This window comes from Reichenbachiella sp., from assembly GCF_033344935.1.
Classification (GTDB): domain Bacteria; phylum Bacteroidota; class Bacteroidia; order Cytophagales; family Cyclobacteriaceae; genus Reichenbachiella.
Genome location: NZ_JAWPMM010000001.1, coordinates 1,595,074 through 1,710,416, shown reverse-complemented (window position 1 = coordinate 1,710,416; position 115,343 = coordinate 1,595,074). Strand labels below are relative to the sequence as shown.

At 40.7% G+C, this 115,343-nt stretch carries 105 protein-coding genes (1 of these 105 running past the window's edge); 55 read left to right on the top strand and 50 right to left on the bottom strand.

What is annotated here, in order from left to right; translation table 11 throughout:
* The first annotated feature begins 46 nt into the window (after positions 1–46).
* Positions 47–733 (top strand): HAD family hydrolase, encoded by a 687-nt coding sequence (locus tag R8N23_RS07385; protein WP_318170939.1) that lies wholly within the window; start codon positions 47–49, stop codon positions 731–733.
* Here R8N23_RS07385 and R8N23_RS07380 read toward each other — a convergent pair whose 3' ends face one another.
* Positions 734–1,528, bottom strand: a complete 795-nt coding sequence (locus R8N23_RS07380; RefSeq protein ID WP_318170938.1) for a hypothetical protein — start codon at positions 1,526–1,528, stop codon at positions 734–736.
* Between the two features lie 190 nt (positions 1,529–1,718).
* Between R8N23_RS07380 and R8N23_RS07375 the strand changes: the two genes are divergently transcribed.
* The 6 genes from R8N23_RS07375 (at position 1,719) to R8N23_RS20945 (ending at position 9,183) form a co-directional block, all read left to right on the top strand.
* Positions 1,719–3,257 carry an Ig-like domain-containing protein gene (locus R8N23_RS07375; RefSeq protein WP_318170937.1) on the top strand — a complete coding sequence of 513 codons (1,539 nt, stop codon included), beginning with the start codon at positions 1,719–1,721 and terminating at the stop codon, positions 3,255–3,257.
* A 44-nt stretch (positions 3,258–3,301) separates the two neighbouring features.
* Positions 3,302–5,227, top strand: a complete 1,926-nt coding sequence (locus R8N23_RS07370; protein WP_318170936.1) for an AAA domain-containing protein — start codon at positions 3,302–3,304, stop codon at positions 5,225–5,227.
* Between the two features lie 181 nt (positions 5,228–5,408).
* Positions 5,409–6,803, top strand: a complete 1,395-nt coding sequence (gene lpdA / locus R8N23_RS07365; RefSeq protein ID WP_318170935.1) for a dihydrolipoyl dehydrogenase — start codon at positions 5,409–5,411, stop codon at positions 6,801–6,803.
* A gap of 188 nt (positions 6,804–6,991) precedes the next feature.
* Positions 6,992–8,326: an MFS transporter gene (locus R8N23_RS07360; protein ID WP_318170934.1), complete on the top strand. Its 1,335-nt coding sequence runs from the start codon at positions 6,992–6,994 to the stop codon at positions 8,324–8,326.
* Between the two features lie 37 nt (positions 8,327–8,363).
* Positions 8,364–8,702 carry a hypothetical protein gene (locus R8N23_RS07355; protein ID WP_318170933.1) on the top strand — a complete coding sequence of 113 codons (339 nt, stop codon included), beginning with the start codon at positions 8,364–8,366 and terminating at the stop codon, positions 8,700–8,702.
* Positions 8,686–9,183, top strand: a complete 498-nt coding sequence (locus tag R8N23_RS20945; RefSeq protein WP_412071626.1) for a CPBP family intramembrane glutamic endopeptidase — start codon at positions 8,686–8,688, stop codon at positions 9,181–9,183. Before R8N23_RS07355 ends, R8N23_RS20945 begins: the two co-directional genes overlap by 17 nt.
* Positions 9,184–9,290: 107 nt before the next feature.
* On the opposite strand, the gene R8N23_RS07345 is transcribed toward R8N23_RS20945, so the two are convergent.
* The 4 genes from R8N23_RS07345 to R8N23_RS07330 form a co-directional block, all read right to left on the bottom strand.
* Positions 9,291–11,888, bottom strand: a complete 2,598-nt coding sequence (locus tag R8N23_RS07345; RefSeq protein WP_318170931.1) for an FtsX-like permease family protein — start codon at positions 11,886–11,888, stop codon at positions 9,291–9,293.
* Complete coding sequence (locus tag R8N23_RS07340; protein ID WP_318170930.1) at positions 11,876–12,211, bottom strand: PadR family transcriptional regulator; 336 nt, start codon at positions 12,209–12,211, stop codon at positions 11,876–11,878. The genes R8N23_RS07345 and R8N23_RS07340 overlap by 13 nt, the downstream gene beginning before the upstream one ends.
* A gap of 156 nt (positions 12,212–12,367) precedes the next feature.
* Complete coding sequence (locus tag R8N23_RS07335) at positions 12,368–12,856, bottom strand: hypothetical protein (RefSeq protein ID WP_318170929.1); 489 nt, start codon at positions 12,854–12,856, stop codon at positions 12,368–12,370.
* 9 nt (positions 12,857–12,865) lie between these two features.
* Positions 12,866–14,332 carry a helix-turn-helix domain-containing protein gene (locus R8N23_RS07330; RefSeq protein WP_318170928.1) on the bottom strand — a complete coding sequence of 489 codons (1,467 nt, stop codon included), beginning with the start codon at positions 14,330–14,332 and terminating at the stop codon, positions 12,866–12,868.
* A 113-nt stretch (positions 14,333–14,445) separates the two neighbouring features.
* On the opposite strand from R8N23_RS07330, the gene R8N23_RS07325 reads away from it, so the two are divergent.
* The 6 genes from R8N23_RS07325 to R8N23_RS07300 all read left to right on the top strand — a co-directional run bounded on the left by R8N23_RS07325 (position 14,446) and on the right by R8N23_RS07300 (position 23,422).
* Positions 14,446–16,344: a malate synthase gene (locus R8N23_RS07325; protein WP_318170927.1), complete on the top strand. Its 1,899-nt coding sequence runs from the start codon at positions 14,446–14,448 to the stop codon at positions 16,342–16,344.
* A 4-nt stretch (positions 16,345–16,348) separates the two neighbouring features.
* Positions 16,349–18,634 carry an isocitrate lyase family protein gene (locus tag R8N23_RS07320; RefSeq protein ID WP_318170925.1) on the top strand — a complete coding sequence of 762 codons (2,286 nt, stop codon included), beginning with the start codon at positions 16,349–16,351 and terminating at the stop codon, positions 18,632–18,634.
* Positions 18,635–19,022: 388 nt separating this feature from the next.
* Positions 19,023–19,601: a hypothetical protein gene (locus R8N23_RS07315; RefSeq protein ID WP_318170924.1), complete on the top strand. Its 579-nt coding sequence runs from the start codon at positions 19,023–19,025 to the stop codon at positions 19,599–19,601.
* A gap of 244 nt (positions 19,602–19,845) precedes the next feature.
* Complete coding sequence (locus R8N23_RS07310; RefSeq protein ID WP_318170923.1) at positions 19,846–21,000, top strand: serine hydrolase; 1,155 nt, start codon at positions 19,846–19,848, stop codon at positions 20,998–21,000.
* A 179-nt stretch (positions 21,001–21,179) separates the two neighbouring features.
* Positions 21,180–22,442, top strand: a complete 1,263-nt coding sequence (locus R8N23_RS07305; protein ID WP_318170922.1) for a hypothetical protein — start codon at positions 21,180–21,182, stop codon at positions 22,440–22,442.
* A 206-nt stretch (positions 22,443–22,648) separates the two neighbouring features.
* Complete coding sequence (locus R8N23_RS07300; RefSeq protein WP_318170921.1) at positions 22,649–23,422, top strand: hypothetical protein; 774 nt, start codon at positions 22,649–22,651, stop codon at positions 23,420–23,422.
* Between the two features lie 186 nt (positions 23,423–23,608).
* On the opposite strand, the gene R8N23_RS07295 is transcribed toward R8N23_RS07300, so the two are convergent.
* From R8N23_RS07295 to R8N23_RS07255, 9 genes are all read right to left on the bottom strand, one after another.
* Positions 23,609–24,151: a YceI family protein gene (locus R8N23_RS07295; RefSeq protein WP_318170920.1), complete on the bottom strand. Its 543-nt coding sequence runs from the start codon at positions 24,149–24,151 to the stop codon at positions 23,609–23,611.
* Positions 24,141–24,557 (bottom strand): DUF2147 domain-containing protein, encoded by a 417-nt coding sequence (locus tag R8N23_RS07290; RefSeq protein WP_318170919.1) that lies wholly within the window; start codon positions 24,555–24,557, stop codon positions 24,141–24,143. The genes R8N23_RS07295 and R8N23_RS07290 overlap by 11 nt, the downstream gene beginning before the upstream one ends.
* A 2-nt stretch (positions 24,558–24,559) precedes the next feature.
* Entirely contained in the window at positions 24,560–25,681 is a 1,122-nt protein-coding gene (locus tag R8N23_RS07285) for an ABC transporter permease (protein ID WP_318170918.1), read from the bottom strand.
* Complete coding sequence (locus tag R8N23_RS07280) at positions 25,678–26,781, bottom strand: ABC transporter permease (protein WP_318170917.1); 1,104 nt, start codon at positions 26,779–26,781, stop codon at positions 25,678–25,680. Before R8N23_RS07280 ends, R8N23_RS07285 begins: the two co-directional genes overlap by 4 nt.
* Before the next feature lie 2 nt (positions 26,782–26,783).
* Positions 26,784–27,527, bottom strand: a complete 744-nt coding sequence (locus R8N23_RS07275) for an ABC transporter ATP-binding protein (protein WP_318170916.1) — start codon at positions 27,525–27,527, stop codon at positions 26,784–26,786.
* Between the two features lies 1 nt (position 27,528).
* Complete coding sequence (locus tag R8N23_RS07270) at positions 27,529–28,428, bottom strand: ABC transporter ATP-binding protein (protein WP_318170915.1); 900 nt, start codon at positions 28,426–28,428, stop codon at positions 27,529–27,531.
* Between the two features lie 97 nt (positions 28,429–28,525).
* Positions 28,526–29,434, bottom strand: a complete 909-nt coding sequence (locus tag R8N23_RS07265) for an HlyD family secretion protein (protein WP_318170913.1) — start codon at positions 29,432–29,434, stop codon at positions 28,526–28,528.
* Between the two features lie 6 nt (positions 29,435–29,440).
* Positions 29,441–30,718, bottom strand: coding sequence for a TolC family protein (locus R8N23_RS07260; RefSeq protein WP_318170912.1), 1,278 nt, complete (start codon positions 30,716–30,718; stop codon positions 29,441–29,443).
* Positions 30,719–30,772: 54 nt separating this feature from the next.
* Positions 30,773–31,378 carry a TetR/AcrR family transcriptional regulator gene (locus tag R8N23_RS07255; RefSeq protein ID WP_318170911.1) on the bottom strand — a complete coding sequence of 202 codons (606 nt, stop codon included), beginning with the start codon at positions 31,376–31,378 and terminating at the stop codon, positions 30,773–30,775.
* 259 nt (positions 31,379–31,637) lie between these two features.
* Here R8N23_RS07255 and R8N23_RS07250 point away from each other — a divergent pair, with 259 nt between their 5' ends.
* From R8N23_RS07250 to R8N23_RS07215, 8 genes are all read left to right on the top strand, one after another.
* Positions 31,638–32,522, top strand: a complete 885-nt coding sequence (locus R8N23_RS07250; RefSeq protein WP_318170910.1) for a sugar phosphate isomerase/epimerase family protein — start codon at positions 31,638–31,640, stop codon at positions 32,520–32,522.
* A gap of 95 nt (positions 32,523–32,617) precedes the next feature.
* Positions 32,618–33,499 carry a sterol desaturase family protein gene (locus R8N23_RS07245; RefSeq protein WP_318170909.1) on the top strand — a complete coding sequence of 294 codons (882 nt, stop codon included), beginning with the start codon at positions 32,618–32,620 and terminating at the stop codon, positions 33,497–33,499.
* 79 nt (positions 33,500–33,578) lie between these two features.
* On the top strand, positions 33,579–33,902 hold the full coding sequence (locus tag R8N23_RS07240) for a hypothetical protein (RefSeq protein WP_318170908.1): 324 nt from the start codon (positions 33,579–33,581) through the stop codon (positions 33,900–33,902).
* A gap of 9 nt (positions 33,903–33,911) precedes the next feature.
* The gene (locus tag R8N23_RS07235) at positions 33,912–34,406 is read left to right on the top strand and encodes a GNAT family N-acetyltransferase (RefSeq protein WP_318170907.1); all 495 of its coding nucleotides are present in this window, start codon (positions 33,912–33,914) and stop codon (positions 34,404–34,406) included.
* Positions 34,407–34,469: 63 nt separating this feature from the next.
* The gene (locus tag R8N23_RS07230) at positions 34,470–34,799 is read left to right on the top strand and encodes a hypothetical protein (RefSeq protein WP_318170906.1); all 330 of its coding nucleotides are present in this window, start codon (positions 34,470–34,472) and stop codon (positions 34,797–34,799) included.
* A gap of 8 nt (positions 34,800–34,807) precedes the next feature.
* Complete coding sequence (locus tag R8N23_RS07225; protein ID WP_318170905.1) at positions 34,808–35,290, top strand: GNAT family N-acetyltransferase; 483 nt, start codon at positions 34,808–34,810, stop codon at positions 35,288–35,290.
* Between the two features lie 116 nt (positions 35,291–35,406).
* Positions 35,407–35,730, top strand: coding sequence for a PadR family transcriptional regulator (locus R8N23_RS07220; protein WP_318170904.1), 324 nt, complete (start codon positions 35,407–35,409; stop codon positions 35,728–35,730).
* On the top strand, positions 35,727–38,354 hold the full coding sequence (locus tag R8N23_RS07215) for an ABC transporter permease (protein WP_318170903.1): 2,628 nt from the start codon (positions 35,727–35,729) through the stop codon (positions 38,352–38,354). Before R8N23_RS07220 ends, R8N23_RS07215 begins: the two co-directional genes overlap by 4 nt.
* A gap of 34 nt (positions 38,355–38,388) precedes the next feature.
* Here the strand turns inward: R8N23_RS07215 and R8N23_RS07210 are convergent, their stop codons facing one another.
* The gene (locus tag R8N23_RS07210; RefSeq protein ID WP_318170902.1) at positions 38,389–38,667 is read right to left on the bottom strand and encodes a GNAT family N-acetyltransferase; all 279 of its coding nucleotides are present in this window, start codon (positions 38,665–38,667) and stop codon (positions 38,389–38,391) included.
* 100 nt (positions 38,668–38,767) lie between these two features.
* Between R8N23_RS07210 and R8N23_RS07205 the strand changes: the two genes are divergently transcribed.
* Together R8N23_RS07205 and R8N23_RS07200 are read left to right on the top strand one after the other, a co-directional pair.
* The gene (locus R8N23_RS07205; protein WP_318170901.1) at positions 38,768–41,158 is read left to right on the top strand and encodes a mechanosensitive ion channel domain-containing protein; all 2,391 of its coding nucleotides are present in this window, start codon (positions 38,768–38,770) and stop codon (positions 41,156–41,158) included.
* 82 nt (positions 41,159–41,240) lie between these two features.
* The gene (locus R8N23_RS07200) at positions 41,241–42,674 is read left to right on the top strand and encodes a hypothetical protein (RefSeq protein WP_318170900.1); all 1,434 of its coding nucleotides are present in this window, start codon (positions 41,241–41,243) and stop codon (positions 42,672–42,674) included.
* On the opposite strand, the gene R8N23_RS07195 is transcribed toward R8N23_RS07200, so the two are convergent.
* Positions 42,675–42,962 carry a hypothetical protein gene (locus R8N23_RS07195; RefSeq protein ID WP_318170899.1) on the bottom strand — a complete coding sequence of 96 codons (288 nt, stop codon included), beginning with the start codon at positions 42,960–42,962 and terminating at the stop codon, positions 42,675–42,677.
* A 160-nt stretch (positions 42,963–43,122) separates the two neighbouring features.
* On the opposite strand from R8N23_RS07195, the gene R8N23_RS07190 reads away from it, so the two are divergent.
* On the top strand, positions 43,123–44,151 hold the full coding sequence (locus R8N23_RS07190; RefSeq protein WP_318170898.1) for a hypothetical protein: 1,029 nt from the start codon (positions 43,123–43,125) through the stop codon (positions 44,149–44,151).
* A 16-nt stretch (positions 44,152–44,167) separates the two neighbouring features.
* On the opposite strand, the gene R8N23_RS07185 is transcribed toward R8N23_RS07190, so the two are convergent.
* Positions 44,168–44,713 (bottom strand): hypothetical protein, encoded by a 546-nt coding sequence (locus tag R8N23_RS07185; protein ID WP_318170897.1) that lies wholly within the window; start codon positions 44,711–44,713, stop codon positions 44,168–44,170.
* A gap of 151 nt (positions 44,714–44,864) precedes the next feature.
* Here R8N23_RS07185 and R8N23_RS07180 point away from each other — a divergent pair, with 151 nt between their 5' ends.
* From R8N23_RS07180 to R8N23_RS07145, 8 genes are all read left to right on the top strand, one after another.
* Positions 44,865–46,709 (top strand): 2-oxoacid:acceptor oxidoreductase subunit alpha, encoded by a 1,845-nt coding sequence (locus R8N23_RS07180; protein WP_318170896.1) that lies wholly within the window; start codon positions 44,865–44,867, stop codon positions 46,707–46,709.
* Positions 46,702–47,733 (top strand): 2-oxoacid:ferredoxin oxidoreductase subunit beta, encoded by a 1,032-nt coding sequence (locus R8N23_RS07175; RefSeq protein ID WP_318170895.1) that lies wholly within the window; start codon positions 46,702–46,704, stop codon positions 47,731–47,733. The genes R8N23_RS07180 and R8N23_RS07175 overlap by 8 nt, the downstream gene beginning before the upstream one ends.
* Before the next feature lie 88 nt (positions 47,734–47,821).
* Complete coding sequence (locus R8N23_RS07170) at positions 47,822–49,672, top strand: hypothetical protein (RefSeq protein ID WP_318170894.1); 1,851 nt, start codon at positions 47,822–47,824, stop codon at positions 49,670–49,672.
* A gap of 113 nt (positions 49,673–49,785) precedes the next feature.
* Complete coding sequence (locus tag R8N23_RS07165; protein ID WP_318170893.1) at positions 49,786–50,247, top strand: hypothetical protein; 462 nt, start codon at positions 49,786–49,788, stop codon at positions 50,245–50,247.
* Positions 50,248–50,475: 228 nt separating this feature from the next.
* Positions 50,476–51,027: a hypothetical protein gene (locus R8N23_RS07160; protein WP_318170892.1), complete on the top strand. Its 552-nt coding sequence runs from the start codon at positions 50,476–50,478 to the stop codon at positions 51,025–51,027.
* A gap of 247 nt (positions 51,028–51,274) precedes the next feature.
* Positions 51,275–52,777 (top strand): RNA-directed DNA polymerase, encoded by a 1,503-nt coding sequence (locus tag R8N23_RS07155; RefSeq protein WP_318170891.1) that lies wholly within the window; start codon positions 51,275–51,277, stop codon positions 52,775–52,777.
* Positions 52,778–53,103: 326 nt separating this feature from the next.
* A complete protein-coding gene (locus tag R8N23_RS07150; RefSeq protein WP_318170890.1) occupies positions 53,104–53,361 on the top strand; it encodes a DUF6364 family protein in 258 nt (85 codons plus the stop codon).
* Entirely contained in the window at positions 53,351–53,779 is a 429-nt protein-coding gene (locus R8N23_RS07145; RefSeq protein WP_318170889.1) for a PIN domain-containing protein, read from the top strand. The genes R8N23_RS07150 and R8N23_RS07145 overlap by 11 nt, the downstream gene beginning before the upstream one ends.
* A gap of 511 nt (positions 53,780–54,290) precedes the next feature.
* Here the strand turns inward: R8N23_RS07145 and R8N23_RS07140 are convergent.
* Both R8N23_RS07140 and R8N23_RS07135 read right to left on the bottom strand, forming a co-directional pair.
* The gene (locus R8N23_RS07140; RefSeq protein WP_318170888.1) at positions 54,291–55,076 is read right to left on the bottom strand and encodes an enoyl-CoA hydratase/isomerase family protein; all 786 of its coding nucleotides are present in this window, start codon (positions 55,074–55,076) and stop codon (positions 54,291–54,293) included.
* A 9-nt stretch (positions 55,077–55,085) separates the two neighbouring features.
* Entirely contained in the window at positions 55,086–56,018 is a 933-nt protein-coding gene (locus R8N23_RS07135; RefSeq protein ID WP_318170887.1) for a formyltransferase family protein, read from the bottom strand.
* A 520-nt stretch (positions 56,019–56,538) separates the two neighbouring features.
* Here R8N23_RS07135 and R8N23_RS07130 point away from each other — a divergent pair.
* The 4 genes from R8N23_RS07130 to R8N23_RS07115 are packed head-to-tail and all read left to right on the top strand — an operon-like array spanning position 56,539 to position 60,109.
* Positions 56,539–57,165, top strand: a complete 627-nt coding sequence (locus R8N23_RS07130; protein ID WP_318170886.1) for a hypothetical protein — start codon at positions 56,539–56,541, stop codon at positions 57,163–57,165.
* A gap of 12 nt (positions 57,166–57,177) precedes the next feature.
* Entirely contained in the window at positions 57,178–59,256 is a 2,079-nt protein-coding gene (locus R8N23_RS07125) for an ATP-binding protein (protein ID WP_318170885.1), read from the top strand.
* A gap of 10 nt (positions 59,257–59,266) precedes the next feature.
* A complete protein-coding gene (locus R8N23_RS07120; protein WP_318170884.1) occupies positions 59,267–59,629 on the top strand; it encodes a response regulator in 363 nt (120 codons plus the stop codon).
* Between the two features lie 6 nt (positions 59,630–59,635).
* On the top strand, positions 59,636–60,109 hold the full coding sequence (locus R8N23_RS07115) for a chemotaxis protein CheX (protein ID WP_318170883.1): 474 nt from the start codon (positions 59,636–59,638) through the stop codon (positions 60,107–60,109).
* 62 nt (positions 60,110–60,171) lie between these two features.
* Here R8N23_RS07115 and R8N23_RS07110 read toward each other — a convergent pair whose 3' ends face one another.
* The 3 genes from R8N23_RS07110 to R8N23_RS07100 form a co-directional block, all read right to left on the bottom strand.
* Entirely contained in the window at positions 60,172–61,131 is a 960-nt protein-coding gene (locus R8N23_RS07110; RefSeq protein WP_318170882.1) for a metallophosphoesterase, read from the bottom strand.
* Between the two features lie 161 nt (positions 61,132–61,292).
* Positions 61,293–64,160 carry a TonB-dependent receptor gene (locus R8N23_RS07105; protein WP_318170881.1) on the bottom strand — a complete coding sequence of 956 codons (2,868 nt, stop codon included), beginning with the start codon at positions 64,158–64,160 and terminating at the stop codon, positions 61,293–61,295.
* A gap of 260 nt (positions 64,161–64,420) precedes the next feature.
* Complete coding sequence (locus R8N23_RS07100; RefSeq protein WP_318170880.1) at positions 64,421–64,576, bottom strand: hypothetical protein; 156 nt, start codon at positions 64,574–64,576, stop codon at positions 64,421–64,423.
* A 189-nt stretch (positions 64,577–64,765) separates the two neighbouring features.
* Here R8N23_RS07100 and R8N23_RS07095 point away from each other — a divergent pair, with 189 nt between their 5' ends.
* The 3 genes from R8N23_RS07095 to R8N23_RS07085 all read left to right on the top strand — a co-directional run bounded on the left by R8N23_RS07095 (position 64,766) and on the right by R8N23_RS07085 (position 67,477).
* Entirely contained in the window at positions 64,766–65,281 is a 516-nt protein-coding gene (locus tag R8N23_RS07095; protein WP_318170879.1) for a hypothetical protein, read from the top strand.
* Between the two features lie 385 nt (positions 65,282–65,666).
* Positions 65,667–66,569, top strand: a complete 903-nt coding sequence (locus R8N23_RS07090; RefSeq protein ID WP_318170878.1) for a vWA domain-containing protein — start codon at positions 65,667–65,669, stop codon at positions 66,567–66,569.
* Entirely contained in the window at positions 66,566–67,477 is a 912-nt protein-coding gene (locus R8N23_RS07085) for a hypothetical protein (RefSeq protein ID WP_318170877.1), read from the top strand. The genes R8N23_RS07090 and R8N23_RS07085 overlap by 4 nt, the downstream gene beginning before the upstream one ends.
* Positions 67,478–67,512: 35 nt before the next feature.
* Here R8N23_RS07085 and R8N23_RS07080 read toward each other — a convergent pair whose 3' ends face one another.
* The 5 genes from R8N23_RS07080 to R8N23_RS07060 are packed head-to-tail and all read right to left on the bottom strand — an operon-like array spanning position 67,513 to position 75,714.
* The gene (locus R8N23_RS07080; protein ID WP_318170876.1) at positions 67,513–68,628 is read right to left on the bottom strand and encodes a DUF4249 domain-containing protein; all 1,116 of its coding nucleotides are present in this window, start codon (positions 68,626–68,628) and stop codon (positions 67,513–67,515) included.
* A 45-nt stretch (positions 68,629–68,673) separates the two neighbouring features.
* A complete protein-coding gene (locus R8N23_RS07075; protein ID WP_318170875.1) occupies positions 68,674–70,770 on the bottom strand; it encodes a hypothetical protein in 2,097 nt (698 codons plus the stop codon).
* Positions 70,771–70,776: 6 nt separating this feature from the next.
* The gene (locus R8N23_RS07070; RefSeq protein ID WP_318170874.1) at positions 70,777–71,886 is read right to left on the bottom strand and encodes a DUF4249 domain-containing protein; all 1,110 of its coding nucleotides are present in this window, start codon (positions 71,884–71,886) and stop codon (positions 70,777–70,779) included.
* Positions 71,887–71,896: 10 nt separating this feature from the next.
* Positions 71,897–73,006, bottom strand: coding sequence for a DUF4249 domain-containing protein (locus R8N23_RS07065; protein ID WP_318170873.1), 1,110 nt, complete (start codon positions 73,004–73,006; stop codon positions 71,897–71,899).
* Between the two features lie 32 nt (positions 73,007–73,038).
* On the bottom strand, positions 73,039–75,714 hold the full coding sequence (locus R8N23_RS07060; RefSeq protein WP_318170872.1) for a TonB-dependent receptor: 2,676 nt from the start codon (positions 75,712–75,714) through the stop codon (positions 73,039–73,041).
* Between the two features lie 413 nt (positions 75,715–76,127).
* On the opposite strand from R8N23_RS07060, the gene R8N23_RS07055 reads away from it, so the two are divergent.
* Positions 76,128–76,418 carry a septum formation initiator family protein gene (locus R8N23_RS07055; protein ID WP_318170871.1) on the top strand — a complete coding sequence of 97 codons (291 nt, stop codon included), beginning with the start codon at positions 76,128–76,130 and terminating at the stop codon, positions 76,416–76,418.
* 35 nt (positions 76,419–76,453) lie between these two features.
* A complete protein-coding gene (locus R8N23_RS07050) occupies positions 76,454–77,005 on the top strand; it encodes a hypothetical protein (protein WP_318170870.1) in 552 nt (183 codons plus the stop codon).
* Here the strand turns inward: R8N23_RS07050 and R8N23_RS07045 are convergent.
* On the bottom strand, positions 77,002–78,069 hold the full coding sequence (locus tag R8N23_RS07045) for an Ldh family oxidoreductase (protein WP_318170869.1): 1,068 nt from the start codon (positions 78,067–78,069) through the stop codon (positions 77,002–77,004). The genes R8N23_RS07050 and R8N23_RS07045 overlap by 4 nt on opposite strands.
* A gap of 9 nt (positions 78,070–78,078) precedes the next feature.
* A complete protein-coding gene (locus tag R8N23_RS07040) occupies positions 78,079–78,993 on the bottom strand; it encodes an exopolyphosphatase (protein WP_318170868.1) in 915 nt (304 codons plus the stop codon).
* A 120-nt stretch (positions 78,994–79,113) separates the two neighbouring features.
* Between R8N23_RS07040 and R8N23_RS07035 the strand changes: the two genes are divergently transcribed.
* The 4 genes from R8N23_RS07035 (at position 79,114) to R8N23_RS07020 (ending at position 83,657) form a co-directional block, all read left to right on the top strand.
* Positions 79,114–80,670, top strand: coding sequence for an acyl-CoA carboxylase subunit beta (locus tag R8N23_RS07035; protein WP_318170867.1), 1,557 nt, complete (start codon positions 79,114–79,116; stop codon positions 80,668–80,670).
* 169 nt (positions 80,671–80,839) lie between these two features.
* Positions 80,840–81,910, top strand: a complete 1,071-nt coding sequence (locus tag R8N23_RS07030; RefSeq protein ID WP_318173566.1) for a M42 family metallopeptidase — start codon at positions 80,840–80,842, stop codon at positions 81,908–81,910.
* Between the two features lie 9 nt (positions 81,911–81,919).
* The gene (locus R8N23_RS07025; protein WP_318170866.1) at positions 81,920–82,678 is read left to right on the top strand and encodes a hypothetical protein; all 759 of its coding nucleotides are present in this window, start codon (positions 81,920–81,922) and stop codon (positions 82,676–82,678) included.
* A 331-nt stretch (positions 82,679–83,009) separates the two neighbouring features.
* Positions 83,010–83,657: a hypothetical protein gene (locus R8N23_RS07020; RefSeq protein WP_318170865.1), complete on the top strand. Its 648-nt coding sequence runs from the start codon at positions 83,010–83,012 to the stop codon at positions 83,655–83,657.
* A 16-nt stretch (positions 83,658–83,673) separates the two neighbouring features.
* On the opposite strand, the gene R8N23_RS07015 is transcribed toward R8N23_RS07020, so the two are convergent.
* From R8N23_RS07015 to R8N23_RS07005, 3 genes are read right to left on the bottom strand one after another with little or no spacing between them, the layout of a single operon-like run.
* Complete coding sequence (locus R8N23_RS07015) at positions 83,674–84,333, bottom strand: SCO family protein (protein WP_318170864.1); 660 nt, start codon at positions 84,331–84,333, stop codon at positions 83,674–83,676.
* The gene (locus tag R8N23_RS07010) at positions 84,330–84,950 is read right to left on the bottom strand and encodes a toxin-antitoxin system YwqK family antitoxin (RefSeq protein WP_318170863.1); all 621 of its coding nucleotides are present in this window, start codon (positions 84,948–84,950) and stop codon (positions 84,330–84,332) included. The genes R8N23_RS07015 and R8N23_RS07010 overlap by 4 nt, the downstream gene beginning before the upstream one ends.
* A 1-nt stretch (position 84,951) precedes the next feature.
* Complete coding sequence (locus R8N23_RS07005; protein ID WP_318170862.1) at positions 84,952–86,094, bottom strand: YHYH protein; 1,143 nt, start codon at positions 86,092–86,094, stop codon at positions 84,952–84,954.
* 220 nt (positions 86,095–86,314) lie between these two features.
* Between R8N23_RS07005 and gndA (R8N23_RS07000) the strand changes: the two genes are divergently transcribed.
* Together gndA (R8N23_RS07000) and R8N23_RS06995 are read left to right on the top strand one after the other, a co-directional pair.
* Positions 86,315–88,201, top strand: a complete 1,887-nt coding sequence (gene gndA / locus R8N23_RS07000; RefSeq protein ID WP_318170861.1) for an NADP-dependent phosphogluconate dehydrogenase — start codon at positions 86,315–86,317, stop codon at positions 88,199–88,201.
* Complete coding sequence (locus tag R8N23_RS06995; RefSeq protein ID WP_318170860.1) at positions 88,198–89,529, top strand: gluconate:H+ symporter; 1,332 nt, start codon at positions 88,198–88,200, stop codon at positions 89,527–89,529. Before gndA (R8N23_RS07000) ends, R8N23_RS06995 begins: the two co-directional genes overlap by 4 nt.
* Positions 89,530–89,726: 197 nt before the next feature.
* Here the strand turns inward: R8N23_RS06995 and R8N23_RS06990 are convergent, their stop codons facing one another.
* Entirely contained in the window at positions 89,727–90,965 is a 1,239-nt protein-coding gene (locus R8N23_RS06990) for a DEAD/DEAH box helicase (RefSeq protein WP_318170859.1), read from the bottom strand.
* 92 nt (positions 90,966–91,057) lie between these two features.
* Here R8N23_RS06990 and R8N23_RS06985 point away from each other — a divergent pair, with 92 nt between their 5' ends.
* Positions 91,058–91,489: a hypothetical protein gene (locus tag R8N23_RS06985; protein ID WP_318170858.1), complete on the top strand. Its 432-nt coding sequence runs from the start codon at positions 91,058–91,060 to the stop codon at positions 91,487–91,489.
* Positions 91,490–91,553: 64 nt separating this feature from the next.
* Here the strand turns inward: R8N23_RS06985 and R8N23_RS06980 are convergent, their stop codons facing one another.
* Both R8N23_RS06980 and R8N23_RS06975 read right to left on the bottom strand, forming a co-directional pair.
* The gene (locus tag R8N23_RS06980) at positions 91,554–92,612 is read right to left on the bottom strand and encodes a branched-chain amino acid aminotransferase (protein WP_318170857.1); all 1,059 of its coding nucleotides are present in this window, start codon (positions 92,610–92,612) and stop codon (positions 91,554–91,556) included.
* Positions 92,613–92,716: 104 nt separating this feature from the next.
* Entirely contained in the window at positions 92,717–93,259 is a 543-nt protein-coding gene (locus R8N23_RS06975; protein ID WP_318170855.1) for a cob(I)yrinic acid a,c-diamide adenosyltransferase, read from the bottom strand.
* A gap of 103 nt (positions 93,260–93,362) precedes the next feature.
* On the opposite strand from R8N23_RS06975, the gene R8N23_RS06970 reads away from it, so the two are divergent.
* On the top strand, positions 93,363–95,057 hold the full coding sequence (locus R8N23_RS06970; RefSeq protein WP_318170854.1) for an amidohydrolase: 1,695 nt from the start codon (positions 93,363–93,365) through the stop codon (positions 95,055–95,057).
* A gap of 159 nt (positions 95,058–95,216) precedes the next feature.
* Here R8N23_RS06970 and R8N23_RS06965 read toward each other — a convergent pair whose 3' ends face one another.
* From R8N23_RS06965 to R8N23_RS06950, 4 genes are all read right to left on the bottom strand, one after another.
* On the bottom strand, positions 95,217–96,377 hold the full coding sequence (locus tag R8N23_RS06965) for a metallophosphoesterase (protein WP_318170853.1): 1,161 nt from the start codon (positions 96,375–96,377) through the stop codon (positions 95,217–95,219).
* A 126-nt stretch (positions 96,378–96,503) separates the two neighbouring features.
* Positions 96,504–97,562 (bottom strand): hypothetical protein, encoded by a 1,059-nt coding sequence (locus tag R8N23_RS06960; protein WP_318170852.1) that lies wholly within the window; start codon positions 97,560–97,562, stop codon positions 96,504–96,506.
* Positions 97,543–98,091, bottom strand: a complete 549-nt coding sequence (locus R8N23_RS06955; RefSeq protein WP_318170851.1) for a hypothetical protein — start codon at positions 98,089–98,091, stop codon at positions 97,543–97,545. Before R8N23_RS06955 ends, R8N23_RS06960 begins: the two co-directional genes overlap by 20 nt.
* On the bottom strand, positions 98,081–98,635 hold the full coding sequence (locus tag R8N23_RS06950) for an RNA polymerase sigma factor (protein WP_318170850.1): 555 nt from the start codon (positions 98,633–98,635) through the stop codon (positions 98,081–98,083). Before R8N23_RS06950 ends, R8N23_RS06955 begins: the two co-directional genes overlap by 11 nt.
* A gap of 152 nt (positions 98,636–98,787) precedes the next feature.
* Between R8N23_RS06950 and R8N23_RS06945 the strand changes: the two genes are divergently transcribed.
* Positions 98,788–100,308, top strand: coding sequence for an FMN-binding glutamate synthase family protein (locus R8N23_RS06945; RefSeq protein ID WP_318170849.1), 1,521 nt, complete (start codon positions 98,788–98,790; stop codon positions 100,306–100,308).
* 298 nt (positions 100,309–100,606) lie between these two features.
* Here R8N23_RS06945 and R8N23_RS06940 read toward each other — a convergent pair whose 3' ends face one another.
* On the bottom strand, positions 100,607–101,827 hold the full coding sequence (locus R8N23_RS06940; RefSeq protein WP_318170848.1) for a molybdopterin molybdotransferase MoeA: 1,221 nt from the start codon (positions 101,825–101,827) through the stop codon (positions 100,607–100,609).
* A 69-nt stretch (positions 101,828–101,896) separates the two neighbouring features.
* Between R8N23_RS06940 and moaC the strand changes: the two genes are divergently transcribed.
* Together moaC and R8N23_RS06930 are read left to right on the top strand one after the other, a co-directional pair.
* A complete protein-coding gene (moaC, locus tag R8N23_RS06935; protein WP_318170847.1) occupies positions 101,897–102,379 on the top strand; it encodes a cyclic pyranopterin monophosphate synthase MoaC in 483 nt (160 codons plus the stop codon).
* Positions 102,348–103,514, top strand: a complete 1,167-nt coding sequence (locus tag R8N23_RS06930) for an NTP transferase domain-containing protein (RefSeq protein WP_318170846.1) — start codon at positions 102,348–102,350, stop codon at positions 103,512–103,514. Before moaC ends, R8N23_RS06930 begins: the two co-directional genes overlap by 32 nt.
* A gap of 7 nt (positions 103,515–103,521) precedes the next feature.
* On the opposite strand, the gene R8N23_RS06925 is transcribed toward R8N23_RS06930, so the two are convergent.
* Genes R8N23_RS06925 through R8N23_RS06915 form a run of 3 tightly spaced genes read right to left on the bottom strand, consistent with a single transcriptional unit; the run spans position 103,522 to position 104,517 of the window.
* Positions 103,522–103,932 (bottom strand): molybdenum cofactor biosynthesis protein MoaE, encoded by a 411-nt coding sequence (locus R8N23_RS06925; protein WP_318170845.1) that lies wholly within the window; start codon positions 103,930–103,932, stop codon positions 103,522–103,524.
* Positions 103,933–103,937: 5 nt separating this feature from the next.
* A complete protein-coding gene (locus R8N23_RS06920; protein WP_318170844.1) occupies positions 103,938–104,189 on the bottom strand; it encodes a MoaD/ThiS family protein in 252 nt (83 codons plus the stop codon).
* Positions 104,190–104,229: 40 nt separating this feature from the next.
* Complete coding sequence (locus R8N23_RS06915; RefSeq protein WP_318170843.1) at positions 104,230–104,517, bottom strand: YciI family protein; 288 nt, start codon at positions 104,515–104,517, stop codon at positions 104,230–104,232.
* Positions 104,518–104,554: 37 nt separating this feature from the next.
* Between R8N23_RS06915 and fdhD the strand changes: the two genes are divergently transcribed.
* Positions 104,555–105,394: a formate dehydrogenase accessory sulfurtransferase FdhD gene (gene fdhD / locus R8N23_RS06910; protein WP_318170842.1), complete on the top strand. Its 840-nt coding sequence runs from the start codon at positions 104,555–104,557 to the stop codon at positions 105,392–105,394.
* A 9-nt stretch (positions 105,395–105,403) separates the two neighbouring features.
* On the top strand, positions 105,404–105,757 hold the full coding sequence (locus tag R8N23_RS06905) for a DUF7009 family protein (protein ID WP_318170841.1): 354 nt from the start codon (positions 105,404–105,406) through the stop codon (positions 105,755–105,757).
* Here the strand turns inward: R8N23_RS06905 and R8N23_RS06900 are convergent.
* From R8N23_RS06900 to gndA (R8N23_RS06885), 4 genes are all read right to left on the bottom strand, one after another.
* On the bottom strand, positions 105,754–106,131 hold the full coding sequence (locus tag R8N23_RS06900) for a hypothetical protein (protein WP_318170840.1): 378 nt from the start codon (positions 106,129–106,131) through the stop codon (positions 105,754–105,756). The two genes, R8N23_RS06905 and R8N23_RS06900, sit on opposite strands and share 4 nt — an antisense overlap.
* Positions 106,132–106,289: 158 nt before the next feature.
* Entirely contained in the window at positions 106,290–106,991 is a 702-nt protein-coding gene (locus R8N23_RS06895; protein ID WP_318170839.1) for a FadR/GntR family transcriptional regulator, read from the bottom strand.
* A 33-nt stretch (positions 106,992–107,024) separates the two neighbouring features.
* Entirely contained in the window at positions 107,025–108,302 is a 1,278-nt protein-coding gene (locus R8N23_RS06890) for an Nramp family divalent metal transporter (protein ID WP_318170838.1), read from the bottom strand.
* Between the two features lie 17 nt (positions 108,303–108,319).
* Entirely contained in the window at positions 108,320–110,218 is a 1,899-nt protein-coding gene (gene gndA / locus R8N23_RS06885; protein WP_318170837.1) for an NADP-dependent phosphogluconate dehydrogenase, read from the bottom strand.
* Between the two features lie 86 nt (positions 110,219–110,304).
* Here gndA (R8N23_RS06885) and R8N23_RS06880 point away from each other — a divergent pair, with 86 nt between their 5' ends.
* A complete protein-coding gene (locus tag R8N23_RS06880; protein WP_318170836.1) occupies positions 110,305–111,075 on the top strand; it encodes a glucose 1-dehydrogenase in 771 nt (256 codons plus the stop codon).
* A 77-nt stretch (positions 111,076–111,152) separates the two neighbouring features.
* On the opposite strand, the gene R8N23_RS06875 is transcribed toward R8N23_RS06880, so the two are convergent.
* The 3 genes from R8N23_RS06875 to R8N23_RS06865 all read right to left on the bottom strand — a co-directional run.
* The gene (locus R8N23_RS06875; RefSeq protein ID WP_318170835.1) at positions 111,153–113,267 is read right to left on the bottom strand and encodes a M3 family metallopeptidase; all 2,115 of its coding nucleotides are present in this window, start codon (positions 113,265–113,267) and stop codon (positions 111,153–111,155) included.
* 229 nt (positions 113,268–113,496) lie between these two features.
* A complete protein-coding gene (locus tag R8N23_RS06870; RefSeq protein WP_318170834.1) occupies positions 113,497–115,134 on the bottom strand; it encodes a M28 family metallopeptidase in 1,638 nt (545 codons plus the stop codon).
* A gap of 57 nt (positions 115,135–115,191) precedes the next feature.
* On the bottom strand, positions 115,192–115,343 hold the 3' end of the coding sequence (locus R8N23_RS06865; protein ID WP_318170833.1) for an acetyl-CoA hydrolase/transferase family protein. 1,126 nt of this gene lie beyond the right edge of the window; only the last 152 of its 1,278 coding nucleotides appear in the window; its start codon lies off the right edge, out of view; it ends in the stop codon at positions 115,192–115,194.

Sequence of the window (115,343 nt, the reverse complement as noted above, 5' to 3'; positions counted from 1 at the left end):
TCCGGCTGGTCTTTTTTTATGCCTATTCAGTTATTATCTTTCACCTATGAACACCAAAATCATAGCCTTCGATGCCGATGATACCCTTTGGCACAATGAGTCCTACTTTAGAGAAACCGAAAAGAAGTTTTACGCTTTACTCGAAGGGTATATGCCCGAGCATAGTTTGGCCAAAGAACTCTTTCGGGTAGAAATGCAGAATCTCGATTTATATGGATACGGCATCAAGGCCTTCACCCTATCTATGATCGAGAGCGCTATGCAAATCTCCGACGGTACGATCAAAGTTCAAGACATCGAAAAAATCATCACCTATGGCAAAGAGTTACTTCAGATGCCAGTAGAACTGATCAATGAAGTGGAAAGTGTACTTCAAGCTTTACATGGCCGATACAAATTGGTTTTGGCAACAAAGGGCGATCTACTTGATCAACATCGAAAACTGACCAAATCTGGCTTAGGCAAATACTTCCATCATATCGAAATTATGTCTGAGAAAAAGGAATTGGACTATGAAAAACTATTACGAAGATTAGAAATTGAACCTGACCAATTCGTTATGATTGGCAACTCCCTTAAATCTGATGTCCTCCCCGTATTGGAGTTAGGTGGCACGGCTTTTCATATCCCCTATCATGTCACCTGGGCGCATGAGCATGTAGACCGAGAGATCGATCACGAAAATTTTCATTCACTGGATAAAATCACCGACTTGCTTAAATTCTTTATCTAACTAGAATTGAAAGCCAATTCTAGAAATCCATCCTTTTAACCTTCCTGAATAAGAAGCATCCTCGATATCAGTTTTCATTCCCCAGACTCTATACCCCAAAGACAAATAAAACAATTTTGAAAAATGAAAAATTGTTTCTGAATTGAGCTGGTAAGATTGATACTGCCAGAAGCGCAAGCCATAGTCTGCGTATCCCATAAGTTCTAATCTCTTGAGTGGAAAATACCGTACTCGATAGGCGATCATAGGATCAATCCACAAAGTATGCCTTTCGCCTTTCATAGGAAAAACTAATACAGTCCCTTTCACATTTGCCTTAACACTCGCGATTTTCACACCCACAAATCCTTCCATATCCAGATTCTTTCTATCCATAAATAAATAACCTACCGCAGCATCGCCACTGAAATAGTGAAGTTTTAAATTGACATCTCTGAGTAAAATATCATACGGAGTAACAGCATCTGTGTCAAGTATTAATGACATAAAATTAAACTTACTTACCAGCCACTTTCCTCGGTAATCTCCAGAAATCATCATGGCAAATTTGATGGAATGAGAAAGCTCATTAAAACTCAGATCAATGTCTATAGTTGGGTCAATTTCAGGGAAATTTGACGGTTCTGGAGGCACACTGATTTGACCTTCTATTCCTATATACCAAAAAAAAGGACTCACTCGAATACTCCAATTATCATATTTTTTATAACTCGAGGAGTCCTGAACTTGAGCGCATAAAATAGAAGAGGCAAATAACAATACAACTAAGGCAATCGCGCTAAAATATTTTTGCATATCAAACTAAATCTAATCTAAATCATCAAATGCCAAAGTCATTTTAGTACATAATTTTGATGTTTTGCTGAATTCTCCAAACCAATAGATTGATTCACTTTTGGCGACATCCGTATAATTCAAACCTGATATTCTCAAATAATTGATAGAAAATCATTAAATTATACAATGAAGCAAACCACCCACTCCCATGATGAAGCCAAATTCTCTCCTTTTGAGTGCTATTTTCTTGTGCACTCTTCTCTTCAGATGTACAGAAGATGATCCTGAAATAGACATTACGGATATCCAATTTGATGGCGACAAGGTAACTGTCACCGAAGGATTCACTTATGACCTGACTACTGCCATTGAAGTGACCGGAAGCGATGCCGATCAGGCAGAAATATCCTTTTCCTCCTCAGATGCCTCTGTAGTGAGCGTATCAGGCCATATACTTACCGCAGAAAAAGTAGGCACTACAACTGTTACGGCCACCGAAGCCAATTCAGGGCTCACTGCTTCAATTGAAGTAGAGGTGATAGCCAATATAATTGCAGTAACGGGTGTAGTCCTTGACGAATCAGAGGCCAATCTAAAAGTTGGGGAAACCTTACAACTTGTCGCCACGATTTCACCAGAAGATGCAACTGAAAAAGACATCACCTGGTCAGTAGCCTTTCCGTCCGGGTCGAAGTCAAGTGAAGATGAACCTACCGACATTGCCACAGTGAGTGAAACCGGTCTAGTGACTGCAATAGCGGCTGGCGACGTAGTGGTAACGGCCAAAACAAAAGATGGTGAATTTACAGCTAGTGTCGATGTTTCCATAACAAACATTGCGGTAACAGGTGTCAAAATAGACAATGACCCCATCTCCATTGCCGGCAGTACAACCTACCAGCTGGCAGCCACAGTAGAGCCGTCCAACGCTACCAATCAAACCGTCATTTGGTCGTTGTATCTTGACCAATCAGGCCGCATTCGCAATGAGGAAATCCCTGTTCCTATTCGTGTACCCGTAGACGTGGATTATTATGCCGAGATTGACTCCGGAACTGGCGTCATTACAAGCAAAAACCCTTGTGATGGATGTGGGCTAATTGCCGTTGCCACTACGTTTGAAGGAGAATTCTCTGACGAACTACCTGTTGAAATTACTTATGTAGACGTTACGAGTATCACACTAGATCCTTCGTCAATTACGATTGATGTGGAAGGCACAGAACAAATGACAGCAACCATACTTCCCGAAAATGCTAGCAATAAAAATGTGACTTGGTCTATAGACTTTGCTTCGGGTTTTCCAGATGCAAACCCGAATGATTACGCCTCTGTTTCAGAGACTGGATTAGTGACAGGAATAGCTCCAGAGACTTTTGATATTGTAGTGAAGGCAACAGCAGCTATCGAAACAGACATATCTGGTACAGCCAGTATTACAGTAAATCCAATTCTTGCAACCAATATAGAAATAGTTGATTCTGACGACATCCCGTTCCCTGAGAAGAAATTTGTTTCAGGGCCAAATGATTGTACGCTTTCTATGCAACTCAAAACCTCAATTGCCCCTGAAAATGTATCTGACGAATCCGTAACCTGGAGCATTGATGATGAAGAAACTGCCACTATTTCTTCTGAAGGAATGCTTGACTTTAACAGTACCGGAACGGTACGTGTAACGGCAACCACCAATGACGGGACTGAAATGAGTGATTATCTAGATGTAACATTTACAGGATGTTTATAATCTGGACTTGAGATTAACCTATCTTCGCCATCAACTCATTTCAGATGCCGAAGAAAGACATTCAAGAAGAAATTAAGAACCTCCACATCCTTATCAAAAAAGAGAAAGAGGCTGACTTGCAGCAATACCGCCAAAAAATGGCTGGCACGTCCCTGAAGGAGCGCAGAAAACAAGGCGTTTGCTGGTATCCCATTAATCTGGAAAAAACCAAGTATGACGCTGGCGAAAGGCTGATTGTCAAAATTTCGCGGCCACCAGAGCATACCGATGCTCATCTCTTTCAGTCCGGCAAACTCATTAGTCTTTTCTCCGCTGCCGGAGGAAATGGCGACTATGAAGATGCCGTCAATGGCGTAGTCAATAATGTGACAAAATCCCACATGCACATTACCATGAATGTGGATGAGCTTCCTGCCTGGTTGCACCATGGACAACTAGGTGTACAATTGCTCTTTGATGAGAATGCTTATCGCGAAATGGAGCGCACATTGACTGCGCTGCTCAATACCAAAGAAGATCGAATCATTGCATTCAAGAAAATACTTTTGGGTGATCAAGCTGCCCAATTCACCAACCACGAGACCATTCGCGACCTGGGATTAAACGACAGCCAAAATGCGGCTTTGCACCAAATTCACAATGCACAAGACATCGCCATTATTCATGGCCCTCCCGGTACTGGCAAAACGACCACAGTAGTTCAAGCTATTTTGGAAAGGCTCAAATCCGAAGATCAAGTGCTCGTCTGTGCACCAAGCAATGCAGCCGTTGATTTGTTAGCAGAAAAATTAGGTGAGCAAAAAGTGGAAGTGCTCCGTATTGGTCATCCAGCCAGAGTTACAGAAGAAATCTTAAGTAAGACACTTGATGCTAAAATCGCGAACCACAAAGATTTCAAAGACCTGAAAGCACTGCGCAAACAGTCAGATGAATACTTTGCCATGGCCGGTAAGTTTAAACGCAATTTTGGACATGCGGAGAAAAAGCAACGCAAAGCACTTCGCGATGAAGCCAGAGCGCTCAAAGCCCAAGCCGAGCATCTCAACTATTACATTGTCAATGATATCATCAGCCAATCTCAAGTCATAGCCTGTACCCTTGTCGGAGCCAATAATCAGATGCTGAAAGGCATGACCTTCGAAACGGTATTTATCGATGAAGCCGCGCAAGCTTTAGAGCCGGCCTCATGGATTCCCATTCTAAAATCTAACCGAGTGATTTTTGCCGGAGATCATTGCCAACTCCCTCCTACCATCAAGTCTTTTGAAGCTGCCAAGGCAGGACTGGAAGTGACACTCTTTGAAAAGGCCATCCAACGGAATCAGGCAGACACCATGCTACAAGAGCAATACCGTATGCATGAAGACATCATGAATTTTAGCAGCCGGTTATTCTATAAAGATCAGCTCATGGCCAATGAAATGGTGAAAAACTGGAAGGTATTCTCGGAAGATCAAACCGTTGAATTTATCGATACCGCAGGATGCGGATACTTTGAAGAGGTCGACCCTGAAACCAGAAGCTCATTCAACAAAGAGGAAGCTGATTTATTATTCAAGCATCTGACCAACTACCTCATGTCACTCGATGCCATGGAAAAGGCCGACGAACTGACCAGTGTAGGCATCATCTCTCCCTACAAGGCACAGGTAGTGAATATGCAGGAGCAACTGGCAGCGATGGAATTAGAAGAATCAATGGCCAACAAACTTGCCGTAAATACCATTGATTCCTTTCAGGGTCAGGAAAGAGATGTGATATACATTAGCTTGGTTCGCTCCAATGAAAATGGTGAGATTGGATTTCTATCAGATACCCGAAGGATGAATGTGGCTTTAACACGAGCCAGAAAAAAACTGGTAGTCATCGGCGATAGCGCCACCATCGGACAACATCCGTTTTATGAAAAATTTCTCGACTACATCAATGAGATCGATGCGTACAGAAGTGCTTTTGAATGGATGGAGTGAGCTAGAAGCTGGAAGTCCGAAGTCAGAATTCCTTTACAAAAACTACGTTGCTACTTCTGACTTCCGACTCCTAGCTTCCGACTTTGCAAATAAGTTTTTTTCTCTAAACCAAAAGATTAAATTTGCGCTAGTTTTTTGAGGCTGACGGGCAAGCCAACTTATTATCCACAAAGAAAAAATTATGGCAAACAAATATGATCTTATAGTGATCGGTAGCGGACCAGGTGGTTACGTTGCAGCGATCAGAGCATCTCAATTAGGAAAAAAAGTAGCAGTAGTAGAAAAGGCTGAAATCGGTGGCATCTGTCTCAACTGGGGATGCATTCCTACCAAAGCCCTACTTAAAAGTGCACAGGTATTTGAATACCTATCTCATGCAGAGGACTATGGAATCAGCGTGAAAGATGCCAAAGCGGATTTCTCTGGCATGGTAAAAAGAAGCCGAGGCGTAGCCGATGGCATGAGCAAGGGCATCCGATTCCTTTTCAAGAAAAATAAGATCGATCAACTGTTAGGTTTCGGTAAGTTGGCTGCCAACAAAACCGTAGTCGTGACTGACGACAAAGGTAAGTCAGAAAACTATACAGCCGACAACATCATCGTGGCGACTGGTGGACGTTCAAGAGAATTGCCAAACTTGCCCATCGATGGCAAAAAGATCATTGGATACAGAGAAGCCATGAACTTGCCCAAGCAACCAAAGAAAATGGTCATTGTAGGTTCTGGTGCTATCGGCGTTGAGTTTGCTTACTTCTACCACTCGATTGGTACCGAAGTGACCATCGTAGAGTACTTGCCAAATGTAGTGCCAGTAGAAGACGAAGATATTTCTAAGCAGTTGGCCAGATCATTCAAAAAATCAGGCCTGAAAATCATGACTGGGTCTGAGGTAACTTCTGTAGACACCAAAGGCAAAACTTGCAAGGTGACTGTAAAAACCAAAAAAGGCGAAGAAGTGATCGATGCAGATATCGTGCTTTCAGCAGTTGGTGTTTCTTCCAACATCGAAGGCATTGGCCTTGAAGATGTAGGTGTGATGACCGACAAAGGCAAAATCTTGGTAGATGATTACTACAAGACCAACATCCCAGGCATCTACGCCATCGGTGATATCGTACACGGCCCAGCTTTGGCTCACGTAGCATCTGCTGAGGCTATTATTTGTGCAGAGAAAATATGTGGAGAATCTCCAGAGCCACTAGACTATGGTAACATCCCAGGCTGTACTTACTGTTCGCCAGAAATTGCTTCTGTAGGCATGACTGAGAAAGCCGCTAAAGAAGCAGGTTATGAAATCAAAGTGGGTAAATTCCCATTCTCGGCTTCAGGTAAAGCGCAAGCTGGTGGTAATGCCGAAGGATTCGTGAAAGTGATCTTCGATGCCAAGTACGGCGAATGGTTGGGTTGTCACCTGATCGGTGCAAACGTAACTGAGATGATTGCCGAAGCCGTAGTAGCCAGAAAACTAGAAACTACTGGACATGAAATCATGAAAGCAGTTCACCCTCACCCTACTATGTCTGAAGCCATTAAAGATGCAGTGGAAGATGCTTACGGTGAAGCGGTGCACTTGTAAAAAACAGAATTAAAACTTAGACTCCTTCAAAAATTGTCCGTCATTGCGAACGGTGCGGGACGCGAAGTCTGAAGCAATCTTATTTTTAGTACCGTACCTAAGATTAAGATCACTTCGTTTCACTCGTGATGACGTATTAAAGATTTTTGAAGGAGTCTTTTTTTATACCCTTCCGTATATACACCCTTATGTTTAAAAACACACCCTTCGCCAACTGGCCCTTTCATCCTGCAAAAACACCTTTTTATTACGGGTGGGCCATCATTGTCTTAGGGACTTTGGGTATATGCATGAGTATTCCCGGTCAGACCATGGGTGTATCCACTTTTACGGATAGCCTCATTGAAGCGCTAGGTATGAGTAGAAGTGAATTGGGATTTGCTTATATGTGTGGCACGGTCACCAGCGCTTCTATGCTTACCTGGGTGGGTATGAAGTATGATCGACATGGCGTACGCCCCATTGCCATTTTGGCGGCATTGGGTATGGCAGTCACTTTGGTTTTCATGAGTAAATCGGATGTGATACAAGACTACTTGCCTAGTTTTCTTGAAGGCCAGGTGGGCAACTTCCTGATTATGTATATTGGTTTTGCATCTCTGCGATTTACCGGTCAGGGGGCTTTGACGCTTGTCTCCAGAAACATGATGATGAAGTGGTTTGAAAAGCGAAGAGGCTTTGCCATGGGGTTTTCCAATGTGGTGACTTCATTGACTTTTTCAGCTGCTCCGGTCTTTTTCGAAATGCTCATTTTAGACTATGGATGGAAGGATGCTTGGTTGATTATAGCCATTATCGCCGGACTAGGTTTTCCTTTGATTGTTTTATTTCTGTTTAGAGATGACCCAGAAAAGAGTGGATTGAAGCCTGATGGAGATTACAAAGAAAAGAAGTCTAGAGCCAATCGTTTTCCAGTAGTCAAACAATTCAACCTAAAGGAAACCATGAGGAGTTTTCCTTTCTGGGTATTTGCCATGATGCTGGCTACCCAAGCTTTCTATTGGACAGGTTTTACTTTCAACGTCGTATCCTTATTTGAAACAGCCAATTACTCCAGAGCCACAGCCGTATCAATATTTGTTCCTTCGTCGGTCATCGCCGTTATTGTAACCCTATCCGTAAGTAGTCTGAGTGACTACATCAAATTGAAGTATTTGCTTTATGTATCTGGTATTGGATCGCTCATCGCTACCATAGGACTAATCTACCTCGATCAATGGCCATGGATGATGCACGTGATGATTACTGGTAATGGTATTTTGCTTGGACTCTATGGGGTATTCCTTTCTGTGGTTTGGCCACGATTTTATGGAACAAGATATCTTGGCGCCATTTCAGGTAGGGCGATGACCTTTGTAGTATTAGGAAGTTCTATTGGGCCAATTGTATTTAGTGAATCACTAGCGCGTACGAACTCTTACAGTGCGGCAGGATGGTTGTGTTTTGGTATTTTCCTACTACTCACCATTGCTGGTTTTTGGGCGGATAATCCGCAGGAGAGGTTTAGAACATTAGACAAATAGCTTATACACTCATTTCACTTTTAACATTTATAGTTAATTGAAAAACCTATTAAAATCATCGGTAATTCGAGACAAGGACGAAGCAAAAAAATATAGATGGCAAGTTTCATTAACTGTCCTACTCCTATTTATCTTGGGGGCAATTCTTAATATTCCATTCAGCAGGGAGGTAAAAAGATTAAACATTGAGGCTGGCGAGACGGGAATAAAATTGAATGAATCGATTTTCTCTGACTTTACAACTATTGGAATAAGCAGTCTAATTACTGGGGTCTTTATAGTTTTTATTGGCTTATGGATTTCATCAAGATCGAATTTGGGAGCACCATTAATTGTCAGGTTTTTTTTCGAAAAAGTCGATGTATCAAATAATTAGAAAAGAGGCCATTTGGTCAAGTGTTTGTTTGGCTGTTATAATTGCAGTTGCCCTACTAGGGTTATTTGAAATCCAGAAAGAATTTTATCCCGTTCCACATAAGCTTTCGCGACCATCTAAATCTTTTTACGCACTGGTCTCTTTCTCAGCTGGAATAACCGAAGAGATAATTTTTAGGCTTGGATTAATGTCCTTGATCATAACAGGAATCCAATTTTTTAATGCGTCAGACTTTCCATCGAAAAAAATGGTATGGACGGGTATAATAATTTCTGCATTATTTTTTGGACTCATGCATTTGCCATTATCCAAGAACTTTGTAGAGCTAACACCGTTCACGATCGGCGTATCCATGATTGGAAATTTAATTACGGGTACTACATTTGGATGGATATTTTGGAAACGAGGACTATTGGTTGCCATATTATCACATATTGCGTTTGATTTAGTATTTCACGTACTAGGAACACCATACGCTTAAAATAATCAAACCTAACAATCTCTTTAGTAATGGCAATCGCCTTTGTAGGTGTTGTCACCTACAAATCTCCTAGTTCGGAAGTAACTTTCGAGCCTTCTGCAATTCCCCTACTCCGTCCTCAACCCATCCGCTGGATTTGCCCGTACGGGTCGTAGCACCGTAATATAAACAATGAAAAGTGCGAGGGACACAATGCCCAATCCAATCCAGGCGCTTTGCAGCCATGAGACTTCGATGTATTGATAATAGATGGTTGACAAGATCGCATCCGGCAGGAAATAACCCATCGAAATACCCAGCACAAAAGACGCAGCTAGAATCTTCACAAATGGACGATTCACAAAGGAAAGGATTTGTCTGGCATTGGCCCCAAGAACTTTTCTAATGCAGATTTCTTTGGTTTTTCTGTTGACATGCAAAGCAGCCATCGCCATGATACTGACAATGCTCAAGACAAAAGCAATAATAGACAGCCACATAAAAATTTTACCCATCTGATCGGATGTTTCGATCATTTCTGAATAGGCATATTCATGCTGCCAATGAGACACCATCGGTCGATCAAATAAATCAATCCAAATTTCTTCTACGGCCATCTGTACGTCTTGAAGTGGCTCTCCATTAGTACGCAGAAATAAATGATCCTTATCCATTTCCCCTACCGCTGTAAAAATTAGCAAAGTAGGTACATAGTCGCTGTACAACACATCATCTCTAAAGTTGTTGATCACCCCTATGATGGTTTTTTCTTCTCCGTCTACTATTATCTGCTTATGCAACGCATCTCCCTGAAAATATTGATCCGCGAAATATTGATTGACGATGAGGTGATCGGTGACATCCTTTTCACTACCATCCATAAAATCCCTGCCCTCAGCGAAAGTGACTCCCATTTTTTGTAAAAATGTTCCGGCTACTTTGTAGTTGCTTACCTCAGTGTCTAAGTCATCCACTTTTATCTGTGCATCGTGGCTATAACCCACTAGGTAATGATAGGACCCGAAGGTTTCTTTAGTGTACAATTTTTCATCGAGCACCGTTTTAAGTTGAACATATTCGCTGCCATCCTTCACACGGATGACAAGCAAATTCTCTGTATCATAACCAAAATCCTGTGCTTTCAGAAAGTCGCCATTTTGCATAAAAGTAAGGCCGGATAACAATATCGCAATTGACAAACTGTATTGAAAAATGGCCAGCATATAATGCGTAATGCCAAATCCCTTTGCTGTCATTCGATGATTGAGGATTGTGACTGGTTTGAATCTATGCGCATACAAGGCCGGAACCAACCCTGTGATCATTGTAACTAGCAACATAAAAATGATCACAAAAAACAACACACCTGTGATATCCAAATCAGTCAAAAGAAACTTTTGATTCCGCATGCTTAAAATTTCTTCGCTTATGATATTCGTGAGCGTCAGAGAAAACACAAAGGCCAATATCATAACCATCAAAGTTTCGAAGATGAATTGCACAAAAATCATCCTACTGGAGGAGCCAATAGTTTTGCGAACACCGATTTCCTTTATCCGACTGGATATCAAAGCCACGTTGGTATTGGCCAGGTTGAAGCAGGCCACAGCCAGAATCAATATCGACATCACTAAAAAGATCAAAAAGGCATCATCTTCAATAGGCATGTTGGTGTAGGCGATGGTGGTTTCAGCGCGTGGATCGTGTAGAGGTGTCAACTCAAATTGCTCAATTTCTTTGTGCGGATTTGCAGCATTGTATGGTTCGAGGTATTGCTGCATAAATGCTTCTACATCTTCTTTTTGGTCTATGCGGTTGAGTTGCACATATTGACCGAACTGAAAATGATCAACTTTCCAATCAGAACGGTCCAGTTCAAAATAGGTCAGCAAGCTTACGATATTGAGTAATCCTTCGAAAGCAAAACTAGAGTTGTTGGGAATCCTTTCGAAAACACCTAAGACTTCGACGTCAGGAAATTTTCGCCCATAGTAGTACACTGATAGGTTTTTGCCTATGGGGATTTCGTCTCCAAAAAGTTTATAGGCGTAAGCCTCTGTCAGAAAAATTCCATGCTGACCAAAACTTTCTTTTGAGCCATATTTCAGCGGCAAATCAAATACTTTCAAAAAATCCGGTGACGCAAACGACAAAGCAGAAGGAATGAAGTGCCGACCTTTTCCAATGCTAATGTTCGCTGCCAAGTAGCTGACGGCGTGTTTTACTCCTGAATGATCACTGAGCAACTCTTTCTCCAATGCCAACGGAGACATTTCCCATCGGTCCAAACCTTCCACCCCTGGTCGCATGGCATGGATTCGATAGATGTTCTCTCCAGAATACACATCATCAAATTCCCGATTATACCCATAGATCATATAGGTAACAATGCAGAAGGCCAGGGCAAAGCCGAGACCAAAAACATTGAGCGCAATATAGCCTTTGTTTTTGGCCATATGCCGGAGTGTCAATTTGAAAAAGGATTTGATGAGTGCGCCTGATGTATTCATTTTATAATCTGTTTTTCTTGCATATGCTTTGCAGCAGCGAAGTACATTCCAGCAGTAGTGCATGTTGGCCTTCCACCGATTTCCCCGCTCACATCGGATTTGATACAATTCCTCCAAATCACCAGATAGCTCTTCGAATCTGTCTTCGCGACAATACCATTTCAATAAGCGGTAGGCCCATTTAGGTGGCTGAAAATCTTGATCTAGTTGTTCCATTGGAATGCGATTTCAGGGATTTGTCTTCTCAGTTGTTCGCGGATACTCTCTTGCTCATCGATAGCTTTCTTGCCAATTGGGGTGATATAAAATAAACGCTTGCGCTTGCCCCCTCTTTGACCAGATGCCTCTCCAAGCCTAGACTTTAAAAAGCCCTTTTCTTCGAGCCGGTATAGCACAGTGTGGATTGCACTGATGTTGATGCTTTTGCCCGTTTGCTTTTCATATTCTTCTACTATCCCTACAGAATAGGCCGAATCATACCGCATCGCCACAATCAATATGACCAATTCTTCCAGACTTCCTAACTTATAATTACCCATTGCAAATTATTTTATTCACAATTGTAAGTATTATAATCACAAAATCAAATTTTATTTTTCACTTTTGTAAGTATTATAGTAAAATAGAGTGAAATGGGGTCTGATATAGATATATGAAATGGTTATGACAAGTAAGAAATGATAAACAACTCCTTCTTATCCTTTCTTCATCAGTTTATCAAACCAAACCTCTCGGCCAATGTGGCGATCGAGGTATTGGAAAAAGTAAAAGATCACGAAGCACAAGTAGAGGTAAATACCATGAGCCAGAAAAAGCGCCACTTTTCTTTCGCCAAATAATTGCTGACTCCACCCCATCGGCTCTTCATCCAGGTAGAAATGAACAGTTTTTTCTAAAATTGAAACACCAATGGTGATTCCTGTATAGATCAAAGCTTTCAATGTAATTTCCCGAATCGGCCTGAGTTTTTGAAGCCAGCGATGCATGGGTAACTTGTCAATGAGAAACACTACCTTACCCATAGCCAGCGCACCAACGATCGTAGTTGCCCACCCATAAAAAGAAATCTGATACTGGATCAACAACAGTTTTTTGATGATCATAAAAACGGCGAAACAGACGAAGAAATACAGAGTAATCAAACCCACTTCTATCACCTCTTGTTTGATTTTATCAAGTTTCATAGGCGCATATTATAAAGTTTTCAATTCTTTTTCCAACTCCTCCTCCATTTCCTTTTGATGAGTGTAAGTGGGTGGTGCTACCCGGTTATCACAATCAGGAATAGAGCACCTTTCGCAGGTCGTGTGGACCGTCTTTTTTCTAAGCTCAGGATCTTTGATGAAATTAAACGTCCCTTTCAAAGCGTCTGTCATCAAGAGCCCCAACGTGATACTGCCGGCACCATCCCCTTTGTAATTGTCCGGCTCTGCCACCGAAATACAGAAGTACGAACTATCGGTTTGCCAATATTCTGACACCTGCGCATCGATCAGAAACTCCTCCTTTTTGCTCCTAATATTTTTAATCGAACTGATAGACACCCAGCGATGACACAAATGCTCATCTAACTCCGTGTGATACGGATTATGTAACTGAGACAAATGAAGCTCTTTGGTAATATCATATTTGATCAGATCATTAGTACTCTGAAGTCGAATGAAAAACAAATCCCGGATATTGAAATGGTGAGGCAATAAGTTCGTAAATCGCTGCAAAAGCGTCTCAGGAGTCACCTGATATTTCTGCAGAAGTTTGCCAATTAGGCTCGGCTTCCAAGTGGTCGACCTAGCGATGAGTTCTATGTCTTTCACCAACTCATCAGCATCCATCAACAAAGCAGCTGCGAAGTACGAAGCCTTAAAATTGCTCAAGAGCTTATCAAAGGAAGCCTCTTTATTCAACTGCGTTTCATAAGATCGCTCGGTCAGTTTCAGATATTGGAATCCAATTTCCTTGGAAAGGATAAAGGACTCCTGTCCTTCAGACAATCCTTCATTGATATATAAGACCTTCTTTTCCGCTTGATAATAAGATCGGAATTTTCGAAGCTTCTTATTCTTACTTAAGCTCACCCGGTCGATTGTAATGTCATATTGTTGCCTCAACAAGTCAGCCAGCAAATCATAGCCATAAGGCAATTTGTTCTTCAGCTTCATTTCCTTTTTGAATTGCTGAACCGCTTCTTCCAATTCCGGAAAGTAGTTGTCGTGCATATCCTGATACGACCGCAGGGCAATCCGATAGAAATGCTCCTTCTCGATTTGATAACTGCGTACCATTTTAAGGATGGTGGTAATGAACGCACTGATCCTGTCAGGCGAATTGCTAAATACATCGATCAACTTGTCCGGGCTGATACCAAACTCATCCAATGGGAAAAATTTAAAGAACCCTGAGTTAAGCAACTCAATCACCGGACGCAGTTTTTTGTCGGCTCGGGTGCTCACTAGTTCGTCGTAATCCAACTGAAAAGCCTGTGCCAAGGCACTGATTTTATCCGGCTTGGGGTATTTTTTTCCTTTTTCGATGTCATTCAAATAAGAAACAGACAATCCCGTCTGCTTAGAAAGCTCCTGATAAGAAACCTTGTGCTGCAAGCGCAAATGCTTGATTTTGAAGCCCAGGATAAGTTTTACAATGTCGTTGTCGCTGATCATTCGCCTTTCAATTCTTTGATGAAGCTAAAATAGATTAAAAAAAGGAAATAAATTAATTGGCGGAATTTCCGCTTTTAGAATATTTTTATATATTTGAAGAAATATTCGCAACTATGTCACAACTACACATTACACCAGAACGACTGCTAGCCTACCAGGACATATACACTGACGAGGTTCTGCAAGCACTCGAAGCACTTGCTCCCCTCAACGCCAAACAAAAGGCTTTGATGGAAGAAAGAAATCAAAGAAGAGTAAATCGAATTGCCAACAAGCAACTATTAGATTTTTTACCCGAAGAAACCTGCATCGGCCCAGACCATCTGAGAGTCGCAGACATCAGACTAGGAGATTTTGAATGCAGTACCATTCCTGAGGATTTGCAACGGCAATGGATCCAAGGCACAGGCCCTGCCGCCAAGCCTAATACCACACTTGAATCCAGCATAAGAAATGTAGCCTATGCCCTGCTCTCTGGTGCAGATGGCTGGATGTTCGACGGCGAAGATGCACTCGGTCAGATCAATGCTATGTCATTGGACAATCAACGCAACTTGAAACTGGCCATTCATAAAGACGACACTTTTATGCAAGCTGCTGAGCAGGTAGCGGGAGAAATGAATCATTGGGCCAATGATTTTCTAGGCAGACCGATCATAGCGGATTGGAAAGCCCAGCTAGATTTCACCACACTCATCTTTAGAGCGCGTGGCCTGCATCTGGACGACAGACACATTACCATGGAAAATGGAGAATCATTCTCTGCTTCTATCACGGACGTGACTCTTTTTATCGTAAACAACTACCAAGCACTGCAAGCCAAAGGCGCGTCTCTGGTACTCTATTTACCCAAAATTCAAACCGCGCAAGAGGCCGCCTTTTGGAATACTATACTTTCCACCCTAGAGCATCATTTAGGTTTAGCAAAAGGAACTATCAAATGCTATGTATTGGTAGAGCAGCTCGAAGCCACTTATCAACTGCTTGAAATTCGCGCAGCGCTCGGCCTCCACTTTGTAGGTTTTAATACTGGTCGCTGGGACTACATCAACGCTGTGGCGGATGCCATGTGTGGTATTGATGATTTTATCAATCCCAATATTGAATCCATCACCATGACTTACGCCTACATGGCGGCTTATGAAGATCGAGTGCGCAAGGCCGTAAACACACCGGACCAAAATGGCAATTACAGTCTATGGCAAGGGGGCATGGAACCCAACATACCCGTCGGCTCTGAAGCGGGCGTGAAAGCCAGTATGGAGAAAGCATTGGCTGGAGCCAAAAGAGAACAAGCGGCCGGTGCCTCCGGCAAGTGGGTCGCCCACTGGAAAATGGTGCATATCATTCGCCCTGTATGGGAAGAAGTTGGTGAGACCAATCAACTCGGACGTGATTTTGGACCCTTGACTTACACCCAAGCGGATCAGCAAGCACTGATCAAACTAGAAGATGCGCCACTAACTATCCGAGGCGGAAGAAACCTATTAAGCGTAGCGCTTCAATATGGAAATGCCTTCTTACAAGGGTTTCAGGCTGCGGCTTTAAAACCGGCTGATTTCTTTGGCAATGACGACATCCTCTATCTGATGGAAGACATGGCTACAGGAGAAATTCGCCTCAGCGTATTGTGGGAATGGCTACACAAAGGCGCGAGACTGACCGAAGGAGATGAAGAACTGTTACTCAATAATGGTGCATTGTTCACTCAAGAAATATTCGATCAAATGCTGACAGAAGAATATCAAAAGCTACTTGAAGCCAATGACAAGGATGTACACAACGATTCGAAGACCACTACCCTTCCTATCTCACTAGAAATTGTCAAAACCTATGTCAATTCGGAAGCCAAAGGCCCGTGGTTTATTGACTTGCTCAATCTAAATCTCAACAATAATGACTTGGAAGTTGCCAAAGAGCGAATCGCCAAGTACTATGAGGAGCTGACCACTACCGGTCATCGCATTACTGAAAATCTTGACTTACAACCCAATACACATATAAACGCATAACAAAATGAAAAACGAGACCCAACAGATTAAAGAAAGAACAGCCGCCATGGAGGCTTACTTCAATGAGCCCAGGTTCAATGGTATCAAAAGATTGTATTCTCCAAGACAGGTCGTCGAGCAGCAAGGCACGATCCCGACCAGCTACACGGTGGCTCAGCAATCTGCAGCTGCGTTTTTCAAACGCTTACGCGAATTGCATCAAGAGAAAAAGCAAATTACGACGTTTGGCCCCTACACGCCTGGTCAGGCCGTGATGATGAAACGCGCCGGTATCGAAGGGATCTACCTGGGTGGCTGGGCCACATCCGCTAAAGGATCGGCTGATGAAGATCCGGGAGCAGATTTAGCCAGCTACCCACTCAGTCAGGTACCCAACGAAGCAGCGGGCATCGTACGAGCATTGATAGCTGCCGATCGCAATCAGCATTTTCAGCGGATGAAAATGTCGGAAGAACAGCGCAAAAGCACTAAGACGTTTGACTTTCGCCCATTCATCATTGCAGATGCTGACACCGGACACGGAGGAGATGCTCATGTAAGAAATCTGATTCGAAGATTTGTAGAAGCCGGCGTGACTGGCTACCACATCGAAGACCAAAAGCCTGGCACCAAAAAGTGCGGCCATCAGGGCGGAAAAGTACTGGTATCTAGCGACGAGCAAATCAAAAGAATCAACACCGCCAGATTACAACTCGACGTGATGGGTGTACCCGGCATTATCGTAGCACGTACCGACGCCGAAGCCGCTTCCTTGCTCGAAAATATTTCTGACGAAAGAGACCAGCCGTTCGTTTTGGGCGCCACTAATCTGAATGCGCCGTCTTACAAAAATGCCTTTTTGGCTTTGCAGCAATGCATCAGCGAATTGGGTGCTAGCCAGATCAAAGGACACGAATTGTATCAGGTAGGCGAAGAAGACAGAACTGCCGCCCGAGAATGGATACTGAACGCTCCTTTCGCTTCACTCCTGACTCAATTAAAAGACGAATTGATCAGTGATGATGCCAGTAGATTTGAGCCGGCTTATGATCAGATCTCTGCCGAATTTGTAAAATTCTGGGAAGCCGACGCCGGCGTAACCACCTTCCGCTGTGCAGTGGCCAATCACATCGAAGAATGCAGCAAAGAAGGGGAGGAATTCGGGATGTGCCATCAAGAGTGGCTACAGTTTGCCGCTACGGCTTCTTTGAGTCAGGCACGCAAAAAAGCAGATGAAATTGGTGCGCATGTAAAGTGGGACTGCGATCTGGCACGAACACCAGAAGGCTACTATCAGGCTAAAGGCGGCATACCGTTCGCCATAGCCAAATCATTGGCGGTTGCCCCGTATGCTGATTTATTATGGATGGAAACTAAGACAGCAGACTTGGAAGACGCACGTAAATTTGCTGAGGCCATTCACGAAGTGTATCCAGACAAAATGCTCGCCTACAATCTATCGCCTTCATTCAACTGGGATACCACAGGCATGACCGAGGAAGAAATGTCCAAATTCCCCTCCGAATTAGGGAAACTAGGTTTTGTGTTTAATTTCATTACCTATGGTGGTCACCAGATCGATGGGCTAGCTTCTGACGAATTTGCGAATTCACTACAGACCGAAGGTATGCTGGCGCTCGCACGCGTTCAGCGCAAACTGAGACTATTGGACTCTCCATACAAAACGCCGCAGTCACATGTAGGTGGGCCGAGATTGGACAGCGCCTTGGCGGCAAGCTCTGGCCGAACGGCTACTACCAAAGCCATGGGCAAAGGTTCGACACAGTTTCAGCACTTGAAGCAAACAGAGCTACCGACTACTCTACTCGATCAGTGGATTGCTGAGTGGTCCGAGTTTTACAAAATCAAGGATAAGATTCAAGTAAAACTGAGACCTCACAAACCGGGATCAACAGTGATGGAATTGTCTCTCGCAGTAGGAGAAGACAAAGTGGCCAATTTGGTATTCACTTCAGTGACGGACCGAAATAAGCGGCAGATATTGTCGATTAGAGATCAGAACATGTTCAGAGAGAATCTGAGACAAAAGCGCCTGATGACCTTGATGCATTTGTTCATCATCAACCGGTATCAGTGCGACACGGTGCATTACCTCACGCCGACGGACGACAACGCCAAACAGTGTGAAGCGATGTTGAAGATGGAGCTGTATGCGGCGTTTACTGACGAAATCGGGCAGATCATCGTAGCGGATATAGCTACAGATCAGGTACGAGCATATGTAAACATCGAAGGCCGAATCTCGAGACTCATTCATAAAGAACAACAAACTCAACTGGTAGATGCTTAAGGTCGCTACCGCATAATGATAGGATCGGCAAATTGTCGATCCTTTTTTGTTTCTCTAAGTTGTAATTAAGCGTGTATTTAAACGTTTATAAACGTATCTACACGTTTATAAACAACCCTACTGGTTTGAATTTCTTTTTATTTACACTTTACTATCTGGTGGTGAGTAAGACCTGAAGCCTTTCGGTTTCAACATAAAAACATGGTACACTAACTGGATAGCCCTATTTTAGAGTCAATTCAAACATGATAGAAAGAAGTGAAATATACTTTAGATCTTCGAGGTTGGTCAACATTAAAAATCAACTAGATTTGTGAAACAACCGCGTGACATATAGTGGATAACACACATTATGTTAGCCGGTTGTTAGATTGCATTCACAGCGAAGATGAAGATAACCTTGAACAAAGAAGCTGAAAAGGAGATTGCAAAACTCACATTCACTTCAACCCTAACTCTTAACCAACTCGCCAAGAAATACGGCTTATCTGCTGGCCGACTCTCAGCCTTAAAGAAGAACTTGGCAACTGAGCGAATTACAACTTCTGATTGGATTCTAGGAAGTCTTACATCTCAACCCAAATCAACGGTTCAACAAATTCAAGAGTACATTGATTTTAAGAATCGCGATCTAATATCAACTGACGAACTGAGGGAAACGCTCGAACTTCTCCATTCAAAAGGATTCGTTTATGAAGACGGAGATGACTGGAATTTGAGCGAACGAACTATTGAACTTTTCAACCACTCCGATGAGAGATTGGCTGGTGAACTCACACTGGCACATTTCAACCTGGAGGACATAAAAGCTGTATTCAACCCACCAACTGATGATCCCTTAATGTACAATGGATACGAACTGAACTCGGACAACTTTCAACATCTGAACGGAGCTGCTGAACTCCAATTCAACTTTGAAAAATATAGTTACTTCCTAGCCTGCAGACAGGGCGAAAACGCAATCTAACATTGTGTATGGACGCATGTGCGAACTGAGGGTTTTGCCAGTTTCAGTGAAACTTGACCGTGAATCTGCCGCTGAGGAAACTTCTGTGCTTTCTGCTAGACTCAGTTCGCAGGAGTTTTTATCTTATGAACGCACTGCCTCTTAGATACTTTGTGAGCACCGGCAGATTCACTATTTTAGTGCTATTAGCCAGTGGGGCGCACACAGCGCCATACACAGGCGTTAGCGAGAATCATTCACCACTATGAGACAAGGACTCCTAATTTTAATAGTACTCGTTGGGTGTTCAGGAAATAAGTCAAAACAGGCTACTAATATTGTCCATTCTGAACCTGAAATCCCATTATTGTCTCCTACTGAGGTTGGAATAGATACTGCGATATTAAATGATCTAACAAAAAAAATACGTTCCCAATTTTATCCAAATATCCATAGCCTACTTGTGATTAAGGACGGTTCATTAATTTACGAGAAGTATTTCTCAGGAAGTGATCAGAACTATGGAAATGATATTGGCATTGTACACCATACAGACACTACCCTTCATGATGTTCGGAGCATTTCCAAAAGTATTGTATCAGCGTGCATTGGCATTGCAATAGATCAAAAAATAATAAAAGGAGTAGATCAAAAGATAGCTGATTTTTTCCCTGAAATAGAATTTAATGAGGAAAAATCCCAATGGACAATTGAGCATTTCTTAACCATGACTACTGGTTTGGCTTGGAACGAAGATGTTCCTTATAACAATCCAGAAAACGATGAAATTCAAATGACCTACAGCGAGAATCCTGTAACATATGTATTGAGTAAACTATTAGATGATTCACCAGGAGTGAATTTTAACTACAATGGTGGAGCTACCCAGGTACTTGCGGAAATTATTGAACGTTCTTCAAACACTACATTAGATCGATTTGTGAATGAGCATTTATTTCTTCCACTTGGAATTGAAAAATTTGAATGGAATAAGTACTCTGCTTATAATGGTGCAGATGAATTTGCTGCTCCTTCGGGCTTAAGAATTACTTCAAGAGACTTACTAAAAATTGGATTACTCTATCGAAATAAAGGAAAATGGAACAATGAGCATGTTCTTTCTGCAGAGTGGGTCAATAAATCATTTACTCAAAAAGTAGCATTTCCGAGTGATGTCACTGAATTTAACGATGGATACGGCTATCAATTTTGGATGTGGCCTGATATAATCATAGGTAAGGACATAAGAATTGTAGCGGCAAACGGAAATGGAGACCAGAATATTTATTGGGATTTGGAGAATGATTTAATTGTTGTCACCACAGCGGGAAACTATAACAAATGGAATATTGAAAACGATACATATGCCATAATGAAAAACCATATTTACCCTGCAATTGGCAGAATTGGAATTAACTAAATCTCGCTAACATATGCTATGAATGAATGGGGTTTCATCGGTCAGGATATTTTCGTAGGGATTGGAAAGTCCGCCACAAGTTTTAAATTTAAATCAAGGCGTGGCTATGTGCGAGACGAGAGGTAGTGCTTTCTAATCCCCACTCATCATAGCTGTGCGTTAGGTGTAACCGATTCAAAATGGAAGCAATACTTAAGAATTTTAAAGAAACATTTCCTGATTTAAATATTGAAGCTCGAGATTACAACTATAGATGGGCTGATGGCAGCGAAGAGAGTGGTACAACTTACTACGTTACAGGATATTCAGGAAATCCTGACGTGCAATTATACTTTGAAACAAAAGAAGATGCACAGCGATTATTTGATCTCACACTAAAAGGAATTTTCATATTTCAGGATTTTTTAGCAATCAAATCTGATGGTGTAATCGAAGTTCTTCTTATACCAGTATCATTTAGATCATCTCGAATACCTACTGAGAATGAAGATGAATCACATACCCACTTTTTAGAAATTGGTATGAAATACTTCAATAACGACTTAAACATAGTGTTTGAGGCAGGACAGAATGAGGACAGTACACTCCCAAAGTTTATGGAATTTCTCCGTGGTGGAAAAAGGTTTTCTAGAAGGAGAGTGACGATTCTTAAAATTCATGGTTTTAAGAAACCTTCGGTGGAAGGACAAATGAATGATATTAGAAACATTCTTAACTCTGTGCTATTTGATGTCGAATTTACATACGAATTAGGATTTGAAACAATGAATATTGAGGGGCTTCTTCGTAGAGGTATAAGAAGAAGAAAAAGAGGTATTGAGTTACCAGAAAAGAAAATTGATCTCATCTATAAAAACTACATCCCTGAACTCATTCAGTATTTCCACACTGCTGAAAAGGTGGATTTCTTACCATTTAAGTTTATCACCTATTATCATATTATTGAATATTTCAGCGACAAAAGTGCTTATAAAATTGTGTCTGATGAAGTAAAAAAGCTTATGCTAAAACCTGATTTTCATGTTAAAACAGATCATTACATCAATCAAGCAATCAATATCTTTAAAAAAGAAAATGAAAAACACACGACTGATAAAATTAAAATAGAACGTGTCTTAAGACAATACATCAATAGAGAGGAGCTTCAAAGTGCATTGAATGAATACGAACTTATTGAACATTTCGAAAAGGACATTACTATTCAATGCAATAAACCTTTAACCCTTCCTGCTATTGACTTTGGTAAAGAAGGTAATTTTTATCAGAATTTAACAAAACGCGTGTATTCCTTAAGGTGTTCAATCGTTCACTCCAATCCAGATTTTGACGAAACTAAAGCTATTCCATTTATACCAACTCCAAAGAACATTGATATCTTGAGAGTAGAAATGGAAATGATAGCTGAAATAGCTCGAATGATAATATTATACTCGAAAGAATAAATACACCTAACACTCTGTATATTTCATGGCTGTTTAGTGGTTTTCGAGGCATTGGTTCTTCGTTGAAATCCCGTCAATCTGCAAGATTGACTAGCTTCGGAGGACAAATTTAGCAAGTCAATCTTGCAGATTGACTCCGTGGTAAACCGAAATTTCACTACCTTTAATTCAGCCACGAAAACATACAGTTGGCGTTATGTGTAAATATGACCTCATTGAGAGTAATCTTCACTGAACACGATGAATTCATCCCAATCTTTCGGTCCTTTAGAATGGTGGACTCAGAACTGTATCATGTAAAGCCAAAAAAAATCGCAGAAAACATAGTCTCCACCAACAATCTTCAAATCACTAGAGGGGATTCTTTCATAGATAAGGAAGAACTGAAATTTGGAATTTCTATACTCACGAACGAATCTCAAACAGTCCTTAATGAACCAACGTTAGCATTGTTTTTGAGGCTCATCAATAGCATCGAAACCTATTTAAAATACTGTTATGTTTTTTGTGCCACCAAAGAAAAGGATTTAAAAAAATTTCAAGATAAAGACTATGGAGACACGCAAATATTAATTGAGCAACAGTTCTTCTTTGACCTACTATCCAATTCTCGGCATCAAGAAAAAATTAATGATGGATTTCGTTTACACCACACCGATTTATTGTATAAAACCATTGAAGGCTTTATAATCTACGACTTTGACGAGCAAAGATTATTGGCTCTAGAAATAATTGCCATCTTCAAAAAACTATCTGATTCTCAAAAGATTCATTTGGTTGATGAATCTCACATGATAGATGCAATATTGAGCTTCATAGTCTTCACGAAACGTGAATGTTTTAGCTGGGAACAAGAATACAGAGTCGTTTTTATAAGACATGAGCAAAATAAATTTGAACTGCAAAGAGACGATAAGAATAAGAGCTATTACATAGACCTGTTTCTTTCTACGAAATCTTTATCAATACAAAACACATAACAAACACTATCATCCATAAGCAAACAGAGCTATTTGCAAAGGCTGGTGCGATGAGATACTTTAGTGGATATTTGAAAAGACCAGCTTACGGATGATAGTTGGTCGTTGTATGCCATTACAGTGCTCTCATGGAAGATTGAGTAAAAATCAATTTTGATGAACACATATAATGAAGAATGCTTCTTGTCATTCTTTTTTCACTGGCAAACTAATCCTTACCTCAAATTCATCGCCAACCATAAATGAGATCAGTGGTCCTTCTATGCCATAGTCTTCACGGTTGACCTTCATGATTCCCTCGAAAAGACCCATATTGCTTTGCTGCCTTGAAAAAGTAAAATTGATTTGATCTTTATTGGATACTCCATGCATAGTCAGCATGCCTTCGGCAACATAACCACCATCAGTTTTCTTAATTTCCTCGGATACAAAACCAACCTTTGTGTACTTCTCCACATCAAACCATGAGTCGCCCCTCGCATGTTTATTTTTTGTTTTATTACCTGTGGAGATCGTTGCAGGGTTAATTGAAACATTAAACTGAGATTGGTCAAGGTTGTCAGGGTCAAACTGAATGCTCCCTTCAAGACCCCTGAAAGAACCTTCCGCCCCAGTACCCGAAAATGTAATGGAATAGTCCTGGCGAATCTCCCATTGTGACTGGCCATATGTTACAGCACTTAGCAACAATACAAGTAAGCCAATGAGTATTTTCACCTTATTTTTCATAATCTTTTTCTTTAGTCCAATAAAAAGTTTTGGTCATGAAGAACTTTTTACCGGTAATTTTCAACTTGCCTTTTTCCTCAAGTACAATGGTTCCGTCCAATTCCATATTCCTTGCTGCCGAGTTGATAGTCCCTTTGTAGTCTTTTTCGTCCGAATCATATTCAAAATCGTAAATGACTTTATGACCAACAAATTCATTTTTGGCAGAAGATCGAATGATCCCTTCGTAGCTTCCATCAGAAAGTTGAGTGACCTCTATAGTCGATTGATCCATTTCTTCAGCATACCAAGTGCCACTTATATCCCCTTTCGTTTGGCCTGAGGCTTTTAGGGAAAGTAATGCGATAAGGATCCCAATACCGATGATGGTCGGTTTTTTCATTGTATTTTTCATTGTATTTTTCATTTTCAAGTCGTTTTTCGATAATTAATAATGGCCCAGGTATTAAATACCAGGGCAAAGCCTGTCATAATCACAAAATGTTTTGTTACGTGCTGAAATCCACTTCCTTTCATCACAATCATCCGCATGACATCAATGAAATAGGTGACCGGATTGAACTGCGCGATGACCCGTGCCCAACCTGGCATGCTTTCTATGGAGGTGAATAAGCCACTCATTAGCAGAAAAATCATCATCAGAAAAAAGGCTAACGACATGGCTTGTTGCTGCGTTTGAGAGTAGGTAGAAACCAGTAGCCCGATTCCCAAAACCGCAACCAGATAGAGCGCAAGGTATCCGTAAAGAAGACTTAAACTTCCTACCGCGACAATCCCATAGATAAGTCGGGCAACCAAGAAAAGTCCAAGCGTAAAAACAAAAATCCCTATAATCCAGAAAGGAATGAGCTTGCCTAAGATAAAGTGGTGCTTTTTGATTGGAGTCACATTGATCTGCTCTATCGTACCTACTTCTTTTTCTTTCACAATATTCAATGCACACATGTAAGCACCTACCATTGTAACAAGTACTACCAGTATTCCCGGGACCATAAAAAATTGATAATTCAGAAGTGGATTGAACCAATTGATTGCCTTCGCTTCAATGGTAGGACCATTGGAACGTCTACCTCTCTGGTACCATTCCATTCGTATTTCCTGATTGAAATCCCCTATGACCCTCGATAAGTATCCTCCTCCCACATTCGCCTTGGTACCGTTGATAGCGTTGATGGCAAGAAAAAGTTGTTCATGATTTTCTCTTATCAGGTTTCGCTCAAAATCCAGTGGGATCTCTAAGACCACATCCGCCTCATCTGATTCCAGGTAGTCAAAGCCTTGCCTCTCACTATTGATGTAATCAACAAGAATGAAATATCCTGAGGCAATGATCTTGTTGACTAAATCGATGGAGTACGTAGAGCGATCATGATCCACTATCACCACATTGATATTTTTGATTTCGAAATCTGCAGCAAGGGGTAAAATGGCCAACTGTATGATCGGCATAGCCAAAATCATTCGCAGTAAAGTCGGATTCCTAAAAATCTGCTTAAACTCCTTCTGAAGTAAAAATGACAATGTTTTCATGATAATCGAATTTTAAATTTCCGGATGCTGACAATGAGTAGAAAAACGGTCATTCCTGTCAAAATCAACGTTTCTTTCCAGATGGCAGAAAAACCGAGTCCTTTGATCATTACATCTTTAACTATGATGTAGTACCATTTGGAAGGGACTAGATTGGCAATAATCTGGAGAGGTATGGGCATGTTCTCCAACGGAAACAGGAAACCTGTAAACATCATTGTAGGCAGTAGCATCCCCATCAATGATATGAGCATCGCAGCTTGCTGCGACTCTGTAGAGTTTGAAATGAGCAACCCTAGTGAAAGAGCAGTCATGATCAAAAGTGTGCTCACCCCAAAAAGGAGAGCGATACTTCCATTTATTGGCATATCCAATAGATAAACGCTCAGCAAAAGTATGATTGACAGGTTGACGATGGAAAGCAATAAGTAAGGCACTGCTTTCGCTATGATGACCATGAAGGGATTGAATGGGGAGACCAGTAATATCTCCATGGTGCCATTCTCTTTTTCTTTTACGATGGACACTGAAGTCATCAAGACACAAATGAGCAATAGCACCAACGCCATGACTCCCGGCACAAAGTTGGTTGTCCCTTTCAACTCGGGGTTGTAGATGTTTCGGGTATCTATTAGAATATTTAAGTTGGGCTTTTCCGGTGAAATTTCCTGCAAATGATCTCTGATGATTGCGTTAGCATGGTTCACCAAGGTAGTAGCTGTGTTAGGATCGGTGGCATCCGCTATGAGCTGGACTGATGCCTTTCGTTCACTAATAAGATCTTTTTCAAAGTCGTGAGGAAAGACAAGCGCCATTTTTACTTTCCCGTACTTAAACTCCTCTTCAATTTCGGCAGTTCCCAAAATAGATTCTTCGATCATAAAGCTGCTACTCGCTCTGAATTTTTCAATGATCTGCTGTGTCGCTGCGTCTTTTGAATAATCCACCACAATAAGACTTGCATCTTTGATCTCATTGGTTAACGCAAATCCAAACAGCACAATCTGAACAATTGGCAAACCGAACAACAGCAGCAAGGTCTTCTCATCCCTGAAGACATGCTTAAACTCTTTTTTTATAAATGTGAAAAGTTGTTTCATCGCTATTCTCCTCGTTTTGCTCCACGAGCTAGTTCGTAAAAAACTTCATCCATCGATGCTGCTTTGTATTGCTTTTTCAGGTTGGAAGGTGTGTCCAATGCTTTGATATAGCCATCCACCATCATCGAGATCCGGTTGCAGTACTCTGCTTCATCCATGTAGTGGGTCGTGACAAAAACGGTAATGCCGCTATCGGATGCCTCATAGATTTGATCCCAAAACTGACGCCTGGTTACCGGGTCCACACCTCCGGTAGGTTCATCCAGAAAAACGATTTGTGGATGATGAAAAACAGCTACCGAAAAAGCTAATTTCTGCTTCCAGCCTAGCGGTAAATCTGCCACCAGTTTATCCTTCTGGTCTTCCAGACCAATACGCTTAAGTAATTGCCCCATTTGACTTTTGATATTCTTTCTGGAAAGCCCATAGATCCCCCCGAAAAAGCGAATGTTTTCCGTCACTGTGAGATCCTCATACAAGGAAAACTTCTGACTCATATAGCCAATGTTGGCTTTGATCTTTTCGGTTTGCTTATACACATCAAACCCTGCCACTTTTCCTTCGCCACTGCTTGGAACAGAAAGGCCACAAAGCATGCGCATGGCTGTTGTTTTTCCGGCTCCATTGGCTCCCAGGAATCCGAATATTTCTCCTTTTTTTACCTGAAATGTGATTTCATTGGCGGCCACAAAGTCTCCAAATCGCTTGGTGAGTTTATTCGTTTCGATGACAATTTCTTCAGTCATATTACATCAGGTTTATAAAGCAATCTTCGATGGTGGGTTTGATCGTCTTCATTTCTATGCCTTCTATGCCCAAGTCAGTAAGTACTTTCTTTGAATCCATCGCTTCATCGACCAAAGTGATATGATGGTATTCCCCAAACGCATTGGCACTTTTGACCGATACGTTAGCCCTAAGAGACCTAAGCAGGTCACTCATTTTTGGAGCTTTGACGGCAAATAAGTTGTTCGGAAACTGATTTACAATTTTTTCCGGAGTATCAATTGACAGGATTTCTCCATTTTGGATTAAGGCGATCCTTTCACAAAGGCTTGCTTCATCCATGTAAGGCGTGGACACCAGAATCGTAATGCCTTGTTGTTTCAGTCCCTTGAGCATCTCCCAAAATTCCTTCCTTGAAACAGCATCTACCCCAGTAGTGGGCTCATCTAGAAATAGCACGGTAGGTTTATGAATGAGTGCACAACAAAGTGCCAATTTCTGCTTCATTCCACCGGAGAGTTTCCCCGCCCTTCGCTTCTTGAAAGGTTCGATCTGGATATAGATATCCCTAATCAAATCGTAATTTTCTTCTAGTGTGGTATTGAAAATGGTAGCGAAGAAGTTGAGGTTTTCCTCCACTGAAAGATCCTGATAAAGGGAAAATTTACCAGGCATGTACCCTACTTGTTGCCTGATCTTTTTATAGTCTTTCACCACATCGCACCCATTGACCATTGCGGTTCCACGATCCGCAAGCAAGAGTGTGGTAAGAATCCGGAACAAGCTCGTTTTCCCAGCCCCATCGGGCCCAATAAGGCCGAAGAGTTCACCTTCCTCCACCTCAAAATTGATCTCATGCAAAGCCGGAGTTCCTTCCTTCACAAATGACTTGGTAATATGATCGATGATCACGTGTTTCATTTCTTCTTCATTTTTTTCATGGTTTTGGTGTTAGTAATTTGCCTCTGCCAATGATTGTCATAATTATTAAGCTCAATATTTGGGTTGAACAGCATGCTCAGAATGTCACTTCTCCATACATCCCAATTTTGTAGGATCCATCATTCTTCACCCGAACTTTCACGGCATAGACCTTATTGGCACGTTCATTCTTCGTTTGTACACTTTTGGGTGTAAACTCGGCCTTCTCACTGATCCAATAGATCGTACCACTGGTCTCACGGTAGCCACCACTTCCATCGTCCGTAAATACAGACACCTTCTCGTTTAACTTTACCTGTGAGAACTGGTCACCGGAGATGTACACTTTTAAGGTCAGCTCATTCAGATCGGCAATCCGGTAGAGTGGTTGACCAGCCCCAACCTGCTCGTAAGGCTCGGCATATACTGATAAAACCGTGCCTTGTATCGGATTAATGATTTTACTTTTAATGATTAGATCATCTACCTGTAGAACCTGAGCTTCCAATGGGCCAATCTCCTGATCCAGGCTATTGGTATTATTAACCAACGAGGTTCTAAGGCCTCTAATATTGCCATTGATCAGGTTGATTTGAGCTTCTACATCGTCCAGTTGTTTAGGTGTTGCTGCATCTGATTTGAGCAGGTTTTCAATTCGTTCTTTTTCCTTTTTAGCAGCTTTTAACTGTTCATTCAATGCTGCAAGTTGTGACGAGATGTCTGGCTTCCTACTTAAAACAGCTCTGACCTGAGCTTTAAGCTGTGCCTTTGATAGTGAAAGTTGCGTTGTGTCGACGTATCCTACATATTGGTTACGTGACAACTGTTGACCTTCATCGATTTTGAATGAGAGGATCTTTCCTGAAGCTTCAGCGGAGATGACAGTCTCATCAGCTTCAAAGGTTCCAGTGGCATCAAATTCATGTCCACCATCAGCGCATGAAGTCAGGTAAAAGATTCCTATCAATAGGAAAGTGGAAGTCGGATTCTTACGTATATGTGCCATTTTCATTTAGTTTCCAGATGTTAGTTTGTAATCGTTTTTAAGTTTCATAAGCTCTACCTGATGTAGTGTCAGGCTCTGTCGAGCTACGTCTGCATCAATCACTACAGTCTTATATTCAGAGGTTGTAATCACCCCGTTTTCTAATTGTCCTTTTGATGTGGCAACAATCTTGTCTCTGAGTGCTATTATTTCATTATCCTTTTCAATCAGTTCCTCAGCTTTTTTAATCTGAATATTCTGGTTAGAAAGGTTGAGGCGAGTGTTGAATAAGAAGGTTTCCTTCTCTGATTGTATTATTTCTTTATTAATTGAGAATAATTGCTTCTGTCCTTTGGTTGTGTAAAAATTGGAAAGGTTCCAGGAAAATCTTAATCCTCCTATATAGAAGGGTTCAAAATCATTGCTCAGAAAGTTTAGTGCCGGCCGACCATATCCACCTTGAAAAAATAGACTGAACTGCGGTAAATTGGTTTTGTTAAGTAGCTCACTTTGCAGTGCTATAGCCTGCATTTGGTAATCAAAAAGGACCAATTCCGGACGATTTATTTGCTGTTTAGAATCAATAATTGTGGTTGAATTCAAAACCGCACTGTTATCCAATTCCCGACCGATATAAAGCCCCAACATTTTTAAATACCCTTCCCTGGTTGCTTCCTGCTCAATGACACGTTGCTCTACATTCATTAATTGTGCCTTCAGCACATCCGCACTGCTTTTCAATGCCGTTCCGTATTTCACAGAGGCATCCACCTTTGAAAGGCCAGCTTGAAGGTCCTCCGTAGTTAATTCGCTTTGTTTCAGTTGCCCTTGAATCAACAACACTCCGAAAAATAGATCACTGACACGCTGTTTGATAGCGTAAAGTTTTGCTTCCAGGTCAGCTTCACTGATTGCACCCTCTGCTTGAATGATCTTTTTCTGTTGATTAATGACTGCCAAACCAGTCAAGGGTTGAACAACCTCACCATAAAGCTGATACTGATCTTTATTTAACTCAGGAACACCCATTCCTGCGCCTCCTGGGAAGGAAGTGACTTCTGATTGGTAACTCGCCTGGCCATTGATGCTCAATTGCGGCAACTTCCCTTTCTGGGCGTTGGAAAGGGTGTAGTCAGTAGACTGACTAATCAGGTCAAATTGAGCAATCTGCGGATAGTTTTGCTCAGCCATTATCAAGCAACTATCCAATGTTAGGGGCCACTGGCTCTGAGCTAAACACGCTTCCAAACTCAAAACGAGTAGAAAGATTACTGACCAATACCTGTTATTTAAAATAATCTTCATCGTCTGTTTTAAATATATGTTTTAAACATTTGTTTAATTTTTAGGCAAAAAAATTTACGTTAGCATCTGCATTATCCATTGAGGGATCAGTTGTTTTCGCTCTTCCATCATTTGGTTAAACTCTTTATTATCAATCCCAGTAACCATTCTTATCATTGGCTTGCCAATAAATGGGAATACGGTTAGACTCATCAAATTCATCATGATATGTATAGGATTTATCTCTTTGAGCTTTTCTTCACCCATACGCTCTACCAGTTGGTCATATATGTATAAGTCTTGCATTTTCCGACCCGCTATCACCTTTTGAAAAAATTCTTCTGGTCTTGATCTTAACTCGTTCAAAATGAAATTTGGAATGTCTGGATTCGACTTAATTCGGTTGATGTATTTAGTCGCGATCAATTCAAACTTTTCTTCCAAACTAGTTTCTTTATCCTGAAAAATACTGAAGATGCTTTTCATGAATACAGACATGACCTCCATCATGATCTTGTTGAACAGCATTTCCTTACTTCTGAAATAATAGTTTACCAACGCAAGATTAATCCCCGCTTTATCGGCAATATCCCGTGTCTTGGTAGCTGCATATCCCTTTTGCGTAAATATGGTGCGAGCTGCCTCTACTATCTTTTCTTCTGCTGATGAATCTGGATTCATTTTATACACTTTGAAGCAAATATAGAATTTTAAACGAACGATTTAAACAAATGTTTAATTAATTTTAAAATCAGTTAGAATACCATCTTGAATTACAAAAAACAGCATACAACAGACGATATAGCATATGCCTCTATTTAGCCATATGAAACTGTTCTGCAAATCCTATACTTTAGCAAGTATTAAATATGTCCAGAGGCACATGCCATATCTGGACGTAACCACAACCTCTTCACTCAAATCCACTAGCTTTAACCCAATGAAATACCTTTATCGATTCACTGCTTCTTTACTACTTCTTGCATTCCTCTTCGCCTGTAAGCGTAATACCAATGACCTAATCAAGGTTCATGAGGTTGCTCCTTGGTGTATAATAGATTTTGATTCTTTGGATAGGACACCGCAACAGCGAATAGCCATGCTAAAGCAAATGGGGTTTACCAAGTATGGCTTTAATAAGGGAAAAGGAGACCTGAGCAAAATGAAGGCTGAATTCAATCTGGCTAAAGAAAATAATATTGAGATCATCTCGGTTTTTCTATGGTTAAATGCCGAAAGAGACAGCATAGGCCAATTGAGTCCAATGAACCAAGAAATACTCAATAATCTAGCTGAAATAGAAAGCAAGCCCACTATTTGGTTGAGTTTCAGTGATAACTTCTTTAAAGAGCTGAATCAAAAGCAATCCATAGCGTTGTCTATTGAAATGATTAAGTATATCAAAATAAAAGCTGATGAAGTGGGTTGTCAATTAGCCCTTTACAATCACCATGGTTGGTTTGGGGATCCTTATAATCAAGTTGAAATTTTGAAAAAACTGAACCAAGACTCTATCACCATGGTTTACAATTTTCATCATGCGCATGAGTATGTAGATGAGTTTTCTGAAATTGTAAAAATGATTAAGCCATATTTATCACATGTCAATTTGAATGGAGTAAATAAGAATGGGCCTCAAATCTTGGCTATCGGTCAAGGTGACCATGAATTCGAAATGATTAGACAGCTATTAGATCAAGGGTACCATGGACCATGGGGTATCTTGGGGCATATTAAAACCGAAGACGTACAAAAAGTATTACAACGAAATATTGACGGATTAAATCTGTTTAATTCCAAATACAATCTAGAAGCTCTTAATTAAATACGATTACACCCGATTTTAGGAATATTCCATCGACACCCCTCTCAAAATTGCAACTCATTATGCTTTTCAGTAAATGACATAAATTTACCCCAATGAAATACATCGATTCATTCACCAATGCGTTTCTCGGTACCGTCGATTGGACCTGGAAGTCCATTCTTTTCGAGGTGCCCTGGTACACCAATTACTTTTGGGGACTCATCGTAATTTCTTTGGTAGTGTGGGGATTGGAAATTGTATTTCCCTGGCGAAAGGACCAACCCATCATACGAAAGGACTTTTGGCTGGATGGGTTCTATATGTTTTTCAACTTTTTCGTCTTCTCTATAGCCATTAGTGGCATTTACCAGATGCTCAATCTGTTATTTTCAGATATGGGTATCACCTCAAAAAGTCTGGCTCTTATAGAGATTGCTGACTGGCCGATGTGGTCGCAATTGCTCGTGTTTTTTATCGTCCTGGATTTTGTACAGTGGTTCACCCACGTCTTACTTCACCGATATCCCTTTTTATGGAACTTTCATAAAGTTCACCACAGTGTGAAAGAGATGGGTTTTGCCGCACACCTCCGCTATCACTGGATGGAAAATATTCTATACAAACCATTGAAAACTTTTGGGGTGATGATTTTGGGAGGTTTTGAGCCAGAGCAAGCCTACATTGTGCATTTTATGGCGATTGCCATTGGCCACCTCAATCATGCCAATGTCAAAATTACCTGGGGGCCCTTCAAGTATCTATTCAACAATCCGGTGATGCACTTATATCATCACGCCTTTCACTTACCAGCAGGCAAATACGGCGTCAATTATGGGATCAGTTTGAGTCTATGGGATTATCTATTCAAAACGAATTACATCCCCGAGGAGAGCGGCACGATTGAGTTAGGATTTGAGGGAGATGACAAATTTCCACAAGATTTTATCGGTCAGAATACCTACGGGTTCAAAAAAGACCAGGCTGGATTAGATTAATTTATTAATTGCTTTCATTTCTTCACCTGTTGGATATATAATTGCCCACTTAATATACCAGTGAATAAAATCGACTACTATGTTTGAATCAATTGGCAACTTCTTTAAAGGTCTATTCGAAAAAGAACCAGAAGAATATATCGCTAAAATCTCTAAAGAAAATCAAATCGAGCTTTACAAAACTTTGAAGCTTGCTGAAGAGGTAAAAGAAGAGCAAAAACGCCAGGCCATTTTAGCTGAAAAGCGTGCAAAGAAGGAAGCTGAAATTGCCAGAAAAAAGGCTGAGAAACAAGCTAAAATCGATGCGAAGATAGCTGCTAAAAAAGCCGCAGAAGAGGCGAAAGCCGCTGCCAAAGCTGCTAAGCAAGCTGAAAAAGAGGCCAAGAGAAAAAAGGCCGCCTAATCGAACACTATGATTGGGCTAGAAACCGAACGGCTCACATTTAGACAATGGCAAAAATCTGATTTTAAAGCTATTGCTGATTTTTTCTCCATTGCGGATAATGCCCGATACGTTGGCGGTGTAAAAACTCCGGAAGAGGCCTGGCGACTCATGGCTACCTACATCGGTCACTATACCTTGTTTGGCTATTCTTACCTGGCTGTTGAGACGAAAGACTCCCAACAACTCATTGGTACCGTAGGCCTATGGAATTCAGAAGTTTGGCCAGAGCCAGAACTCGGCTATTGGCTACTTCCGGAAGCACAAGGAAAAGGTTACGGCGTGGAAGCAGGACTCACTATGAAGCAATTTGCTTTGAAGGAGCTTAATCTCAACTCACTGGTGAGCTATATAGATGAAGCAAACGAACCATCCAAAAAACTGGCCCTGGCACTAGGAGCAAAACTCGATGGCACTGTAGATCTGCTTGACTTCGGTCTACACGAAGTCTATAGGTATAAATAATACCTTATCTCTTTAATTTTCATTATCTTGTAGAAATCGCTCACTTTTTAAATTGAGGAGATCATGAAAATCAGAACCACTTCAAGTGCACCAAAATCGAAGGAAATCGCTGACCTACTTAATTCTAAATTATCTAAAGGCTCGGCTAGATTGTTTGGATTTGATTGCTACAAAACCATATTGGTTAAAAAGTCACCATTTGTAGGCGTACAAATTACCAGACGTAAGCAAGAATTAATCATTGAAGGCTCCTTACCATCTGTCTTCACCTCTATTTTATCCAGTTTTTTGATGCTTGAAGGTTTTCTTTATCTGTTTGAAATTATTTTTCATAATCAATGGAAGAATTTAGAAACGGAAGTTGCTACCGTATTATCAAATCAATATAAGTAGGCCAACAGTTGAACATCCGAAAAGCTAATCTCAGGGACTACGACGCCGTTTGGAATATTTTCTCTGCCGTCATCCGTACTGGCGATACTTATGTGTTCGACCCAGAAACACCAGTCGAGGATTTGCAAAAACATTGGTTTGCCAACTATATGGATACTTTCGTGATAGAAGACGAAGGAAAAGTTCTAGGCACCTACATCGTCAAACCCAATCAGCCTGATCTGGGTAGTCATATCGCCAATGCCAGCTATATGATACATCCCGATGCGCAGGGCAAAGGAATCGGTAAGCTCCTTTGTCAGCACTCACTCGATTTCGCCAAATCAGCCGGTTATCACGCCATTCAATTCAATATCGTCGTCAGTACGAATCAAGCAGCCGTTGAACTTTGGAAGAAATTCGGTTTCGAAATTATCGGAACCACACCCGATGGTTTTCGCCACCAAACACTTGGATTGGTGGACACCCACATCATGTACAAAAAGCTCTAACCCCTTCTTCAAAGCGACTAGAAGTCCATTTTGGTATTTTTCAATCATTTTTTCTCAAAAATAGAAATATATAAATTATTATTGCATTTTATAATATCTCAAAACCAGAATAATATATGAAAGGCTACTTAGGAGAATTCGAAGAATTGGTCTTGCTTACCATTGCTCATCTAGGCAGTGAAGCTTACGGACTTGGTGTACTTAGAAACATCAACGAGCGCACCAATCGCAACCTAAGTATAGGTTCTTTACATTCCACGCTCACTCGACTGGAGGAAAAGGGATACTTGACCTCCTATAAAGGAGAGCCTACCAAAGAACGCGGCGGTAAAAGAAAGCGGTACTTCCAGCTGACCAACTCGGCAAGATCCGTTTTGCTTGAGATGAAATCACTCAGAGACGAGCTGTGGAAAAGCGCTCAAACAGAACTCTCGCTATGAACCGCAAACAAGGTATCCAGGCACCAAAATGGCCAAAGAGATTATTGCAATGGTGGTCCGAAAAGGCCGACATTGAAGATCTCGTTGGTGATCTCGACGAATATTTCGAATACCATGTAGAAGAAAAAGGTATTTTCAGTGCGCAACTCATTTACCTCAAAGAAGCCTTTGCACTAATCTTCTCTTATGCGCTTAGGAAGCGTAAAAGGTCCGCTTCCTATTCTATTTTTTATAACTCAAACTCAATATCCATGTTCAACAATTATTTCAAAATTGCGATACGCAATTTTTCTAAACACAAATTTTTCACGACCATCAACGTCGTAGGGCTTGCTCTGGGGATGTCCATCAGTTTGCTCGTACTCTCGCTCACTTATGCCATTTATAAATCCGACGAGTGGCAAGCAAATAAGGATCGAATCTATCAGATCAACACTTTCATAGGTGATGAAAGCAAAACAAAAACCTATGGTTCTACTTTCCACGCCGTAGGTGATCATCTGAAGGACAATTACCCATTTATCGCTGAAGTAGTCAAAATTAAGGATGGCTTCGACCCTACCGTAAAAAGACAGGCAGGAGAAATGGAATTTCATGGCCACTTTGCCAGTGCATCTTTTTTTCAGGTTTTTAGCTATCCACTCATCAGCGGCAATCCAAAAACAGCGCTCTCCAAACCCTATAGCATAGTTCTCACCGAATCAACAGCAAATGAACTCTTCAGAGATGAAGATCCAATAGATAAAGTACTAGAGACAGAATTGGGTTCATTTACGGTCACGGGAGTGATGGCTGATTTACGCCAAACTCATCTATTTTTTCAAGTATTGGCTTCTTATGAGACGTTCGAAGAAATTCAAGAATCCAACGACCTCAAATCTGATTGGACAAACTTTCGAAACAATTATGTGTACGCAATGCTGAAACCCGAAACAGGACAAGAGACCTTAACAAATTCATTGGAACAGGTTTCAGCAGTTGCCACTGAGTTTCATCAGAATCAGACTATTGAGTTAGAATCTGTTGTGCTAACAGAAGCGGTTCCACGTTGGAATATCAGTAATGCCATTGGTATTGGTTGGGACCAGCCTTCTCTTATATTTTTCATGTCTATTGGGCTCTTGATCTTGTTGCCTGCCATCTTCAACTATACCAACCTCTCTATCGCCAGAGCATTAAAACGCGGAAAAGAAATCGGCATTAGAAAAGTGGTGGGAGCCGAGAAGTTTCAAATCAAGTCTCAATTCATAATAGAAACTATCCTACTGGCTTTGCTTTCATTGGTCATTTCCTTCTTCATTTTTGATCGAATACAAAAAGAGTTTTTAGATATCCTGGGGTCGTCACAAGTACTAGATACCTCTCTCAATTTGGGACTTATCAGTATATTCATCCTTTTTGCGGTAGTCATTGGTGCGCTGGCCGGTATATTTCCAGCGACCTACTTTTCACGCCTCAACCCAGTCCATACACTCAAAGGAGGACTGCAGAGCAAATCCGTACACGTCTCACACATTAAGAAAGGACTATTGGTCTTTCAATTCTTTCTGTCTTTAGTATTTATAATCGGTGTTTGTACCATCACACGTGAATATGCCTATGTATTGAATTCCAACCATGGCTTTAATTCTAACCATATTGTTTCCATTCCTTTTCAGAAGATTGATAAGCAATTGGTTATCAATGAATTGAAAAGTCACCCAGATGTAAAAGCTATTTCGACCACCTCTCACCTTCCCGGCATACTGCTACCCAGTTGGGTTGAAGCTACACCGAACGATATAGACACGCTCGACATAAAGCAAGTTTTTATCGGCGACAACTATATTGAACAGATGGATATGAAGCTGCTATGGGGAGAAGATAAAAGGCTAAATCTGTCTAATAAGAATCAAGAGATGGTGCTTGTAAATGAAACATTTATGAAATCTGTTTCGGTTTTTGATGTTCAGCAAGATTCACTCACGTTTACCTTGGAGGATGGCATCCGCTGTAGAATCGCTGGGGTATTGGAGGACTTTAATTTCGAACCGTTGGATCAATTGATTAGACCACAAGTATTCAGATATTCTGTAGACAACAGCAGCTATGCTTTGCTCACCATCAATTCTACGGACATTACTCAAACGCTTTTAGACTTAGATTATCTCTGGTCTAGCATAGATCAAGAAGCTCATTTTGAGCCTGCCTTTTTGGATGATAAAATAGAAGAGGCGTACTACTTTTTAAGAATTCAAATCAAATTCTTCAGTTTCCTCAGTGCTTTTGCTATTAGTATTTCCTGTCTTGGGCTTTTAGGCATGGTGTCCTATACCACTGAGAACAAAACAAAAGAAATCGCGATTAGAAAAATCATGGGGGCATCGAGCTCAAGCCTTTACTTTCTCTTGACCAAGGATTTTATCAGCTTGATTTTAATTTCTTCCATGATTGCCATTCCGTTTTCTTACGTCTTCTATGACAAGCTTTTTCTATACTTTTTATTGAGATATGGCAATGGACTTGGTGTCCTTGAGGTGATTGTTAGTATCGCATTCCTTTTCTCAGTAGGATTTGCCTCCATTTATTGGCAAACTAGAAAAGTGGCGCATGCCAACCCCGCCAATAACTTAAGGTATGAATGATTTGTAGGCAGGGATGTGCTTGGACTAAACCTACTCAAAGCACATCTCTTAAGCTTTCATCACGATCAAATACACTCTTGGCAAAAGTGCATAACGGAATGATGCTAATCTTTTTCGCTCTGGCAAAGTCAACAGCTGCTAAAACCAGCTGCTTCCCTACCCCTTTCCCTTTAAATGCGGGATTAACTTCGGTATGGTCAATGATTATTCTATCCTCACCTGCCCAAGAGTAAGTCATTCTTCCTGCTTCCTTTTCTTCTTCGATACCTTTAAAGAAACCTTTGCTATCCCTATCAAACTGTTCAATATTCATACATTAAATATACGGCATTTCAGAGTTGAATAGCCACGAAAAACTTCTCGTTGTGATTTATTCCACATTGCCATATCTTTAGTGTCTATTCCCGATACTTATGAAAATTTTTAAACTTCTCCTTCTTTCATTCATTCTTCTCCCTCTGACAGGCATATCACAGGAAAATCAAACAAAGGAAGAAGAAAAAGACAAAATTGAACCAATCGCCATTCCCGAAGTTTCGTCTCAGGCAGAGCTACTGGTCAGGTTGATTGAGAGCGAATACAAGCCCGTAATAGAAAAGCCCATAATATCTCAAGTAAAACAACAAACAGATACACTCAAAAAGGAACTAGACAATATTACCGCTATTACTAATCATATCATGCAAGAAAACCTTCCTTACAGATATGTAGAAAGTTTTGTAAAAAAATGGGATCGATTGATCTCAAGAGCGAGTGTCCCTGAGGTAGTGATCAAGGGGCATACCTCCCGGATAGATGAAATATTTAAAGAACTACGCAAACAAGAAGTATTATGGGAAAGCACCAGAAAGGCATATGCAAACAAAGAAGAAATTCCTGATGAGCTTTTCAACAGAATATTCTTTTCCGTAGATCAGATTAAAAAGCTCAAAAACACAATGAGTGACAGTCTGGTTCAGGCCATCAATGTACAGAATCAAATCCTTGACCTAAAACTGGAAGCTAACAATTATGCGCAAGAGTTGGACCAGGCGCTAAAAACACAGTTTAGCACCTTGCTTTCCATGCGACAATCTCCAATATGGCATTCAGATTTAGATAGTGCGACTTACCAAAACACACTGGCCAATAACAAACTTTGGATTCCAATGGCCATAGATGAGACCAAAGGATATATCAATCTCAGGGCCTCGAGTTTACTCATTATGCTTGTTATCTTTTCAATTTTTATTAGCATGATATTCTGGATGCGAGGTAAACTATCTGAATTAAAAGAGAAAGATCTTGCGGAACTGCCATTAGGAGAGAAAGTGCTTCACAGGCCTATTGGTGCAGCTGTACTTTTTACTTTAATGGCCAGTTTGCCACTGTTGCCCAACCGCCCCCTTTACCTCGAAATAGGTTTGGGCTTATTTTTCTTAATCCCCTTTTTATCGGTGACTTCTGCCATCATTATCAAAAAACTAAGGTGGAGTATCTTTTTCCTAGCCGGCATGTTCATTTTGATAGACGCAAGCCGTATATTGATTCTTTCAGATTACACCAACAGGTTTTTGATGCTCATCATATCTGCGGCCATGGCTTATTACTTTTTTTGGCTTTTGAGAAATATAAGTCATGAAGAAAAAAAGGGAGTAGCTAAAGATATTTGGTACAGAGTGCTATTCTTCGTTTCTCCGCTATTTTTGGTAGGGATGGTTTTTTCCATTCTTGCGAATACGATTGGCTATATATACATTTCTCAGCTGATAACTGATGGGATTCTAACTTCCACGATTTTGGCACTGCTTCTTGGCTCTTTGTATGTCAGTCTCAAAACACTGGTTCTACTTGCCCTAAACACCAACATAGCCCAAAAATCCAAGGTATTCACACTGTACAAGGATCAAACCTTCCGAACAATAAAAGTGAGTCTCAAATTTTTCTATTTAATTACATGGTTCTACTACACAGCCAAAACCACCCTACTCTGGCAACCTATATTAGAAGCCTATGAAGAGATATGGAATTGGGGGGTTACCGTTGGTAGCATTGGTATATCTGTTGGTGGAGTCATCAGTTTTGGCATTATTCTTTTTGCTTCATGGCTCATTGCTAATTTCACTAAAATCTTATTGCAAATAGAATTTCTGGACCGTATAGATCTACCCAGAGGGGTATCCATGGCAGTAGGATCTATCACTAATTATGCGATCATGTTTCTCGGCTTTTTTATGGCATTAAGCAGCTTGGGATTCGACCTGGCCAATTTGGGATTACTAGCAGGTGCATTAGGTGTAGGTATCGGGTTTGGTCTTCAAAATATTGTAGGGAATTTTATATCGGGGCTGATACTCGTATTCGAACGGCCGATCACCATTGGTGATATTGTAACGGTAGATACCATAGAAGGCGAAGTGATTGCCATCGGTATCCGAGCAAGTAAAATACGTCAATATGATGGTGCAGAGCTCATTGTCCCAAACTCTACACTCATCTCTAATAACGTGATTAATTGGACACTCTCAGATAAACGCCGGCGTATCAAATTAGTCATTCAAACTTCCACAGAGGTTGATCCTGAAAAGGTGATTCAATGGATGGAAGAGGCCTTAACAGATATTGATGGCGTCATCAAGCATCCTCCGTACAAAGCCTATTTCGAAAGTGTGAAGGAGCAGTCCTATCAGTTCTATATCAATTACTGGGTGTCTCACGAAATTTTGAGAGTTAAAAATGAGGTTAACATTCGAGTCATTGAGAACCTTAAAAAGCATAAAGTAATTGTATCGGCGCAGAGAAAAGTGGAACTACTGAGCAAATAAATAGGCATTCCACAATGCGATAAGCATTTACTTTAAGTTGTAAATGATTCCTAGTAATTTGGCGAATTATTAACCCTACATTATGCTCGGAAAAATCAAAATCCCTCACGTATTCGCCTTATTGACTATCATCATTTTGGTAGCCAGTATCTTTAGCTACATCATACCCTCAGGGTCTTATGAACGCCAGGAGGTTCAAGTTGGTCAAATGACTCGAACAGTGGTAGTACCCAATTCCTTTCAAAAAATCCCAAAGCATTATTCTATCAAGGGTGTATTTGTTGGCGATGAAGTTGAGGGCAAGGCGACGCCAGTGAGCATTTTTGGTTTTTTAAAAGCTATTCCACTGGGTCTGGAAGAAAGTGCGGATATCATCTTCTTTGTCTTTCTGATCGGTGGGGCCTTCGGCATGATCAAACGTACCGGAACGATCACGGCCGTTATTCAAGCATTAATTAATAAATTCAGTAATTCGGGCACAGCTCTCACGGTTGTATTGATGCTAGCCATCTCTGCCGCTGGCTCCACGCTCGGTATGGGAGAAGAGTTTATTCCCCTAGTTCCAGTCTTCTTGTATGTTTCACACAAGTTGGGCTACGACAAGCTTTATGGTCTAGCCTTGGTATTTGTCTCCGCAGAGATCGGTTTCGCCTCTGCAACCACTAATCCTTTCAATGTACAAATCGCGCAAGGCATTGCGGAAGTACCTTTAGGTAGTGGCATGGGGTTTCGTTTGATTTTCTATGTAGTGATCCTAATCGCTGCAATTATCTACATGCTGAGGTATGGAAAAAAACTCAAAGAAGACTTTTCAAACTCTTACCTCGAACCAGACAATGTATATAAAGAAGACGAATCATTGGCTCATTTTGACCTAACTGCCAAACACATTCAAATTGTTGTGGTGAGTGCTATTTTGTTTGTTGGCATCCTTTGGGCCGTTCAAACCCAAGGCTGGTGGATGGCAGAAATGGGTGCTGGATTTTTATTGATCGGTATGGTAGCAGCTGTAATTGGAAGGTTATCTCTCAATGAAGCCACCAAAGCATTCATTCTCGGTATGGAAGAGATGATAGTCGGTGCCTTGGTTATTGGTTTTGCTAAAGGAATTCAGGTGGCGCTAGTCGAAGGACAAATCATGGATTCGATTATCTTTTATACTTCAGGAACTTTGCAGTATTTGCCAAAAATTGTAGCCGCAGAAGGCATGCTCATCTTCCAAACGATTTTAAATTTCTTCATTCCTTCTGGCTCTGGACAGGCGGCTACTACTATCCCAATTATGGTTCCTTTAGCAGATCTGCTAGGCATCACCAGGAATACTGCGATTTTTGCCTTCACCTGTGGTGACGGATTTGCCAATTCCATCATTCCTACTTCAGGGATATTGATGGCGATGCTAGGCATCGCCGGTATTCCTTACAAAGACTGGTTAAGATTTATCCTTCCCCTATTCGGCTGGTTAATGGCTATATCGGCAATCTTTTTGGCGATGGCCGTACTGATCGAATATTAATTATTTAGTCGCGGTCTCCATTTCAATCTCAATACCACCCGTAAAAGAGGCAATTAGATTGTAAACTACACAACCAATAGCAGTGAAGATAAACCCTATGATTCCATACAAAATGGGAATTACAAGTAATGCAGCGGCACCAAAGTCAGCAAACTCAGGAAAGAATTCTCCGGTTAGCATGGAGCCAAGTAATGCGAAGGGCAAAATTATGATAAGGGATACTAGAACATAAATAATGGCTACTACTTTGGCCGTTTGAAGCACCCCGAATTTTTTAACTCTTATCATTTTTAATATTTGATTTAGAAATTATTTTTTCCTGCCAAGTTATAAACATGCCATAGTATAAGCCCGTTTGTTTTAGAAAAAATTACGGTTTACTCATTTTCATATCAGAGAATACACTGTGACAATTATATTTGTGAATTATTAAGAATATCTATTCAGTATGAGGCTCGGAACTTTAGCAAGAAAAATAAGCATTACCCCATCCAAGCTGACTTCCTTTTTGGAGTCACAAAACATAGGCCTATCCAGCGGAACCAATACTAAACTTTCCGAAGAAGAAATTGAATTAGTCCTTGCACATTACGACGCTAGCTTGGAAGAAGATAAACCTGAGCCGGAAGAAGAACCAATTGCTGAATCAGAAGAAGAAGAAGCTCCAGTTGTCGAAGAAGAAACTCAAGAGGAAGAAGTAATTTCAAAAGTCAAAGATACGGAGGCCGAACTTACTGATACAGAAGAGGGAACTGAGAAAGTAGTAACTAAGGAGGAAGAATCGGAACCAAAAGTTTCGGAATCTTTCGCAGAAATAGCCTTGCCGCATGAATTGGAAGAAGACTCTTTGGAAATAGAAGCTGCTGAACCAGAACAATCTGAAATAGAAAATAGTCAAGAAACCAGATCAGAAAAAGAGGAACTCGAAGAAAAAGAAGAGGAATACGTTCCTCAAGTACCTGACGATTTGGATCCAGAAATCGAATCTTATGTAGAACGTCTGGCCTACGATGAAAATATTGAGGTGATCAAACCTGTAAAAGTCAAGCTTCAAGGACTAACAGTGAAAGGAAAAATCGATCTACCAGAACCGAAAGTTGAGGCCGAAATTATTGAAGAACCGAAAAAAGAGGAAAAGAAAACATTCGATCCGGACGAGATCATAACTACCACAGGGCCAAGAAGAGACAGGAAGAGAAAACCTAAAAATTACAAAGGCAAAAAATTCAACAAGGACTACAATCCACTAGAAGCCGCCAGAAAAAAGAAAGAGTGGGAAGAGAAAAAACGCAAGGAACAAGAAGAGCGTCGGAAGAAGAAAGCTAAAGAGCAACACTATAAAAAAGTGGCAAAACCAGTAGCTGCAGCTCCCTCCACAAAAAAGAAACCTAAGAAAGTAAAGGCCAAGAAAAAACAAGTCCAACAACAGCCCACAGGCAATATGCTCCAACGATTCTGGCGTTGGATGAACACATAACCTGAAGGTTCCTTAATTAATAAGCTTCCGTGATGGTGATGCTGCGTAAACCCAGTTTATCAGACTTTGTACTATTCGTGATTACGGTAGCGGCATATCGAAGCCCTTCAATATCAAACTTAAAAAGTATTCCCTCCTCTTCCTTGGCATTGATGGACATAGAGGTATTGATGTAAGAGGCACCATTGGCTTTAATAATATTCCTAAAGTCAATCTCTAATGTACCTGAACTGTTTTGCCCACCAAATCCAAGACCTAATTCCTGCCATTGCCTAGGCAACTGATTACCAGCTGACGCATCAAAATACACCTTATTCACTACTTCATTCTGGCTAGACAAAACAAAGAAATTGCCTGCGATATCGTATTGTTCGCAGCGCTCCTTTCCATCATTTTCTTTCACTTGTTTAACACAAGTCCCTCGGTCTTCAATCTCTTCATTGGTAGTTTGTCCAATTGTAATCCCAAATGGCAGTTGAGTTAATCTAGACTGAGCCGAAACTGTGAACACTGACAACACACTAATCAGTACACAAACACAAAATTTATGGGTTCTATTCATATACCTAATTTATCAAATTATTGGCCCTTAATCAAGTAGAAGAAAAAACGAAACCGTCTGAATGGCACTATTCAGTTGATTATGATCGATTGCTTCATCAATTGACCGTAAAATTTCGTAACTTTTAGTAACAACAAATGCTTCAAATGATATGAAGGCAACATCCCCAAACGAAGCAGTTATCTTCTTTGCCGGAGATTCCGGTGATGGTATACAATTGACCGGAGGTCAGTTTTCAGAAACTGTAGAGATTTTCGGAAACGACATCAGCACATTTCCCAACTTCCCAGCAGAGATCCGAGCACCAAAAGGTACACTCTTCGGAGTATCTGGATTTCAATTAAAACTCGGTAGTGTAAAGGTCTTTACACCTGGCGATCAATACGATGTGCTTGTAGCCATGAATGCGGCTGCACTCAAAACCAATCTTCATCAACTCAAAAAAGGTGGCGTGATCATCGCCAATACTTCGGGCTTTGATAAAAAGAACCTGACGCTCGCCAAATATGAAAATGGAACCAACCCATTAGAAGACCATTCTCTTGACAATTACGATGTGCATGATTTTGATGTCACAAAAATGACGCAAGACGCGCTGGTAGACACAGGAATGGATAGAAAAGAAATTGAGCGTTGCAAAAACATGTTTGTACTGGGTTTTGTCTATTGGATGTTTAATCAGGACTTAAAATACACGATCAACTTCCTAACTGATAAATTTAAATCCAAGCCAGAACTAGCAGATGCCAACATTAAAGTCTTAAAAGCTGGACACAACTTTGCCGATACCAGCGAAACTTTTACTTCAAGGTTTAGTATCAAACCAGCCCAATTACCGAAAGGACACTACCGTAATGTGAATGGTAACCAAGCCGTAGCACTTGCACTAGTCGCTGCCTCCAAAAAATCAGGATTGGGTCTATTTTATGGCAGCTACCCAATCACGCCAGCTTCTAATATTTTACATCAGCTTTCTAGATACAAAAACTACGGCGTCAAAACCTATCAAGCAGAAGATGAAATAGCTGCTATCTGTTCGGCTATAGGCGCCTCGTTTGCGGGTAATTTGGGAGCGACGGCCTCCTCCGGGCCGGGCATCGCCCTAAAAGGCGAGGCCATGGGCTTGGCCATGATTTTAGAACTACCCTTGGTTATCGTTAATGTGCAGCGAGGTGGGCCGTCTACAGGTCTTCCCACCAAAACCGAGCAGGCCGACCTCCTCCAGGCACTCTACGGTAGAAATGGGGAAGCCCCTCTACCGGTATTCGCACCAGCCACACCAAAGGATTGTTTCAAGATCACTTTTATGGCCTGCAAAATTGCACTGGAGCATATGACTCCTGTCATGATTCTCACAGATGGATACATTGCCAATGGCTCCGAACCCTGGCAATATCCAGAAAGCAAAGATCTCGCGGAGATAAAACCTCCGCTGATTAAAGAAAGACAAAGCGATGACCATTTCCTTCCTTATCAAAGAGACAAAAATCTAGTGAGAAAATGGGCTATTCCTGGGATAGCCGGCCTTGAGCACCGCATCGGTGGGCTGGAAAAAGAAATAGATACTGGTAATGTGAGCTATGATCCTGACAATCATGAGCAAATGATAAAGATCAGAGCAGAAAAGGTAGAGAAAGTGGCTGAAGTCTTTCCTGATCAGACTTACGAACAAGGAAGCGAAAAGTCCAAACTGCTCGTTATCGGCTGGGGCTCAACTTATGGCGCCATAGAGTCTGCCATCATTTCCTTAAAAGAGGATGGCCATGACATTGCTCATGTTCATTTGAGAATGATTCATCCCCTCCCTTCTAACCTAGGAGAAATATTACGACATTTTGAGCAAATCATAGTGCCAGAAATGAACAATGGACAGTTGGTGATGGTACTGAGAAACAAATTCCTATTGCCTATCAAAAGTGTTACGAAGATTAAAGGTGTACCCTTTACCGTTCAGGAGATTAAAGAAGCCATTTTAAACCAATTGCGTCATGGATAAAGTAGCAGACCCAAAAAGTTATACCGCGAAAGACTTTGCTTCAGATCAAGAGGTCAGATGGTGTCCAGGTTGCGGAGATTATAGTATCCTCAACCAAGTCAAAAAGATTTTACCTGAAATTGGTGTGGCTCGAGAGAACATCGTTTTTATTTCTGGCATTGGCTGTTCTTCGCGCTTTCCTTATTACACCGAAACCTATGGCATGCACAGTATCCATGGTAGAGCAACAGCCATTGCGAGTGGACTGAAAGCTGCAAACCCGAAACTAGATGTATGGATCATCACTGGAGATGGTGATGCGCTATCCATAGGTGGCAATCATTTAATTCACCTTTTAAGAAGGAATTTTAATGTCAACATCCTTCTTTTCAACAATGAAATTTATGGCTTAACCAAGGGCCAATATTCGCCTACCTCACCTATCGGGAAAATATCTGCTTCTACCCCACAAGGATCATTGGATTACCCTTTCAATCCGCTAATGCTGGCCTTGGGAGCTGAAGGCACTTTCGTTGCCCGGTCTATTGATACAAACCCCACACACTTGCGTGAAACACTGCTACAAGCGCATAATCATCATGGCGCCAGTTTTGTTGAGATATATCAAAACTGTAATGTCTTTAATGATGGCTGCTTTGCTCCATTTTCAGATAAAGGAATAAAAGAGGATCATGTGGTGATGCTTGAAGAGGGTAAGCCTTTGGTTTTTGGAGCAGATTTGAACAAAGGTGTGACATTAGATGGGTTCAAACCCAAAATCATAGAATTGTCTAATGGTCATACTCCTGAAGAGTGCTGGATACATGACCCTACAGACAGAATAAAAGCCACCATCCTCACACAATTTTTCGAATACAGTGCGGAGCCAGGTGCACTACCTCGACCCTTTGGATTGTTTTACCAAGAAGAGCGGTACAGCTACGAAGATCATATGGAAGATCAATTGAAACAAGCAGATGACAAAAATGGCGCTGGCGACTTGGATGCATTGCTCTCGGGACCTAACCCCTGGCAAGTAGCTTAAAGCATCTTCGTATTAATCTTTTTTCGGTCTTATATTTGTAGTTAGCCCAAGAGTACAAATTAATTACTGTTTCAATCGCCAGGAAAGAATGACCAAAAAGTTAGCACTTCTCAACCTATTGCTATTCCTATCTCAAATACTCGCGGCACAAGACATATCTTCGCTGTCTATCAATGAGAAATTTATTGAAGCAAAAGTAGGAGATAGTATCTCTGTGCAGGTTATACAAACCGGGCCAGGTAGCATTATCATGAAAAATGCACCTGAGAAAGCTTCTCTTTCTTCAGAGGGTACTTTTTCTTGGGTCATCCCAGAAAGTTATGAGGACTCAAAAATAACAGTAGAGTTCTTTTTGATTGATAGTGCGAAGCTGATAGACATTGAGTCTATCTTCATAAAGGTTTTAGCTGATTATGATCCGCCTAAATTCTTTATCCATTCAAACCATGAATTGACCAATGGCTTTTATCAGTTGCATCCCGGACAAACTATTGAACTTTCTGTGCTAGGATACGCTTCTCAGGATTCCTCTAAAGTAAGGCTAGACCATTTTTTCAATGACAATAAAGGGGAATACCATATTGGCAACGGCAAGGTAGAAATCATTCACAACCAGCTCACTTTCAAATGGACCCCTTTGGACATTCATCTGGATCAGAAGTATTTCAGTTTGACAGTCAATGCCCACGACACGCAAGGACAAAACTCTCAACATGTTTTTTTGTTTATCATCAATCGAAAAAATGAATCCCCATACTTCAAATTCCCAGTGCTTGATGAATATCTCCTTCATGCCAATGAGGCCTTAGAAGTGGATCTTTCCGTTGTAGATCCAGACCAAGATTCATTAGTTTATAAAATGGATATCCCGACATCCATTGGTAATCCTAAACTCACTAATGGGAAATTTTACTGGAAACTCAACCCCTATCAGATCGAACAACTTAAAAAGCTGTTTCCTATTGAAGTATATGTAGAGGTCAGCGAACAGGGTAATGAAAGCCCCATCTCCATTAATAAAACCTTCCTGATCAAGCGGAGTGTCATGAATCAACCGCCGAAAATTCTCAACCTACAAAACGAAGATGTACATGAAGGACTTCCCTTTCATAGAACCATCTTTATTCAAGATGCCAATGATGATTTCAATGATTTGAAGTTTGACATCATAGGCGCTCCTGAAGGAATGACCTGGGAGGCGAAAAACAATGCCGTAGAGCTCAACTGGACTCCGGGGTACGACATCATAGGAATAGAGTTAAAACCAAAGAAATTTGATATGCTGATGGTGGCCGAAGACCCAGATGGCTCCATCGACCAGCGGGCATTTACGTTGACGGTTCATCATCGTGAAAACACTGAAATCACCTACCAAAGCTATCTGAACTATAGAGACGAGGCCATTTTTCTAATTGACCATTTAAACGAAATGCATGCTGACTTGGAGCAAAGAGAAGGAAGTGTAAAAAATCTAAAAAGAGGCTTATCGGTCATGACTATGCTTTTTGCCACTTATACGGCGGCAGGGAATGTATTTACGGAAGGCACCACTGCGCACAAAGCCGTACCTTATATTGGTATTATGGCAGCAATTGCCGGCGGTATCAACGCCTTTGGGTTCAATGATTTGAACCGATATGGATCACTGAGAAGTCAGACTTTTCTGCTACAGCAAAAACTGATCTACGTATTGGCCATCTTACGAGATTATCATATCGATGGTCCGAATAGCCCCAATCTGGGAAACGCAGAATTCAGAGACCAACTGCAGAATTATGAACAGTGGATGGTTCAAGACAAACTCAACTTCAAAAGCTATTACAACACTTATATGAGCTTGAACTATATACAAAAGCGAACCAAAAAACAGGTACGCCAAGCCCGAGCCATGGGACGAGATCCAGAAGGATTATTGTTTATAGATTTGACGGAGATTTAAATATCAAGAGTCTTTTATCGTGTGTATTCCTAACTAAAAAATCCATTAGATTTGGAAAACATATAATGGATAACACACATTGTGTTAGCCATTTGTTAGCCTCAATTTACTGCATGAAAAAACTACAACGATTCTTCCTTATTTGGATTTCTATTGCTGGCGGTTTTGCAGCATTAATGATAATAATGACTATAATAATGACCACTATCGACTCAACTGCAAGTTTTGAAGACATAACTCGTGGAGATGTGAACTACGGAATTGGTGCATCAATTGTCTTGGCAACTTTGTTGTCACCATTACTTTTTTTCCTACTCAACAGAAGTGATAAATTCAAGAAAGAAAATCCAGATTTTGAACCCAAACCTTATCGACCGAACTGGATTATGGAATCACTGAAATACGGAACAATCATGTATTTATTCATGTCAACTGTGCCTCACTGGTTTCTAGGTAAGGAATTCACAACAGAACATTTCCTTACGAACATACCATACTGGTATGGAGCGGGCCTAACTTATGGACTATTCCTGAAATTCTTCGTAGCGGACAAAAAAGAGGCTAACAAGCGCTAGCACGAATGCGCCAACTGCTATTTTACAAAATTCAGTGCAAACATCACCATGAATCAGCAGCTGGGAAAGGGCGGTGCTTTCTACCCTCTTCAGCTCGCAGGATTTTTCACTTTCTGAACGCAGTGCTTTCTACAAACTTTGGAAGCACTGGCAGATTCATTAGTTTTATCAGAACTTGCCAAGTTCGGGGCGCACTCCTGCTAGCTTAGCGTTATCGAGAACTATCTAATGAACGCGATAAAAACCTTTTGGAACGAACTTAACTCAACCGTCAAACTAGCTGGCATCATCGGTCTAATTCTAATGATCTATGGTAAGTTGGCGAAGACCTTAGACATCTACTTCTTCTGGGAAAGCTATAATACAGGGTACGCAATCTTAACGGCATCAATTGGCGTAATTCTAGGCGTTGAACTCTTCATTAAACTCGGAATATTTAAGGCATACTTTCGATCTGGATGGAGAACAGCTTCCCACATTCTTGTAATCGCTCTCTTCGTTGGTATCAACATGCTATTTGCATTTTCAGAATCTCTTGATGTTGCAAAAGAACGTATAACGAACAACCAAGAAGTCATTTCAGCGATAGGTCAAGTTAAAGGTTTCGGTTTTCTAACAACGGGCTCGTCGTCTAGTTCCTCTAACGGCTACAAAAAGTCAGAGCATGCGGTTTACACACTCATAGCTAAGGGAACGGAAGCTTTTGCTGAAGTAACTGTCATTGTAAGCAAAGAAGATGGCGAAGACTGGCACTTTGAACTGCATGAAATATCTCGATAACAAAGAGTAGGCAAGCATACCTTTTGCGGTAGAAGTCCGAGACTGCACTGCCATCGGAACAGCCGTTCCGATCGGGAAGCACCAGAAGGCCGAGGAATCACCTGACTGTTCCGTGACTGCAGCTACCTCAACAGAATTCCAGAAAGAAGCTTTTGTGGTTGTTGATCGGATCGGCTAGCTTAGAGCTTTTACAAACGTTGTCTGAGAGGTACGCTTCCTACTCAGGCGTTATCAGCAATAATCAAAAATGAATATTCTCCAATTTGACCATGATGAAGCCCGAGAGTTTTTCTTGAAAGAGGAAAGCTATTTCAACTTTGATCTCCCACCATATTTTGTTTTTGAAGAATTGCTGAGAGAAATTTCTGATACAATTGGCGATACTGAAATAGAAGAATTTTACAAAGGATATAAACCTGCAACTGGTAAAGTAAAGAAACCATTTCCAAGTGAGTTTGAAGATGTTAACTATGTCTTACTCAACAATAAGGATGGGAAATACGCTTGGAGACCATTTGAACTTATTCATCCTTTTCTTTACGTTTCTTTGGTTCACAAAATAACAACTGAATCGAACTGGGAATTAATTCAAAATAGATTTAAGGAATTCCAGAATAATGAAAAGTTGATTTGTCATAGCATTCCAACAGAATCTGAAGACGATTCATCAGATGTCGCTACCTCAATAATCAACTGGTGGCAGGGAATTGAACAGGAATCTTTGAAACTGGCTCTGAGTTTCGAATATGTAATTCATACGGACATCAGTGATTGCTATGGTTCCATTTACACTCATTCTATTCCTTGGGCAATTCATACAAAAGCATTTTCAAAAATTAATAGAGGGCAAGAACATGTTGGTAATGCGGTTGATAAGCTGCTTCGAGATATGTCTTTTGGTCAGACTAATGGAATCCCTCAGGGTAGTGCCTTAACTGACTTTATCGCTGAAATGATTCTGGGATATGCCGACCTTGAACTAACAGAACAAATCACCAACCAAGGAATAACTGATTACAAAATTCTTAGATATCGAGATGATTACAGAATTTTTGTAAACAATCCACAAGAAGGCGAACTAATTACCAAGTATCTAACCGAAATTCTGATTAGCCTAGGCATGAGGTTGAATGCTCAAAAGACGTTAGTATCGAATGATGTTATTGTTGATTCAATAAAACCAGACAAGCTGTATTGGTTGAGTCAAAAAAAAGGAACTTCTGGACTTCAGCAACACTTATTGCTGATTCTTAAACTGTCAAGAGAACATCCCAATTCAGGAAGTTTAAGAAAAGCTCTTGATAAATTCTACAATCGAATCTATAAGTTAGAAGAGACTAATGATAACATTCATGTCTTGGTGAGCATTCTGATTGATATAGCTTTTAAGAACCCAAGAACATACCCAATTTCTTGTGGGATTCTAAGTAAACTACTTTCTCTAATAGATATTGAAGATCAGCGTGATGAAATTTTGACTTTGATTAACAAACGATTCAGTACTATTCCCAATACAGGTCATATAAAAATTTGGCTACAAAGAGTAACAATCAAACTTGATAGAGAAAAGGAATACGAAGAGCCTCTTTGTCAGCTGGTGAATGATGATAGCATAGAATTATGGAACTCTGAATGGCTAAACTCAGACCTACAGAAAATAATGAAGGAAGCAGATTTAATTGATGAAGAGGTTATTGACGAAATTGATGAAATAATCGAAACGGATGAAATCTTACTATTTGACTACTAAAAAAAGCTGATAACAAACACTTCCATGAATAACCCCTGTAGATATAAATTTAGTTAATCTTCTTCATAATGTTTCTTTTGGCTGTTTTGGAAACGAATCTTTTATCCAATTGGTGGGTAAAAGTAAGTCAAGGATGGCCATATCCTTACTTACCCTATCCCAATTTTCAATCTCATTCTTCCATTCGTTCATAACCCAAATTTACCAAATTAACATTGCCGTGAAAAAGATGGATAACAATGCATACGGTCGTTAGCCCTCATTAGGATTTTTCGAAAACCATTTGTTTATTTACACGTACAAAATAACAATAAAATACACGTGCTATGAATACCAAATTAACTCTTACGCTTGAAAAGGAAATTATAGATCAAGCAAAAAAATATGCTTCAAACAAAGGCCGGAGCTTATCTGAAATGGTAGAAAACTATTTCCGCTACTTAACTGAGTCTAAAACTCAATCGATCGAAGGAGAACAATTATCTCCTAGAGTGCGAAAACTGAGAGGTGTATTAAAAACAGACTCTTCTTTCAATTACAAAAACAACCTTAACCAAGCAAAAGACAGTAAGCATGGCATCTAAAATTTTTGTTGATACTGATATCATCATTGATCTACTTATTGACAGACAACCTCATGCAGATGCTGCTTCTATAATTTTTGATTTGGCGGATAAGAAGAAGCTTAAGCTATTCGCATCATCTATTTGTCTCAATAACGTTCACTACATTGTTAGAAAAGAACTTGGCGACATGAAAACCAGAGCCATTATTGGTGACCTACTAGAATTAGTAGAAATTCTTAGCGTCTCTGGCAAAGACATTGAAAACGCAGTTAACAGCGAATTCAAGGATTTTGAAGACGCGATTCAACATTCTGTAGCTCAAGGAAGCAAAGAAATTTCTGCCATCGTGACCAGAAACACGAAAGACTATAAGAAATCTCAAATTCCTGTTTTTAATACTGACACTTATGCAAAAATGGTGTTAAAAGAGGGATAACAAGGTGTAGGCACGAATGCCTCCCGCAAAAGCGGGACAGGCTATGCGAGCTATTCGAATCAATGCCAGTGCCGATAGCTATCGACACAGCACCACCGCTCCTCGCGGAATCTCTAGAATACCGATAACGCATTCGTAGTTTCCTTGGCGGTCTAAATCTGGGCTAATGGCTAAACAGACTTTTGTGGTTGTGCGCGGATCGGCTATCTTTCTGCCTTAATCAAACTGTGAGGGCATATCGTCCTACACAGGCGTAATCCACCACGCTCCCTAAAAAAACAAAAAGTACCCAGCGGACTTTTGTATTAAGGAGATTCATTAATCTCCTTTAAGAATAAGGTAGCAATTACTTCTGAATGCAATGCCTTTTGATCATTTCAACTTCTTTATTGATGAGTAATGAGCAATTGCTCTTTGGTATCAGACGCTGTGGTGAAGCCATACTAAAAACAACTAACAAATAGCGCTACTTATAGATTTTGACAGAAAAAAAGTCATCATTAAATTGGTATCAAGCATTTTCCAACACGGGCTTAGCTTCAACACATTTATAATTGATGATATTCCAATTGGATTCAATTTGTCTCTTTGCACTAATCTTATTTACAAAAAAATGTCTCTTCATATGGTAATCACTTTCACCGGAATAAAATATCTCACTCATCTTCTTGAGTTCTTCATCCCGATAGCTGTCAAGTGATTTTTTTGTCTCATCCTTCAATCTTAACAATCGTTTATCAGAAATAAGCTTATGATACGCTTCATGGACAACAAGCTTTTTCACCTTTTCTCTAACCGTGGCTTTAAAAGCTTCAAGCGTCTCCCCAAAACAATCATCAATAAGTCCCAAATTCTTGGCCTGACCAGCCACTAAAGCTTCACATTCCTCCGTTAGCTGAAGGGCTTGTTTCTGACCTACTCGTTTAGGCAAAAGGTAAGTCCAATACTCAGATCCATACAATCCCATTTTTTTGTAATGAGGATTTAAAACTACCCCGTCTCTGGCAAAGACAAAATCAGCAGCAAGTGCCAATATCACTCCTCCTGCACCTGCATTTCCTGTCATGGCCGATACGACGACCTTAGACTCGCAATTAATGATTTCTCTAATCAAATCATCTATCGCCACTATATTCTCCCAAGACTCATCTGCCGGATTATCAGAACATTCGATGGTATTTAAATCTATTCCGTTTGACCAAATATCTGATCCGCTTTGAAGTACAATCACCTTATGATCCAACTGACAAGCCTGCATAAATACCTTTCTCAAACTGTTGCATTGATCAGTTGACATCGCCCCATTCTAAAAATCAAAATTGATATAGAGTACATCGCCGTCCTCCTCAACCCAGATTTCTCTAAAAGTATCTTGGCCTTTGTACGAATCAAAAGCATCCAGTGGCGCTTCGGGAACCTCAATCAACAATGAATTAATCACATTTGCGGACTTATTTTTTACTCCTCCCTTTTTCTTCTTCAGATGGGTAATCCAAAGACTACCATCCCCGGTACCCACACAAATAGCTCCGTTTCTTTTAGCAATTATTTCACCTGGCTGACCTTTGAGTATAGACTCCGGATGAGCGCCATACATATAAAGTGGCTCGTCAAAAATTCGAGTTTCTAGCAAACCCGGAGAACTATCAGCTGCTTGAACCTTTCGGATGATAGAGGTAGTCGTATCAGACCATTCAAAAGTGCGGTCCTTTCTTTTAATCGGATCGTTCCAATTACCCTTCACGCTTGGGTGATTATAATCAAGCACTTGCGGTTCAAAGCTTTTATTTTTGAAATTAGCAATGGCCTTCTTTATAGCACTTGAGGCCGCCTGTGTCACTTCATGCCTGTAAAGATTACTCTTGGTAGCGTTTCTCATCTCAAACTCCTCTGAAGCCCAAATATCTCCTGCGTCCATATCTTCAGCTGCCTGTAATATCGTGACACCCCAAATGGCCTCCTTTCTCATGATGGCCCAATCCAAAGCGGATGGCCCACGGTCACCAACTATTCCGGGATGAACGATAAGACAAACGTATTTTTCCCATATTAATTTGGGTATGGCTGCTTTAAGAAAAGGTGCTATGATTAGATCCGGAAGGTAGTCTTCTACAACGCTTATAGTTTGTTCATCTGTATCAAGGACATGAATTTGTACCTCTTGATTATCAGACACTAGTTCACAATACAGTCGTTGACTCAATCCATTATGGCTGGTCACCAAAAATAATATTCGCATGGTTAGGTAGGTTAGGTAAAACAGTACTCTTAGTGCTGCTTCTAGCTAATCTAACCGTAATACCTCAGAATAAAAATATATATTTAATAAAAATAATAATTCAATTTAATACACCATATATTAAACACACCTTTAACGAGTGTTTTTCAACAAATTCTTAAAGACATGAGAAAATAGCAGCCAAGTACCACCATTTAATATTTAATGCTAAAAATTCAATTAGCCATAAAACAATCATAATTGAACTTATAGACTCATTATCAATAAAAAAATAGGTCTTTCCATCATGTCCTCAATAGGCAATTCAACCTATACATCTCTAAGAGAAATACCCAAATTTTACTAATAAATAAAAATATACTCCTGTTTTATTTTATTTTATTCAACAATCAATAACTTTAATATACCAGCTATATAATTCCACCTAGCATTCGATTAAAATTATTTAATTAAAACTTGTGGAGAAGTTAAGAAGCTTCTCACCACAAGATTGGAATTTTTGTGTTTAACCTACCTAACCATGAAAACCGCATTGAAATATACGGGCATTGCCTTATTTCTTGTTGCTGCCTTCGGAATGATTGGCTTTTTGTTTTGGCAGCAAGAGGTGCAGTATACCCTCCCTACTCCAGTCCCCAAAGACTATTCTCTGGTTTATGTAAATCAGTCAGTTCATCTGGATAATTATTACAACCAAACGGTAGATAAGCCTACACTCTATCATTTTTTCAGTCCTGAGTGTCCCTGCTCAAGGTTTAACCTTAAACATTACAATTCACTAAAACGGAAATATGGAGACTCAATACGATTTATCGTAGTCATTCCTGAATTTTCTGACATCGACCTGGTGAAAGATTATTTCGATAGTGAAACTAAGGTAATTCGCGACCTGAATCGAACATTTGCTAATGAACTAGGGGTGTATTCAACGCCTCAGGCCGCCATTATCAATACTAAAAGCAAACTGTATTATCGAGGGAACTACAACAGAGCTAGATATTGCACTGACCCTGGAAGCAATTTCACTCAAATGGCCATTGATTCCCTGCTCGCAGGAGTTCCACCTCCTGCTTTCGGTCTTCTGTCCACTGTTTCTTATGGCTGTGGTCTAGAGGAAAATTCAGAAAATTTATTCAGTATGTTTTAAACTACCAATAAGATGACAAACAACCTAACAAAACAAGAACTTGCGATTTCATTCAAGGAAATTAATCAAAAGTCCGATACATTTATCGTTAGATTTTTATTCGCTCATGTGGCCTTTTCTCTCTTTTTGGCCACCTTTTACGACACTTGGCTCCTAGCTATTTCTGTTGGGTCTCTATCCCTTATCTCCTGGTATTTGATCAAACTAACACTTCCCAATACTCAGCTGCATCAATATGTAGCCAGTATGTTTTTCGGTGTCTATGTGGGATTGTTTATCTACCAAATGCACGGCCTTTTCGAAATGCACTTTTTTGCTTTCATAGCTTCGGCCATCTTAATTACCTATCAAAACTGGAAGCTACAAGTGCCTCTGATATTGTTTGTTGGATTGCATCATGGGGCATTTGCCTATGCACAATTTATCGGCACGCAAGAAGTCTACTTTACTCAATTGGAGTATATGGATTTGCAAACCTTCATTTTCCATATCAGTCTTGCAGTCACGGTAGTTACCATTTGTGGGTTCTGGGCACACAACCTCAGAATAGCAACCATCCAAAATGCTATGAAATCTAAAGAACTAGAAAGTTCCAATTCAAAACTGGAAAGTTCACTTAGTGAGATACAGGTTGCCCACAGTGAATTGGACAAAGAACGAAAGGAAGTTAAATATCTATATAACCAGTCGGAAGCCGTGTTCGACAATGTAGACGAAGGAATTTTCCTACTCAACAAAGATTTTACCATTAGCGATGTATACTCTAAACAAATGGAGAAAATTTTTGAACAAAAGGAAATTGCTAATCAAGAGTTCATCAATTTTATGCGCCCTCGCCTGGTCACCAGGGATTTGGAGGCCCTTCAGATGTACATCAAACATCTTTTTGACAAGAACATTGAAACGGATGTGCTGGCACAACTCAACCCAGTGGAGCACATTGAGATCTTCCACTATGACGAACAAGGCATCGCGCATTCCAAACACATCAAAATTGTCTTTTCAAGAGTATTTGAGGGAGAAGATATCAGGAACATCCTGGTAACCGTAATCGACGAAACAGAAACAGTTCAGCTCGAAATGAAAGTCAAAGAGGCAGAGCTTAAAAACAAGCAAGAAACTGAGCAAATGCTAAGTATTCTAAGAATCGAGCCAGATTTGCTCATGGACTTTTTGGTTACCGCTGAGGAAACTCTGGAAAGCATTTCACTTCGCTATGAGATGGATTCGAAAAGAGACTTCAATGAGCTGATCAACTTTACCTTCAACACTATTCACAATCTCAAGGGCAACGCCTCTCTCATTGATCTGCAACTGATCACTGAAAAATTCCACGATCTGGAAAACTCGCTAAGCAAGCTGAAAACCAAAAATGTAGTAGGCAACGACTTTTTGAACATTCTCTATGAAATCAGTGAAATTTCAATTCTGCTTTCCAATATTAAGGCGCTCCTCAACCGAGTCATCAATATCTCCACACAATTTTCTCAAAAGCAAATGGATACTGACGACAGACTGGCCGAAGCGCTGGAAAGAGGTGCGAAGAGAATTAGCGCAGACGTGGGAAAAAAAGTCAGGTTTGAATTTGCCAACGAAAAACACATACAGATTCCTGAAAAATTTAAGTTAGACATCAAGGACATCAGCATCCAGCTTATTCGCAATTCCATCATACATGGAATTGAGACACCAGATGTACGTGTGGCCAACAACAAACCAGAAGAAGCGTTGATCCAATTGTCACTTAATCCATCAGAAAAAGGAGACAACCTTCATTTCAAATACAAAGACGATGGCCAAGGCCTTGATCTAAAGAAAATTCTTCATCAAGCGGTGGAGAAAGGAATGGTGAACAAAGAATCTGTCAAAGGTTTTGAGGCAAAGGATATTCTCAAACTACTCTTCAAGGATGGATTTTCAACCTCTGAAAGTGTAACGGAACATTCTGGTAGAGGTCATGGACTGAGTTTGGTCAACTCCCTTACCAAAAAACATAACGGAAAATTGAACATTTCATTCAAAAAAGGAAAGTCCTTCGAATTGGACTTCATTTTTCCTGTAAATACTCCTGAATTAGCCATCGTAGCCTAAAAACAAATATATGAAACTATTGATTGTAGACGATTCATCAGTGATGCGTCGCACCATTGAAAAACACCTGACCAATTATAATTTAGAAATAGTAGGCATGGCCAAAAACGGCAAGGATGCCATCAATCAGTTCGAAATGAAGCGACCAGATGTCGTCACCCTCGATATAACCATGCCTGAAATGGATGGGCTCACCTGCCTTGATAAAATGATGGCGATAAATCCTGAGGCTAAGGTGATGATCATCACGGCGTTGTCAGACAAATACACGGGACTGCTGGCTCTGGATAAGGGCGCACGAGGTTTTCTATATAAACCAGTAAATCAAACCGATCTGGTAACTGCATTTGACAAACTTTTAAAAAGAAATTAACCAACTATGTATAAGGAAAAAGAAAAAGTTGAATTCGAAGAGACCTGTCAGTTATTTATCAATTCAGTGAACAACTATTTTGGACACCTGACAGGTGAAATTTCTCAAACGAGCGTCCCTTACCTAAAAACAGTCGATAACGTCATGCTCAAAGATTACACCGGCATGATTGGTATCTCAGGAGACCGCAAAGGGTTTGTATACATTTCAGGAGACGCTAACCTCTATAAAGAATTGGTTCAGTTGTTTTTGGACATAGAAGAACCACAGTCCGCTGATCTATTGGATATGGCCGGAGAGTTATCCAACGTAGTTTCAGGTAACGTACGCGAAACTTATGGCAAAAATTTTATGATCTCAGTACCGATCGTTTTTAAAGGAGCACCTGAAAAACTAAGGTTCCCCAAAGGTGTTCCTATTTATGTCATTCCCATCAAGTGGAAGTCGCATGAAGCATTTATAGTGATTGGACTGGATTGAAGTTACTTATTGGTTTTAGTATTAATAAGCAGACCTCGTCATATTCACGAGGTCTGCTTCATTTACTTTTTAATGCCGTATTTATAAATCACCTCTCCTTCGTGGCTCACGAACTGCACCAACAGCTGCTCCTTCGTGGCCGATGCCGTGGCAAATCCATGCTGCGACTCTGCAAACAAGGAGTACTCCATCTTGCCTGTAGGTCGGACTTCTGATCCTGCACCAGAAATAAAGTGATGTGTCTTATACGAAGGATTGTGAATGTGCTGCAAGTCGTGCTCATGACCGGCAAAATACGCATCTACGTTATGCTTCTTTAATACCTTCTCCAGATGGCCACGAATGTCTTTGGTAGCGTCTATTCTTTTTCCTCCAGAATACAATGGATGATGACCCACCACTACTTTCCAATCCGCTGAATTGTCGGCCAATACGCTGTCCATCCAAAGCAATTGCTTGGTGCTGTCTTGCTTCCAGACAGCCTTATACTTCTCTTCTTCATAGTATCCGTCTTCGAACGGGCTGGTATCGATAAAAACGAATTTCACCGTTACACCATCCTCTTCTTTTTCTTTCACAAAGTATTGTGATGGCATGTTCCATCGCTGGCTCACATTCGTGTAATCGATTTCTGCCTGATAGTTGCCTCTGTAATCATGATTACCTAGTATAGCATACCAAGGCACAAAAAGCCCAAAGCCATTATAGACATTTTCGAAAGATGAGATCCAATACGGATCTTGTGTACTGGCCACACCATCAGGGTAGAAATTATCTCCTGTAGTCAGGATAAATTCTGGTTCCAAGATTTTGGTGGTGGCTTGCATCTGATCAGCCACCTCTTGCTGTCCATCGTAGCCATTGCGACCAAAGTCACCAATCACATACCAATGCAAGGCGTCCTCCAATACTTCTATTTCAGAAGCAGGTGCCTCTCCCGCGTCCTGATTGCTTTTATTTGAAAAACATCCGAGCGTAAGAATAAGAGACAGTACGCTTAGATATATAACTTCCTTTTTCATAATTCTGGTCTTATTATAGTAAAAAGCAATTTCAAAAGTCTATAACCAAATCTTGTCATATTGAGCCAAGTCGAAATATTGTCTGCATCTAGCAGCAAGCTTCGAGGACCTCAGCCTGACAAATACTTGGACTTTTGAAATTGCTTTTAATTAATGATATCTTAATTATTAAACAAATCGAATTTCAAGCCTAAGTTGTATTTAGGGCCGTAGTATTCCATTTGCATGGTTCTGCTTTCAACTCCCTGATAGTATCTCAAAGGCTGATTAGTCAGGTTATTCGCTTCAGCAAACAGTCTTAGGTTTTTAGTGAATGCGTAAGAAGCATTCACATCCACAAACAATTGCTTGTCATAATATCTATCATAGAATGCGTCGTCGCCTACTTCATCAATGTAGTCAGACGAGAAGTTCAATGAAGCTCGAACTACCAACTTCTTGGTCTCGAAAGACAATGAAGCGTTTACCAAATGATCTGCCGTACCCGGCAAATCTAGGCCTTCTCTTTCGTCGCCGTCTTCGTTGGCGATCCCTTCTACATCCGAAGCGTTAAACGTATAGTTGGCGTAGATGCCCAAACCTTTCCAGATACCCGGCAAGAAATCCAACTGACGTTGTGCTGCGATTTCGAATCCGGCGATGTTGCCTTTACCACTATTTTCAGGAGTCAAGACATCAAAATCGTCTCCATTGTAGTCTTCAGTAGACTGATGGAAGTAGATGAAGTTGTCGATGCTTTTGTAGAAAACGCCGGCAGACAACAAACCTACAGATTCGAAGTAGTATTCCGCATTTAAATCAAAGTTCATCGATGTGGTAGGATCCAAATCAGGGTTACCTTGAGAGATTTCCTCATCCTCCTCTACTACATATCTATAAGGCACCAAATCATAGTAGTTTGGTCTAGCTAATGAATTAGTCCAGGCACCTCTTACTATCAGATTTTCACTCACGGCATATCTTAAGTGTACCGCTGGCAAAAAGTTGAAATATGACTTGTTGTTTTCCAAACTGGTAATAGCTCCGTTGTCTTCGACGTACTGATAGCCAATGTAGTCTGAACTTGTATTTTCAGCTCTTGCTCCTACGATAAATCTCAATTGATCATTCAAATTCTGAGACCATTGAATGTATCCGGCAGTTACTACTTCATCAGCTATGTAGTTGGCTGTCTGATACTCTTCTGGTAAATCTTCACCATCGAACAAGCTCGTGTTGGTCAAATCGAGGTTACCTAAATAAGAAGCCGAAGCAAATTCACCCGCTTGATAATTAGCACCAGCTAAAAAGTCAGGGTTCGTTCGATCGTCTGTAGAGATCTGATTTAGGTACTCCACACCAGAGTCATCGATCCAGCTGTACTCCACAAAGCTATTATTTCTATTCTTAGTCTTGTTGTTGAATTTTCCTCCAAACTTGATGTTGCCTGACTGACCGGCCACTACCGATAGTGGGATTTTCAAATCCAACTGTGCGGTGTAGTTCTCCTCTTCCGTCAATTGGTTCTCTTCTTCGATTTTGTCAAATACGAAATTGGTAGTCTCCAACAAATTCTGCTCGTTAATCACCAACTGTGGCTTTCTCGTATCGTACATTGACTGCGTCATGTTCACCGTCATGTCTTCGTCACTCTCATAGATGATATATCTTTCGCTCGGGCGCTCCTCAGAAGCTTTAGAATACGAACCAGCCCACTTAGCCTCTACGTTGCCAAAATAGTGTGCACCGCTCAAGGAGTAAGACTGCACTCGCTGATCTTCTAGTCTGCGATTTTTGATTCTGTCGCTGTCCAACCCACCCTTAGTTTCGCGATCGCCTACGGCAATCCATTCTGTCGGTGCTGCATTCACACCATTGCCAAACTCGGCGCCGTCAATTTCGGTAGTGAGTCTGTATCTGTTTTCCCAATCATCTCTCCAGTTGTACATGCTTTTCGCATAGAGGGTATGATTGTCATTGATTTTGTAATCCAGATTCAAAGAGAGACTTCTTCTCGTTCTGTCCACATCGTAATCTCTGATTTCGTTTACCGCCAAATAGGGGTCTACTTCCACATCTTCGATGTTGTTTCCTTCTTCTGGAAGATCCTCGTCGAAGTCTGCATTTTCCACCTCATTTTCCCACTCGGCCTCCACATTGTGAGAACCAATTTTATCTTGTCTGAAAGAACCTGAAAGCACAGCACCAAGTTTATTGTTTAGAAACCTGTTGCTCAGTACTAAACTTGAATTGAAGCCTGGCGCATCGCCCACTTCATTGTAGCTACCAGCCAATGTACCTGAGGCTCTGAAGCCTTCACTTGCCGACCGAGTCACCAAATTGACTGATCCACCAATTGCATCACCATCCATTTCCGGCAATAAAGCTTTGTTTACCTCAATCATTTGAATCATATCTGAAGGGATCAAATCCATCTGGATGTTTCTGTTATCACCTTCTGCAGATGGTAGTCTGTTGCCATTCACAGTCACAGAGTTGAGCTGAGGAGCTAACCCTCTAATGACAATGTTTCTGGCTTCGCCTTGATCACCTTGCATGGTGATGCCAGGCACTCTTTTTAAGGCATCGCCCACATTGGCATCTGGGAATCTACCGATCTGATCGGCAGCCACCACGTTAGTGATATTATTATTGGCTCTTTGTTGATTGATCGCTTTGGCCTGACCTTTCAGTCTGTCTCCTAATACAAGTACTTCATCTCCCAAAATCACCCCCGGTTCCAATTCGTAGTTTTCTTGTAACATGGTCATCTCGTCTACATTTATTTTTCGCTCAAAAGATTTATAACCGATGTAAGAAATTTTCATGGTTTGTTCGCCGTGAGGCACATCCATCAGCACAAATGCGCCATCCGCATCAGAGATGGTGCCTTTACCTGGAACTTCATTTAAAGTAATCGTAGCGCCTGGCATAGCCAGTCCGTTTTCGTCTACTACTTTTCCAAAGATCGTTCCGTCAGCCATTTGTGCCCGACCCGAAAGAGTAAATAGTATAAGCGTGAATACGCTCAAGAGTATTGATTTTTTCATCATTATTCGATTTGATTTTAGAATTATGCTGCGAAAGTAGTGGGGCAGTATTATGAAGCGTTTAGCCTCATTTCACGAAAAGGTTATCAAATAGCACGTCGGTATTATGATTACTTTATCGCAATATTACTATGCTAATGAATTGTTAACTGTGGCAGGGAGAACGGCTCCAAAACGCAGCAATCACTATTTGTTGTCATTGAGCCAGTCTGTATTTCTCGGGGATTAACACTTCTGAATAAGAGCCAATAAACAGTTACCTAATCCCAGACCATCAAAGCTTGTGAGCCAAAAGTCATTTCGCCGGGAAGCACGACCAGAGAAATCTCGTCAGCTGTATGCAGAAAGTAAATTAAACCCTGAGGAGATCTCTTCACTCTACTACGAGATGACCCCATACCATTGGTTTTGTTCATGCATAGAAGTCTTAGGCACAACTTTGCATACTGACCCATGTCAATTCCATTTTGAACTCCAACCAAAATTGTCTATTCTTGAGTCGCAGCTCATTTTAGAAAAATCAGAAAAAATAGTGGTGATGATGTAAAAGAAATAAGTGTAACTAGTTACACTTACATAATTGTTGACCACCATTACTTAGACCAATGAAACACTTCCTACCATTAGCCTTTTCAGTTCTTCTTTTTTCTTGTTCAACTTCAGTTAAGGAATCAACAAAGACCGAATTAAAAGAACCAATCGAACAGTCATCGATTAAACCTTCAACGAAGGAAGTAACCAAAGCATCAGAACTAAGTAAAAAGCGTGAATTCCAAAAACAGCCATTATTGCAATTGAATAACACAATTTGGGTAAACAGCCCATTCCCCAACTGCACTGATACCTTAAGTATTTCCTCAAATGAAAGCTATTACTATAGCTGCGAACATGAACTAGACTATGATGTTCAATTCAGAATCGAATCTGACACATTATATATCGACAAATATGGATTGGTTTCGGAGGTGTCAGCTGAACTTGGAAGTGAGGTTAAAACGAAATACAAATTTATAAAATCCGAAGACCTATTGATTCTAGTTGAAATCGCACACAAATACCAAGACCGATATAACCCAGTCGGTGAAGAATACCTTTATCAAGAGTTTAAGCAATTAGAATAAAAACGGTGGTCAACATCGTCTATATCCCATGGCGGTTCAGAGGTAGCTTCTAGCTTCACCGCTTTCTGGCAGCACCGGAAAAATCTCCGATTTTTCACATTGGTCAAAAAAGGTATGATGAAAAATCGGAGATTTTTCCTACTTTGTGTCCGACACTTTAACTTACACCAACGCCACGATGATATAGACAGGCGTTCTTTTAAAAAAACAAAACCAACCCTCCTTCATTTGAAAATGCTAAAAATTGTTAAATGAAGAAAAACTCCTTTCGCCCCATAGGGAGGATGGCTATATTTGTTTGATTTGAAAATACTCATATATGGTTTGGAGCGGCGAGATCGGTAGCTTAGAATTATTCTTCATTATTTTATTTGGCGTTTTTTATATGCTCTACATAGTCAGAACTATACGAGCAGCCAAAGCCTTGGGTACCACCTACCGACGAGTATTCTACAAAATCACGTTGAGAGCGGCCTATTTCGCCTTGTTTATCGTGGCGCTACTCGGGCCATCTTTCGGAGAATCTACTAAAGAAATCAAATCCATCGGTAAGGACATTTTTATCGCCATAGACTTATCCGAGTCTATGAATGCCTTCGACATCCAACCTACTCGTTTGGAAAAAATAAAATTTGAGCTCAAAGAGATCGTTGAGGCCTTTTCTTCTGATAGAATTGGGCTGATCATGTTTTCTAATGAAGCCTATGTGCAATGCCCACTGACCTATGACAAAAGCGCGTTAAATCTTTTTATAGAAACATTGAATACTAATCTGGTACCTAATACAGGTACAGACTTTGGGCCACCGCTCAAAATGGCATTGGGCAAAATCTCAGATGATAAAGAAACCGTTACTCGACAAAAGTCCAAGATCATTATTCTCATCAGTGATGGAGAGGACTTTGGAGAAAACACGGCCAGCATTGCCAAGACGATTGAAGAAGAAGGCATCAAACTATTTACGCTCGGCATAGGAACTGCACAGGGCAGCAAAATCATGACCCAACGTGGTTTCAAAAAAGACAACAACGGACAAGATGTGGTCAGTAAACTGAACCCAGTATCGCTCAAGAAAATCGCCTCAGCTACGAGTGGCAAGTATTTTGAGATCAACGCCACACAAAATGATGTAGAAAAGTTGATCAATACGATTGGCGATATAGAGGGTGAACTAAGAGATAGCAAAACCATGGACGTATCTGCCAATAAATACTATTACTTTCTGGCGTTGGCTTTGTTGTTGATATGCATAGATGCAGCATTTAAAGTAAGAACTGTGAACATATGAAAACACTTACTGCCATATTAACTTTAATTGTTTGCTTTCAGGCCTCAGCCAATGATATTTCAAAAATCAATGAGTTGAAAAAAAATGCTGAGATCGCATTCAAGCACCAGCAGTATGACGTAGCTGTTTCTAATTACTCCTACCTCATTGACAGCTTACAGATCTACGACGAGAAGTCCATCATGAATCTGGGACATGCTTACTATCAGCTTAACCAAAAGGATTTGGCGCAAGCCCAGTATCAAAAGCTCGTTTTGTCAAAAAATGAGCAACTCAAATCAGTAGCTTATCAGCAGCTCGGCGCTATGTCCAATGACCCAAAAACACTGCAGAAGGCGATGTCCTACTTCAAAGAATCGATCAAGTCTGACCCCACCAATCAAGATGCAAGATTCAACTATGAATTGGTGAAAAAGAAGTTGAAGGATCAGCAAGAACAAAACCAGAATCAGGAGAACGAGGATCAGAATAACGAAAACCAAGAGAACCAAGACGAAGAGAAAAAAGATCAAGACCAACAAGAGAACGAGGATCAACAAGAAGGCGATCAAAATCAGGATCAGGAAAACCAAAATTCTGAAGATCAAGAGCAGCAGAACCAGGAAGGTCAAGATCAGCAAAATCAGGATCAAGAAGAGCAACAATCTCAAGAGGGTCAGGAAAACGAAAAGGAAGGCGACCAGCAGGAGCAACAACAACCTCGAGAAGGTGAGGACAGTGAGAACAAAGACCAAAAGGAGGATCAGCAGCAGGCACCAAGTCCTTCAGACAAAATGCAGGAAATGAATATCTCCGAAGAAAAGGCCAAAATGATTCTGGAAGCCCTAAAAAACAGTGAAATTCAATACATCCAGCAAAACCGCAGAAAGCCTACCAAGAGAAAAGATAGTGACAAACCGGATTGGTAATATTCTTGAATCCACCACCTATGATATTTTAAATATCAGGGTCTTATGTCGAAATACAGTAGATCCCACCACTTGGGAGCATAAGGGGTAACTTGATCATCATCATAAGTCCATTCTCTACAGTCGAAACAATAGGCCGCCCATCGTGGACCAAACTCACAATGTTCATCTACCCAACCCCCGTAGTTTTTAATTTTACTTTTGTCAAAGTACCATCTTTCAAAATCTTCATTAACAACACCAAAATAACCGTATACTGCAACGTCATCCGAAGAAAGATTTGACATAATATTGTACGGTGGGGCAGCAAATAATTCACTTTGATCCAATTGTTTCTGAACTTCATTCCAAAAAGAGTGATAATCTTGAGACATGGTCATTTGGCGTACCAAAACTGAAAAACCATGATTCAATCTTGAATTTTTAGTTTTTAGAAAAAATAACTCGTTTTGAATATTACCATCCTCGTCTTTTAGCAGTTGATATTCTTTGTAATAGTTCTGTGAAGTTGCCCAACAAAATTTCAAGGGGTGATTATCTTCAACCAGGTCAGCGCTAAATATCCAGGTGATTGAAAGGTCCCATTTGTAATAGACAGGATCTGAAGAATCATTTTTCAAAGTAGTTACATTAAAGCCAATACCTTCATGTTCAGCAATTCGAACCTCTCCAAGTACGTTTTCATAATCAATTTTTGTTTGCTCAACAGTAGAAAACGAGCCCATGCCCATTTCTCTTGGCAAAGACTGCATTTCAGACGTTATCCTTCTGCCATCAGCTAATGTGATTTCCAAATGATAATTTCGCCCTTTTTCGGCTTTAAAATTTTCATAAAACAAACCATATTCACCATTTCCGATTTCAGCATAGTCGTATACTACCCCGTCGTCTTGATGCAGTTCGATTTCAGCTCCTAATACGGGTTCATTCCTTTCATTTTCAACCTCTCCAACATTCGATAATTTAATGGTAAAGTACCTTGTTGATAGTGGGAGAGCTAATAAATCATTGTAGGACTGATTTGAAATTAAACCTTCGACAACAATTCCTTCTCTTTTTGAAATTCCTTCAAATTCAAAATCTTCTACACATGAGAATAACGTTGTTGCGATTATTAAGAGAAAGATGAGTTTGGTTAGTAATAATTTCATATTGCTGCGTATCTGCAAGCCATTCATTCAATACTATTTCTACACTTACTGAACCACCAGTAAAGATTGATCCTGCATCACCGTTCCGTCTTTCATATAGGCAGTGACTAATACTTGATAAGAAGTACTTAAATCTGACGTTTTGAGGTCAACCCAAAATGATCCCTTATTCTTTTCCAATTTTGCATTCCAATACAACTGGTGTCTGAAGTCTGGTGCGAACTCGCTCTCTACATTTTTTTTGTTTAGGTTTTGACAACGCTGTAACACTGGCAAATCTTTATACGCCTCTTTCAACGGGTTGTCCACTCCATCCTTTAGATAAAAGGATACAGAACCATTCAAGCTAAAATTGCCTAAATGGCCATTGGCCTCATAAGAGTTTCGAACCTCAACTCTTGATATGTCCTTCGGGTTAAGATTCAGAATCGTCCGTTTGTCATAAACAGGCAGGTCATCCAGGAAAATCAAAGGAGAGCCTCGGTATTTGTAAGTACTCATATAGCGATACATAGACAATTCAGGCTCACCTCCCTTATTTTTCACCACTGTGACATATTTCACCACATAGTTGATCATATCGATCATGGTATTAGGCACATCATAATCCTCCAAATTGTAAGTGAAATCTGCTTTTGGCAGCGAGGCCTCTACCTTTTTATTATTTTGAAAGGACAGGTTAATATTTCTCTGGGTATTATACTCCTTTACAAAAGCAACATCGTCATCAGTCAGTTGGATAGATGACTTTAAAGGTGGGTAACGATACTTCACAGTTTCCTCAAACTCAGCCTGCTCAATAGGCTGCAAATAGGTGGTAAAGTGAAAAGGGAAAATTTGTGAGTTATTGCCTGCTACTCGTTCAAAATCATGAATACCGGTAATACTTTCACACCGAATATCGAGCGCCTTCATAGTGGTCAGATTCAGTACTGAGAGCTCGTCAAACGGAAAATTCTCTCTATAGCTCAAAACGCCATGATACTGCTCAGCACTTAGCCTATTAGCATTTTCGCTTTTTTGAACGTCATCTCCAAAGAAGATCAAATAGGCTTCGAAGTCACGATTTTCTACCAACTGCAAGTCTAATCCTGCATGATCGAAATAAAATTCCTCATAGAAATTCCCCACGCTCGCATAGTCCTTATCTATAATCGAAACATCAAGATATTCAATTTGGCCTGAGGCATCCTCTATCACATATTCCACCTCCTCGTTGTTAGAGGCCACAATCGTATTCAGGTAAAGCTTGCTTTCTCCGTCAGGTTGATTAAAGTAAGTATACTTTCTATCTACTGACGCTTTATAACTTACCCCTATTTCGTGAATACCATAAGTCAACTTCCTACTTGGTATCATGATGCTTAACGTATCAGCCTTTTCAGGAAAAACTGATTTCACCAGAGATTCCCCATTAAGTAGTATCTCCACTGGTTCGATTCCCACACTTTCACGTTTCAATTTGACCAGAACAGATTGATTCAACTTTTTAAAGTCAACGGCCAAAGCTGCTTTCACCGGCTTTAGTTGGATTGCCTCTTGACCAAACCGAACTTTATACAAACTATCCGTTGGGGTCAAATCGAAAGCTACTATACCATTTGCATCGGTATCGAGATACTGCACCAAAGAATCAGCGCTATTCACCAATGTACCTTTAGATTGAAGGCCAGCTCCAGAGCCATCCAGCACTCGCACAACTACTTTATTGCTTTGACCAGAGGCAAATATCCCTCCTCTGCTCTTTACCTGAATGGTACTTGCTTTTTGAGGCGAAGGATCTTCCAACTCCAATGCATATACGTGGATGGTCTTCACGGCCTGAGCTGCGCCTTTGCTGTTACTTACCATTCTATACACTCCGGTTTTTAAAGAATCAGGCAAGGCAAAAAAGTGTTTCGCTTCTGGATTATCCAATGCACTTTTGGTCTGAATAATTTGCCCATTTGGAGCTACCAGATCTGTAAAAACAGGATTTGGTTCGTCTTCTATATGCTCTTCCCCAAATCTTGTCACTTTGTACATGACCTGCTCTCCCACTACAAATTTGGCTTTGTTGGTACTGATGTACAATGCGTCTTGAGCGAATGCTTTTGATTGCGAAACACAAACGACCAATAAAAATGCAAATAGCTTATTCATTATTCATTAAGGATTTTTGTTGAAATAGATCGGGTCCCACCAATCTGGCATATAAGAGGTGACTGGCCTATCATCATAGGTCCATTCACGACAATCAAAACAATAAGCAGCCCATGGAGGTCCAAACTCACATAAATCGTCTACCCAGCCACCGTAATTGTCAATTTTATCTTTATCAAAATACCACCTACCAAAGTCTTCATTCACCACTCCGAAGTAGCCAAACACTTCTATATCTCCTGAGGAAAGGTTCGATTTGATGTTATAAGGAGGTGTTGCAAATAATTCACTTTGATCCAATTGCTTTTGGACTTCCTTGTAAAAAAGATGATAATCGGGAGACATTCCCATTTGTCGTACCAACACCGAAAAACCATGGTTCAATCTTGAGTTTTTTGTTTTCAAAAAAAACAACTCATTTTGGACACCTCCTTTGTAGTCTTCCAGCAATTGAAACTGCTGATAGTAGTTTTCAGATGTAGCCCAGCAAAATTTTAATGGATGGTTATCTTCTAAAAGATCTGCACTAAAGATCCAGGTAATACTCAAGTCCCATTTGTAATAGATCGGCTCCTCCGTTTCATTGGCCGGTGTGGTAACATAAAAATATATTCCCTCCTGCTCAGCAATACTCACTTCTCCACGAATATTCTCATAATCCACATTTATACCCTCTTCAAGTGAAAATGTACCCATATCCATTTCTCTTTCCAAAGTTTGAATTTCTGATACGATCTTCCTTCCATCTGCCAAAGTGATTTCCAGATGATACTCGGAACCAGGCTCAGCCCTAAACGTCTCATAAAATAGCCCATATTCACCACCTTCTATTTCTGCATAGTCGTATACCACACTATTGTCTTGATGCAACTCAATTTTCGCACCTAGTACAGGCTCATTTCTCACATTTTCCACTTCACCCACATTAGATAGTTTAAGCGTAAAATATCTAGGTGAGAGCGGTAATGACAACAGATTATTGTAAGACTGATTGGAAATAAAACCCTCTACTACTATTCCTTCTCCTGCAGAAATTCCATCAAATTCAAAATCCTCGATGCAAGCACTAAGAATTAAGAAAATTATAATAGGAATGGTTAGCCGGAATCTATTCATTACTTCATGTTTATCTAGGTGAATAGCGTGTATCCCACCAACTTGGTGCTTGATTCGACACAGGGCCGTCATAAGAGTACTCTAGGCAATTAAAACAGGAAGCCGGATATGGTGGAGGTACATCCTCAAAAACACACCCCTCTTTATAACCACCATAATTTGAAACTTCATCTTTATCAAAGTACCATCTCTTATAGTCTTCACTCACCACACCAAAATATCCAAAAACATCTATGTCCTCAGAATGCAAGTTCGAAACCAAATTGAACGGTGGCTTTGCAAATAATTCACTTTGATCTCCTTGAACCTGTAGGTCTTTCATAAACTGATAATAACCCTTGGACATCTTCATTTGTCTTATCAACACTGAAAAACCTTCGTTCAAATGAGAATTGTCTGTTTCCAAGAATAACATGTTACTCGGAGCGTCCCCTTTAATATCTTCTAGCAACTTATAGTCTTTGTAGTAGTAAATCGAACTTGTCCAGCAATACCTAAACGGGCTGTTGTTTGAAGCCAAAAAGGCCGTTTTAATGAACGTCGTGTAAAAGTCCCATTTATAGTAGTAAGGAGTTCCTGAGTTGTTGGGGGTCGTTTTGATTTTAAGGTTAATACCATCCTTCTCCGAAATGATCAACTCCTCCCTTCTATATTCATACACAGACTTCTTTGCTTCCTCAACGTACAATTCACCAACGGGAGAACTTTCAGGCAATCCTGCCATTTCGGATTCAATCATTGTACCGTCCTCTAGAGTAATCACAATTTGATATTCCAGCCCTGTTATTGCTTTCACATTCCCATAGAATAGCCCGTATCTTCCTTCTCCAATTTCAGCATAATCATACACTTCGCCTGACGATCCATGTAGTTCTATTTGAGCGCCCAACACGGGTTCGTCTCTGACATTGGTTACATCAGATATGTGTCTAAGACTTAATTCAAAAATTTGAGGATCTTTTGGATACGCCAACTGATCTTGAAAAGATAAGTTGGAAATATATCCTTCCACCACAATTCCTCTGCCATCCGAAGGCACATCAAATTGAAAATCTTCAACACACGAAATATTGCAGATTACAATAGCGATTAAGCTCAGTTTTTTGATGGTGTCTTTCATATTAATTAAAACCCTGCCTTGAAATTTCATACTCACTTAGACAGTTTAAAATTGTAAGTAACAGAAGGGAAAATTGAGCCCATAATGGACAGCTTCTTAGCAAACCCAGATTTGGTAAAATATATGGAGTAGGCATTTTTTCGAGAGTACACATTAAATATCGAAAATACCCATTCACCATTAATCAATTTATCTCTTCTCAAACTAGGCTTGATGGTAAGCGACAAGTCCAGGCGGTGATAATCAGGGATCCGGTACTCGTTTCTATCTGAGTAGTTCAACACCGCCAGTTGTCTATCAAAAGAAAACTTAGAAACTGGAACTGTAATTGGACGTCCCGTGCTGTAACTAAAGTTTGCTGACAGAACCGCTCTACCTCCCAACTTATAGTTCAAAACCATAGACAAGTCATGCGGCTTATCATTGTTGGCGCTATAGTACTCACCATTGTTTATTGTTTGATATTCATATTCGCCACTGAAGCGTTTCAAACTTCGGGAGTAGGTATAAGAAATCCAGCCATTAAGTCTTCCCGTGTTTTTCTTGACTTGAAGTTCCAGTCCGTAAGTTCTGCCAACTCCTTGTACAATACTTCCTTCCAACTGCTTGTTACCTATGATTTCAGCACCTTCTAAAAAGTCCAAAGAGTTTTTTATATCCTTATAATACCCCTCTGCGGAAATCTGATATGCATTGTTTTGAAGGTTTCTGAAATAGCCAACTGACCATTGATCTGCATACTGCGGATCAAGATTAGTACCACTTGCCAAATAATAATCCTGAGGAGTAGCCGATACCGTATTCGAAATCAAGTGTAAGTATTGAAACGTACGGTAATAGCTAAATTTCAGCGACGAATTGGTCGTCAATAGATATCTCAAAGAAAGCCTCGGTTCTAAACCATAAAAAGTCTTTATTACTTCGCCGCTACCATAGCTTACAGAATCAAGGACTTGAGGTTCTCGTACCACATTTGCTCCTTCATCAAAAATATACTCTGTATCTGGACCTGTTCTGATAAAACTTGACAATCGCATTCCAGCAGACAATGCCAATCGAGCACCAAGATCCCAATCATCCTGAGCAAAAATGGCGATTTCATGCGCGTGCTGATCACTCATTTTTACATACTCAGCGTTTGAGTTTTCACCGAAGGGTGATAGTTCTCCAGGCCTAATGTTATGGTTGTTGTATTCTGCACCTAAGGTCAGAGAATTTTTAGGATGCATCTTGTATAAAAATTCGTATTTAGCGGAGAAATTCTGAATTCCGTTTTCAAATTGGAAAGCCTCCACTTCTTCTTCCAAATTTTTTGAATCTACATTGTAGTTACTAGTTGTTAGCCAAAGAGTAGAAAGTGTTTTATTTCCAAACACATGATTCCATTCCAGACTGAAATTTTTGGTTCCCCAATCGTATTGAGCCTCACCAGCAAAATTAAAATCATCATGACTGAGGTAGAATGATCCGGTGATGTAATCCTTATCACTCACTCGATATAAGAGTTTGGCATTTACATCATAGAAGGCAGCTTCGCTGCTTTGAAGTTCAATGTTCTTAATTCTATGAAGCAGCCAATTCGTATACGAAGTACGGCCACCAATCAAAAAGGAAGCCTTATTCTTTAGGATAGGTCCTTCTGCTGTCAATCTGCTCGACACTAGACCTACACCACCATTAATTTCATATTTCTCGTCGTCCCCGTGTCGTAATTTGATATCCAATACAGATGAAATACGACCACCGAAGTTGGCTGGCCCTCCTCCTTTGTAGAGATTTACTTCATTCACCATGTCAGAATTGAATGCGCTATAAAAACCAAATAAGTGGGTGGGATTGTATATAACCGCTCCGTCTTGAACGATCAGGTTTTGGCCGGTTTCTCCTCCTCTAACATTAAATCCAGATGACAACTCCCCAGTGGTAGAAATTCCCGGCATGGTTGTCAAACTCTTTACTGGATCCACCTCACCCATAAAAGTAGGCAGCTGCTTGATCGTTTCAATGTTCATATTTTCAAGACCAGACACCCTTTGCTGGACATTGGCATCCTGCCCATCTGCTGTGATCACTAACTCATCCAACTGTAGAGATCCCGAAAACAAGCTGACGTCTAGCTGACCTTCCGATTTGATGATTACTTCCATCGGCTTACCCTCATAACTTATAGAACTGTAGTCAATCGTATATTTTCCCACCGGAACTCTTAAGCTATAGTTTCCATTAAAGTCGGTTACTGTTCCAATATTGAGAGAGCTTATATACACCCTTGCGCCGATGAGTGGCTCATCATTACCTCCATCAGTTATTTTACCTGATACCGTTACTACTTCGTTAAGTTTTGAGTTTTTATCTCCTATAACTATCAAACTCTCATCTGCGGAAGATTCAATCTGATACAGTTCAGGGTTGTTTGCCACAAAAACTATTGCACCATGGTAGGATACCGTTTTCAAACCACTCTCTTCCAGATTTTTATTCAAAAATTCAGTAATGGTCAAACCTTGCCCTGAAACAGACACGTTTCGGTCTTTTACCCATTCTGGATTGTAAAATATTTTGGTTTTAGTCTCTGATTTTATAGAGTCCATTGCACTTAAAAGACTCATACCCTGATAGGATCGACTCAACCGAATATCATCTTGCGCAAATACGATAAACGGAGCACAATAAATGATGACAAAAAATAGAAACTTGGAGATGCTCATTGAAGTAATGAAAGGTTGAATTAATGTTTATAAACGTCGCAAGAATAGCGAGATTGAATGTAATGCCCCCGACAAACAAGGTTAATTTTTACACGGAATTATTAATGGTATCATATTTAGATAATCGGCAGTATTTTCTGTTAGTTGGCGGTCAAAATGTATGCTAAATGCAGAACATTATTCTAAAGAAATGCTTCCTTCTTGAAATTAATTCTACCTCAGCTTTCACAAAAATATCCTCATGAAAAGTAAGAGCTAATGATTGATATTAATTTCAACCCAAATGTCGCGTGCGGACATTTGCATTTGACTTATCATGTGTAGCCTTACCAGAAACTGATATAAATAATATGATAGCGATTATTTGGCAATTGGGCGATTCATTTTTTACTTTACAGTATACTTAAATAGGTATGTTTAAAAAATCTCTGCACATCACCAAAAATTTTTACTTCCTTTCTGGGCTAGCCTTCATAGTATGGATGCTATTCTTCGATACCAATGATTTTTACTCTCAGTATCAACTTGGTCAAAAAGTAGAAGAATTAGAAAACCAGGAGAAATACTATCTGCAAAAAATTGAAGAGGTAAATGCCGACAGAGAAGCGCTGATCAACGACATGGAACTTTTAGAGCGCTTTGCTCGTGAAAAATACTACATGAAAAAAGATGGGGAAGATTTGTTTGTAGTTGTTGAAGACTAAAATTCCTTTTTTATCTTTTATTAAATCCTAAACGAATGACAAAAAGATTAATTCTACTTGTGCTCTTTGGTGTCCTTTACATTACTGAAAGTTCAGCCCAGGAAAATTATGGAAATGCACTTGGAAACGATAGACCTGCCTGGATCGACAAAGTTTACGTTGGCGGTGGGCTTGGAGGGTTTGGTATCAGCGACAGACAAGTTTGGGTCAACATAAGTGGACAGGTTGGGTATAGGATTACAGAAAAGTGGAATGCTGGAATTGGACTTACCTACCAATATTTCAAATATAAAGAACCGATTAATCAATCTTTTAACGATTATGGGATAAACTTCTATACGCAATATGTCGTTTACAAGCCATTTTTTGTAATGGCGCAATATGAAATCTTCTTCTTAGATTTAGTTGAAGGTGGGCGAGCTACATACGATACTTTTTTATTGGGTGCTGGAGTTTCACAACCCATGGGGGGAAAAGGCTTTTTAAATTTCTATGCGTTGTACAACGTACTCTATTCAGACGGAGGGGACAACGGCAGATATGACAGTCCTTGGGTCATAGGCATGAATGTAGGAATTGGCTTTTAAAACTTCAGCTTAAACTTTTCTGCTAGTTCGTTGAGATCCTGCACCACTGGATCAAGCAAAGGTATACCCTCTTTACTGCGAGTAGCTTCCATATTCCTTTCATAATCACCAGGAATTTGAACTGGATTTTCTGCATCAATAGGCGTAGATGATCTAAATCTTTCGATCCAGGTATCCATGTGATCTTTGAATTCATCTGCCTTTCTGAAAGCATCAATTCGCATGGCCCCAAAGAAATGACCTAATCCTTCTCCAACAGGATCAGACACCGGATCAATAAAGCTGACAAACGGCGGCACCCAAGGGCCATAGTTAGCCCCAGAAAGTACCGCAGAAAAAATATCTACTATAGAACCCAAGATATAACCCTTGTGCGAAGCGTGTTCTCTATCTCCTCCCAGCGGCAATAAGGCTCCACCCTCTTTCACGCCATTGGCATTGGTGGTTGGGTTTCCTTCTTGATCTTGTACCCAACCTAGTGGTGCATCTTCTTCTTTTCTTTGTAGAATTTCCAACTTACCGTTGGCAGCCGTGGTGGTAGCCATGTCAGCTACAAATGGTGGTTGCTTTCCAGCAGGAATCGCCACAGCTATTGGATTGGTACCCAACAATCTTTCTTTAGAAAAAGTCGGAGCTACCAAAGGACTTGCATTGGTCATGGAGATACCAATCATATCCTGCTCCAAAGCCATCATGGCATGATAGCCAGCAATACCATAGTGATTAGAATTCTTTACCGACACCCAGCCTGTCCCTACACTTTTGGCCTTGATCATGGCAATCTTCATGGCCTCTGGGCCTGAGATCAGGCCCAAGGATTCATCCGCATTTAAAACTGCGGTAGAAGGCGTTTCATGTTCAATTTGAAAAATAGGCTTGGCATTGATACGCTTGACTTCCCACAATCTCACATAACCTTTGAGCCGTGCGATACCATGAGAATCCACCCCGCGCATATCGGCACTCACTAATACAGTAGCGGCAGTATCGGCCATTTTTTCTGTATGCCCCATGGACACGAAGACTTGCTTGGCAAAGTCAAATAATCTCTGATAGCTGTACATATGGCGAATTTATTTTCTTTTTGGTAAACCGTGATACAAGAGCCCCTCTTTTAGTGCAAATGGCGAAACTTTTATTTGATCAAAATGGCAATGATCCATCATGACTTTGATAGCCACCGAAGCAGATACAATCATATCCACCCGCATGGGAATCATACCTGGTATCGCTAGTCGTTCTTCTCTATTCAACACCATGAGTTCTTCATGAATTTCTTCAAAATAGTCTTTGTACAAAATTGGTTTTTGCATAGGTCTGGCTCCAGGTATTCTTGCATGAATATCCCAAAGCGTATCAAAAGAACCAGATGAACCAATCAAATAGGCCGCTTTATGCTTTTTGCACTGACTAATTACTTCACCCAGATTTTCTACGAGATAAGAAGTTAATTTATCTTTTTCATCATTTGAAATTGGATCAGTGTGATGAAACTGATCTATCAATCGCTGTCCGCCAAGTTCATAACTCTTCAACCACTTGACTTCGCTCTTATTGGCTAGTATAAACTCAATGCTTCCGCCACCGATGTCCATAATCAAACCCGTCTCTTCACCAAAGTCGATGTACTCACTCACTCCTTTATGAATCAAGGCAGCTTCCTCCTCTCCTGATAGCACACGAATTTCCAGTCCTACTTTTTCCTTGATCAAATCAACAAATTCTTGTTGATTACCAGCATTTCTTACTGCACTAGTAGCAGACACGATAATTTCATCTACCACTTCATTCTTCATTTTTTGAGCAAAATCAGTGAGCGTAACCACTGCACGTTCCATGGCATCTGGCTGAATGACATTGTTGCTGATCCCCCCTTTGCCTAAACGGACAGCCACCTTCTCCTTATGAAGGATTTTCATATCTCGAGTGCGATCTGCTATAAGCAAATGAAAAGTGTTCGTCCCTATGTCAATAATTCCTACTCTCATACTGATTTTTAAAATTCCGCTAATTTATGAATAAAAATGAGAACCCAATTGGGACAAAAAACCTACGGTCATATTTACGCCAATGCCTATATTTGAGCCGAACTAATAACCCAAGTCGAAATGAATTTTAAATCTTCAGAAGAAAAAATCCAATACTTAGAAAAACTCAATCAAGAAGCCCTACTTGGTGGCGGTGAGAAAAGAATTGAGTCCCAACACAAAAAAGGAAAACTAACCGCTCGCGAGCGAATCGAACTCCTCATAGATGAGGGTACTTTTGAAGAGATTGGAAAGTTCGTTACTCATAGAGCGACAGATTTTGGATTGGACAAGCAAAAGATTTTGGGCGATGGAGTAGTCACAGGTTACGGTCAAGTCAATGGTCGTTTGGTGTACGTTTTCAGCCAGGACTTTACTGTATTTGGCGGTTCGCTTTCCGAAACCTATGCCGAGAAGATTGTGAAAATCATGGATCTGGCCATGCAAAATGGCGCGCCTGTCATCGGCTTGAATGACTCTGGCGGAGCAAGGATTCAAGAAGGCGTAGTTTCCCTGGGTGGCTATGCGGACATCTTTTACAGGAATACGTTGGCCTCTGGAGTGGTTCCACAGATCTCTGCGATTATGGGTCCTTGTGCTGGTGGAGCGGTATACTCTCCAGCCATCACCGATTTTATCATGATGGTAGAAAATACTTCCTACATGTTTGTGACCGGTCCGAACGTAGTGAAAACAGTGACCCAAGAAGATGTAACGGCAGAAGAGCTTGGAGGAGCCAGTACCCACAGCACAAAGAGTGGTGTCACTCATTTCTCTTGCGCCAATGAAGTGGAGTGCATTAAAAATATTAAAAGACTGTTGAGTTTCATTCCTCAAAACTGCGAGGAAACGCCAGAAATGCTTCCTTATGAGGCGGGTGATGAAGTAAGAAAGCAATTGGACGAAATTGTCCCAACCAACCCTAATCAACCTTATGACATCAAAGAGGTGATTGAAGGTATTGTAGACGGAGGAGATTTCTTCGAGGTGCATAAAAACTATGCAGAAAATATTGTAGTCGGCTTTGCTCGACTGGGTGGTAGAAGCATCGGTATTGTGGCTAACCAGCCAGCGAGTTTGGCTGGAGTTTTAGACAATGACGCCAGTGTGAAAGGAGCGAGATTCGTAAGATTTTGCGATTGTTTCAATATTCCGCTTTTGGTATTGGAAGATGTACCAGGATTCTTGCCTGGTACAGATCAGGAATGGAATGCCATCATTATGAATGGCGCCAAACTCCTGTATGCTTTTAGCGAAGCTACTGTTCCGAGGATTACGGTGATCACCAGAAAAGCCTACGGTGGAGCCTATGACGTGATGAACTCCAAGCACATCGGAGCGGATATGAACTACGCTTGGCCAACAGCGGAAATCGCGGTAATGGGTGCCAAGGGGGCTGCTGAAATCATTTTCAAAAATGAAATCAAAGCGGCAGACGATCCGCAAGCGAAACTGGACGAAAAGGTAGACGAATACACAGAGAAATTTGCCAACCCATATATCGCGGCAGCTCGTGGCTATGTGGATGAAGTGATCCTACCGCACAATACCAGAAAGAAGTTGATTTCTGCGTTCGGTATGCTAGAAAACAAAGTGGGCAACATGCCTCGAAAGAAGCACGGAAATATTCCGTTGTAGGAATTAGTCGATGGCCTTCAGTCGACAGTCAACGGTTATTAGGTTAGACTGTCATTTCGCAAGGGAGGAACGACCGGAGAAATCTTCTTATCAATGGTAGATAACCTGCCATAGATAAGGAAGTTCCTTCACCAACAACGGGATGGCCTTAATAGATATTGATTTGAACATGAATAAAAAAAGCGAAAAGTTTTTATACGAATACCTGAACAACGCCTCACCTACCGGATTTGAGTCTTCGGGACAGAAAATCTGGTTGGACTATGTAAAACCTTATACAGATGACTACATCACCGACACTTACGGTTCGGTGGCGGCTGTGATCAATCCAAAGGCGGACTACAAAGTGGTGATCGAAGCACATGCAGATGAAATCTCCTGGTTCGTCAACTACATCGACGACAACGGTTATATCTATGTCATTCGTAATGGCGGATCTGATCACCAGATCGCTCCTTCAAAACGGGTGAATATCTTTACTGAGAAAGGTATTGTCAAAGGCGTGTTCGGCTGGCCAGCGATTCATGTACGAAAAGACAACAATGAGAAAGCACCCGCGCTTGACAATATTTTTATCGACTTGGGCTGTGAGTCTAAGAAAGAAGTCGAAGCGCTCGGCGTAAAAGTAGGCTGTGTGATCACTTTCGACGATGAACTGATGGACCTAAACAAAAAGTTCGTTTGCGGAAGAGCTTTGGACAATCGGATCGGCGGTTTTATGATCGCTGAAGTGGCTAGAAAACTGAAAGAGAACAAAGTGGACTTACCATTTGGACTATACATAGTAAATGCTGTGCAAGAAGAAATCGGGCTCCGTGGTGCTGAAATGATGGCTGCTCGTATCAAACCCAACGTAGCGGTAATCACCGATGTGTGCCACGATACACACTCACCGATGTACGACAAGAAACTCAGTGGTGATCAGAAGGCCGGCAAAGGCCCAGTACTCACATTCGGTCCAGCAGTGCAAAACAACCTCCTTTCGGACATCATCAAAACGGCAGAAAAGAACAAAATCCCGTACCAACGCGCGGCTACTTCCAGAGCCACAGGCACGGATACGGATGCATTCGCCTACTCTAATGAAGGCGTGGCTTCTGCTTTGATTTCTTTACCTCTGAAGTACATGCATACTACTGTGGAAACCGCGCACTACGACGACATCAACCATGTGATCGAATTGATCTACCAGTACTTGGTTCAGCTAAAGGATGGGGAGGATTATCGGTATATAAAATAAATATAAGTCGTGTGGATTAAGAAATCATTAATTAGACTTCTTCCTTTTGAACTAAAGCGTGGAACCTCCTGGCTGAGTATAATTACAGCCTTGATCCTGACTGGAGTAATTACTAAACTTGGTGAAAGTATTTTACTGGTTTTAGTTCGTCTAATAAGAATGGGCTATGAAGTTTTTGGGGATAAATTATTCGAGCTTCTAAGTCAAACTTACGAAGTTAGTTTGGCCTCCATAATTGTTGGATCCATCGTCTTTATTACATTTTTATTTCCAATATATCGAAAGATAGATAGACTTGTTCTGGCAAAAATTAAGAAAGAATTAATTTTTAAAGAAAATTTTACAAATCCGACATCCTGGAGTTTAAACTATTGGGGAACCAAAAATCCAAATAAGACTAATAGGATTCAAGACAACAAAATGATTTTCGAAGCAGCACCAGAAGAATTAATTGACCCTAACAACTTTTTTGGAGCTTGCTATGATCTTAAAAATGGTATATTCAATGGAAATAAATATGAAGTCTCATGCCAAGTTGCTGCCACTAAAAATGCAACTATGAAATTTCAGTTATGGCTACATGACACCAAAGGTGGAAATTCGTCTGTTAAGTACCCAATCACTCCCACTATTCCCACAGAAGAAGGTGAAACCATAGGCGTTAAATTCATTGCAACTGAAACAAACGCCATGAGAATTCACCTACACTGTCAAGGAGGGTCAGGTAGAATTACAGTCAATGAAGTATCTGTAAATAAAGTCAAATAACTCTTGCCTTTGCTGGAGTTGTCTCCAACAAACTAAAGCAAATAGAAGGCAGTGAACAGCTCAATTGGTCAAAAGACCAAGATATTGTGGTTTAAAAACTCTAGGATGGCTAGTTGGTGACAATACCAACTAGGGCGGGCTAAGACATCAACCTTGTAATAGAGTTAATCCACCAGTACATCGTACAGCTACAGGACAGACGTGACTATCAGTAAATCAACTAATATTACACCCTAATCCGAATATTGCCGGACCCGTTACGGCATCTGTCTATGGCGCCGGAGTAGATGGCGGATCAGATCCGCAAATAATGAGCAGAAATTAATAATAAATGAAACCAACCAATCTTCTTAAAATCACTTTTGCCCAGATGAGTCAAGACGAGCAAGAAAAGCTCGAGAAGAAATCTAAATTGCTTGTCCCCATGGGGATATTTATTTTGGTGATTCTGGCAGTGGTCAATTATGGAATGGGATTGGTTTTTTTTACGCTTTTGATTGACACGCTTTTTGTCATTGCGTTTGTTACGATCTATCGGGCTTTCAAGTTGGATCTCAGAGAAAACGAGAAAAAGATTTGGCAAGGCGTGATTACGAACAAGCACTACACCGTCAAGTCAAACAAAAACAGTCGAAACTCCTACACCTACTACTTCTATTTTGGAGAACAAAAAAGATCGATCAGCGAGGAAGTGTATAATCAATTCAACGTTGGCGACCTGGTGGAAATCCATCTGGCCAAACGCGTTTGGGGTGTTTACTTTGACACCAAACTCCTCAAAGAAAACGCAATGCCAGAGACCGTAGCCAGCTATCAAAACATAGATAAGTCTACAGCCAAAAATTCCAGCAGAATGGGTTGTATTCTGTTCTTAGTATTTGGACTTGTTATGATTCTAGGGTTTCTCCTAGTCACTGATATGATAGAGCTGCCTTTCCTTGAGAGTTACCTAAAAGAGTTCTTTGAGGGCTTAGAGTAAACTCGAACGAAAGCGCTTATTCTTTTTTCAGCGTATAGATATCTTCAATCATCCGCTTCATTTCAAGGGGCAGGGTCCCATTATACACGCCACGAATCCGTCTGTTCGCATCAATTAGCATAATATTTTCGGTATGCAGAAAATCTTCGTCAGTAGTCACAGTCTTGCCGAATCCTTCATCTGCGAAGTAGGCATTTCTTGCCATATCATAGAGTGAAGATTTGTCTCCGGTGACTAGCTGCCATTGATTGACATCAATATCATTGAGCTGTGCATATTCAGCCAAACGGCCTACAGAGTCTACCCACGGCATCACCGTGTGCGATAGGATTTTTACAGATTCGTCACTAGCGAATTCAGCTTGAATCTTCTTGAGGTTTTTAGTCATCCGAGGACAGACGTTAGGGCAAATCGTGAAAAAGAAGTTCGTGACGTAGATTTTGCCATCGAAGGTTTCGTTGGTGATCGTGTCACCCTTTTGATTGACAAATGAAAAATTCTTGATGGTATGAATAGAGTCATACTTAGCATCCCCTGCTTCTATCCATTCTGGGGTAAAATTCACATCACTATAAAAGGGCAACGCAATCTCTGGATTCATCCTCTTCTCAGAAGATGATGAGCAGCTCCATATACTCGCAACCAATCCCATAACAATCATTGAATACTTTATCATAAATTTCCTTTGTAAGGATCTACATCCCCAGTTTCACTATCAATTTTTGCACATCGCTTGAGCCCGAGTTTTCCATATTTCCGCCCATTTTCTCTGACGACATAGTTGGATCTCATTTTACCGTCTGCTCTCCATACGCGTTGAAGGCCTCTCTCCTTGCCATCCACATAATTCATCTCCATCTTCAAGTCTCCATTTGGATACCATGTTTTGTGTGTCCCTTGACCAAAACCATGTTCAAAGAAGTATTGAAACTGAAGCTGCCCATTTTTGTAATAGCCCAAGTGCTCTCCATGCTTTTCTCCAAGGTGATAAGGTCTTAGACTGGAGATTTGACCATTTGGATAATACGACACAAAGTCCCCTTCCAATTTTCCTTGGTAAAAGGCCTTTTTGGATTTGATTGTGCTATCTGAATAAAAACTGATGAGATATCCATAATAAACAGTAGTATCCAAATAAATAGTACCGTCATTGGCACGAGACAACCGAGAGTCACTTTCCAACAATTCCACTTTAGGGATTTGTCCTTTCAAATTAGTGGCTTGTGATTCATCTAAAGATGAATCACAAGCCACTACACTCATTGCCAAAAAAAACAATAAGTAATATTTCATTTTAGTTAGTAACCGTCCCTGGAGTCCCGTAAAAACCATCACCATTGATCCAAGGTAAATCATCCGTGATGTGGTAATGAAAGATACCATTTGGAAAATCGTCAGTTACTCCAAAGTGTCCATGATAATCATTCAAATCATCATTAGTCACTTGAACGCCATCCTCATGCGTACCATACACAGGAAACCCATCTAGCAATATCCCAACAAGGGCTTCATTGTCTGCATTGGCTCTGAACTGAGTCAACCAAACTGGCTCAATATGATAGTGATACTCTGTACCTGCTGGGTGCCCCTCATACTGATCGAACGTATTCAATTCATCCAAAATATCATCACCAGGAGCTGCTTCTTGATTGAAAATAGATACACTATTAATGGCAACTCCCATTGAACCCATAGGGGTAGTTTCTTTAACACTTGCTTCCGCTGGATATCTTGGAATTTTATATACTAAGTTTTGCTCACCAATGGTATTTGGGTTCTTCTTGAAATCATTATTATTTGGCTCATCATAGTCTTCATACAAATCATTTTCTGCATCATAATACATACTTTTATGATCAGGCAAGTCTTTCGCCGTAATGGTAATAAACTCCTCACCGATATCAAATGTCAATGCTGTCGTATGATAGAAATGATCTTTCAGCACACTGATATCAGTTGTTGAAGTAGGCACTTCTTCATCATTATCAATAACCTTTGCAGTTGCTGTTCCAATACTGATTTCTCCTACATTTGCCGCGCTTAGCGTCAAAATAAGGGTTTCCTCCCCTTCGACATCCGAATCATCTTTCACTGCCAATTCAACAGTTGTGTTGGATGAACCATTTGCAATACTAATTGTACTTGGTAAATCAGTATCAAAATCCGCTGCAGTAGCGGTACCAGAAAAAGCAGCAGTAGCAGTTAATGCAGCGCCTGTAGAATTGGTCACTGCGTCTCCGCTAGCGTCTTGCAAACTCACATTAAACTTCACTGAGTTTCCAGCTTCAGAGCCATCTTGCGTAGCAGATACTTTCACCAAAATATCCGTGTCCGTCAATTCATCTAAAGCATCTTTGGCCTCTTCTGTACATCTCACAAATAATACTGCGATCATAGAAAACAGAATGGCCGATAAAAATTTCTTCTTTCCTCTCATCTTAAACTTTTTAATAAAAAAATGTTAATAAACCTTTCAACCGAAAGCAAAGTTAACCGTAGTTCCACTTTGTACAGCGTAGTAAGCAGTATTTTCTTCGTTTCTAGGTTTTCAGATATAAAACGAGCACTTCTACATTTACCCTACTTGAAATATTTAACCCTGCTATTTGAAATAATTAGCAGGGTGCAGACCTTTTGAGTTTTCTCACCTTTGAATCATGATAATAGTAATGGGGGTATCTGGAACGGGAAAGACAACGGTCGGTCAATTGCTGGCCAAAGAAATGGCTATCCCATTTTTTGATGCTGATGATTTTCATCCTGAAAGCAACATTGAAAAACTTTCGTCTGGCCAACCTTTGACAGACTCGGATCGAAAGCCCTGGCTAGAAATATTAGGTAAAGAAATAAAAACCTGGGAAGCGAATGGAGGAGCCGTTTTAGCTTGTTCTGCACTGAAAGAAAAATACAGGAAAACATTGTCTACCATACCTATCGAGCAACTCACCATTATACATTTATCAGGAACTTTTGAACTGATCAAAAAGAGACTTAGCCATCGAAAAGGTCATTTTCTAGACCCTTCTATATTAAAAAGTCAATTTGAAGATTTGGAAGCATGCCATAGTGCCATTCAGGTCAGCATAGATCAAACACCAGACAAAATATTACAAGAAATACTAAGTAAAATGAGCAATAAAACCGCATTTGGAATAATCGGCATGGGGGTAATGGGCCAAAACCTGGCTATTAATATGGCCAACAATAAGGTCCGGCTATCTGTATTCAACCGGCACGTGGCCGGCAAGGAAGAAGATATCGCCAAAAATTTTGTAGCCAAACATCCGGCGTTGAATATTCAGGGATTTGACGATCTATCAGAATTTGTAGACTCCATGGCACCGCCCAGAAATATCCTGTTAATGGTGCAGGCAGGAACTGCGGTTGACTCAATCATAGACGAGCTAACTCCACTGCTAGGACCTGATGACTTGATCATTGACGGTGGTAATTCTAATTATCTGGATACGAATCGTAGAGATCAAGCCTTAGCCTTGCACGATATCAATTTTATTGGGACAGGGATCTCAGGAGGAGAAGAAGGCGCTAGAAAGGGCCCTTCTATTATGCCTGGAGGAAGCAGAACGGCCTACAATAGAATCGCTCCATTTCTTGAGAATATTGCTGCCAAAGACGCCAACGGAAAAGCCTGTTGTACTTATGTAGGACCGGAAGGTTCTGGCCACTTTATCAAAATGGTTCACAACGGCATCGAATATGCCGAAATGCAGCTTTTGGCCGAAGTGTATGAACTGATGCGAAATGGACTAGGGATGCAACCCGAAGAAATAGCCAAAACACTGGAGCATTGGAAAACCAAAGGCTTGGATAGCTACCTATTGGAGATCACAATCAACATTCTGCGGAAAGAAGAAAACGGCGAGCTATTGCTTGATAAAATATTGGATGCCGCCTCACAAAAGGGAACTGGAGGCTGGTCAACCGAAGCGGCCATACGACTGGGTTCGCCTTTGAATACCATAGCGGATGCGGTAATGGCCAGAAACATCTCTGCACAAAAAGAAACACGAACAGCTGCCAATGAACTTTATGGTCAAATCAAACAACCGATATCCAAAGACCTAGACAGCTTTATTCAAGCGTTGATGGAAGGATATTCGGCCGCTCGTATTGTGAATCACGCGGTAGGGTTCGATATGATGAAAGAAGCCTCGACCCAATACGACTGGAGCTTAGACTTTAGCGAAATCTCTAGGATATGGACCAACGGCTGCATCATTCGATCTGAATTGATGAGTGCCATGGTTAACTTTTTTAAGGACACTGATCGATTGCTCTTTCACCCGGCGATAGTCAAATCACTTGGTGAACAACAAGCCAGTCTGGCTCAAGTAGTTGGACAAGCATTGGCCTCTGGATATCCAGTGCCAGTATTAGCCTCCGCGATGAATTTCTTTCTGGGTTATGTGAATGGCCAATCTTCAGCAAATATGCTACAAGCGCAAAGAGACTATTTTGGTGCACATACCTATAAGCGTGTGGATCAACCATTGACCGAATCATTTCATACCGAATGGACATGATAGACATTCAACTCATATTGGCTGTAGTTGCCGGCATAGGCATTCTGCTTTTTCTGATACTTTATTTCAAGATTCAAGCATTTTTAGCGCTGCTTATGGCCAGTATCGCTGTAGGCTTAATGGCCGGCATGGAACCAACCACTATTATGAACTCCATAAAAACAGGCATGGGAAATACCTTGGGCTTTGTAGCAACGGTGGTAGGGCTCGGTGCGATTTTCGGAGCGATACTAGAACAATCTGGGGCAGCTGGGGCATTGGCCAATTTCTTTCTCAATAAAATGGGAGAAGAAAAAGCTCCTTGGGCCATGACCATCACGGGATTCGTAGTGGCAATTCCTGTTTTCTTTGATGTGGCCTTTATCATCCTGGTGCCACTTATCTATTCTTTACAAAGAAGATCCGGTAAATCACTTTATCTATTTGCCATACCGCTTTTAGCGGGACTGGCGGCTACCCATAGCTTTATCCCTCCTACGCCTGGACCGGTAGCTGTGGCTGATATATTAGGTGCTGACTTGGGCTTAGTGATTATGTTTGGTTTCATCATTGGCATTCCTGCGGTCATTATTAGTGGCCCCTTACTCGCCAAGCGATTAGCAGCCCAAGCATTCATTGCTGCACCTCCGATCGAAAACAATGAAAACAGTACATCAAATAATCCAAAGCTTGCTCCTGTACTAATCATCATTGCCATCCCTATCCTTTTGATAGTATTAAATACCATATCGAAAACCTGGCTAGAATCCGGGGCCTTAAAAAGCTGGTTAGAATTTTTTGGACATCCGTTCTCCGCTTTGATTATTGCGAATTTATTGGCTTGGTATTTTATGGGGATCAAAAATGGGTTTACTAAAGAGGCCTTGTCAGAAATGAGCACCAAATCGTTGGCACCTGCTGGAATCATCATCCTACTCACAGGTGCTGGAGGTGTATTCAAACAAATATTGATGGATACCGGCACTGGTCAAATGCTGGCTGATGCTTTTGCCGACAACTTATCTTCGCCGTTTATTTTCGCCTTTGTGATGGCTGCGCTTATGCGAATAGTGCAAGGGTCCGCTACTGTAGCCATGATTACTTCGGCAGGAATGACAGCTGCGCTAATAGCATCATCAAACTTGTCTTCACCACAACTGGCTCTCTTGGTGATTGCCATTGCCTCAGGAGCTACGGTTCTTTCACATGTGAATGATAGTGGCTTTTGGTTGATCAACCGTTATCTGGGATTATCGGTCAAACAGACGTTTAGATCTTGGACCGTGATGACCACGCTTTTGGGAATTTCAAGTTTTATTTTCACCCTTATACTCGCTTATTTCGTATAAAATTGAAAATTAGGTAATTTTCCTACAGCAGTATAGTGCAATTTATTATTGATAATATACTATATTTGAAATTCATAAAATCAGCAGCTATGAAAGATTTCTCAACAAAAGATTTGGTATATATGGCCATGATCGCTCTCGTTTCCCTTTTCTATTATATACAAGGATCCGTCAGCCTGGAACTTCTCAAATAAGCATTATCGCTTTTTCTTTTTCTTCTTTGGCTTGTGAGGATTGGCCTCAGCTTCTTTGATGAGTTGCTTCCAGTTGTCGTTTGTATCTGCCGTGAGATCAATCGTATCCTGATAGGCATTCCATTCAATATCCATCACCTGGATAGGTGTATGTGTATATTTTTCTACTTCATTCAATAAAGGTTTTTCTTCAGGGCTACAGAAACTCACCGCCTGCCCCTTTTGCTTGCCTCGACCCGTTCGTCCGACTCGGTGCACGTAGTTTTCTGGTTCATCCGGCATGTCATAGTTCACTACAAAATCCACATTAGGGATATCTATCCCTCTGGCACTAACATCAGTCGCTATAAGTATCTTATTTCTACCCGCTCGAAAAGCACTCATTACGCGATTACGATCGTCTTGACCCTTGTCACCATGAATGGTTTGTCCAGCGATATTGACTCTTGTCATAGCAGCCAATACTCGTTCGGCTCGGACCTTCGTTCTTACAAAAACCAGTATTTTCTTATCAGGATTCTCACCGATCAATCTTTCCAAAAAAAATCGTTTATCATCCATCTTGATGAATGCCACAGCGTGCTCGACATTCTTTGAGACTGGGTCTTTCGGAGAAATTTGAATTCTGATTGGCTTGTGTACCAATGAGTAGGCTACTTTTTTGATCTTCTCGTCTATGGTAGCAGAGAAAAAAAGCGTTTGTCGTCTTTTGGGCAAATGCTTAATTAAATCTTGAATATCCTTAATAAAACCCAAATTGAGCATATGATCCGCTTCGTCCAGCACTACTGTTTCTACTTGATCCAATAGGATAAACCCTTGGCTCACTAAGTCAAACATTCTACCCGGAGTAGTTACAATCACATCTACTCCTTTGGCCAATTTAGCAATTTGAGGATCTTGTTCTACCCCACCAAAAATACTCATAGCACGTACTTTGGTACCCTTCGACAATTCATCAAATGCTCTGGTGATTTGTATCGCCAACTCCCTTGTTGGCACCATCACTACGCATCGAATGGCATCTCCACTTCTATGTTTTTTTGATCTTTGCAACCGATCAATAATAGGAATGGCGAAAGCAGCCGTCTTTCCTGTTCCAGTTTGTGCAATAGCCAATACATCCTCGCCTTTCAATATCGCCGGTATCGATTTAAACTGAATATCTGTGGGTCGCTTAAATCCCTGGGTCTCAAGATTTCGCTTCAATTCAGGGCTAATATTGTAGGCTTCGTATTTCATTGGGTGCAAAGGTAGTTCAAGAAATGGCAACATTCTTTAAGAGCGATACTTCACTCAATTTAAATTTTTAATATTGTACTAAACAACTGTACATGGATTCAAAAATTGAGATAGATCGTATAATAAAAGAGTTCTTCGACCTTTTCACGACAAAGGATGATTGCAAACCCAAATTGGATCATATTTATGAGTTATGTATTCCGCAAACCACTATCATTAAGAATGTAGATGGATTGACAGAAATTTATGATCTAAAAACCTTTATTGCACCCAGAAAAAAGCTTCTTAGCGACGGCTCACTAATCGATTTTTCCGAATATGAAATTCAAGAAAGAACGGACATATTTGGAAATATTGCTCAGCGCTTTTGCATATACGAAAAAACAGGAACCCTCAATGACAAAACCTTCATCATTCAAGGCTTAAAAACATTTCAGTTTATAAAAATGAAAGGAGAATGGAAAATTAGCTCCATGGCTTGGGATGATGAAAATGATAACCAAAAAATAGACATGGTGCTTTAAAAAGAAAAATCCCGACTACTTAAGTAAGCAATCGGGATTCAAGTATTTCTTGACTAAATAAGGATTACACCTTATATACCCACCCATGGGTATCCTCTATTTCGCCCAGCTTAATTTTGTCCAATGTGTCAAACAATTTATCAGCCAATGGCTTTTCTTCTGGAAGCACATAGTCCGTACCGTTATATCCAATCTTATGGATTTTTGCGATAGTTGCTGCTGTACCTGCACCAAAAGCTTCTTTCACTTCACCGGCTTTCAAAGCAGCTTCCAATTCTTTGACACTTAGTCTTTTTTCTTCCACTTTCATGCCCCAGTCTCTAGCCAGAGTCAAGACACTGTCTCTGGTAATACCATTCAGGATTGAATCGCCAGTGGGTGCTGTCACTAAAGTATCGTTCATCAAGAACAACAAGTTCATTGTACCTGCTTCCTCTACAAATTCATGGGTTTGACCATCGGTCCAAATCAATTGATGATAGCCTTCTTTCTGCGCTTGCAAAGCCGGATACAAAGAGGCGGCATAGTTACCAGCTGTCTTAGCATATCCAACACCACCAGCTACCGCTCTGGTGTATTTAGTTTCAATTTTCACATTCACAGGTTCAGAATAGTAGGCTCCAACAGGCGCTGTGAATATCAAAAATTTGTAAGTCTCTGAAGGTCTGATTCCCACATAAGGGTCATCAGCAAATACGACGGGTCTAATATATAGAGAAGTGTTTTCCTGACCAGGTACCCAAGCACTATCGACTTTTAGCAAGGCGCTTAATGCAGACATAAAAAACTCCTCAGATATCGGAGGAATACACATGCGTTCTGCACTAATGATCATCCTTTTGGCATTAGCCTCTGGTCTGAAAATCAAGATTTCGCCTTCCTTGTTTTTATATGCTTTTAAGCCTTCGAATACTGACTGACCATAATGCAAAGTAGCATTAGCTGGGCTTATGGCTAGGTCCCCATAGGGCTCAATTCTCATATTTTTCCACTCACCATCTTCGAAGTCCGCCACGAACATATGATCCGCGTAAACTTTACCAAATGGAATATTGTTGAAGTCAACTTCACTAATTCTGGATCTTTCGATCTTCTTGATTTCAAATTCTGCCGTCTCAGTCATTTGTTAAGCTATTTTGTTTTGGGTAATGAAACGCAAATTTAGTTAAAATAGTCATGGAAAGCACCTCAAGAGTACAATTTGAAACGACAATCCAGATAATTAATTTAGGGTTTCCAAGGCACTTCTTCTGCATTCAATTCTTTGGTCATCCATCGGCAAAGTACGAACAGGTAATCCGAAAGTCGATTCAAGTATTTCGTAATATTTTCATGTATTTCGGTATGCTCTGACAATCCAATAACTAAGCGCTCTGCTCTTCTACAAACGCATCTCGCGATGTGACCTGCAGATACAGATACATGTCCTCCTGGTAAAACAAAGTTTCTCATTTCAGGCAATTCATCATCCATTCTATCGATGGCCTTTTCAAGCTTTTCTATAGAATCGTTAGCTATATCAGGTATGACCACTTTGGATTTCTCAGGGTCAGAGGCCAAATGAGAACCTATTACAAAAAGTGTGTTTTGAATTTGTATCAACTCATCAGCAATTGGTTCATTTACTTTTTGATCACGCACCATGCCCATATGACTATTCAACTCATCGACGGTACCATAAGACTCTATTCGCAAGTCTGATTTTAAAACTCGAGTTCCCCCGAGAAGCCCTGTAGTTCCTTTGTCGCCAGTTTTTGTGTATACCTTCATAATGGAGTATTGCCGTTGCCAAATATTTTTTTGATTATTAGCTACAAAAATGGTAAACTTAATGTTCTAACCAGTTTGATTAATTCAATTTTTAAGCAGCACCATGCGCTCTACCTATTTTCTCTTGGCCCTTGTGGCTATCTGTCTGCAGTTTTCTTGTGCAGATAAGCATCCAAAAGCTGACTTGGTTCTCTTTAATGGAAACATTTATACACTAAATGAAACAGAGCCTAAAGCCGAAGCGCTGGCGGTAACCGACGGTAAAATCGTATATGTAGGTAATAATGTAAATGCCAATCAATGGGTAGCCGATACCACCCAAATTATTGACCTTGAAGGAAAAACGCTCACCCCAGGTTTTATTGAAGGCCATGGTCATCTGATGGGAATAGGAGAAAATCTCATCAACCTGAATTTGTTGAAAACCAAAAGCTATGATGAAATCATCGAAATGGTAAAAGCCAAAGTAGATGAAGCAGAAGATGGGGAATGGATTTTGGGCCGGGGTTGGCACCAGGACAAATGGTTCGTTCTACCCGAAAACATGATAGATGGATTTCCCTCCCACAATAAACTATCGGAAATTTCTCCAAATAATCCAGTAGTGCTCTCCCATGCCAGCGGACATATGGTATTGGCTAATGAAAAGGCCATGGAGTTGGCAGGTATAAATCAAGATACTCCGGACCCAGAAGGTGGTACTATTTTCAAAGATTTGGGAGGTAATCCTACAGGCATCCTAAACGAAACAGCTGAATTGCTCTTGGAAGGAGTTATCCCGGAAGATTCTGACGAAAGAAGAATTCAGATATTAAACATGGCTATTGAGGAATGTTTGAAAAATGGAATTACCAGCTTTCATGATGCAGGAACTAAGCAAAAAACAATTGACCTTTATGAATCCTTTCTAAACAATAGGTTGTTGAAAATCAGGCTCTATGTAATGCTTGATGGTCTAGATGAAGAACTGTTGAATAACTGGTATGCATCTGGTCCACGTATTGGTTTGGGGAATAACTTCCTAACGATCCGTGCTATCAAACTATATGCCGACGGAGCACTCGGTTCTCGAGGCGCACTATTGCTTGAGGACTATGAAGATGCACCTGGAATACAAGGTCTGAGATTGACCCCTGCCGACTATATCATGCGAGTGACAGAACAAGGCACAAAAAACGGTTTCCAAATTTGTACGCACTGCATTGGTGATCGAGCAAATCGCGAAGTACTTGACATGTACGAAATTGTATTAAAATCTGACTCAACTCAAGCCAACCCAAGATTCAGAATAGAGCATGCGCAACATATTGCTGGAGATGACATTCCAAGATTTGGTCAATTAGGTGTAATCCCATCTATGCAAGCCATACACATGAGTTCAGATCGTCCATGGGCGATTGATCGACTAGGAGAGAAACGAATAGTAGAGAGTGCCTATATGTGGCAGGAACTGATCTCAACAGGAGCTAATGTCATGAATGGCACGGATGCCCCTGTAGAACCAGTCAATCCATTAGCGAGTTTCTATGCCTCTGTGACACGACAAACGCTAAAAGGCAAGCCAGACAATGGCTATGAGCCCGATCAACGAATGAATAGAAAACAAGCCTTGCAGGCTTACACCATTAACAATGCTTATGGTGCCTTTGAAGAAGATATAAAAGGAACAATTGAAATTGGAAAATTGGCAGATTTCACTGTACTCTCAAAGGATATTATGAAAATCGATGCTAAGGAAATCCTTACTACTGAAGTAGAGTATACCATTGTCAATGGTGAGGTACTGTATCAAAAGTAAAAAAGAGGCCGAAGCCTCTTTTATGAATACTCGCTTAATATCCCTAAAATCTATCAACCAAAAATCAAAGGGCTCTTAATAATGATCAATTCTCAACTCTCATGCTAAGCAGCATTCGATTACATAACAGCTAAGTTGCTACAAGCCCTTAACCATCTTCTAGGCTCTTTTCAACTCCAATATAGTTATCTCAGGTAATATCCCAACCCTCCCTGGGTAACCCAAAAAACCAAAACCTCTGTTGACATACAGATGTTGGTTTCCTTCTGTATACAAATCAGCCCACTGCTTATACAAATATTGAGAGGGACTCCAACGGAAGTTGCCTATTTCTATTCCAAACTGAAATCCATGTGTATGCCCTGAAAGTGTAAGGTCAATATCACTATGGTCTGGTCGGATCTGAGCATCCCAATGACTTGGATCGTGAGATAATAATATTTTAGTGTCAGCCTCAACATGTTTTGCAGTCTCATTTAGATCGCCATATTTGGCAAATCCTCTGGCTCCCCAGTTTTCCACACCCATGATGGCTAACCTTTCTCCATCCACCTCTACATATCGGTATTCGTTGAGCAATATATCCCAACCCATCTCTTTATGAGACTGCACTAATTCCTCAAGGTTCTTCTTCTTCGCCTGCTGCGATCCCCAAGCCTTATAGTCACCATAATCATGATTCCCTAAAATGGAATACTTACCCGCACTTGCCTTTACTTTGGAAAATATATCGAGGTAATCTTTTACTTCTTTCGATTCGTTGTTGACCAAATCGCCTGTAAATAAAAAGAGATCAGGCTTCTCCGCGTTCAATAAATCAATTCCTCCTTTTACGGCTGTTTTATTATAAAAACTTCCACTATGGATGTCGGACAACTGAGCAATTCTAATGCCATCGAATGCTTTGGGTAGATTTGGAAGCGTAATGGTTCGCCGTCTCACTCTATAGTCGTACGCCCCCGACAAAATACCGTAGCTCATGGCTGCTACTGGTAGAGCTCCTGCCACCAAGGCTGACTTGGATAAAAATTCCGAACGAGATATACCGTTTTCGGTTGAAGGGTTAGGAACTCCATTTTGGAACAACCCCTGATAGGCATATTTTCCTAATCTCACAATATCGTCAGCAAATACAAATAAGCCTGCAGTAAGCTTCCCAAGAATGTTCATAAAAACCGCTGTGGCTAGAAAGGTTCTTAGGTTGTGATATTTCGTAGGATCTACGCTACCAAAGACCACCAGTGCCGCGAAGGAGAATATGGTCAACGACCAATAAAGGGAATAGATTAATAATTTTCCCGTATTGGAAAAATTGCTCACAACTACTTTGACGGCTTGAAAAACGTAGTAGTCGAGAAACGAATAGAATATTAGAAAAATAATAAAAAAACTCAATCTGTGCATAAGAACCCTCATACGCAGATTGAGCTTTTGAGTTGTATCTACTTATCTAAAGCGAATGTCGCCGTAGCTGGTATCGATATTTACATAACCACCTTTTCCACTTCCCATTTTTCCTTTGTAATACGCACTAAAGTCTTTTTTAATTTTTTGGTCAAAATCTAAAGGCAACCCTGAATAACTAAAATCACTAAAGCTTAACTCTGTCTCAAATGTAAAATTAGCAACCTCCTCAAAGGAAATTCGATAATCACCAAATTTACCGTCGATTAGGATTTTGGTAAAATCTTTGGCCACCTCGTTGATGGTAAAGCCGCCACTATATTGAGCTTCCATATCCAATTCCACTTCTAATCGATCAATCGAAAACTCTGAATAGCCCACATATCCTTTGATGCCCTGAACCGTTCCGATCTCGACGTCTCCATATTTACTGCTTAAGTCAATAGTTCCGATCTTTTCAATTTCGACATCTGAAAAGCCCTGTTCCATTTTCACAACACCCAGTTCATTAATTTCCATGTCAGAATATTTCACTTCGATTTCGCCTTCTTTAACTAGTTGAATAGCCCCATCGCTGAAGGAAATTTTAATGTTAGTCAATCCAAAAAGTTTTTCTATCCTAAAGTCTCCATAGGATATATCGATATTGCTTTGTCCTGTTAAATCAGCTATGAAATTACTGCCAAAACTATTTTTCAGTCTCAATGGGTTCTTTTTTGGCATATTCACTTTATAGTTGATTTCAAATTCCTCTCGGTCACGATTTTTCAAGTTGCCTAATCGTGTTTCAAAGGAAATCTCTGAATTACTTTCCTCAATATCAACCTTAATTCTGTCCAATAAATCTTGAGCCCTGCTTTCATTATTCATTCTGGCAATGATCTCAATATCCACGGTCATCTTATTCTGATCCCAAGTGTTGATATGAACACGACCAAAAGTGTTTTCGATAGATAATCGAACATTTGAATTGACCTCATAACTCTTTGATATTTTACGACTTTTCTCGTAATCTAGTCCTTTATCCTTGCCTTCTATAGTGCCTGTCATAAACCCAATTAGGGCTATGCAGGTGATTAAGCTAAACGCTAATTTTTTCATCTTCCTCATGTTTACTTATCCGTTCTAAAATCCTCAATTGTTTGTTTAGAATTTCGACTCTCAATTGTAGATTTTGAATCATGGCGTTGATCAGCCTTTCATCATTCTGATTTCTTTTCAAATCCTTTTTCAGCTTGGAATACATATTATCCAATTGCTCCATGTCCTTCAGCAACTCGACATCGACCAAGCCTTTTTTATCAATTACACTTTTGATCTCCGATCGTTTCTGAGAAATTAACTGTGTATAGTAGCCTTCTACCTGTTTCAACTCCGCTGATCTACTTTTCTGGGATTGATTCGTCTCCGCTATTTCATCAACACCAGTATTTATAGAACGCTCAACCGCGAGGCCAATTGAAATACACAAGAAAACCACTGCGGCGGCTTTCCAGAGCCAGATATAATCTTTCTTCTTGTCTTCTTGACGCAGTTCTTTCTGAATCTTGGACCAAGTGTCACTTCTAGGTTCCAAATCGTCAAAATCCGCGCGGTGTGATTTGATGAAATTTTCTAATCTATCTTTCATATTGATACCTTTCTTTTAAAATCTCTCTCAATTTTTTCTTGGCTCTATTGAACTGCGATTTAGAAGTCGATTCTGTAATGCCCAATACTGTTCCTATTTCCTTATGATCATAGCCTTCCAATAAATAAAGAGTCAAGACTGCTCTAAAACCTTCTGGCAATTGCATGATGGCTGACTTAATAGCTGGCAAGCTCAACGATTCCTCATCTTCTACAAATGACTCATCAATCTCTCCGCCGGCTTGATCCATTTCAACTAAATCCAATTTTCGTTTCTTGAGTACGTTAATGGATGCATTGACCACAATCCTCTTTACCCAAGCACCAAAAGTGGATTCACCGCGGTATTTGTTAATGTTTTTAAACACATTTACAAACGCCTCCTGAATCACGTCCTCAGCCTCATCACGATCATTCACTATACGATAGCTCACGTTCAACATCGCCTTTACATACAAATTGTAAAGCTCAAATTGAGCGGCCTGATCGCTGCGTTTTGCCGCTTCGACCAAATGATAATGAATGTCCTTATTTCCTATTTCCAACGATTATCGAAATTCTGTACAAAAGACCACATAAATCTTTTAGGGTTGCATCAATTTTGAAATTACCTCTAATATTCATAATTTCCATGCAACTTGTGCATGAGGGGAATAAATTGACTAATTTGACATTAATCATTATATAACCTCTACTTATGAGATATCAATTCATTGGACTCTCCATCATTACCTCCCTTACTCTTATCGCTCTATCACTTTATTGGCCTTGGGTCTGGTGGAGTTTCGCAGTCGTTGGTCCTGTCATTTTTCTTGGTGTGCTTGATGTATTTGATAAAAAGCATACCCTTAGAAGAAATTTTCCATTGCTTGGTGCCTTCCGCTATATCATGGAAGATTTACGCCCGAAAATCTATCAGTACTTTATCGAGTCGGAAACAGACGGTGCTCCCATCAATCGAATGTTTAGGTCAATTGTCTACCAAAGAGCTAAAGGTGCATTATCTACCAACCCATTCGGAACCAAATTAGACGTCTATGTAGATGGCTATGAATGGGCAAACCACTCGATTCACCCCATCAATCATCACGATTTGGACGATCATCCCAGAGTGATGATAGGTGGCAAAGATTGCAAACAACCCTACAATTCTAGTATTTATAATGTTTCTGCTATGAGTTACGGCGCATTGAGTGATCGAGCGATAGAAGCTTTAAATGGTGGAGCCAAACTTGGGAATTTTGCCCATAATACAGGAGAAGGAAGTATTAGTCAATACCATTTGAAACATGGAGGTGACCTCATTTGGCAAATTGGTACAGGATACTTTGGATGTAGAAACAAAGACGGTACTTTCAATGAAGATATGTTTAAAGAAAAGGCCACTCTGCATCAAGTAAAAATGATTGAGATTAAAATGTCTCAAGGGGCCAAACCCGGCCATGGGGGTATTCTCCCTGCAATCAAGAATACGAAAGAAATCGCCGCCATACGAGCGGTTGAGCCCCACACAAGAGTCGACTCTCCTCCCGCTCATAGTGCCTTTCGAAATCCTGAAGAGTTGATGCAATTCATCAAAAAATTGAGAGAACTATCCGGAGGCAAGCCTATAGGTTTTAAGCTTTGTGTTGGCAATAAAATTGAATTCACAGATCTATGTATTGCCATGCAAAACACAGGCATTACACCTGATTTTATTACTGTAGATGGTGGAGAAGGAGGAACTGGTGCTGCTCCACTCGAATTTTCAAACAATATCGGCATGCCTTTACGAGATGGGTTGGCATTTGTTTGTGATTCTTTACGTGGTTATGGTTTCAAAAAAGATATAAGAGTAATTGCCTCTGGCAAAATACTTACTGGCTTTCACATCTTCCGAGCATTTGCATTAGGTGCGGATGCTTGCTATAGCGCTCGAGGAATGATGTTGGCTTTGGGTTGCATTCAGGCTCTTGAATGCCATAGCAACAATTGTCCCACGGGTGTGGCTACGCAGCAACAACATTTGGTAAAAGGCTTAAATGTGGAAGACAAAATTCAAAGGGTTGCAAAATTTCATAATGAAACAGTGATGAGCTTTGTTGAATTTATGGGTGCTACCGGTGTAGACTCCATCAGCAAAATCAAAAGACACCATGTGTATCGACGTCTTGACCAGGAGCGTATTAAGACCTACGCAGAAATTTATCCAAATATAAAAGTTGGTGAATATGCATAGACCTATTACATTTGTAGGGTATTGATATTTTCAATTGTTCAATAAGTTGAATATCAATACAGTAGCAGCATTTCAGAGAAGTATATCTTAAAGAGTTAATTATTTTATTTTAAACCTTTTAGAGTCTGAAGATTCTAAGTAAGAGAAAGGTGATTAAAAATAGTAATTAGAAAATGAAGCATTTAGTAAGATATAAACGATTTGTATTTAGTCTTTCTTTCTATTTATTCTTCCTGAGTTTATTGGGATGCAAAGAAGAATTAGTGTCACTAAATCCATTCAAATCGGCAGATATTATTTACGCCAAACTGGATATATCGAACGAGTAATATTCGTGCGAATTTTCCGATTTATATAGTTGTTCTCCGGGTGGTAAGAATAGAAATGCGTCACTTTTAGCTAAGTTGGCCAAATCTCCTGAACCATTTCCTGTTTCGGGATACGCTTCAATCAAACCATTGTTTCCTATAACACTTCTTACTTGAAGAAAATAGCCTAATTCTGGCTTGAAAGTAATATTTTCTTTCAATACAGCTGTCTTTACCTCAACACTCCTTCCTAAACACTGCATCATCCACGGGATAAAATAAACCCTAAAACACATGTAAGTAGATATGGGATTGCCCGGAAACGCAAACACTTGCTTACCTGATTGATTTGCACCAAACCAAAAGGGCTTCCCGGGTCTTTGAGCTACCTTATGAAACAGCTTCTCCACATTAAGCTCTTCCAAAATTTCTGGTAAATAGTCCGCTTTACCCTTTGATACACCACCGCTCAGTAGTACTACATCAAATTCATTTAGAATATTTTCTATTTTTAGTCTCAGTTCTTCTTTATCATCCAGCAAATGAAAGCATTCGTTCGGAACTCTTAGCTGATTTAAGGAAGCTTGAATGGCTACTGAATTGGACTTTCTGATCTGGTGGGGTAAGGGTACCCGATCAACATCTACCAATTCATCTCCAGTAGACACAATAGCCACTTTGGGCTTTTTATTGACTAAGACCTGACTATGACCAACCGTCGCCATGATAGCCACCTCGGCCGCTGAAATCACCACTCCCTTAGGGACCAACAATTCTCCCTTTTCTTGATCGCTCCCCTGTCTATGTACATTTTTCCATCGGTCGGCTGAGTCAAGATTTATTTCCACCCATTGCTCTCCTTCTTTTTCATACAACTCCAAATCCTCATAGCGAATAATCAAATCACAGCCTACACTCAAAATAGCTCCAGTCATGATTTCAATGGCATACTCCTGATCTTTCAAGGTAGCAGCTGGCACTCCCGCTAATTGAATTTCTTGTATTTTGAAATCTCTTTTTCCAGCATCAAAGGCATCAAAGCTCAATGCTATTCCATCCATCGTCACCCGATCAAATGGTGGGAAATCTCTGTCTGCATAAATATCTTCAGCCAACACTTCTCCCATGCTCTGTTCCAATGGTAGACTTACCATTCCCCAATTGGCCTGTTGAGACTGAACAATATTTTTGGCTTCTACAACTGATATCATGCTAGATTCTCTAATTTTATCAACTCATTGTAAAGTAAAAACAACTCTCTTCCTATCACACATATAAATATGAAAAACAACAAATTTTCTCATATAGATTCTGGCAACAATCCCGCAATGGTCAACGTTTCTGACAAGCAAGTAACAGCGCGTACGGCCACGGCCAGAAGTACGGTTCAATTGACCAAAGAAATTATGTCAGGGTTGGAACAAGGAGAGATTCACTCTAAAAAAGGCCCTGTTTTTCAAACGGCCATCATAGCCGGAACGATGGCTGCGAAAAAAACTGGTGAATTGATCCCACTATGTCATCCCATTGGTTTGGATGGATGCGATTTCACCATCAATGTGAAAGGATTGGAAGTAGAAATAGAATGTACAGCAACTATCGCAGCCAAAACGGGAGTAGAGATGGAAGCTCTCACTGGGGCATCCTTAGCAGCACTCACCATTTATGATATGTGTAAGGCGCTGTCGCACAATATTGTTATTAAAGAAACCAGATTAATTGCAAAGACAGGTGGAAAAAAAGACTTTAGATACGATGGTTAAGAAACACCAAAAGCACGCAAAACTAACAAGGCCAGCATTAGGTCATTTTGGACGAAACGAATTGGCCATTTTGGGAATACCCTGTGGTGAGATCAAAAAATTAGCTCGGACAATCAGTGAGCAACTTTCTTCTCGTCATAAAATTGCCTATGTCGACGCGGACCATAAAAGTGCAGATGATGAATCAAACCTTGAGGGCAGTTCACTGGCCTACGGCAATCAGCTGGAATATGTGGACAAAATAGATTTTCACCGATTTGATCAAATGGGTGAATTCAATTCATTTGATTACAAAAAGAAATTCATTGATCAGGATTTGGTGCTTGTCAATGGGAATCACTTTGAAGGCAATCAACAAATTCTGGTCATTGACTCCCGAAAATCACTTGAGAAAAAATTGCACAAGCTCACGCAAGTAGGGTTAATTCTGTTTCAAGAGGGTGAATCTGATATTCCAGACTACCTACAAGCGCATATATCAAATTGGAACGAAATTCCTCAATTATCCATTGGGGATACAAAGTCCATTGTCTCCTGGATAAGCAAAACATTAGAAAACAACTTGCCGGCTATCCATGGCCTTGTATTAGCTGGTGGACAAAGCACCCGCATGAAGCGAGACAAAAGTGAAATCAATTACTTTGGTAAAGGCCAAAAGGATTATATGTATGACTTGTTAGCGAATGTGTCTGACCAGGCCTATTACTCGGTACGTCAAGATCAGGCAACGGCTGATTCGACTAATGAAGTGGTAGATACTTTTACAGGACTAGGGCCATATGGCGCCATCTTATCCGCTTTTAGAACCAATCCAAACGCTGCTTGGCTGGTTACGGCTTGCGATCAGCCTTTTATTACCAAAGAGACATTGGAATTGTTGATTTCGAAAAGGAACCCGTCTAAGGCAGCTACTGCTTTCTACAATCCTGAAACAGAATTTCCAGAGCCATTGATTACACTTTGGGAACCTAGAGCCTATTCGCATCTGTTGCACTTTCTAAGTTTAGGATACTCTTGCCCGCGAAAAGTATTGATTAATACGGATATTGAAATTGTACATCTGGACGACCCGAGTGTATTGAAAAATGTCAACACACCGGAAGAGTATGAAGAAGCAATAAAAATATTGGGGTAGAAATAGACTAAGGATGAGCGGCCACCCATACGTCACCATCTTCAAAGATTTCCTTTTTCCAGATTGGAACAGTCTTTTTGAGTTCATCAATAATGAACTTGCATGACTCAAATGCAGCCTGTCTATGCGGCGTGGAAACGGCGATCACCACGGCTTCCTCTCCTATCTCCACCACTCCAACTCTGTGAGAAATCGCATATTTAAGAATCGGCCATTGGGATTTAGCCCGGTCTACAATCTTTTGAAGTTCTTTGATCGCCATTGGTTCATAAGCTTCAAATTCTAGTTTTACTACAGCCTTTTCCGATGTTTTATTCCTAGTAGTTCCAATAAATACATCAGTGGCTCCAGCACCGTCATGAGCAACAGCAGCAATAAGTACGGCTACGTCGATTTTCTTGTCTGTGATTTCTATCATAATTATCAACCTCCGCTTACGGGTGGAATGAGCACCAATTCATCTCCTTCTTTGATGGTATGATTGTCATCTACGTATTCTTCATTGATAGCCAAATTGAGAGAAGTCAATTGCTCAAATCCTGGATACTGAGATTTCAATACATGCATGGCCTCATGCGCCTTTGTGCCTTGCTCCAAAGTCAAATCAAGCTCTCTGCCGCCTATGATATCTCTAGCAATTCCGAATGCCACCACTTTAATTTGAATTTCACTCATAGGTTTCAAAGTTATTCAAACGAAGCAAATCCTAACTTGATCAGTCTAATAAATACTCCAGTTCCTTTACAGATTTAGAAGGTACAAACTCGACGACCTCATAATCAGCCAACTGGTGTTGGTAAAATGGGTCCTGCGCAAGGATTTGCGAAATTTCATCTCTGTTGTTGGCATTAGCCAATATGACTCCTCCAGTTCTAGGCACTTTCTTTCCTGACATTAGAAAATTTCCTTGTTCATATTGGTCATTCAAATAGTTGACATGATCATCCAAATATTGATCTATATTTTCTATCGGAACTTTGTAAGTCAGGGATATGATATACATTTATAACGGATTTTAAATTCTTCCTAGAGATACGAAAATGAGCACGGTAGGTATAGCCACATCTGAAATATTAAAAATAAAAAATGGTGAAAATGAGCTCACTAATGACTTGCTGGTCAAAGAAGAACCTTTAGAAATTAGAATCGGCTATGGAGGAGAAACTAAAAGATTGGAGTTTTCGCTTGCAGTAACTATGCGAACGCCGGGAGCAGACGAAGAACTAGCCAGAGGCTTTTTGCTTTCGGAGGGAATTATAAAATCTCCAGCAGATATCTTATCTGCTAAATACTGCATGCAAGCAAAGCAACCTGAGAACACACTCAAAGTTGAGTTGAAAAATGACTTGGCGGTTGACCCTGACAAATTCAAAAGAAATTTTTATTCCACGTCAAGCTGTGGAGTATGCGGAAAGGCGGCATTAGAAGCATTAAACTATGAGATTCCGCAATCCAACCAGACACCACTTTCAGTTTCTCAGGATGTCATTCAATCTCTCACAAATAAACTAACAGCGCATCAGAATACCTTCAAGTACACCGGAGGACTACATGCAGCAGCCTTGTTTGACTTGCAAGGCAATTTACTCATGCTACGAGAGGATATTGGCAGACACAATGCCTTAGACAAAATCATAGGCGTGAGTACTCTAAATCAGATTGACTTATCTGACAAGATTCTGTGGCTCAGTGGACGATTAGGTTTTGAAATGATTCAGAAGTCAGCGATGGTGGGTATTAGAATTATTGTAGCATTGGGAGCACCGTCGAGTCTTGCCGTTGACTTGTGCCTACAGCAGAACATTACCCTCATTGGTTTCTTAAAAAAGGATTCTTTCAATATTTACTCAGGAAAAGAAAATGTAATTTTGAATTCTTAAATTCATGCTATGAAAATCAGAATCAACGGGAATTTCGTAAGGCTGAGACTAAGCCAAAGTGAAGTAGATCAATTTGCGTCCAAAGGCCAGGTCGGTGATGCCATTCAGTTTGGCAACAGGTCACTCACTTATCAACTGGTGTCGTCCCAACAAGATGAAGTGTCAGTAGATTTTGATGGTGCTAATATTTCTGTCCAAGTTCCAAAAAATTTGGGTTCGCGATGGACCGATACTGATTTGGTTGGATTTGAAAATGCCGACCAAACCCATGTCAGAATATTAGTAGAAAAAGATTTTCAGTGCCTGCACAAACGACCTGGTGAAGATGAATCAGACAACTTTCCCAACCCTGCGGCTGATTAAGCGCAGGAAACAGTTATGCTATGCGTATGACCATCTCCAGAAGTAGAGTCAATATTCACACTAGTATTGTCCTTTAGCGAAGCAAAATTAGAACTAGAGACTGTCACACTGTGCGAGTGACCACTTGAGCCGGTAATGTCATAAGTTTTTGCTGTTCCAGCATCAACGTCTGCTTTTGACACTGTCAAAGAGTGACCGTGATTACCGTCTATTGAAATCGAGGTGCCGTTGTCTATGCAGCTTTTTGAAGAGTCTCCATCCATACCCATGTCCATTTCATCCTCTGAGTTATCAGAACAATTCCACAAGGACAATAAAGGGATTCCGGCCAAAAGGGCTGCGCTTACCTTAGTTAGAAATACTTTTCGGTTCATGGTTGTTTTTGGTTTTAATGTATCTACATACAATTTAACGAAAAGCTTTGTGAATATTATTTATGATGGTAGCAAAATGTCTTAAACACGACATTCTAACAATTGGAATGGTTCCTAATACAAGATCCATTTGAGTACAATTCAACTCTATTCCCCTCTTAATCTCGACTTTTTAAATACTCAGACAACTTGAAAAAATGCTTTTTCATCATCTCTGTAGCCTGCTCGGAGTCACCTGATTTGATGGCTAAATAAACATCTTCATGCTTTTTAATTTCAGACTTTGCTTCATCGCCTTCACAAACTGTTTCTCTCTCATATGTTGATAATATGGGAGGAGTCAATAAAAGCATGAGTGAAACCATCGTACTGTTCTTACTTGCTTTAGCTATAGCTAAATGAAACAACAGATCTTCTTCCAAATAATCTTCACCACGAGCCATCTTGACTTTAAAGGCCTCGAGTGCATTTTTAATCTTTTCTAAGTCAGCGGTTGAACGTCTTGCAGCAGCCAAACCCACCATCTCCAGTTCTAAAGAAATTCTCGTTTCTACCAATTCTTTGAAAGCAGGGGCATCCATCGATACAATCTCATCCACCATTCCGTTGAAGCCGGTCAGCCCAATAGCCAGGATCGTCCCACTTTGAGAAACTGATTTGAGCATCCCATAAAACTCCAATTTTCGGATGGCCTCTCGTACATGATTTCTCTTGACCATAAACTTTTCAGACATCGTCCGTTCTGAAGGTAGTTTATCTCCTCGCTCCAAATTTCTAGTGTTGATCAGGTCTCGGATTTTACAGATCACTTCATTCTGTAATACCCTATTCGCCTGCTGATCTATCAAACTTATTTTCACTGCCGTAAATTATAATCAGTTGGTTAATCCCCTTTATTCAAAATAAGTTAAAAGTGCTGCCACGCCGTTGTAGGATATTACCAATGAAAAAAACAACGCAGCATATATTCCCACATACACTCCAAGACTGGTTTTATAGTCTTTCATCACCTTCTTATTACTCAACATGAGAATGATTCCCAAAACTACAATTGGTAAAACAAAAACATTGAACACCTGACTTAATATTTGAATTTGAATGGGATTGGCTCCAAAGGCAGGCCCGATCAATGCCACCAGACAGGCGATCGCAGTAATAACTCTAAAGCGTGTGGAATTCGTGTCTAAGATTCCAGATTGATAATCAGCGATGAGCAATGGAGCAATTAACAAGCAAGGGAATATCGAAGACAGCCCAGCACTTAAGGCACCACAAAAGAAGATCGTAACCGCCCATTTGCCAGCCACAGGCTCCAGTGTGTTGGCCATGTCTATAACTTTGGTGACTTGCCTGCCGTCATAAAAAAGAGCGCCTGCGGCTACCGCCATAATCACGCGACTGATCACAAAAATCAGGATTGCCGCAGTGATAGAATCTTTCTTTTGCTGATCCAAGTTCTTGATGGTCCATCCCTTGCCTTTCACAAATAATGGACGCGACAAGAAAGTAGCCGCTGCCATGGTCGTGCCTACAAAGGCGGCCACCAGCATCTTGCCACCCGGCACATCTGGAATCGTCGGGATCAAACCCTTGATCACATCCACACCATGAGGTTGAACAAAACAAAAAGAGACGATAAACGAAACCGCCATAAAAGAGACAAACACGACCAAAATCTTTTCGAAGAAGGTGTATCGACCAACCAACATCAACAAATAAAACGTAACGATAATAACAATAGCGACGCCTAAAACAACTTCGTATTGGTAGGCCGACAGCCCTTCGAAATTGAGTGCGAGAATTTCATATATGATATTGGAGGAGATCCCCAATATCCCCATCAACGAGTTCCATTGACCGAAAGAAATGCCAACAATGATTAATATGGCCATGACCTTGCCATATTTGAAATGTTTCTTGAAACCATACAGGGCCGTTTCGCCAGTGATCAGTGCATAGTTTCCATAGGCAAACATCAAAACGCCAGAAAACAAACAACTCAAAAAAAGCACCCACAACAATTGCATGCCGAATTGGCTCCCTGCCACAATCATGGAAGTGACACTGCCCGTACCGATGGTATACCCAATGGCAAATATCCCTGGACCAAATCCTAGAATAACAGAAAGGATTCGCTTTAAAATGGACGTATTATTGTCTGATGCTGTCATATATTTTTGTTTTTGAATTAGTCGTTGAGCCAATCGGTGTGATAGAATTTTCCGGAATTGTCGTCTTTTCTTTGGTAAGTGTGTGCGCCAAAATAGTCGCGTTGCGCTTGCAGCAAATTGGCGGACGACTCAGCCACTGTAAAACTATTTAGGAAGTTGATCGACTCGCTGAGGTTAGGTATTGCCATCTCGCCAAGCACGCATGCTGCCACCACTTTTTTGGCACTTGGCTTCAATTTTTTCAGCTTTTGAATGATCGCCTCATTAACCAATAGGTTATCTGAAATTTTAAATAAATCCACCAATTCCACCATGAGATCGGAGCGAATGATACATCCATTGGTCCAGATTCTTGAGAGTTCGCTCAGGTTCAGTTCCCAGTTGTAACTATTCGATGCTTCGAGGATAAGCTTAAATCCCTGATAATGATTCATCAATCTGGCAAACTGATAAGCTTCCAATAATTCCTCCGCAGTAAAGTTTAAAGACTTTTCGCTCTGCGGCGTGATGTTTTTATTGGCCGTCATGCGCTCTTCTTTGTAGAAAGAAATGTAGCGAGCATAAAGTGCGGAAGTAATCATTGTACTAGGCACACCCAACTGCGCAGAAGCTATGGCGGTCCAGTTGCCTGTTCCCTTGTTACCGGCCTTGTCCATAATTTTATTCACTAGCCAGTCGTCTCCCTCTTTTTTGCGAAGAATATCAATCGTGATTTCCAGCAAGTAGCTGTTGCTAGTCGCTTTCCAAGATTCTAGAATATCGGCTATCTGATCTGGCGTTTTACCCATTCCTTGCAAAATGGTAAAGACTTCGGCCAAGAGCTGCATCTCCACGTATTCAATTCCATTGTGTACCATTTTCACAAAATGGCCGCTGCCTCCTTTTCCTATCCAAGCACAGCACGGCAATCCGTTGGCATCCTTGGCGGCAATAGCCTCCAGGTACGGCTTCACTTCCTGATAAGCTTCAGGGTCACAACCAGGCATGATGGAAGGTCCTTTGAGTGCACCTTCTTCGCCACCAGAAACTCCTGTTCCGACGAATTTGATGTTCTTAGATTTTAAATATTCAACGCGTGCGTTGGTGTCGTTATAGTTGGAGTTTCCACCATCGATCAAGATATCTCCATCTTCCAAATGCGGCAAAAGGTCTTCTATGACATCATCTACAATCTTGCCGGCATTCACCATGAGCATGATCTTTCGTGGTTTTTGGAGTGAACCTACAAACGCAGCCACATTGTCGAATGGAGCTGCAGCGGACAACTCGGAAAATTCCTCTTTAAAATTTTTAGCCACGTCCACTTCTTGCCCGTCCACATGTCTATTGAATAGGGAGATATTGAATCCTCTGCTCGCTAGGTTTCTTGCGAGGCTCTTGCCCATGACCCCTAGTCCAAATAAGCCAAATACTGACTTTTCTAACTGATTACTAATCACTTCTACTATTTTTTTAGGTGTTAAACTTATATCTACATCGATGGCATGCTCAGGTACTTCTAAAGAATCAAACTGAGACTGCAACAGGTCGACACTCATAAAATGTCCTTCTCTACCCCTGATCCGCTTCTTTATTTCTTCGAATGAACCATTCAGAAAGGCCCAATGTACATCCTTTTGAATTTGTCTGTTTAATATTTCACGGTAAGAGGCTTTTAACGCTGAGCAAGCAATGATTGCCCCTTGACCTTGCAGCTCTCGCTTAGCCAAATCATTCAATGTCTCCAACCAGCCCTGTCTATCCTTATCGTTCAATGCCTGTCCATTGGACATTTTCAGAATATTCTCTTTTGGATGATAATCGTCCCCATCGAAAAAAGGAATGTCTAGGGCCTCGGAAAGCAGGTTTCCTATGGTGCTTTTACCTACACCAGAGACTCCCATGATAAAGACAATTCTATTTTTTTCTTCTTTCATAATATTTGGGCACCCAAACTGGGCACCCAAATATATATTTTTTTATATTTACAAAAAATTGGATAGTCTATTAATTCAGGTATATCATGGAAATCAACAAAAAATTAAGTGGGAAAAATGTATTGATCACTGCTGGAGCTCAAGGAATCGGTGAATCAATTACGAAACATTTTATAGATAGCGGAGCCCATGTGGCCATTCACTATTTCTCAAGTGCAGACACAGCTAATGAGCTAACAAAATACGCGATTAGCAAAGGACAAAAAGCAATTGCTATCAGTGGCGACCTCACCAAAGAGGCTGATTCCATTGCCTTGGTTGAAAAAACAGTAGAAGCCTTAGGCAGCCTGGATTTATTGATCAATAATGCAGGTTCACTCGTGGCTCGCAAAATGCTAGACGAAATGGAGGCAGATTTCTGGCATAAGGTCATGGACATCAACATGACGTCTATGATGTTCGTGACACGAGCAGCAGCTCCTTATCTAACAAAAAACAGTAACAGCAGTATCGTCAATTTGGCATCGCTAGCCGGACGAAAAGGCGGTCACCCGGGATCGCTGGTTTATTCTACCAGCAAGGGAGCCATCCTCACATTCACCCGAGCGCTCGCCTCTGAGCTGGGACCTAAAGGTGTAAGAGTAAATGCTGTGGCCCCGGGATTAATCCTTGGTACTTCATTTCACAACACACACACAAGTAAGGAATCGGCTGATAAAACCATCACTGAAATTCCAATTAAGCGTGCTGGCAATGCAGATGATGTAGCAAGAGCGGTTTTGTATTTAGCGTCTGAATACGACGGTTTCATTACTGGCGCCACTCTCGACATCAATGGTGGAGTCTATAATATGTAATATTTATTCCAGTCTCGTAAAAGCAAAAGAGCCATGCCGTATGATCGGCATGGCTCTTTTTTATATAAACCACCGGTTTACTTAAAACCTTTCTTTTCTAAAAGTGGACCAATCTCCGGTGTCTTCCCCCTGAAGTCAACATACAATTCCATACCTGGCTTGGATCCTCCTTTGCTCAACATGATTCTGTATTTTCTGGCCGTTTCCTGATCAAAAAGGTCACCTGTTTCTTTGAAGGCCTGAAAACAATCTGCATCCAACAATTCAGACCACAAATAACTATAATACCCAGCGGAGTAACCTCCTGCAAAAATATGATTGAAATAACCGCTTCTGTATCTTGGTATGATTTGATCAATCAAACCAATTTTATCCATTGCTTCCTTTTCAAATGCTCTGGCCTCAATTCCATCTGCACTAGTAAGTGTATGCCATGACATGTCCAAATAAGCCGCTGCCATATATTCTACAGACCTAAAACCTTCGTTGAATGCATTGGCGTCATTCATTTTTTGAACCAACTCATCTGGTATTACTTCTCCCGTCTGATAGTGCTTGGCATAAAGCTTAAGTACTTCTGGCTCGCTCATCCAATTTTCCATGACCTGTGAAGGAAACTCCACAAAATCGCGAGGTACGTTTGTTCCAGATTGCGAAGGATAAGTCACATCAGACAACAATCCATGCAAAGCATGCCCAAACTCGTGAAACATAGTTTCTGATTCAGAAAATGAAAGCAGAGAAGGTCCATCCTCTGTTGGAGCTGGGAAATTAAAATTGTTGGTTACAATCGGCGTTACCTTACCATCCATTTTGGACTGTGATCTCAATGAATTCATCCAGGCTCCTCCCCTTTTGCTATCTCTAGCAAAAAAGTCCATATAAAGAATACCAATGTGTGTGCCGTCTGCCTCCAGAACTTCAAAAACCTGCTGATCTTCGTGCCACTTAGGCATATCAGTCAATTCCTTAATCTGCATACCAAACAACTTATTCGCTAAAGCAAATGCCCCATCACGAACCGCTGTAAACTCAAAATACGGACGCATAGCATCCTCATCGAAATTATACTTAGCCTTTCTCACCTTCTCCACATAGTATCTCCAATCCGAACCTCTCAGTTCTCCATCGATACCGTCTTTTTTCATTTCAATTGTCAACGCCTCTCTTTCAGACTTAGCCATATTCAATGCAGCAGGCCAAACCTTATCCATAAAGTCCATAACAGCTTTTGACGTTTGTGCTACACTTGATGACAGTTGTACATCAGCATGTGTTTCGTAACCCAAAAGATTTGCTCTTTCAATTCTTAAGGCTACAATTTCTTCAATGATCTTCTTATTGTCGTTCTCGTTGTCATTGTCAGCCCTCATGGCATATCCTTGATACAATTGTTCTCTCATCTCACGATTTGGAGAATATTGCAAGAAAGGATTAATGCTTGGTCTCTGAAGTGTAAATGACCAACCTTCTTCGTGTCCTCTTTTCTTGGCTTCTGTAGCCGCTAGAGAAACTAAGCTACTAGTCAAAGTCCCGTAGTCATCTGGGTTAGTTGTGTGTGCTTCGAAATTATTGGTTTCTGCCAACACGTTTTGCCCAAACTTGGTAGTCAGCTCAGAGAGTCTGCTATTGATTTCTTGTAGTCTCACCTTTTGTTCTCCTTCGAGCCCAACGCCCGATCTTACAAATCCTTTGTACGACTCGCTTACGAGTCTCTTTTGTTCTGCATTGAGATCGCTGTCATCAAGCTGATTGAATATAGCTTCCACTCTTTCGAACAAGCCTTTATTCAAATTGATATAATCATAGTGCTTCGAAAGCATTGGAGAAACAACCGTACGAACTGAATCCAACACATCATTCGTATGCGCTCCAGCTACGGCGTAAAATACTCTACTTGTGTTGTCTAAAGTAGCTCCAGATCTTTCAAGCACTTCCATCGTATTGGCAAAAGTTGGAGCCTCTGTATTATTTACGATGGCATCAATTTCTGCCTTGTGCTCACTCATTCCTTGCTCAAAGGCAGGCAAGTAGTGCTCATTTTTAATTTGATCAAATGGAGGCACTCCAAATGGTGTGTTCCATTCCGATAATAAAGGATTTTCTTCATTCATCGTTTGATTAGTTTCAGGAGATTGACAGCTTACGAAGGCCATCACACCTGCCGTTAATAGGGTTATAGTTTTTCTCATTGGGTTAACTTTTTGTGATTCGGGAATAAATAAGAGGCTGTCTCAAAAGCCAAGGAAACTGTCAGGCTGAGGTCCTCGAAGCCTTGCTGCTGACCGCAGGCGGACATTTCAAATGCCTCAATGTGACAAAATTTGGGAGCATTGGGCTTTTGAGACAGCCTCTTATCCTTTTCAATTTAGTATGTTTTTTTCCTTATTGGAGATTAATTCCACAAATGGCACCATAGAATTATTGTTGGCCTTCTCGAATGGCTTTGAATTCCGATCCTTCTTTCCATTTAGGGAATGTTGATTCATTCGCTAGCGTATAGCCAATATCGAACATCACCTGCATATCCAACTTCACCCCTTCTGCATTAAAATCATCTGAGTACTCATCTGAAGGTTTGTGATAATTCTCACTGGTGTATTTTTTGTACTGCTCTTCTCCCCATTCTTTGCCATTGGCATCGCTATCAGTTGCTCCTTTTCCATAGAGCGCCGGGATACCAATGCTAGCAAAATTGAAATGATCCGAGCGGAAAAATCCACCTGATTCAGGATGAGGATCTGGAGTGATATATCGCCCCTGCTTTTCAACTGCTCGCTTTGCATAATCGTCCAATTCTGACTGACCATATCCAACAATTGAAAAATCATTGACTCTACCAATGGGACGGATAGCATCCACATTCAAATTAGCCACTGTTTTGGCTGGATCATAAATAGGATTGACTGAATAATGCGCAGAACCCAAAAGTCCTTGTTCTTCAGCCGTAACTGCCATAAATACCACCGATCTTTTGGTTGGAATATTTAGCTTGGTAAAAGCTTCTGCTACCTGTACAATCCCAGCCACTCCAGTGCCATTATCTACCGCACCATTGTAAATCGAATCCCCGTCTACAGGGTTTCCAATTCCGAAATGATCCCAGTGCGCGCTGTAAATAATAGTTTCTTCAGGTCGCTCTGAACCTTCATATTTGGCAATCACATTATTTGACTTCGATCGTTTGATGCTGTTAACCAACCCTACAGACAGTTGCTGATTCATAGCAAATGATTTGAATTCACGCTTACGTGCTTCTTCATAAAAATCATAACCTTCCATCCCCATATTGGCAAACATTTGATTGGCGCTTTCTTCAGACACCCACCCTTCGATCACGCATCTGGACATGTTGTTGTCTGGGTTTTCCAAATATAGATTGGCGCCAGACCAACCGCCCTGAACTACCTCAAATGGATAGCTCGCATGTGCTGTTTCATGTACGATGATGATGCCAGCTGCTCCTTGTCGAGCGGCTTCTTCATATTTGTAAGTCCATCGACCATAGTAGGTCATTTCGTTGCCTTTGAAGAATGACTTATCCTCAGTGCCGAATCCTGGATCGTTGATCAAAACCATCACGGTTTTGCCTTTTACATCTAGGCCTTCGTAGTCATTCCAGTCGTATTCAGGTGCTATGGTGCCATAGCCAGCAAATACGACCTCTGAGTTTTCTATGCGAACAGAATCAGTTACCCTTCGTGTCAATGCAACAAAATCATCCCAGTAGTTTAAGTTGATTTCATTTTCACCCCCTGTGATTTTCATTTGAGGATCGACCGCAGCGGTCAATTCCACCAAAGGAACTTCCTGGAAATAGCTATCTCCATTTCCAGGCTTCAATCCTAGCTTTTTGAATTCATCTCTGAGGTAGTTGATCGTTTTAGTTTCCCCTTCAGTAAAAGGCATTCTACCCAAAAATTCATCGGAAGCCAAAGTCTTAATTCGAGTTTTCAAGCCCTCCTCATTGATACTATCGTATGCTTCCTGGAAGTTCTCCTTCGGCCCGCAGGCGAAGGCAATTGATGTAATAATAAGCGCGTTTAATATATTTTTCATTGGATCAATTAGATTAATAATTGCCCAATTTATATAATTCCTACCGCCTCAAAAAACTTAATGCAATTTCCTTCCAAACCGCTCAAACGCAGCTTTATCAAGGGTTTCTCTATGATCTGGATGTGCGATGTCTATAAGCATTCTAGCTCGTTCCTGTAAACTCTTGCCATACAAATCAGCTATTCCGTATTCGGTAGCGATATAGTGCA

Coding starts and splice junctions, on each gene's coding strand:
- R8N23_RS07385 (WP_318170939.1), top strand. CDS start 47: ATGAACACCAAAATCATAGCCTTCGATGCCGATGATACCCTTTGGCAC.
- R8N23_RS07380 (WP_318170938.1), bottom strand. CDS start 1,528: ATGCAAAAATATTTTAGCGCGATTGCCTTAGTTGTATTGTTATTTGCC.
- R8N23_RS07375 (WP_318170937.1), top strand. CDS start 1,719: ATGATGAAGCCAAATTCTCTCCTTTTGAGTGCTATTTTCTTGTGCACT.
- R8N23_RS07370 (WP_318170936.1), top strand. CDS start 3,302: ATGCCGAAGAAAGACATTCAAGAAGAAATTAAGAACCTCCACATCCTT.
- lpdA (WP_318170935.1), top strand. CDS start 5,409: ATGGCAAACAAATATGATCTTATAGTGATCGGTAGCGGACCAGGTGGT.
- R8N23_RS07360 (WP_318170934.1), top strand. CDS start 6,992: ATGTTTAAAAACACACCCTTCGCCAACTGGCCCTTTCATCCTGCAAAA.
- R8N23_RS20945 (WP_412071626.1), top strand. CDS start 8,686: ATGTATCAAATAATTAGAAAAGAGGCCATTTGGTCAAGTGTTTGTTTG.
- R8N23_RS07345 (WP_318170931.1), bottom strand. CDS start 11,888: ATGGAACAACTAGATCAAGATTTTCAGCCACCTAAATGGGCCTACCGC.
- R8N23_RS07340 (WP_318170930.1), bottom strand. CDS start 12,211: ATGGGTAATTATAAGTTAGGAAGTCTGGAAGAATTGGTCATATTGATT.
- R8N23_RS07335 (WP_318170929.1), bottom strand. CDS start 12,856: ATGAAACTTGATAAAATCAAACAAGAGGTGATAGAAGTGGGTTTGATT.
- R8N23_RS07330 (WP_318170928.1), bottom strand. CDS start 14,332: ATGATCAGCGACAACGACATTGTAAAACTTATCCTGGGCTTCAAAATC.
- R8N23_RS07325 (WP_318170927.1), top strand. CDS start 14,446: ATGTCACAACTACACATTACACCAGAACGACTGCTAGCCTACCAGGAC.
- R8N23_RS07320 (WP_318170925.1), top strand. CDS start 16,349: ATGAAAAACGAGACCCAACAGATTAAAGAAAGAACAGCCGCCATGGAG.
- R8N23_RS07315 (WP_318170924.1), top strand. CDS start 19,023: ATGAAGATAACCTTGAACAAAGAAGCTGAAAAGGAGATTGCAAAACTC.
- R8N23_RS07310 (WP_318170923.1), top strand. CDS start 19,846: ATGAGACAAGGACTCCTAATTTTAATAGTACTCGTTGGGTGTTCAGGA.
- R8N23_RS07305 (WP_318170922.1), top strand. CDS start 21,180: ATGGAAGCAATACTTAAGAATTTTAAAGAAACATTTCCTGATTTAAAT.
- R8N23_RS07300 (WP_318170921.1), top strand. CDS start 22,649: ATGACCTCATTGAGAGTAATCTTCACTGAACACGATGAATTCATCCCA.
- R8N23_RS07295 (WP_318170920.1), bottom strand. CDS start 24,151: ATGAAAAATAAGGTGAAAATACTCATTGGCTTACTTGTATTGTTGCTA.
- R8N23_RS07290 (WP_318170919.1), bottom strand. CDS start 24,557: ATGAAAAATACAATGAAAAATACAATGAAAAAACCGACCATCATCGGT.
- R8N23_RS07285 (WP_318170918.1), bottom strand. CDS start 25,681: ATGAAAACATTGTCATTTTTACTTCAGAAGGAGTTTAAGCAGATTTTT.
- R8N23_RS07280 (WP_318170917.1), bottom strand. CDS start 26,781: ATGAAACAACTTTTCACATTTATAAAAAAAGAGTTTAAGCATGTCTTC.
- R8N23_RS07275 (WP_318170916.1), bottom strand. CDS start 27,527: ATGACTGAAGAAATTGTCATCGAAACGAATAAACTCACCAAGCGATTT.
- R8N23_RS07270 (WP_318170915.1), bottom strand. CDS start 28,428: ATGAAACACGTGATCATCGATCATATTACCAAGTCATTTGTGAAGGAA.
- R8N23_RS07265 (WP_318170913.1), bottom strand. CDS start 29,434: ATGGCACATATACGTAAGAATCCGACTTCCACTTTCCTATTGATAGGA.
- R8N23_RS07260 (WP_318170912.1), bottom strand. CDS start 30,718: ATGAAGATTATTTTAAATAACAGGTATTGGTCAGTAATCTTTCTACTC.
- R8N23_RS07255 (WP_318170911.1), bottom strand. CDS start 31,378: ATGAATCCAGATTCATCAGCAGAAGAAAAGATAGTAGAGGCAGCTCGC.
- R8N23_RS07250 (WP_318170910.1), top strand. CDS start 31,638: ATGAAATACCTTTATCGATTCACTGCTTCTTTACTACTTCTTGCATTC.
- R8N23_RS07245 (WP_318170909.1), top strand. CDS start 32,618: ATGAAATACATCGATTCATTCACCAATGCGTTTCTCGGTACCGTCGAT.
- R8N23_RS07240 (WP_318170908.1), top strand. CDS start 33,579: ATGTTTGAATCAATTGGCAACTTCTTTAAAGGTCTATTCGAAAAAGAA.
- R8N23_RS07235 (WP_318170907.1), top strand. CDS start 33,912: ATGATTGGGCTAGAAACCGAACGGCTCACATTTAGACAATGGCAAAAA.
- R8N23_RS07230 (WP_318170906.1), top strand. CDS start 34,470: ATGAAAATCAGAACCACTTCAAGTGCACCAAAATCGAAGGAAATCGCT.
- R8N23_RS07220 (WP_318170904.1), top strand. CDS start 35,407: ATGAAAGGCTACTTAGGAGAATTCGAAGAATTGGTCTTGCTTACCATT.
- R8N23_RS07215 (WP_318170903.1), top strand. CDS start 35,727: ATGAACCGCAAACAAGGTATCCAGGCACCAAAATGGCCAAAGAGATTA.
- R8N23_RS07210 (WP_318170902.1), bottom strand. CDS start 38,667: ATGAATATTGAACAGTTTGATAGGGATAGCAAAGGTTTCTTTAAAGGT.
- R8N23_RS07205 (WP_318170901.1), top strand. CDS start 38,768: ATGAAAATTTTTAAACTTCTCCTTCTTTCATTCATTCTTCTCCCTCTG.
- R8N23_RS07200 (WP_318170900.1), top strand. CDS start 41,241: ATGCTCGGAAAAATCAAAATCCCTCACGTATTCGCCTTATTGACTATC.
- R8N23_RS07195 (WP_318170899.1), bottom strand. CDS start 42,962: ATGATAAGAGTTAAAAAATTCGGGGTGCTTCAAACGGCCAAAGTAGTA.
- R8N23_RS07190 (WP_318170898.1), top strand. CDS start 43,123: ATGAGGCTCGGAACTTTAGCAAGAAAAATAAGCATTACCCCATCCAAG.
- R8N23_RS07185 (WP_318170897.1), bottom strand. CDS start 44,713: ATGAATAGAACCCATAAATTTTGTGTTTGTGTACTGATTAGTGTGTTG.
- R8N23_RS07180 (WP_318170896.1), top strand. CDS start 44,865: ATGAAGGCAACATCCCCAAACGAAGCAGTTATCTTCTTTGCCGGAGAT.
- R8N23_RS07175 (WP_318170895.1), top strand. CDS start 46,702: ATGGATAAAGTAGCAGACCCAAAAAGTTATACCGCGAAAGACTTTGCT.
- R8N23_RS07170 (WP_318170894.1), top strand. CDS start 47,822: ATGACCAAAAAGTTAGCACTTCTCAACCTATTGCTATTCCTATCTCAA.
- R8N23_RS07165 (WP_318170893.1), top strand. CDS start 49,786: ATGAAAAAACTACAACGATTCTTCCTTATTTGGATTTCTATTGCTGGC.
- R8N23_RS07160 (WP_318170892.1), top strand. CDS start 50,476: ATGAACGCGATAAAAACCTTTTGGAACGAACTTAACTCAACCGTCAAA.
- R8N23_RS07155 (WP_318170891.1), top strand. CDS start 51,275: ATGAATATTCTCCAATTTGACCATGATGAAGCCCGAGAGTTTTTCTTG.
- R8N23_RS07150 (WP_318170890.1), top strand. CDS start 53,104: ATGAATACCAAATTAACTCTTACGCTTGAAAAGGAAATTATAGATCAA.
- R8N23_RS07145 (WP_318170889.1), top strand. CDS start 53,351: ATGGCATCTAAAATTTTTGTTGATACTGATATCATCATTGATCTACTT.
- R8N23_RS07140 (WP_318170888.1), bottom strand. CDS start 55,076: ATGTCAACTGATCAATGCAACAGTTTGAGAAAGGTATTTATGCAGGCT.
- R8N23_RS07135 (WP_318170887.1), bottom strand. CDS start 56,018: ATGCGAATATTATTTTTGGTGACCAGCCATAATGGATTGAGTCAACGA.
- R8N23_RS07130 (WP_318170886.1), top strand. CDS start 56,539: ATGAAAACCGCATTGAAATATACGGGCATTGCCTTATTTCTTGTTGCT.
- R8N23_RS07125 (WP_318170885.1), top strand. CDS start 57,178: ATGACAAACAACCTAACAAAACAAGAACTTGCGATTTCATTCAAGGAA.
- R8N23_RS07120 (WP_318170884.1), top strand. CDS start 59,267: ATGAAACTATTGATTGTAGACGATTCATCAGTGATGCGTCGCACCATT.
- R8N23_RS07115 (WP_318170883.1), top strand. CDS start 59,636: ATGTATAAGGAAAAAGAAAAAGTTGAATTCGAAGAGACCTGTCAGTTA.
- R8N23_RS07110 (WP_318170882.1), bottom strand. CDS start 61,131: ATGAAAAAGGAAGTTATATATCTAAGCGTACTGTCTCTTATTCTTACG.
- R8N23_RS07105 (WP_318170881.1), bottom strand. CDS start 64,160: ATGAAAAAATCAATACTCTTGAGCGTATTCACGCTTATACTATTTACT.
- R8N23_RS07100 (WP_318170880.1), bottom strand. CDS start 64,576: ATGAACAAAACCAATGGTATGGGGTCATCTCGTAGTAGAGTGAAGAGA.
- R8N23_RS07095 (WP_318170879.1), top strand. CDS start 64,766: ATGAAACACTTCCTACCATTAGCCTTTTCAGTTCTTCTTTTTTCTTGT.
- R8N23_RS07090 (WP_318170878.1), top strand. CDS start 65,667: ATGCTCTACATAGTCAGAACTATACGAGCAGCCAAAGCCTTGGGTACC.
- R8N23_RS07085 (WP_318170877.1), top strand. CDS start 66,566: ATGAAAACACTTACTGCCATATTAACTTTAATTGTTTGCTTTCAGGCC.
- R8N23_RS07080 (WP_318170876.1), bottom strand. CDS start 68,628: ATGAAATTATTACTAACCAAACTCATCTTTCTCTTAATAATCGCAACA.
- R8N23_RS07075 (WP_318170875.1), bottom strand. CDS start 70,770: ATGAATAAGCTATTTGCATTTTTATTGGTCGTTTGTGTTTCGCAATCA.
- R8N23_RS07070 (WP_318170874.1), bottom strand. CDS start 71,886: ATGAATAGATTCCGGCTAACCATTCCTATTATAATTTTCTTAATTCTT.
- R8N23_RS07065 (WP_318170873.1), bottom strand. CDS start 73,006: ATGAAAGACACCATCAAAAAACTGAGCTTAATCGCTATTGTAATCTGC.
- R8N23_RS07060 (WP_318170872.1), bottom strand. CDS start 75,714: ATGAGCATCTCCAAGTTTCTATTTTTTGTCATCATTTATTGTGCTCCG.
- R8N23_RS07055 (WP_318170871.1), top strand. CDS start 76,128: ATGTTTAAAAAATCTCTGCACATCACCAAAAATTTTTACTTCCTTTCT.
- R8N23_RS07050 (WP_318170870.1), top strand. CDS start 76,454: ATGACAAAAAGATTAATTCTACTTGTGCTCTTTGGTGTCCTTTACATT.
- R8N23_RS07045 (WP_318170869.1), bottom strand. CDS start 78,069: ATGTACAGCTATCAGAGATTATTTGACTTTGCCAAGCAAGTCTTCGTG.
- R8N23_RS07040 (WP_318170868.1), bottom strand. CDS start 78,993: ATGAGAGTAGGAATTATTGACATAGGGACGAACACTTTTCATTTGCTT.
- R8N23_RS07035 (WP_318170867.1), top strand. CDS start 79,114: ATGAATTTTAAATCTTCAGAAGAAAAAATCCAATACTTAGAAAAACTC.
- R8N23_RS07030 (WP_318173566.1), top strand. CDS start 80,840: ATGAATAAAAAAAGCGAAAAGTTTTTATACGAATACCTGAACAACGCC.
- R8N23_RS07020 (WP_318170865.1), top strand. CDS start 83,010: ATGAAACCAACCAATCTTCTTAAAATCACTTTTGCCCAGATGAGTCAA.
- R8N23_RS07015 (WP_318170864.1), bottom strand. CDS start 84,333: ATGATAAAGTATTCAATGATTGTTATGGGATTGGTTGCGAGTATATGG.
- R8N23_RS07010 (WP_318170863.1), bottom strand. CDS start 84,950: ATGAAATATTACTTATTGTTTTTTTTGGCAATGAGTGTAGTGGCTTGT.
- R8N23_RS07005 (WP_318170862.1), bottom strand. CDS start 86,094: ATGAGAGGAAAGAAGAAATTTTTATCGGCCATTCTGTTTTCTATGATC.
- gndA (WP_318170861.1), top strand. CDS start 86,315: ATGATAATAGTAATGGGGGTATCTGGAACGGGAAAGACAACGGTCGGT.
- R8N23_RS06995 (WP_318170860.1), top strand. CDS start 88,198: ATGATAGACATTCAACTCATATTGGCTGTAGTTGCCGGCATAGGCATT.
- R8N23_RS06990 (WP_318170859.1), bottom strand. CDS start 90,965: ATGAAATACGAAGCCTACAATATTAGCCCTGAATTGAAGCGAAATCTT.
- R8N23_RS06985 (WP_318170858.1), top strand. CDS start 91,058: ATGGATTCAAAAATTGAGATAGATCGTATAATAAAAGAGTTCTTCGAC.
- R8N23_RS06980 (WP_318170857.1), bottom strand. CDS start 92,612: ATGACTGAGACGGCAGAATTTGAAATCAAGAAGATCGAAAGATCCAGA.
- R8N23_RS06975 (WP_318170855.1), bottom strand. CDS start 93,259: ATGAAGGTATACACAAAAACTGGCGACAAAGGAACTACAGGGCTTCTC.
- R8N23_RS06970 (WP_318170854.1), top strand. CDS start 93,363: ATGCGCTCTACCTATTTTCTCTTGGCCCTTGTGGCTATCTGTCTGCAG.
- R8N23_RS06960 (WP_318170852.1), bottom strand. CDS start 97,562: ATGAAAAAATTAGCGTTTAGCTTAATCACCTGCATAGCCCTAATTGGG.
- R8N23_RS06955 (WP_318170851.1), bottom strand. CDS start 98,091: ATGAAAGATAGATTAGAAAATTTCATCAAATCACACCGCGCGGATTTT.
- R8N23_RS06945 (WP_318170849.1), top strand. CDS start 98,788: ATGAGATATCAATTCATTGGACTCTCCATCATTACCTCCCTTACTCTT.
- R8N23_RS06940 (WP_318170848.1), bottom strand. CDS start 101,827: ATGATATCAGTTGTAGAAGCCAAAAATATTGTTCAGTCTCAACAGGCC.
- moaC (WP_318170847.1), top strand. CDS start 101,897: ATGAAAAACAACAAATTTTCTCATATAGATTCTGGCAACAATCCCGCA.
- R8N23_RS06925 (WP_318170845.1), bottom strand. CDS start 103,932: ATGATAGAAATCACAGACAAGAAAATCGACGTAGCCGTACTTATTGCT.
- R8N23_RS06920 (WP_318170844.1), bottom strand. CDS start 104,189: ATGAGTGAAATTCAAATTAAAGTGGTGGCATTCGGAATTGCTAGAGAT.
- R8N23_RS06915 (WP_318170843.1), bottom strand. CDS start 104,517: ATGTATATCATATCCCTGACTTACAAAGTTCCGATAGAAAATATAGAT.
- fdhD (WP_318170842.1), top strand. CDS start 104,555: ATGAGCACGGTAGGTATAGCCACATCTGAAATATTAAAAATAAAAAAT.
- R8N23_RS06905 (WP_318170841.1), top strand. CDS start 105,404: ATGAAAATCAGAATCAACGGGAATTTCGTAAGGCTGAGACTAAGCCAA.
- R8N23_RS06900 (WP_318170840.1), bottom strand. CDS start 106,131: ATGAACCGAAAAGTATTTCTAACTAAGGTAAGCGCAGCCCTTTTGGCC.
- R8N23_RS06890 (WP_318170838.1), bottom strand. CDS start 108,302: ATGACAGCATCAGACAATAATACGTCCATTTTAAAGCGAATCCTTTCT.
- gndA (WP_318170837.1), bottom strand. CDS start 110,218: ATGAAAGAAGAAAAAAATAGAATTGTCTTTATCATGGGAGTCTCTGGT.
- R8N23_RS06880 (WP_318170836.1), top strand. CDS start 110,305: ATGGAAATCAACAAAAAATTAAGTGGGAAAAATGTATTGATCACTGCT.
- R8N23_RS06875 (WP_318170835.1), bottom strand. CDS start 113,267: ATGAGAAAAACTATAACCCTATTAACGGCAGGTGTGATGGCCTTCGTA.
- R8N23_RS06870 (WP_318170834.1), bottom strand. CDS start 115,134: ATGAAAAATATATTAAACGCGCTTATTATTACATCAATTGCCTTCGCC.